Origin of the sequence: Flagellimonas pacifica (assembly GCF_900215465.1) — a bacterium.
GTDB lineage: Bacteria > Bacteroidota > Bacteroidia > Flavobacteriales > Flavobacteriaceae > Flagellimonas > Flagellimonas pacifica.
Genome location: NZ_OBEH01000008.1, coordinates 1 through 115,343 on the forward strand (window position 1 = coordinate 1; position 115,343 = coordinate 115,343).

At 38.4% G+C, this 115,343-nt stretch carries 111 protein-coding genes and 5 tRNA genes (1 of these 116 running past the window's edge); 58 read left to right on the plus strand and 58 right to left on the minus strand.

The window, feature by feature from the left end:
• From CRO15_RS19675 to CRO15_RS18410, 3 genes are all read right to left on the minus strand, one after another.
• Window positions 1-3,545, minus strand: a 3,545-nt coding sequence (locus tag CRO15_RS19675; RefSeq protein ID WP_097047332.1) for a collagen-like protein, incomplete at its 3' end; no start/stop codon positions are given.
• A 167-nt stretch (window positions 3,546-3,712) separates the two neighbouring features.
• The gene (locus tag CRO15_RS18405) at window positions 3,713-4,879 is read right to left on the minus strand and encodes a gliding motility-associated C-terminal domain-containing protein (RefSeq protein WP_097047333.1); all 1,167 of its coding nucleotides are present in this window, start codon (window positions 4,877-4,879) and stop codon (window positions 3,713-3,715) included.
• A 3-nt stretch (window positions 4,880-4,882) separates the two neighbouring features.
• On the minus strand, window positions 4,883-7,051 hold the full coding sequence (locus CRO15_RS18410) for a hypothetical protein (protein ID WP_133067293.1): 2,169 nt from the start codon (window positions 7,049-7,051) through the stop codon (window positions 4,883-4,885).
• 214 nt (window positions 7,052-7,265) lie between these two features.
• Between CRO15_RS18410 and CRO15_RS18415 the strand changes: the two genes are divergently transcribed.
• From CRO15_RS18415 to CRO15_RS18435, 5 genes are all read left to right on the plus strand, one after another.
• Window positions 7,266-8,006, plus strand: coding sequence for a carboxypeptidase-like regulatory domain-containing protein (locus CRO15_RS18415; protein WP_097047335.1), 741 nt, complete (start codon window positions 7,266-7,268; stop codon window positions 8,004-8,006).
• On the plus strand, window positions 7,996-8,808 hold the full coding sequence (locus CRO15_RS18420; RefSeq protein ID WP_243397022.1) for a hypothetical protein: 813 nt from the start codon (window positions 7,996-7,998) through the stop codon (window positions 8,806-8,808). Before CRO15_RS18415 ends, CRO15_RS18420 begins: the two co-directional genes overlap by 11 nt.
• Window positions 8,795-9,619, plus strand: coding sequence for a carboxypeptidase-like regulatory domain-containing protein (locus CRO15_RS18425; protein WP_097047336.1), 825 nt, complete (start codon window positions 8,795-8,797; stop codon window positions 9,617-9,619). Before CRO15_RS18420 ends, CRO15_RS18425 begins: the two co-directional genes overlap by 14 nt.
• A 160-nt stretch (window positions 9,620-9,779) precedes the next feature.
• Window positions 9,780-10,298, plus strand: a complete 519-nt coding sequence (locus CRO15_RS18430; RefSeq protein ID WP_097047337.1) for a DUF6702 family protein — start codon at window positions 9,780-9,782, stop codon at window positions 10,296-10,298.
• A gap of 61 nt (window positions 10,299-10,359) precedes the next feature.
• Entirely contained in the window at window positions 10,360-12,675 is a 2,316-nt protein-coding gene (locus CRO15_RS18435; RefSeq protein WP_097047338.1) for a M1 family metallopeptidase, read from the plus strand.
• 55 nt (window positions 12,676-12,730) lie between these two features.
• Here the strand turns inward: CRO15_RS18435 and CRO15_RS18440 are convergent, their stop codons facing one another.
• The 3 genes from CRO15_RS18440 to CRO15_RS18450 are packed head-to-tail and all read right to left on the minus strand — an operon-like array spanning window position 12,731 to window position 16,862.
• Window positions 12,731-14,194, minus strand: coding sequence for a TolC family protein (locus CRO15_RS18440; protein ID WP_097047339.1), 1,464 nt, complete (start codon window positions 14,192-14,194; stop codon window positions 12,731-12,733).
• Window positions 14,195-14,250: 56 nt separating this feature from the next.
• The gene (locus tag CRO15_RS18445; protein WP_243397023.1) at window positions 14,251-15,618 is read right to left on the minus strand and encodes an ABC transporter permease; all 1,368 of its coding nucleotides are present in this window, start codon (window positions 15,616-15,618) and stop codon (window positions 14,251-14,253) included.
• On the minus strand, window positions 15,618-16,862 hold the full coding sequence (locus tag CRO15_RS18450; protein ID WP_097047341.1) for an efflux RND transporter periplasmic adaptor subunit: 1,245 nt from the start codon (window positions 16,860-16,862) through the stop codon (window positions 15,618-15,620). Before CRO15_RS18450 ends, CRO15_RS18445 begins: the two co-directional genes overlap by 1 nt.
• A 168-nt stretch (window positions 16,863-17,030) precedes the next feature.
• Here CRO15_RS18450 and CRO15_RS18455 point away from each other — a divergent pair, with 168 nt between their 5' ends.
• Together CRO15_RS18455 and CRO15_RS18460 are read left to right on the plus strand one after the other, a co-directional pair.
• Entirely contained in the window at window positions 17,031-17,309 is a 279-nt protein-coding gene (locus CRO15_RS18455) for a Sec-independent protein translocase subunit TatA/TatB (protein WP_097047342.1), read from the plus strand.
• Between the two features lie 3 nt (window positions 17,310-17,312).
• Entirely contained in the window at window positions 17,313-17,873 is a 561-nt protein-coding gene (locus CRO15_RS18460) for a phosphatase PAP2 family protein (protein WP_097047343.1), read from the plus strand.
• Here the strand turns inward: CRO15_RS18460 and CRO15_RS18465 are convergent.
• Window positions 17,851-18,492: an O-methyltransferase gene (locus CRO15_RS18465; RefSeq protein WP_097047439.1), complete on the minus strand. Its 642-nt coding sequence runs from the start codon at window positions 18,490-18,492 to the stop codon at window positions 17,851-17,853. The genes CRO15_RS18460 and CRO15_RS18465 overlap by 23 nt on opposite strands.
• Window positions 18,493-18,559: 67 nt before the next feature.
• Between CRO15_RS18465 and CRO15_RS18470 the strand changes: the two genes are divergently transcribed.
• Together CRO15_RS18470 and kynU are read left to right on the plus strand one after the other, a co-directional pair.
• Complete coding sequence (locus CRO15_RS18470) at window positions 18,560-19,024, plus strand: GNAT family N-acetyltransferase (RefSeq protein WP_097047344.1); 465 nt, start codon at window positions 18,560-18,562, stop codon at window positions 19,022-19,024.
• Between the two features lie 52 nt (window positions 19,025-19,076).
• Window positions 19,077-20,345: a kynureninase gene (kynU, locus tag CRO15_RS18475; protein ID WP_097047345.1), complete on the plus strand. Its 1,269-nt coding sequence runs from the start codon at window positions 19,077-19,079 to the stop codon at window positions 20,343-20,345.
• Here the strand turns inward: kynU and CRO15_RS18480 are convergent.
• Both CRO15_RS18480 and CRO15_RS18485 read right to left on the minus strand, forming a co-directional pair.
• Window positions 20,334-21,200, minus strand: coding sequence for an AraC family transcriptional regulator (locus CRO15_RS18480; protein ID WP_097047346.1), 867 nt, complete (start codon window positions 21,198-21,200; stop codon window positions 20,334-20,336). The genes kynU and CRO15_RS18480 overlap by 12 nt on opposite strands.
• A 27-nt stretch (window positions 21,201-21,227) precedes the next feature.
• The gene (locus CRO15_RS18485; protein WP_097047347.1) at window positions 21,228-22,055 is read right to left on the minus strand and encodes an aldo/keto reductase; all 828 of its coding nucleotides are present in this window, start codon (window positions 22,053-22,055) and stop codon (window positions 21,228-21,230) included.
• Between the two features lie 148 nt (window positions 22,056-22,203).
• Between CRO15_RS18485 and CRO15_RS18490 the strand changes: the two genes are divergently transcribed.
• Window positions 22,204-23,352, plus strand: a complete 1,149-nt coding sequence (locus CRO15_RS18490) for an MFS transporter (protein ID WP_097047348.1) — start codon at window positions 22,204-22,206, stop codon at window positions 23,350-23,352.
• A gap of 12 nt (window positions 23,353-23,364) precedes the next feature.
• On the opposite strand, the gene CRO15_RS18495 is transcribed toward CRO15_RS18490, so the two are convergent.
• Entirely contained in the window at window positions 23,365-24,048 is a 684-nt protein-coding gene (locus tag CRO15_RS18495) for a hypothetical protein (protein WP_097047349.1), read from the minus strand.
• Window positions 24,049-24,138: 90 nt separating this feature from the next.
• On the opposite strand from CRO15_RS18495, the gene CRO15_RS18500 reads away from it, so the two are divergent.
• The 5 genes from CRO15_RS18500 (at window position 24,139) to CRO15_RS18520 (ending at window position 28,074) form a co-directional block, all read left to right on the plus strand.
• Window positions 24,139-24,765, plus strand: a complete 627-nt coding sequence (locus tag CRO15_RS18500) for an RNA polymerase sigma factor (protein WP_097047350.1) — start codon at window positions 24,139-24,141, stop codon at window positions 24,763-24,765.
• A gap of 3 nt (window positions 24,766-24,768) precedes the next feature.
• Entirely contained in the window at window positions 24,769-24,957 is a 189-nt protein-coding gene (locus tag CRO15_RS18505) for a hypothetical protein (RefSeq protein ID WP_097047351.1), read from the plus strand.
• Between the two features lie 24 nt (window positions 24,958-24,981).
• On the plus strand, window positions 24,982-25,809 hold the full coding sequence (locus CRO15_RS18510; RefSeq protein WP_097047352.1) for a mechanosensitive ion channel family protein: 828 nt from the start codon (window positions 24,982-24,984) through the stop codon (window positions 25,807-25,809).
• 84 nt (window positions 25,810-25,893) lie between these two features.
• A complete protein-coding gene (locus tag CRO15_RS18515; protein ID WP_097047440.1) occupies window positions 25,894-26,442 on the plus strand; it encodes a ClpP family protease in 549 nt (182 codons plus the stop codon).
• 291 nt (window positions 26,443-26,733) lie between these two features.
• Entirely contained in the window at window positions 26,734-28,074 is a 1,341-nt protein-coding gene (locus CRO15_RS18520) for an FAD-dependent oxidoreductase (RefSeq protein WP_097047353.1), read from the plus strand.
• Between the two features lie 52 nt (window positions 28,075-28,126).
• Here CRO15_RS18520 and CRO15_RS18525 read toward each other — a convergent pair whose 3' ends face one another.
• The 9 genes from CRO15_RS18525 to CRO15_RS18565 form a co-directional block, all read right to left on the minus strand.
• Window positions 28,127-28,516, minus strand: coding sequence for a DoxX family protein (locus tag CRO15_RS18525; RefSeq protein ID WP_097047354.1), 390 nt, complete (start codon window positions 28,514-28,516; stop codon window positions 28,127-28,129).
• Window positions 28,517-28,600: 84 nt separating this feature from the next.
• Complete coding sequence (locus CRO15_RS18530; protein WP_097047355.1) at window positions 28,601-29,086, minus strand: hypothetical protein; 486 nt, start codon at window positions 29,084-29,086, stop codon at window positions 28,601-28,603.
• 1 nt (window position 29,087) lies between these two features.
• Window positions 29,088-29,630 (minus strand): hypothetical protein, encoded by a 543-nt coding sequence (locus tag CRO15_RS18535; RefSeq protein WP_097047356.1) that lies wholly within the window; start codon window positions 29,628-29,630, stop codon window positions 29,088-29,090.
• Between the two features lie 4 nt (window positions 29,631-29,634).
• Window positions 29,635-30,855 (minus strand): RHS repeat-associated core domain-containing protein, encoded by a 1,221-nt coding sequence (locus tag CRO15_RS18540; RefSeq protein WP_097047357.1) that lies wholly within the window; start codon window positions 30,853-30,855, stop codon window positions 29,635-29,637.
• Window positions 30,856-30,966: 111 nt separating this feature from the next.
• Window positions 30,967-31,455: a hypothetical protein gene (locus CRO15_RS18545; RefSeq protein ID WP_133067294.1), complete on the minus strand. Its 489-nt coding sequence runs from the start codon at window positions 31,453-31,455 to the stop codon at window positions 30,967-30,969.
• A gap of 360 nt (window positions 31,456-31,815) precedes the next feature.
• Complete coding sequence (locus CRO15_RS18550; protein WP_097047359.1) at window positions 31,816-32,547, minus strand: hypothetical protein; 732 nt, start codon at window positions 32,545-32,547, stop codon at window positions 31,816-31,818.
• Complete coding sequence (locus CRO15_RS18555; RefSeq protein WP_097047360.1) at window positions 32,495-36,862, minus strand: DUF6443 domain-containing protein; 4,368 nt, start codon at window positions 36,860-36,862, stop codon at window positions 32,495-32,497. Before CRO15_RS18555 ends, CRO15_RS18550 begins: the two co-directional genes overlap by 53 nt.
• A 292-nt stretch (window positions 36,863-37,154) precedes the next feature.
• Entirely contained in the window at window positions 37,155-37,934 is a 780-nt protein-coding gene (locus CRO15_RS18560) for a zinc ribbon domain-containing protein (protein ID WP_097047361.1), read from the minus strand.
• 3 nt (window positions 37,935-37,937) lie between these two features.
• Window positions 37,938-39,032 (minus strand): Nif3-like dinuclear metal center hexameric protein, encoded by a 1,095-nt coding sequence (locus CRO15_RS18565; protein WP_097047362.1) that lies wholly within the window; start codon window positions 39,030-39,032, stop codon window positions 37,938-37,940.
• 47 nt (window positions 39,033-39,079) lie between these two features.
• On the opposite strand from CRO15_RS18565, the gene lpxK reads away from it, so the two are divergent.
• Window positions 39,080-40,078: a tetraacyldisaccharide 4'-kinase gene (gene lpxK, locus CRO15_RS18570; RefSeq protein ID WP_097047363.1), complete on the plus strand. Its 999-nt coding sequence runs from the start codon at window positions 39,080-39,082 to the stop codon at window positions 40,076-40,078.
• Here the strand turns inward: lpxK and CRO15_RS18575 are convergent.
• The 9 genes from CRO15_RS18575 to CRO15_RS18615 form a co-directional block, all read right to left on the minus strand.
• Window positions 40,075-42,252, minus strand: coding sequence for a hybrid sensor histidine kinase/response regulator (locus CRO15_RS18575; RefSeq protein ID WP_097047441.1), 2,178 nt, complete (start codon window positions 42,250-42,252; stop codon window positions 40,075-40,077). The genes lpxK and CRO15_RS18575 overlap by 4 nt on opposite strands.
• 41 nt (window positions 42,253-42,293) lie before the next feature.
• Window positions 42,294-43,304 (minus strand): type I glyceraldehyde-3-phosphate dehydrogenase, encoded by a 1,011-nt coding sequence (gap, locus tag CRO15_RS18580; protein ID WP_097047364.1) that lies wholly within the window; start codon window positions 43,302-43,304, stop codon window positions 42,294-42,296.
• Between the two features lie 30 nt (window positions 43,305-43,334).
• On the minus strand, window positions 43,335-44,210 hold the full coding sequence (lipA, locus tag CRO15_RS18585) for a lipoyl synthase (protein WP_097047365.1): 876 nt from the start codon (window positions 44,208-44,210) through the stop codon (window positions 43,335-43,337).
• A 62-nt stretch (window positions 44,211-44,272) separates the two neighbouring features.
• Entirely contained in the window at window positions 44,273-44,833 is a 561-nt protein-coding gene (locus tag CRO15_RS18590; protein WP_097047366.1) for an RNA polymerase sigma factor, read from the minus strand.
• Between the two features lie 34 nt (window positions 44,834-44,867).
• The gene (locus CRO15_RS18595; protein WP_097047367.1) at window positions 44,868-45,077 is read right to left on the minus strand and encodes a membrane or secreted protein; all 210 of its coding nucleotides are present in this window, start codon (window positions 45,075-45,077) and stop codon (window positions 44,868-44,870) included.
• Window positions 45,078-45,148: 71 nt separating this feature from the next.
• Complete coding sequence (locus CRO15_RS18600) at window positions 45,149-45,907, minus strand: anti-sigma factor (RefSeq protein WP_097047368.1); 759 nt, start codon at window positions 45,905-45,907, stop codon at window positions 45,149-45,151.
• Window positions 45,904-46,470, minus strand: a complete 567-nt coding sequence (locus CRO15_RS18605; protein ID WP_097047369.1) for an RNA polymerase sigma factor — start codon at window positions 46,468-46,470, stop codon at window positions 45,904-45,906. The genes CRO15_RS18600 and CRO15_RS18605 overlap by 4 nt, the downstream gene beginning before the upstream one ends.
• Window positions 46,471-46,661: 191 nt before the next feature.
• Complete coding sequence (murB, locus tag CRO15_RS18610) at window positions 46,662-47,678, minus strand: UDP-N-acetylmuramate dehydrogenase (protein WP_097047370.1); 1,017 nt, start codon at window positions 47,676-47,678, stop codon at window positions 46,662-46,664.
• Window positions 47,678-48,868, minus strand: coding sequence for a pyridoxal phosphate-dependent aminotransferase (locus CRO15_RS18615; RefSeq protein WP_097047371.1), 1,191 nt, complete (start codon window positions 48,866-48,868; stop codon window positions 47,678-47,680). Before CRO15_RS18615 ends, murB begins: the two co-directional genes overlap by 1 nt.
• A 150-nt stretch (window positions 48,869-49,018) precedes the next feature.
• Here CRO15_RS18615 and CRO15_RS18620 point away from each other — a divergent pair, with 150 nt between their 5' ends.
• Entirely contained in the window at window positions 49,019-50,353 is a 1,335-nt protein-coding gene (locus tag CRO15_RS18620; RefSeq protein WP_243397024.1) for an aspartyl protease family protein, read from the plus strand.
• A 54-nt stretch (window positions 50,354-50,407) separates the two neighbouring features.
• Here the strand turns inward: CRO15_RS18620 and CRO15_RS18625 are convergent, their stop codons facing one another.
• Window positions 50,408-50,797 (minus strand): DUF1573 domain-containing protein, encoded by a 390-nt coding sequence (locus CRO15_RS18625; RefSeq protein WP_097047372.1) that lies wholly within the window; start codon window positions 50,795-50,797, stop codon window positions 50,408-50,410.
• Between the two features lie 196 nt (window positions 50,798-50,993).
• Between CRO15_RS18625 and CRO15_RS18630 the strand changes: the two genes are divergently transcribed.
• Complete coding sequence (locus CRO15_RS18630) at window positions 50,994-53,618, plus strand: valine--tRNA ligase (RefSeq protein ID WP_097047373.1); 2,625 nt, start codon at window positions 50,994-50,996, stop codon at window positions 53,616-53,618.
• 90 nt (window positions 53,619-53,708) lie between these two features.
• Here CRO15_RS18630 and CRO15_RS18635 read toward each other — a convergent pair whose 3' ends face one another.
• Window positions 53,709-56,099 (minus strand): TonB-dependent receptor, encoded by a 2,391-nt coding sequence (locus CRO15_RS18635; RefSeq protein WP_097047374.1) that lies wholly within the window; start codon window positions 56,097-56,099, stop codon window positions 53,709-53,711.
• A 212-nt stretch (window positions 56,100-56,311) separates the two neighbouring features.
• On the opposite strand from CRO15_RS18635, the gene CRO15_RS18640 reads away from it, so the two are divergent.
• The 5 genes from CRO15_RS18640 to CRO15_RS18660 all read left to right on the plus strand — a co-directional run bounded on the left by CRO15_RS18640 (window position 56,312) and on the right by CRO15_RS18660 (window position 63,223).
• Window positions 56,312-57,310, plus strand: coding sequence for a sensor histidine kinase (locus CRO15_RS18640; protein WP_097047443.1), 999 nt, complete (start codon window positions 56,312-56,314; stop codon window positions 57,308-57,310).
• A 4-nt stretch (window positions 57,311-57,314) separates the two neighbouring features.
• Window positions 57,315-58,019: a LytR/AlgR family response regulator transcription factor gene (locus CRO15_RS18645; protein ID WP_097047375.1), complete on the plus strand. Its 705-nt coding sequence runs from the start codon at window positions 57,315-57,317 to the stop codon at window positions 58,017-58,019.
• Between the two features lie 37 nt (window positions 58,020-58,056).
• Window positions 58,057-60,342, plus strand: a complete 2,286-nt coding sequence (locus tag CRO15_RS18650) for an FdhF/YdeP family oxidoreductase (RefSeq protein WP_097047376.1) — start codon at window positions 58,057-58,059, stop codon at window positions 60,340-60,342.
• Window positions 60,343-60,485: 143 nt separating this feature from the next.
• Window positions 60,486-61,874 carry a Gfo/Idh/MocA family protein gene (locus tag CRO15_RS18655; protein WP_097047377.1) on the plus strand — a complete coding sequence of 463 codons (1,389 nt, stop codon included), beginning with the start codon at window positions 60,486-60,488 and terminating at the stop codon, window positions 61,872-61,874.
• A gap of 80 nt (window positions 61,875-61,954) precedes the next feature.
• Window positions 61,955-63,223 (plus strand): sterol desaturase family protein, encoded by a 1,269-nt coding sequence (locus CRO15_RS18660; RefSeq protein ID WP_097047378.1) that lies wholly within the window; start codon window positions 61,955-61,957, stop codon window positions 63,221-63,223.
• Here CRO15_RS18660 and CRO15_RS18665 read toward each other — a convergent pair.
• The 6 genes from CRO15_RS18665 to rsfS are packed head-to-tail and all read right to left on the minus strand — an operon-like array spanning window position 63,220 to window position 67,924.
• Window positions 63,220-63,483 (minus strand): acyl-CoA-binding protein, encoded by a 264-nt coding sequence (locus CRO15_RS18665; protein WP_097047379.1) that lies wholly within the window; start codon window positions 63,481-63,483, stop codon window positions 63,220-63,222. The two genes, CRO15_RS18660 and CRO15_RS18665, sit on opposite strands and share 4 nt — an antisense overlap.
• Window positions 63,476-64,141 (minus strand): phosphatidylserine decarboxylase family protein, encoded by a 666-nt coding sequence (locus tag CRO15_RS18670; RefSeq protein ID WP_097047380.1) that lies wholly within the window; start codon window positions 64,139-64,141, stop codon window positions 63,476-63,478. Before CRO15_RS18670 ends, CRO15_RS18665 begins: the two co-directional genes overlap by 8 nt.
• On the minus strand, window positions 64,131-64,934 hold the full coding sequence (locus CRO15_RS18675) for a phosphatidate cytidylyltransferase (RefSeq protein ID WP_097047381.1): 804 nt from the start codon (window positions 64,932-64,934) through the stop codon (window positions 64,131-64,133). The genes CRO15_RS18670 and CRO15_RS18675 overlap by 11 nt, the downstream gene beginning before the upstream one ends.
• 4 nt (window positions 64,935-64,938) lie before the next feature.
• On the minus strand, window positions 64,939-65,547 hold the full coding sequence (locus tag CRO15_RS18680) for an LUD domain-containing protein (RefSeq protein WP_097047382.1): 609 nt from the start codon (window positions 65,545-65,547) through the stop codon (window positions 64,939-64,941).
• A 51-nt stretch (window positions 65,548-65,598) separates the two neighbouring features.
• On the minus strand, window positions 65,599-67,542 hold the full coding sequence (gene ftsH, locus CRO15_RS18685; protein WP_097047383.1) for an ATP-dependent zinc metalloprotease FtsH: 1,944 nt from the start codon (window positions 67,540-67,542) through the stop codon (window positions 65,599-65,601).
• A gap of 4 nt (window positions 67,543-67,546) precedes the next feature.
• Window positions 67,547-67,924, minus strand: a complete 378-nt coding sequence (gene rsfS / locus CRO15_RS18690) for a ribosome silencing factor (protein WP_097047384.1) — start codon at window positions 67,922-67,924, stop codon at window positions 67,547-67,549.
• Between the two features lie 81 nt (window positions 67,925-68,005).
• Here rsfS and CRO15_RS18695 point away from each other — a divergent pair, with 81 nt between their 5' ends.
• Window positions 68,006-68,749, plus strand: coding sequence for a biotin--[acetyl-CoA-carboxylase] ligase (locus CRO15_RS18695; RefSeq protein WP_097047385.1), 744 nt, complete (start codon window positions 68,006-68,008; stop codon window positions 68,747-68,749).
• Here CRO15_RS18695 and CRO15_RS18700 read toward each other — a convergent pair.
• Both CRO15_RS18700 and pyrE read right to left on the minus strand, forming a co-directional pair.
• Entirely contained in the window at window positions 68,746-69,141 is a 396-nt protein-coding gene (locus tag CRO15_RS18700; RefSeq protein WP_097047386.1) for an SRPBCC family protein, read from the minus strand. The two genes, CRO15_RS18695 and CRO15_RS18700, sit on opposite strands and share 4 nt — an antisense overlap.
• 6 nt (window positions 69,142-69,147) lie before the next feature.
• Window positions 69,148-69,789, minus strand: a complete 642-nt coding sequence (gene pyrE / locus CRO15_RS18705; RefSeq protein ID WP_097047387.1) for an orotate phosphoribosyltransferase — start codon at window positions 69,787-69,789, stop codon at window positions 69,148-69,150.
• A 7-nt stretch (window positions 69,790-69,796) separates the two neighbouring features.
• On the opposite strand from pyrE, the gene CRO15_RS18710 reads away from it, so the two are divergent.
• Window positions 69,797-70,405, plus strand: a complete 609-nt coding sequence (locus CRO15_RS18710) for an NUDIX hydrolase (RefSeq protein ID WP_097047388.1) — start codon at window positions 69,797-69,799, stop codon at window positions 70,403-70,405.
• On the opposite strand, the gene CRO15_RS18715 is transcribed toward CRO15_RS18710, so the two are convergent.
• From CRO15_RS18715 to CRO15_RS18735, 5 genes are all read right to left on the minus strand, one after another.
• Entirely contained in the window at window positions 70,386-72,161 is a 1,776-nt protein-coding gene (locus CRO15_RS18715; RefSeq protein WP_116458927.1) for a M14 family metallopeptidase, read from the minus strand. The two genes, CRO15_RS18710 and CRO15_RS18715, sit on opposite strands and share 20 nt — an antisense overlap.
• Before the next feature lie 71 nt (window positions 72,162-72,232).
• A complete protein-coding gene (locus CRO15_RS18720) occupies window positions 72,233-72,646 on the minus strand; it encodes a response regulator (protein WP_165770003.1) in 414 nt (137 codons plus the stop codon).
• Window positions 72,630-74,474 (minus strand): PAS domain-containing sensor histidine kinase, encoded by a 1,845-nt coding sequence (locus tag CRO15_RS18725; protein ID WP_243397025.1) that lies wholly within the window; start codon window positions 74,472-74,474, stop codon window positions 72,630-72,632. Before CRO15_RS18725 ends, CRO15_RS18720 begins: the two co-directional genes overlap by 17 nt.
• 191 nt (window positions 74,475-74,665) lie before the next feature.
• Window positions 74,666-75,121, minus strand: a complete 456-nt coding sequence (gene coaD, locus CRO15_RS18730) for a pantetheine-phosphate adenylyltransferase (protein ID WP_097047391.1) — start codon at window positions 75,119-75,121, stop codon at window positions 74,666-74,668.
• 31 nt (window positions 75,122-75,152) lie between these two features.
• Window positions 75,153-76,127: a D-alanine--D-alanine ligase gene (locus CRO15_RS18735; RefSeq protein ID WP_097047392.1), complete on the minus strand. Its 975-nt coding sequence runs from the start codon at window positions 76,125-76,127 to the stop codon at window positions 75,153-75,155.
• 79 nt (window positions 76,128-76,206) lie between these two features.
• Between CRO15_RS18735 and CRO15_RS18740 the strand changes: the two genes are divergently transcribed.
• From CRO15_RS18740 to CRO15_RS18770, 7 genes are all read left to right on the plus strand, one after another.
• Window positions 76,207-76,794 (plus strand): PASTA domain-containing protein, encoded by a 588-nt coding sequence (locus tag CRO15_RS18740; RefSeq protein WP_097047393.1) that lies wholly within the window; start codon window positions 76,207-76,209, stop codon window positions 76,792-76,794.
• A 2-nt stretch (window positions 76,795-76,796) separates the two neighbouring features.
• Window positions 76,797-77,825: an RluA family pseudouridine synthase gene (locus tag CRO15_RS18745; protein ID WP_097047445.1), complete on the plus strand. Its 1,029-nt coding sequence runs from the start codon at window positions 76,797-76,799 to the stop codon at window positions 77,823-77,825.
• An 87-nt stretch (window positions 77,826-77,912) separates the two neighbouring features.
• Window positions 77,913-78,674 (plus strand): peroxide stress protein YaaA, encoded by a 762-nt coding sequence (gene yaaA / locus CRO15_RS18750; RefSeq protein ID WP_097047394.1) that lies wholly within the window; start codon window positions 77,913-77,915, stop codon window positions 78,672-78,674.
• Between the two features lie 146 nt (window positions 78,675-78,820).
• Window positions 78,821-81,367, plus strand: a complete 2,547-nt coding sequence (locus CRO15_RS18755) for a phosphoenolpyruvate carboxylase (protein ID WP_097047395.1) — start codon at window positions 78,821-78,823, stop codon at window positions 81,365-81,367.
• A gap of 76 nt (window positions 81,368-81,443) precedes the next feature.
• Window positions 81,444-82,169, plus strand: a complete 726-nt coding sequence (locus CRO15_RS18760; RefSeq protein WP_097047396.1) for a PLDc N-terminal domain-containing protein — start codon at window positions 81,444-81,446, stop codon at window positions 82,167-82,169.
• A complete protein-coding gene (locus CRO15_RS18765; protein ID WP_097047397.1) occupies window positions 82,169-82,849 on the plus strand; it encodes a uracil-DNA glycosylase family protein in 681 nt (226 codons plus the stop codon). The genes CRO15_RS18760 and CRO15_RS18765 overlap by 1 nt, the downstream gene beginning before the upstream one ends.
• Before the next feature lie 281 nt (window positions 82,850-83,130).
• Window positions 83,131-84,894, plus strand: coding sequence for a tetratricopeptide repeat protein (locus CRO15_RS18770; protein WP_097047398.1), 1,764 nt, complete (start codon window positions 83,131-83,133; stop codon window positions 84,892-84,894).
• A 47-nt stretch (window positions 84,895-84,941) separates the two neighbouring features.
• Here CRO15_RS18770 and CRO15_RS18775 read toward each other — a convergent pair whose 3' ends face one another.
• From CRO15_RS18775 to CRO15_RS18845, 15 genes are all read right to left on the minus strand, one after another.
• Window positions 84,942-86,726, minus strand: coding sequence for a carboxypeptidase-like regulatory domain-containing protein (locus tag CRO15_RS18775; protein ID WP_165770005.1), 1,785 nt, complete (start codon window positions 86,724-86,726; stop codon window positions 84,942-84,944).
• A 290-nt stretch (window positions 86,727-87,016) separates the two neighbouring features.
• Window positions 87,017-88,093 carry a DUF418 domain-containing protein gene (locus tag CRO15_RS18780; RefSeq protein WP_097047400.1) on the minus strand — a complete coding sequence of 359 codons (1,077 nt, stop codon included), beginning with the start codon at window positions 88,091-88,093 and terminating at the stop codon, window positions 87,017-87,019.
• An 80-nt stretch (window positions 88,094-88,173) separates the two neighbouring features.
• The gene (locus tag CRO15_RS18785; RefSeq protein ID WP_097047401.1) at window positions 88,174-88,596 is read right to left on the minus strand and encodes a LytR/AlgR family response regulator transcription factor; all 423 of its coding nucleotides are present in this window, start codon (window positions 88,594-88,596) and stop codon (window positions 88,174-88,176) included.
• 167 nt (window positions 88,597-88,763) lie between these two features.
• On the minus strand, window positions 88,764-90,260 hold the full coding sequence (locus tag CRO15_RS18790; protein ID WP_097047402.1) for a M20/M25/M40 family metallo-hydrolase: 1,497 nt from the start codon (window positions 90,258-90,260) through the stop codon (window positions 88,764-88,766).
• Between the two features lie 31 nt (window positions 90,261-90,291).
• A complete protein-coding gene (gene trpA, locus CRO15_RS18795) occupies window positions 90,292-91,062 on the minus strand; it encodes a tryptophan synthase subunit alpha (protein ID WP_097047403.1) in 771 nt (256 codons plus the stop codon).
• 72 nt (window positions 91,063-91,134) lie between these two features.
• Window positions 91,135-91,389: a GIY-YIG nuclease family protein gene (locus CRO15_RS18800; RefSeq protein WP_097047404.1), complete on the minus strand. Its 255-nt coding sequence runs from the start codon at window positions 91,387-91,389 to the stop codon at window positions 91,135-91,137.
• 36 nt (window positions 91,390-91,425) lie between these two features.
• Window positions 91,426-92,607: a tryptophan synthase subunit beta gene (gene trpB, locus CRO15_RS18805; protein WP_097047405.1), complete on the minus strand. Its 1,182-nt coding sequence runs from the start codon at window positions 92,605-92,607 to the stop codon at window positions 91,426-91,428.
• The gene (locus CRO15_RS18810; protein WP_097047406.1) at window positions 92,604-93,233 is read right to left on the minus strand and encodes a phosphoribosylanthranilate isomerase; all 630 of its coding nucleotides are present in this window, start codon (window positions 93,231-93,233) and stop codon (window positions 92,604-92,606) included. Before CRO15_RS18810 ends, trpB begins: the two co-directional genes overlap by 4 nt.
• Window positions 93,230-94,015, minus strand: a complete 786-nt coding sequence (gene trpC / locus CRO15_RS18815) for an indole-3-glycerol phosphate synthase TrpC (RefSeq protein ID WP_097047407.1) — start codon at window positions 94,013-94,015, stop codon at window positions 93,230-93,232. The genes CRO15_RS18810 and trpC overlap by 4 nt, the downstream gene beginning before the upstream one ends.
• The gene (gene trpD, locus CRO15_RS18820; RefSeq protein WP_097047446.1) at window positions 94,015-95,007 is read right to left on the minus strand and encodes an anthranilate phosphoribosyltransferase; all 993 of its coding nucleotides are present in this window, start codon (window positions 95,005-95,007) and stop codon (window positions 94,015-94,017) included. The genes trpC and trpD overlap by 1 nt, the downstream gene beginning before the upstream one ends.
• 86 nt (window positions 95,008-95,093) lie before the next feature.
• The gene (locus tag CRO15_RS18825; RefSeq protein ID WP_097047408.1) at window positions 95,094-95,660 is read right to left on the minus strand and encodes an anthranilate synthase component II; all 567 of its coding nucleotides are present in this window, start codon (window positions 95,658-95,660) and stop codon (window positions 95,094-95,096) included.
• 2 nt (window positions 95,661-95,662) lie between these two features.
• Window positions 95,663-97,060 carry an anthranilate synthase component I family protein gene (locus tag CRO15_RS18830; protein ID WP_097047409.1) on the minus strand — a complete coding sequence of 466 codons (1,398 nt, stop codon included), beginning with the start codon at window positions 97,058-97,060 and terminating at the stop codon, window positions 95,663-95,665.
• 243 nt (window positions 97,061-97,303) lie between these two features.
• Window positions 97,304-97,876 carry a YceI family protein gene (locus tag CRO15_RS18835; RefSeq protein ID WP_097047410.1) on the minus strand — a complete coding sequence of 191 codons (573 nt, stop codon included), beginning with the start codon at window positions 97,874-97,876 and terminating at the stop codon, window positions 97,304-97,306.
• Between the two features lie 40 nt (window positions 97,877-97,916).
• A complete protein-coding gene (locus tag CRO15_RS18840; RefSeq protein ID WP_097047411.1) occupies window positions 97,917-98,549 on the minus strand; it encodes an NAD(P)H-dependent oxidoreductase in 633 nt (210 codons plus the stop codon).
• A 1-nt stretch (window position 98,550) separates the two neighbouring features.
• Window positions 98,551-98,997, minus strand: coding sequence for a MarR family winged helix-turn-helix transcriptional regulator (locus CRO15_RS18845; RefSeq protein ID WP_097047412.1), 447 nt, complete (start codon window positions 98,995-98,997; stop codon window positions 98,551-98,553).
• A 134-nt stretch (window positions 98,998-99,131) separates the two neighbouring features.
• On the opposite strand from CRO15_RS18845, the gene CRO15_RS18850 reads away from it, so the two are divergent.
• From CRO15_RS18850 to rpoB, 26 genes are all read left to right on the plus strand, one after another.
• Window positions 99,132-99,689 carry a TlpA family protein disulfide reductase gene (locus CRO15_RS18850; protein WP_097047413.1) on the plus strand — a complete coding sequence of 186 codons (558 nt, stop codon included), beginning with the start codon at window positions 99,132-99,134 and terminating at the stop codon, window positions 99,687-99,689.
• Window positions 99,690-99,693: 4 nt separating this feature from the next.
• Complete coding sequence (locus tag CRO15_RS18855; protein WP_097047414.1) at window positions 99,694-100,311, plus strand: thioredoxin family protein; 618 nt, start codon at window positions 99,694-99,696, stop codon at window positions 100,309-100,311.
• Between the two features lie 75 nt (window positions 100,312-100,386).
• Entirely contained in the window at window positions 100,387-100,698 is a 312-nt protein-coding gene (locus CRO15_RS18860; RefSeq protein ID WP_097047415.1) for a rhodanese-like domain-containing protein, read from the plus strand.
• Complete coding sequence (locus CRO15_RS18865; RefSeq protein ID WP_097047416.1) at window positions 100,695-101,213, plus strand: DinB family protein; 519 nt, start codon at window positions 100,695-100,697, stop codon at window positions 101,211-101,213. Before CRO15_RS18860 ends, CRO15_RS18865 begins: the two co-directional genes overlap by 4 nt.
• A gap of 21 nt (window positions 101,214-101,234) precedes the next feature.
• Entirely contained in the window at window positions 101,235-102,515 is a 1,281-nt protein-coding gene (locus CRO15_RS18870) for a DUF2851 family protein (protein ID WP_097047417.1), read from the plus strand.
• A 9-nt stretch (window positions 102,516-102,524) separates the two neighbouring features.
• On the plus strand, window positions 102,525-102,752 hold the full coding sequence (locus CRO15_RS18875; protein ID WP_097047418.1) for a PspC domain-containing protein: 228 nt from the start codon (window positions 102,525-102,527) through the stop codon (window positions 102,750-102,752).
• 2 nt (window positions 102,753-102,754) lie between these two features.
• Complete coding sequence (locus CRO15_RS18880; RefSeq protein WP_097047419.1) at window positions 102,755-103,762, plus strand: potassium channel family protein; 1,008 nt, start codon at window positions 102,755-102,757, stop codon at window positions 103,760-103,762.
• Between the two features lie 86 nt (window positions 103,763-103,848).
• Window positions 103,849-105,465, plus strand: a complete 1,617-nt coding sequence (locus CRO15_RS18885; protein ID WP_097047420.1) for an alanine/glycine:cation symporter family protein — start codon at window positions 103,849-103,851, stop codon at window positions 105,463-105,465.
• A 9-nt stretch (window positions 105,466-105,474) separates the two neighbouring features.
• On the plus strand, window positions 105,475-106,338 hold the full coding sequence (locus CRO15_RS18890; protein ID WP_243397026.1) for a ComEA family DNA-binding protein: 864 nt from the start codon (window positions 105,475-105,477) through the stop codon (window positions 106,336-106,338).
• 34 nt (window positions 106,339-106,372) lie between these two features.
• Window positions 106,373-107,512, plus strand: a complete 1,140-nt coding sequence (locus CRO15_RS18895; RefSeq protein ID WP_097047448.1) for an acyl-CoA dehydrogenase family protein — start codon at window positions 106,373-106,375, stop codon at window positions 107,510-107,512.
• Window positions 107,513-107,580: 68 nt separating this feature from the next.
• Window positions 107,581-107,775, plus strand: a complete 195-nt coding sequence (gene rpsU / locus CRO15_RS18900) for a 30S ribosomal protein S21 (RefSeq protein WP_073181465.1) — start codon at window positions 107,581-107,583, stop codon at window positions 107,773-107,775.
• Window positions 107,776-107,871: 96 nt separating this feature from the next.
• Complete coding sequence (locus CRO15_RS18905; protein WP_097047421.1) at window positions 107,872-108,765, plus strand: tyrosine-type recombinase/integrase; 894 nt, start codon at window positions 107,872-107,874, stop codon at window positions 108,763-108,765.
• 54 nt (window positions 108,766-108,819) lie between these two features.
• Window positions 108,820-109,122, plus strand: a complete 303-nt coding sequence (hpf, locus tag CRO15_RS18910; RefSeq protein ID WP_097047422.1) for a ribosome hibernation-promoting factor, HPF/YfiA family — start codon at window positions 108,820-108,822, stop codon at window positions 109,120-109,122.
• A 100-nt stretch (window positions 109,123-109,222) separates the two neighbouring features.
• A tRNA-Thr gene (locus CRO15_RS18915) sits at window positions 109,223-109,296 on the plus strand.
• A gap of 22 nt (window positions 109,297-109,318) precedes the next feature.
• Window positions 109,319-109,400 (plus strand) — tRNA-Tyr (locus CRO15_RS18920).
• Window positions 109,401-109,482: 82 nt separating this feature from the next.
• Window positions 109,483-109,555: transfer RNA gene (locus tag CRO15_RS18925), tRNA-Gly, on the plus strand.
• 82 nt (window positions 109,556-109,637) lie between these two features.
• A tRNA-Thr gene (locus CRO15_RS18930) sits at window positions 109,638-109,709 on the plus strand.
• A gap of 47 nt (window positions 109,710-109,756) precedes the next feature.
• A complete protein-coding gene (tuf, locus tag CRO15_RS18935; RefSeq protein ID WP_097047423.1) occupies window positions 109,757-110,944 on the plus strand; it encodes an elongation factor Tu in 1,188 nt (395 codons plus the stop codon).
• A 121-nt stretch (window positions 110,945-111,065) separates the two neighbouring features.
• A tRNA-Trp gene (locus tag CRO15_RS18940) sits at window positions 111,066-111,138 on the plus strand.
• Window positions 111,139-111,157: 19 nt separating this feature from the next.
• Window positions 111,158-111,346, plus strand: coding sequence for a preprotein translocase subunit SecE (secE, locus tag CRO15_RS18945; RefSeq protein ID WP_073181473.1), 189 nt, complete (start codon window positions 111,158-111,160; stop codon window positions 111,344-111,346).
• Window positions 111,347-111,353: 7 nt separating this feature from the next.
• Window positions 111,354-111,905: a transcription termination/antitermination protein NusG gene (gene nusG / locus CRO15_RS18950; protein WP_097047424.1), complete on the plus strand. Its 552-nt coding sequence runs from the start codon at window positions 111,354-111,356 to the stop codon at window positions 111,903-111,905.
• Window positions 111,906-111,972: 67 nt separating this feature from the next.
• On the plus strand, window positions 111,973-112,410 hold the full coding sequence (gene rplK / locus CRO15_RS18955; protein WP_097047425.1) for a 50S ribosomal protein L11: 438 nt from the start codon (window positions 111,973-111,975) through the stop codon (window positions 112,408-112,410).
• A gap of 19 nt (window positions 112,411-112,429) precedes the next feature.
• Complete coding sequence (rplA, locus tag CRO15_RS18960; RefSeq protein ID WP_097047426.1) at window positions 112,430-113,122, plus strand: 50S ribosomal protein L1; 693 nt, start codon at window positions 112,430-112,432, stop codon at window positions 113,120-113,122.
• A 23-nt stretch (window positions 113,123-113,145) separates the two neighbouring features.
• Window positions 113,146-113,664, plus strand: a complete 519-nt coding sequence (gene rplJ / locus CRO15_RS18965; protein ID WP_097047427.1) for a 50S ribosomal protein L10 — start codon at window positions 113,146-113,148, stop codon at window positions 113,662-113,664.
• Between the two features lie 53 nt (window positions 113,665-113,717).
• Entirely contained in the window at window positions 113,718-114,098 is a 381-nt protein-coding gene (gene rplL, locus CRO15_RS18970) for a 50S ribosomal protein L7/L12 (RefSeq protein WP_097047428.1), read from the plus strand.
• A gap of 130 nt (window positions 114,099-114,228) precedes the next feature.
• On the plus strand, window positions 114,229-115,343 hold the 5' end (the start) of the coding sequence (rpoB, locus tag CRO15_RS18975; RefSeq protein ID WP_097047429.1) for a DNA-directed RNA polymerase subunit beta. It continues 2,695 nt past the right edge of the window; the window shows 1,115 of its 3,810 coding nt (coding positions 1-1,115); its start codon is at window positions 114,229-114,231; the stop codon falls past the right edge of the window.

Sequence of the window (115,343 nt, forward strand, 5' to 3'; positions counted from 1 at the left end):
TTTCCTATTGGTCCTTGCGGCCCTTGGTTACCGTCAGGTCCTTGATTTCCGTCAGGTCCTTGGTTTCCATCTGGTCCTTGGTTCCCATCGGGTCCTTGGTTCCCATCAGGTCCCTGGTTTCCTATTGGCCCCTGGTTCCCGTCAGGTCCTTGGTTCCCATCAGGTCCTTGGTTACCGTCAGGCCCCTGGTTACCGTCAGGTCCTTGGTTCCCATCAGGTCCTTGGTTTCCTATTGGCCCCTGGTTCCCGTCAGGTCCTTGATTTCCGTCAGGTCCTTGGTTTCCATCTGGTCCTTGGTTCCCATCGGGTCCCTGGTTTCCGTCGGGTCCTTGGTTCCCATCAGGTCCTTGGTTCCCGTCAGGTCCTTGATTTCCATCGGGTCCTTGATTTCCATCAGGCCCCTGGTTTCCATCTGGTCCCTGGTTTCCTATTGGTCCTTGCGGTCCTTGGTTACCGTCAGGTCCTTGGTTCCCATCGGGTCCTTGGTTTCCTATTGGTCCCTGATCACCTACAGGTCCTTGCGGTCCTTGGTTTCCTATTGGTCCTTGCGGCCCTTGGTCACCAACAGGTCCTTGAGGTCCTACGGCTCCCTGGTTTCCGTCTGGTCCTTGGTTCCCATCAGGTCCCTGGTTTCCTATTGGCCCCTGGTTCCCGTCAGGTCCTTGATTCCCATCAGGTCCTTGGTTACCGTCAGGCCCCTGGTTACCGTCAGGTCCTTGGTTCCCATCAGGTCCTTGGTTTCCTATTGGCCCCTGGTTCCCATCAGGTCCTTGGTTACCGTCAGGTCCCTGGTTTCCGTCAGGTCCCTGGTTACCGTCAGGTCCTTGCGGCCCTTGGTTCCCATCAGGTCCTTGGTTTCCTATTGGTCCTTGCGGTCCTTGGTTCCCGTCAGGTCCCTGGTTTCCGTCAGGTCCTTGGTTCCCGTCAGGTCCTTGATTTCCATCAGGTCCTTGATTTCCATCGGGTCCTTGGTTTCCTATTGGCCCCTGGTTTCCATCTGGTCCCTGGTTGCCATCTGGTCCTTGGTTTCCTATTGGTCCTTGCGGCCCTTGGTTTCCGTCAGGTCCTTGGTTCCCATCAGGTCCCTGGTTTCCATCGGGCCCTTGATTTCCGTCAGGTCCCTGGTTACCGTCAGGCCCCTGGTTTCCATCTGGTCCCTGGTTGCCATCTGCCCCTTGGTCACCAACAGGTCCTTGAGGTCCTACGGCTCCCTGGTTTCCATCGGGTCCTTGGTTTCCTATTGGTCCCTGGTTCCCATCAGGTCCCTGGTTTCCTATTGGTCCTTGCGGTCCTTGGTTTCCGTCAGGTCCTTGATTTCCATCAGGTCCCTGGTTTCCGTCAGGTCCTTGGTTTCCGTCGGGTCCCTGGTTGCCATCTGGTCCTTGGTTTCCTATTGGTCCTTGCGGCCCTTGGTTTCCGTCAGGCCCTTGGTTTCCTATTGGTCCTTGAGGTCCTACGGCTCCCTGGTTTCCATCGGGCCCTTGGTTTCCTATTGGTCCCTGGTTCCCATCAGGTCCCTGGTTACCGTCAGGTCCTTGCGGCCCTTGGTTTCCATCTGGTCCCTGGTTCCCGTCAGGTCCTTGCGGTCCCTGGTTTCCATCGGGCCCTTGATTTCCGTCAGGTCCTTGGTTTCCGTCGGGTCCTTGGTTACCATCTGGCCCTTGGTCACCAACAGGTCCTTGAGGTCCTACGGCTCCCTGGTTTCCATCGGGTCCCTGGTTTCCGTCAGGTCCTTGCGGCCCTTGGTTTCCATCTGGTCCCTGGTTTCCATCTGGTCCCTGGTTTCCATCTGGTCCTTGGTTTCCTATTGGTCCTTGCGGTCCTTGGTTACCGTCAGGTCCTTGGTTCCCATCAGGTCCCTGGTCACCTACAGGTCCTTGTGGTCCCTGGTCGCCCACAGGTCCTTGCGGTCCTTGGTTCCCATCGGGTCCTTGATTTCCAACTGGTCCCTGATCGCCCACAGGCCCTTGCGGTCCCTGGTTCCCATCGGGTCCTTGATTTCCTATTGGTCCCTGATCACCGATAGGTCCTTGCGGTCCCTGGTTTCCATCGGGTCCTTGATTTCCAACTGGTCCCTGATCACCGATAGGTCCTTGTGGTCCCTGGTTCCCATCGGGTCCTTGATTTCCAACTGGTCCCTGAGGTCCTTGCGGTCCCTGGTTCCCATCGGGTCCTTGATTTCCAACTGGTCCTTGATTTCCAACTGGTCCCTGATTTCCAACTGGTCCCTGATCGCCCACAGGTCCTTGCGGTCCCTGGTTTCCATCGGGTCCTTGGTTTCCATCGGGTCCTTGGTTTCCATCGGGCCCTTGATTTCCTATTGGTCCTTGCGGTCCCTGGTTTCCATCTGGTCCCTGGTTACCGTCAGGCCCCTGGTTTCCATCTGCCCCTTGGTCACCAACAGGTCCTTGAGGTCCTACGGCTCCCTGGTTTCCATCGGGTCCTTGGTTACCGTCAGGTCCTTGCGGCCCTTGGTTTCCGTCAGGTCCTTGATTCCCATCAGGTCCCTGGTTCCCGTCAGGTCCTTGGTTACCGTCGGGTCCCTGGTTTCCGTCAGGTCCTTGCGGCCCTTGGTTTCCATCGGGTCCCTGGTTTCCATCTGGTCCCTGGTTTCCATCTGGTCCTTGGTTACCGTCAGGCCCTTGGTTTCCTATTGGTCCTTGAGGTCCTACGGCTCCCTGGTTTCCATCGGGCCCTTGGTTTCCTATTGGTCCCTGGTTCCCATCAGGTCCCTGGTTACCGTCAGGTCCTTGCGGCCCTTGGTTTCCGTCGGGTCCCTGGTTTCCATCTGGTCCCTGGTTACCGTCAGGTCCTTGCGGTCCCTGGTTTCCATCGGGCCCTTGATTTCCGTCAGGTCCTTGGTTTCCGTCGGGTCCTTGGTTACCATCTGGCCCTTGGTCACCAACAGGTCCTTGAGGTCCTACGGCTCCCTGGTTTCCATCGGGCCCTTGATTTCCTATTGGTCCTTGCGGCCCTTGGTTACCGTCAGGTCCTTGATTTCCATCAGGTCCTTGATTTCCGTCAGGTCCTTGGTTCCCATCGGGTCCCTGATTTCCTATTGGTCCTTGATTTCCTATTGGTCCTTGTGGCCCTTGGTTCCCATCGGGTCCCTGATTTCCTATTGGTCCTTGATTTCCTATTGGTCCTTGTGGCCCTTGGTTCCCATCTGGTCCTTGAAGTCCTGTTAAATCTGGAGAAGTATAAACTGTTCCGTTGTCGTAATTGATAGAGAAGGTACCATCCTCATTATCTATAAATGAAAATCCTGACGTATTTGATGAATTGCAAAGATTGATCCATTGTGAACCATTATAATAATGGACACAAGATGTTTCAACATTATAAACCAGTGCACCATTTAATGGAGAAATACTTTGCATCTGCGCAGATGTCAGCCGAGTTAAGACAAGAGCTTTATTGGAGCTTTCCAATTCAATAATCGAAGAAGGATGTATAGAATTTGGATTGGCTCCAACTTTAACTTGGGAGAATATTGATGTGTAGCCAAAAAGGACTAAAAGGAAAAAAAGTGGTTTTAATTTCATCACGACCTACATTAGATGGTATGTTAAAAATATCAGAGAGGTCTATGAAGTACCATTTAATGTTGTGTAGGGAGCTATAAGTGTTGCAAACAACAAAAAACGGTACGCTAAAGTATTAAATTTTAATGGATTATCACAAAATACGTGAAGTATAATTCTTACAAAGATTACCTATCGAGGAACAGGAAGCCTTGATATTCCAGCTTTAGATCATCAAGAGTGACCAAATAGTAGTAAACGCCTTCTGGTAATCCAATACCTTGATTCAAAATCAAACTGTTGGTGTTTGAAACTCCATTGAATTCATCTACATAATTTATTTTTTCAAATACTTTTTGACCAAAACGATTGAATATCCTTAGGCTATTATTTGGTGATTCGGACATACCTTCAATAACCAAAAAATCGTTGGTGCCATCTCCATTTGGACTTAAAAAGTAATTACCCAATGTTGGATTATTCACAGCAAATGTATCTGTTGGTAAAGGAACAGTTCCAAAAGTAATTGCATCGTAATCATTAGGAAGAAAAGGGTTGGAAGTTATGAAACCTTGGTTAATGTCACCACTCTGAGCAGAATTGCCAATAATGACCCATTGATTGGAAGATTTGCTCCAACCTACTATAATTATAGAATCAGCTGTTGTATTTGGGATTGAGGCCAAAGCACTTCTTTCATTCCAACTTATTGTTACAGTTGCGGTAACATCACTTTGAAAAACCCAAAATTCTCTGTTGGTAACAGTGCCAATATCCCTAACTTTTTCTTCAACATTATAGCTTTCTGAAAAAGAAGTTGGATTAGAAGGGTTTTCAAAATAATATGCACAAACAGCAAAAGGTGTTTCACTTTGAGATTCGAAAATTAATGGCCTAAGCTGGGATTGATCACCAACAGGAAATGAGAAAAAATTTCTATTGAAAATAGCAGCAAATCCAGCTACTTTGGACGCATCATTTTCACCTGTGAAGAAACCATCGTTGGAAAAGTTAAGATATGTAGTCTGATCATTAAGTGGGGAAAGTACATTACCATCGACAAAATTCACGTTGTTAATCACGTTAATAGAATTTTGTAGAAAGACATCGCTAGGAACCATCACTTCTATATCATTAAAAGTGGGAGGAATACTTCCCTGTACGGTTAAAGGAGCATTTCCATAAAATCCAGCCAAACCTCCATTTTGATCAAAGGCGGTTTCATTGATTAAATTGGTATGGAATCCAATATTGCCATTGGTATGGATACGGATATTACCGCTGTTGTATAACGCGGTTTGGGCGTTTAGATAGCCGGCAAAAATGAAAATCGGTATGTAAAAGAGTTTTTTCAAAATCTAGAAATCTGTTATCGTGAAGTACCATTCTGAATCGACAGGAGCAGAAATTAAAGTAGGTCCGGCACCGATAGATAATTGTGATATCTGAACAATAAAACTGGCTGCCGTTGGAGTTCCTGTGACTTCTATGGATACGTCAGGTCCCCCATCTAAAACCGTTAATTGGACAATATATTCTGCGTCTGGTCTAACACTATCAAACGTTACTGTATAATTTCCTGTACTATTTTGTGCTACAGTTGCCCCATTTGCATTTTCTGCTATTGCCGTTGCATCAACTTTTCCCATAGCTACTACCGCTGGACTTTGCCAAGCCGTAACACCAGCAACTGTTGTTAGTACTTGACCATTGGTTGCTGAAGGAGCTATTTTTGCAGTTGTGACGGCATCGTCTGCTATCTTGGCTGAGGTCACGGCGTTGTTGGCCAGATCAAGGGGAGTTGCGGCAAGTCCGTCCCCATCGATTGCGGTTGTTGTCTGCACCGCTACGGGGCTTGTGTTCTGCCAGGAGGCGTTTCCAGCTCCATCTGTTGTGAGTACCTGTCCGTTTGTTCCGTCCGTTGCCGCGAGGGTGTATGCCCCAACGGTTGCGGTTCCGGTGGTGGAAACTGTCCCTGTGATTGTTGTGTTGCCAGCAGCCAGTGTTCCTGTGGTGGCGATGTTCAAGGTTCCGAAATCGGGGTCGATCTTTGTTCCTGCTATTGCAGCGGTAGGGGAGACATCTGCATCGACAATCTCGCCATCGGCTATCTTGGCTGAGGTCACGGCGTTGTTGGCCAGATCAAGGGGAGTTGCGGCAAGTCCGTCCCCATCGATTGCGGTTGTTGTCTGCACCGCTACGGGGCTTGTGTTCTGCCAGGAGGCGTTTCCAGCTCCATCTGTTGTGAGTACCTGTCCGTTTGTTCCGTCCGTTGCCGCGAGGGTGTATGCCCCAACGGTTGCGGTTCCGGTGGTGGAAACTGTCCCTGTGATTGTTGTGTTGCCAGCAGCCAGTGTTCCTGTGGTGGCGATGTTCAAGGTTCCGAAATCGGGGTCGATCTTTGTTCCTGCTATTGCAGCGGTAGGGGAGACATCTGTATCGACGATCTCACCATCAGCTATCTTGGCGGAGGTCACGGCGTTGTTGGCCATTTTTGCATTGGTGATGGCGTTGTCCGCGACATCGAAAGATACGTCCTCGAAGAGGGAGTTTGTTGTTGTGCCCCCCAAGGTTATTGTCCCATCTGGAGAAGTTATGTCCCCGTCCCCCGAGAAGGCAGTTACATCCACCTCCAGAGAACCATCGGCCGCCTGCAAGAGTCCTGTTCCAGCAACATCTAGATTTATTTTGGCAGCATTGACGCTGTCGTCAATAATCTCTGTTGTACCAATTGCATTGTCAGCCATTTTTACATTTGTAATAGCATTGTCTGCAATATCAACGGTGTTTACTTCACCATTCAAAATTTTATCTGTTGTCACGGCATCGGTTGCCAATTCATTATCTGTAATTCCGCCAGTACTGACATCCAAAAGAAAAGGATCTGTATCTACTCCAGTTCCTGAAAGTTCCAACGTAGAATCGGCTGGACCGGTTACCTCATTTCCAACTACACCATCTAATTCTGTAACCACCAGGCCGGTTTCGTCAATCAATATCCATTCAGCTCCATTCCATTGTAAAAGTTCCCCAGTGTTTTCGCCGTCGGCAAGTTTATCAAAAGTTACAGTGGCCTCTTGTAGTTGAAGCCCCGTTATTGAACCTTCCTGTATATCAACAGCTCCGTTAATGGATGTATCCACAATATTTTCACCTCTAATTTCCCCTACTTCAAAATTAAAATTACTTCCATCTTGGGTAATTACCATGGTTGGACTAAAATTAACTATAGGGTCAGCGGTAAATGTTTGTTCTTCTGGTCTGTCGCAAAGATTGGTCCACAGTGTACCCGTATAAAAATGAACACATTCAGTGTCGGTATTATAAACCATTGCCCCTCTTAGCGGAGTTGTGTTTTCCATTTGAACCGTGGTCATTCGAGTAATGACCAAAACCCGAGAGTTGCTTTCGAGCTCCAATACTGAAGAGGGATCTAATGTTTGTGGGTTGTCACCAATTTTGATTTGTCCTTCTATGGAATTGATCATGAATAGTCCTAGGACCAAAAAAGTAATTTGCGTTTTCACGGTGTTTGTTATTTGAGGATTGCCAAACATAAACGGCAAAGCTAAACCTATCAGCGGATTATTCTAATTATTACCGTCAAAATACCCCAGTTCAAAGGTGAATGACATTAAAGTGCATTTGGTCATTTTTGAGAATTAACAAAAGTTTAGAACAGGTTTATTTTTTTATGTGGCCCCCAAGGGTTTTCTTTAACTTTAGGTAAAAGCTTTTTTTATGAAAAACACCATTCTGATTGCATTTCTTTTAGTTTTCACAAGCGTTTCCCTGGCACAGGAAGATAGGCAGGTACTAAGGGGGAAAGTACTATATAGAGGCGGAAACGTACCTAATGAAAATGTAATCAATACCACAACCGAGACAGGTACCATAACCAATGATGATGGAGAGTTTGCAATTTTGGTAAAAGAGGGGGATCAATTGGTGTTCACTGCTGTTAACTATCAACTGGAAGTGGTTGTTATCACAAAGGATATTCTTGACAAGAATAGATTGGTGGTAGAGGTGACGGAAAAAGTCACGGAATTGGAAGGTGTTGTTGTGACCCCGGAGAATCAAGAAAAGTTTCTTCAGGTGAAAAACGAGGATTTTAAAGGTTTTGAATATGAAATTGACCGCGGTACAGAAGTGGAAAATATTGCAGAGTCCAGAAGTGTTCGAGGAATGCGGGATGGAATTAATTTTGTGAACATTTTCAAGGCTTTGTTCAAAGCCAAAAAGGAGACTGGGGAAGATAAAGAGCCATTAAAAGTTAGTGATGTGCTGCGACAGGTTTATGACGATGAGTTCTTTGTGGTTGATCTTAAGTTGCCTCAAGATAAAATTGATGCTTTTTTGTTTTATTGCGATGACAAAGTGCCATCACAAACCTTATTGCGCAAGGAAAACGAGTTTCAATTGATTGATTTTCTGGTTACCCATAGTAAAACTTATTTAGCTGAATTGAATGAGGATTAAGCTCCTTCTTTCTTTTTTTTTGATGTCCATTTTTTTTGCACATGGTCAGCATGGTATTTCCAAACAATTAAGAGGTACAGTTTATGGGAATGGTAAAGATGTTGTAGGGGTTGTGGTGCAGAATATTACTTCCAAAAAAGCGGTAATTACCGATGTGGATGGAAACTTTTCCATATTGGTCAACAAAAATGATATCCTCGTATTCTCCGCGGTTCAGTTCAAAAGAAAAGTACTTCCGGTTAGTGAGGAACTTTTCAATACCAATTTTATCTCTGTTCCTTTAGAGGAATTTGTGAACGAGTTAAAAGAAGTGGTAGTAACTCCCTATAATCTATCAGGGCATTTAAACCAGGATTTGGATGGACTGCAATTGGAGAAGGATGTAAGTGCCGAAGCTCTTGGGCTTCCCAATGCCCATACCAAAATAATAACACAGAGTGAACGAAAGCTACAAGAGGCCTCTGGAATGTCTATAACCGGAGGTGGCGGAATTGGAGGCGCAGGCGGTGCGTTAACATTGAACCCCATCATCAATGCCATTACGGGCAGAACCAAAATGCTCAAGAATAGGGTAAAGGTGGATAAAACTTATGCACGGACCCAGCGAGTCCAGGACTTTTACGTTGATTCCTTATTTGTGATGACTTTAAAAATACCAGCGGAAAAAGTAGATGATTTTATGTATTTCTGTGAAGTGGACCCTCAATTTCAGAGTACAGTTGATTCTAAGGACAAATTAAAAATTTGGGATTTTATGGTATCCAAGAGCAGGGCTTACAGAAAAAACAATGGTATTGATTGATTTGCTCTATAATACAAATTATATCAGATGTGTATGGTTAATTTTGTTGGTTTCTGGAATTTCCACTGCTCAGGAATCAAGGATTTTGGAGGGAAAGGTCACAAGTAAAGAAAAGGATGTAACGGGAATAGCGATACAAAACATTACCTCTAGGAGTGCTACAATAACAGATGCGGATGGAAACTTTTTCATTATGGTAAGACATAATGATACCCTCATGTTTTCTGCAGTACAGTATAAAAGAAAAATGCTTGTTGTTAGCGAAGAACTATTCAGTACTAGTTTCGTTAATATTCCTATGGAAGCATTTGTAAACGAGCTAAAAGAAGTGGTGGTAAAGCCTTATAATCTTTCAGGGAATTTAAATCGAGATTTAAGCGGTTTGCAATTGGAAAAAGATGTGAGTGCTGAAGCCTTAAAATTACCCAATGCAAGAGTTAGGATTATCTCGCAAAGTGAAAACAAACTTCATGATGCGGATCATGGCAAGTTTTTCTATTTCTACGGACTTGGTATGGCATTCAATGTGAACAAGATTCTTAATCGACTTAGCGGCAGAACAAAAAAACTGAAGAAAAGAGTGCTTTTGGATAAAGAATATGAGAAAGTAAAAGAAATTGAAGAAAGCTTTTCAGATTCCGTTTTGATCAATGTTCTAAAAATTCCTAAGGATAGATTTCACGACTTTATTTATTATTGCCAAATGGAGGCTAAATTTGAAAGCGTATCAGAAAATAAAGATCAGCTATTGTTATGGCAATTCTTGGTTTTAAAGAGTAAGGCTTACCGAGAAGAGAATAATCTAGATTGACACCTTTGGCATATGGTTTGTTATTTTAGAATAGATATCACTTCAAATGGCGTATTCAAAGAATACCATTCTAAGTTTATTGATTTGCTAGAGTTGGAGATCTTGATATTTTAACATTGAAGATGTAACATGAACCTATACTAAAGTGTCTTATTGTACCATGAAGAATTTGAAAATTACCAGAAATATTACAATACTATTTTCATTGGTATTGCTCCTGTCTTTTAACGCAGTACATAAATTTTATGTAAGTGTTACCAATGTGGTCTATTCAGAAAAGAACAGTTCATTTCAAATAACCAGTCGTATTTTTATTGATGACCTAGAAGAGGTTCTTGAGGAACGATATGGTATTGAAGCGAAATTGGCAACAGAAGATGAATCAAAAATCGCCAATGATTATATTGAAAAATATATGAGGGCAAAATTTACAATTGAGTTGAATGGTGACGTAGCCAAGTATACATTCTTGGGTAAGAAATACGATAACGACGTTGTAATTTGTTTTATGGAGGTCCCAGATGTAAACCTATCCGATTTTAAAACCATAACTGTCCAAAATGAAGTGCTGACCGATTTATTTGAGGAACAACAAAATGTAGTTCATTTAAAATGGAGAGGAAAGAAGAAGAGTTTTGTATTGATCAAGGAGAATAATAAAGGAATGTTAAACTTGTAATCAATTCTTAACAATTGGTTAAAAAAAAGTTATTTTTCACCGTTTAAAAATCAAATAAGAAATGAACAAAGTCAAGTATTATTTTGCTTCCATGTTGTTTCTTTTTGGCGCTATGGCAATAGCACAAGAAGGAGAGGAAGGCAAAGAAGAGAAAATGCCCGGTCATTACAATCAAAGCAAATTTAAACAGTTGTATGAGGAGTTCTCTACTCCAAACACGTATCGTTCCGCTTCAGGAGCACCAGGACCGGATTATTACCAACAACGTGCAGATTATACCATGAACATTGAGTTGGATGATAAAAATACTAAACTACATGGAGAGGAAACCATAACCTATTTCAACAACTCACCAGATGATTTGGAGTTCCTTTGGGTTCAGTTGGATCAAAATGTAAGAGCAAAAGATTCTAAATCGCCTTTGCGAAACGGCAACGGAGTAAACTTTGCTTACACAGCAGATAATTTTGCCAATACGTACATCAATGAACCTTTTGATGGAGGTTTTAATATTGAGTTTGTGAAGGATGCCAATGGGAAACCATTGTCTTATACCATAAATCAAACTATGATGCGTATAAATATCCCTAAACCTTTAAAAAGTGGAGCACAAATTTCGTTTTCCATCAAGTGGTGGTATAACATTAATGATCATGTTAACGGAAGAGGACGTTCTGGGTATGAATATTTTCCAAAAGATGGAAACCGAGCTTATGTAATTGCTCAGTTTTTTCCAAGAATGGCAGTCTATAGTGATGTAGAAGGATGGCAGAACCATCAGTTCTGGGGAAGCGGAGAATTTGCACTTCCATTTGGCAATTACGATGTAAGCATTACTGTGCCCGCTGATCATATTTTGGATGCAACAGGAGTATTACAAAATAGAGATGATGTTTTCTCAAAAGAGATGATGAAACGCTACAAGCAAGCTAAAAAGTCTTACGATAAACCAGTGGTTATTGTAACTCAAGAAGAGGCAGCAGCAGCGGAAAAGAGCTTTTCGGAAAACAAAAAAACTTGGAAATTCAAGGCAACAAATGTCCGTGATTATGGTTTTGCCACTTCCAGAAAGTTTATTTGGGACATGCAGGCCGTAAAAATTGGAGGTAAAGATGTTATGGCTGTATCCCTCTACCCAAAGGAAGGAAACCCACTCTGGGAAGAACAGTCCACAAAGGCCGTTGCACAAACTTTGGAAACGTATTCTAAGCATACATTTGATTATCCATACCACAAAGCCATCTCGGTTCATGCAAAGAACCAAGGTATGGAATACCCTATGATTTGCTGGAATTATGGAAGACCTAATGAGGATGGTACCTATTCGGACAGAACAAAATATGGGATGATCAGCGTGATTATCCATGAGGTAGGGCACAATTTCTTCCCTATGATCGTAAATTCAGATGAACGCCAATGGGGCTGGATGGATGAAGGTCTGGATACCTTTATGCAATATTTAACAGAGCAGGAATTTGGTGAAAACTATCCTGAGGTAATTGCTCCCAATGAAGCCTATCCTTCCCGAAGAGGGGCACCGTCAAAGATAGTGCCATATATGGGTGGAGACCAAAGTCATATTTCTCCAATCATGTCAAATCCTGAAAATGTTTATCAATTGGGACCAAATGCTTACGGTAAACCAGCAACCGCATTGAATATTTTGCGAGAAACTGTAATGGGCAAAGAATTGTTTGACCATGCGTTTAAAACGTATGCACAGCGTTGGAAGTTCAAACACCCAACTCCAGAAGATTTCTTCCGTACCATGGAAGATGCATCTGCAGTTGATTTAGATTGGTATTGGAGAGGATGGTTCTACACCACTGACTATGTGGATATAGGAGTAAAAGGCGTTAAGAAGTATTACGTTTCCAACAAGCCTACCAAGCAAATGGAAAAGTATATGGCAGATAGAAACCTTACAGAAGCAGATTTACCTCCATTGGTATATTTGGCGGAAGAAGGCAGCGAGGATTATGACCCTTCACTAAAAGGTAAATCTCCAACGGAAACGTCAAAAAACTTGAAAGAGTTTATGATGGACAATATGACCGAAGCCGAAAGAGCTCAGGTTAAAGAGCCAAAGTATTTTTATGAGATAACATTTGACAAACCAGGAGGTATTCCAATGCCATTGATTGTAGAGTATACCTATGCAGATGGTAGCAAGGAAAACGTTACATACCCTCCAGAAATTTGGAGAAAGAACGATGCAGAAGTAAAACGTGTATTATCCACTCAAAAAGAGTTGGTAGGGATTATCGTGGATCCTAAATTGGAAACTGCAGATATTGATACTGCCAATAATTCTTGGCCAATTAAAGATGAGAAATCTGACTTTGATAAGTTCAAGGAGAATATCAAAGGGAAATAATACAAGAATATAGTTCAAAAAAAGCCCTGTGATTGCATAGGGCTTTTTTTTGATTTTAATCAAAAACCAATTCCTCTACTTTTATCTTTTGATCAGCTATAAAATCGTAAAGGGTCAACTTTCGTAAAAGATAATAATCTGTCCAAAATTTTTCCAAGGAATTCAAATAGTCAATAACAGCCTTGTCTTTTTCTTGCTGTGCTAGGTTGAGGTCGGTAATGGAAACCTTACCAAGAACATATCTTTTTTTGGTGATATCATATCTTTTTAGCGCAACCTCTTGTGCCTTTTCGGCGGTGGACAAAAAACTCCTTTGATTTGACCAATTAAGTGTATGAAGGTATATTTCTTGTTCAAATGCCTGGCTTTCTTGTTTTATATTGGTGTCTGTAAGATCAAGATTGGCCTCAGCCATTTTTCTTTTTGACTTTGAAACACCCCAATCAAAAATGGGTATCCCCAAAGAAATATTCACATTTTGCTGCTGATCGTAATCTTGAAAAAGGGTGCTGTATTCATCAGATTGGCCATTAAGCCCAAAATTGGCATTTACACTTAAGCGTACCCTATTATTACCCTTGGCTTCGGCCAGTTCCTTTTCCATTTCCAATCTTCTTCTTCTAAACTCAATTACAGCTTTTCTGTTATCATAGGCTTCTTCCAAGGCTTTCTCCACACTCACCTTGAACTCTTTAAGTTCTTCAGGTATTGATAACTCAATGTTCTCTGTATTTAAAGAAAGGTACCTGGCCAAGTCCTGCGAAGCTTTTTTATATGCTACGGTGTTGGTGGTAACAAAGTTTTGGGAGTTTAAATGCCTAAGTTCCATCTGTAACAGGTCGTTTTCAGGAATTTTCCCAATTCTATATCTTCCTTTTGCAATTTGGAGCAAGGTATCTTGGTTGGATAAGTTACGTTTTGCAATTTCTAACTGCATCTGTGCTTTTAACAAGTCAAAATAACGTCTACACGTATTTAGGGAAATCTCTTCCATTCTTTCTACAAAATCCCGTCTAGATTCTTCGTAACGCAATGGTTCTATCTTTTTATCCCATCTAAATGAATTGTAGAACAAAGAATTTTGAAAATACCGAATCGAAAAAGGAACTACAGAAAAACTGGTGGTATTGTTGTCACCAAACCGATCTATACGCTGCAGTTGGGAATTAATAGAGAATATACCTCCAGTATACGGCACCTGTTGCCTCAAACTAAGTCCCCCGTCTATAATAGATTGGTTTTGGCGCACAAAAATATCTTGCCCCAAATCATTGGTAATTCTGTTTACAGAATTAGCATAACGGGGAGAAAGATTTAAACTCAATTCCGGTAAAAAACTGGCAATGTAATTTCGATATCTCCAATAGCGTGCCTGGGTATTGTTTACAAGAGCCTGGTATTCTGGAGATTTTTTTTGAGCCAGGGTAATGGCCTCTTTCAGTTGAATCTGCTTTTTTTGTGAGAAAGTGACCAGATGAACTGCCAGGAAAAGGAAAAAAAGAAGCTTCTTAGTCTTCATGTGTTTTGTGTTTATTACTTGATCTTATGATGGTTGATATAAAGAAAGATATGTTCTTATTCATGCCGTATGGCTTCAATAGGTCTTTTATTGGCGGCCGATCGTGCAGGGAATACCCCAAAGACCAACCCTACAACAGTGGCAACGAAAAAAGACAACAAAATGGAACCTAAGGTCAATATCGTTTCTATACCCGTTATTTTTTCTAGACCAAAGGAGGCTATAATACCTAAGATTACTCCAATAATGCCCCCTCCCAAACTAATAAGGATGGACTCGGACAAAAATTGCCAAATTACATCTTGACGTGTGGCGCCCAGAGCACGTACTATTCCGATTTCTTTTGTGCGCTCTAAAACGGACGCAAGCATAATATTCATAATCCCAATTCCACCTATCAACAAAGAAATACCTGCTATTATACTCAATACTATATTGAATATTTGTTTTGTCTTCTGCTGCTGTTTTAAAAGATTTATAGGGATGGAAATCTCAAAATCCAGAATATCGTTGTGTTTTCTTTTGAGCATCCTGCTAATAACCTCCGCAGTGCCCTTAAGCTCACTGGAGTTGTTTACTTGAATGGTCAATCTGTCAATTTGATGATAGTTGCCTCGAGGAATTCTCTTTTTTGGACCTCCTTGACGTTGTGCAATGATTTGATTATAATCAATTGCCTTGTCATGAATGATCTTTCTGTCCTTATACCTAACTAAAAAAGTTTTTATTGGGATATAGATATCTTGGTTAAGATCCCGTATACCCAAGTTTTCCTGAGCTTTTTCTGATATCAATTTTTCCTCAATGATACCAACAACCTTAAGCCAGACATCCTTGACTTTTATCTGTTTGCCAAGGGCACTTTCACCGGTGAAAAGTTTTTTCTCTACTTTTTCACCAATAATACAAACAGGCATTGCATTGTTAGATTGTTCATTAGAAAACTTTGAACCCCTACCTACGGAAATGTTGGATGTTTGAAAATAGGCATTGGTAATGCCTATGAGTTTAACAGAGTTCTGCCTTCCCTTGTTGATTACATATGTATCCATTATAATCTCTGGACTGGAAAGTTTAACAGAAGGAACAATTTTATCTATACTGGCAACATCTAAAAGATCTAAGCCTTTTGAAAATCTTTTTTGCTCTGTAGCGGCCCCTTCCTCGTTATTATCTTCTTCGGAATCGTTTTCATCTGCATCATCCGGGATTGGCTCTATTACAATATTATTAACACCTACCAGCTCCAGTTGGGACAATATTTCTTTCTCCGCACCTTTTCCTATGGCCAACATTGTAATTACTGCTGCTACACCAAAAATAATACCCAGTGCCGTTAAAAAAGTGCGCACTTTGTTGATGGCAATAATCCTATAGGCCTCAATGAAATTGGACTTTATTCGCTCTAAAAGTATCTTGTCCATTATTCTACGGGCTTGATACTTTTATTTTCCAATCCCTCTGGTTTGCTCAAATAAACAACATCATTTTCAGCAAGCCCCTTTTTTATAATGACTTCGTCCACATTGGAACCACCAAGTTCCACTTCTTTTTTATCAATCGAAAAACCTGTTTTTTTATACACATAACTAATTGAATCTTTGGAAAAGATGGCTTCTAATGGCACAGTAAGAACATTTTCCTCCTTATTTATGAGTATGCGATTGGAAGTGGTCATACCGGGTCTGATGTTAGAGTTGGATTCATTGAACTTTATCAATACTTGAAAAAGATTGATATCTGAACCTCTTTTCTTTTCCCCAACATTGGCAACACTGGTAACAATGCCCTCAATGGTAGCATCTGGAAATGCGTCAAAACCAATAACCACTGTTTGGTCTTTTTTTAGTTTTCTGATATCTACCTCGTTGGCGTATGTTTTGGATTCCATTTTGGTTAAATCAGGTAAGGTTGCTATTGTTGGATCCCATGGGCTGATACTGGAACCCACTTTTCTCTTGGTGCCGTCCCAGTTTTTGGCATAAGTGACCATTCCGTCGCCATCAGAATGGATGGTGAATGATTTTTGAAGATTGGTTAAATCTTCTAGTCGCTTTCTTATTTTAGAAACTTCAGTTCCTACCTCTACCATTTTGGCAATGGCCTTACGCTTTTTTATCTGATAATCCTCCGTTTTCTCCTTAAGGTCTCTTTCATTACGTTCTATCTTGATCTCAAGTTGTTTAATGGTACTTGGAGGCTCATAAATAGACCTTTCCAACTCCAGTTGATCTTCGGCCAAAGTAAACTCCAGATCTTTTATGGTTGTCCGCTCTTGTTTTAGGGTCAAAGTGGTATCCAACTGCTCTTGGGTAAACTTCGATTCTGCTTTTTCAAGATTCAATTGGGCATCAATAATTTGCCCGTTGAGCTCGGAAGGGTCTAATCTTCCAACGTAATCCCCACTTTTTATTATGGTGCCTTCGGGAATCAAATCTTGAATTTTCACATTGTTCAAGCGGTACTTTCTAATATCCGTAGGACCGTTGATTTTTTTTAGACTTGTGGATTGAGCTTCACCTGAGATAATAACTTCATTTAAAAAATCACCTTTTTTTACCTCGGCTGTAATGGAAACGTCATTTTCTGAGGACCCGGATAAAAAAAAGTAAGCAAGAAGAATCAATAGAACAGGTAAAGCTACTAAGGCAAGCTTTTTTTTGGACATGGTTTTTTGGTTTGATTTATTGGTGATACTTCAAAAATATATAATGAAGGCCATCAAGGATTATACCACTGTGTTATACTTTTCATAATATTTTTATTACAAAGAGGATAGGGGGTTATTTAGGTTTTTTTTCAGGATTACAAATGAACTTCTCATTATATTTGTTGTATGCATTTTTTATTTATTAGCGGCGGAGAAATCTTTTTTATCCTTTTTATTGTGGTCATGGTCTTTGGTGCGGATAAAATCCCTGGAATAGCCAAAGGATTGGGCAAGGGAATGAGACAATTACGGGATGCTACGGATGATATAAAGCGGGAAATTCAAAAGAGTGCTGAAAAGCAAGGGATCGATACTGATTTCACGAAGGATATCCGTAACGAATTGGATGAGGTCAAAAAAAATGTTGATGAAGTAACAGGTGCTGTTAAAAGAAGCACCAAATAACCCATGTTGGAACAACTTCTAAAATGGGATAAAGATATTTTCACCTATCTCAATGGCCTAGGTGTTCAGGAATATGATGAATTTTGGACCATGATTACTGAAATAAGTAATTGGATTCCTTTATTTCTTTTGTTCATCGTCATTTTTATCTTAAAGTTTCCAAAGCGAAAAGCTTTTTTCAATATTCTTACGGTTACATCAGTAGCGTTGTTTATTACGTTTTTAACTCATTTGATAAAGATTTGGGTAAAAAGACCTCGTCCCTGTAATGACGAAAACCTCAACTCCTTTATTCGTATACTAAAGACCCCCATTGATTATAGTTTCTTTTCTGGACATGCCTCCAGTTCTTTTGCCATTACCACTGTGGTATTTCTTTTATTAAGAAACAAAGTGAAATGGGCATGGATTTTCTTCATATGGCCATTGCTTTTTTCGTATAGTAGAATTTATGTGGGAGTCCATTTTCCACTGGATATTTTGGTTGGCGCTTTGATCGGTACTATTTCAGGAATCCTGTTTTATAAGGTTCAAGGAAGAATTACAGTACCCGACACATGGTAAGACCATCTCTAACAGGAAGAATAACAGTTTCTACTCTAGGGTCATTTTTTAATTTTTTGTTATACTCAACCAAGACTGCTGTGGCCTTATCAGATTTTGCAACAGGTTCCGCTACTTTTCCTGACCACAAAACATTGTCTGAAAGAATAACGCTTCCAGGCTTGGTTTTTTTAATAACAGCCTCAAAATAGGCATCATACTGCACTTTTTGAGCATCAATAAAAACGAGGTCAAAACATATGTCCAATGTGCTGATAATCTCTAACGCATCTCCTGTATGTTGTACAATTTGAGGTCCAAATCCACTTCTATCAAAATAATTCCGTTGTAGCTCATGGAGTTCCTCATTTATTTCTATGGTGTGTAACGCGCCGGTCTTTTTTAAGCCTTCTGCCAAGCATATAGCCGAATACCCTGTGTAAGTACCAATTTCAAGGATGTACTTGGGAGAAATAAGTTTTGAGAACATGCTTAAAACCCTTCCCTGAAAATGCCCTGTAATCATTCTAGGTTGCACCACTTTTAAATGTGTTTCCCTGGTAAGTTCTGCCAAAAGTGAAGGCTCGGTCTCTGAATTTTCAGCAATATAGTTTTCCAATAAAGGGGATAGGAAATGCATCTCAAAAATTTTCGTAAAAATATAGAAAAGAACTACATTGGATTTCAGTTTTAAATAATCTACGATTATGGCGCCAAATAACATCATCTTTAGAAATGCTACTTCAGAAGAATTGTCCATTCTTTTGGATTTTGAGCAAGAACTTATAAAAGCGGAACGCCCTTTTGATGTTACCCTACGGGAAGACCCCATTAGTTATTATGACATAGGTAAAATGATTGAAGATGATGAAGCTTGTGTAACAGTTGCTGAAGTAGAAGGCCAACTGGTTGCATCTGGCTATGCTATTGTAAAAAAAGCTAGACACTATTTAAATCACGAATATTATAGCTATTTGGGGTTTATGTACACACATCCAGATTATAGGGGAAAAGGTATAAACGCCAAAATTATAGAAGAACTTAAGAAATGGTCACATAAAAAAGGGCTTATGGAGATTAGATTGACAGTTTATAGTGATAATCTTCCAGCTATTAAAGCATATGAAAAAGTGGGTTTTAAAAAACATATTATAGAAATGCGTTTAGAATAGTTCTGGGCATTTATAAAAACCACAAATTGTACTTTTGAATCAAACTTTGACAATGACTTTTCAGAACTCTCTAGAATTCGCACAGCAATTGGATGTAGCAGATAAGCTTTCCAGATACAGGCAGGAATTCCATTACCCACAAGTTAACGGTAAAGATGTGGTCTATTTTACCGGGAACTCTTTGGGTCTACAGCCCAAACGTGCTCAAAAGTTTGTTGATGAGGTAATGAATGATTGGAAGGAACTGGCAGTTGAAGGGCATTTTTATGCCGAAAAACCATGGTGGGACTACCATGAAAGATTAGCAGCGGGTCTAGGAAAAGTTGTTGGTGCCAAACCAGAAGAAGTTTCTGTAATGAACACGCTAACAGTCAACCTTCACTTGTTAATGGTTTCATTTTATAGGCCTACTAACAAGAGGTTTAAAATTCTTTGTGAAGAAAAAGCATTTCCTTCCGATCAATATATGTTGCAAAGTCAAGTCAAATTTCATGGTTTTGACCCTAAAGATGCTATTGTAGAAGTAAAAAAGAGGGTAGGAGAGCATTCATGGAGAACAGAAGATATTATTGATAAGATTAGTGAGGTAGGTGATGAACTTGCTTTAGTGTTGATTGGAGGTGTTAATTATTACAATGGTCAGGTATTTGATATGAAGTCGATTACCCAAGTTGGAAAATCTGTTGGCGCCTATGTTGGTTGGGATTTAGCACATGCCGTTGGAAATATAGAACTAAAACTTCATGATTGGAATGTGGATTTTGCTGCATGGTGCAGTTACAAATATATGAATAGTGGGCCAGGTAATGCTTCTGGAATTTTTGTTCATGAAAAACATTTGGGAGAGAAGGAAATCCCACGTTTTGAGGGATGGTGGGGAACCAAAAAAGAAACCCGTTTTCTGATGCAACCAAATTTTGATCCTATTGCTACAGCTGATGCGTGGCAACTGAGCAATCCACCCATATTATCAATAGCTCCCTATCTGGCTTCATTGGAGCTCTTTGACCAGGTGGGAATGGACGCTCTCATAGAAAAACAGCAGAAAATTGTAGCTTATCTTGAATTTATTCTGAAAGAGATTGATAAAGAAGTGGATAGCTCCTTTGAGATTATTACCCCAAAAGAAAGAGGATGCCAACTTTCCGTTTTCTTACATGGAGAAGGAAAGGAACTTTTTGATTATTTAATGAGAAATGGGGTGATCACTGATTGGAGGGAACCCAATGTGATAAGACTTGCTCCAGCTCCATTTTATTGTTCTTATGCTGATATGTACATTTTTGGACAGATTTTGAAAGAGGGGATTTTAAATAGCTAATTGCCCATATCTTAACTTTAAGTAGTTAGATGGTGTTACGCCTTGGTATCGTTTAAACTGTCTTGTAAAATATGAGCGATCATTAAAACCAGACTTATACATAACATCAGAAACCGTGCTGTTGTTTTCATTAAAAAATTGAACTGCTTTTCCAACTCTAAACTCGTTGACAAAGTCAATAAAAGTACGTTTGGTCATTTTTTTGAAAAATCTACAGAAGGAATTTGTGGTAAAACCCAATTGTAATGAAATTTTAGCAATAGAAATATTTTTGTGATAGTTATTGTTCACATATTCAAAAGCTTCTTCCAATCTCCAAATCTCATTTTTTTTGAATCTACTTAAGTTAATCGTATCAAAAAGGGTCTCATAGGCATCACTTTTCGATAATCGGTCAAGGATTGAAAGGAAATTTATTAGTTTACCTTGATTGTCCAAGGTTTTAAAATCGTCAAAATTATTGTATAGCTCCCCTTTGATAGATTGCTCAAAAATGATGACTTGTCTTGATTTTTGAATTAAATTATTTACTCTCGTGAACTCAGGGAAAAGAGCCAACTTGTCATGGACAAATTCCTTTGAAAATTGAACCACTATTTCTTCGCTGTCTTTTTTTTCATTATTTCCAAAATCCGAATGAGGAATGTTGCCTGCTAAAAAAACAAGTACTCCATTTTCATAGTCATAAGTCTTGCTGCCAATTTTCAAAACCCCCGCGCCATTTTTTACATAAACAATCTCAAATTCTGGGTGTATATGCCAACCAGCGGTATCACATTTAGATTCTGCGTTATAGCTTTCGACCTTGAATGAGGTATTTGCATCTTGGATTATTGGCTCATATATAGGTTTCATAATTGCTGTTTATTGTTTTATTTAGACTTACACAACATGGGATAAATCCTCTCCAAGTCTTTTATTCTGATTTAATCCTTCAATTATTTTCATTTCTGCTTTTGATAACTCAAAATCAAAGATTTCAAAATTTTCTCTAATTCTCTTTGGTGTCACAGATTTTGGAATAACTGCAATTCTCTTTTGTACTAACCAACGCAGTGCAATTTGTACGGCAGATTTATGGTGTCGCAATCCAATTTGTGCCAATTCTGGAATATGTAAAACCTCTCCCATCATTATAGGTCGCCATGCTTCCAGTTGTATGTTATAGTTACTGGAAAAATCAATCAATTCGTATTGGTTAAGATATGGGTGCATTTCTACTTGATTCATTGCAGGGACAATTTCTGTATGTTTCATTAAATCCTGTAACTGGGAAATATTAAAGTTGCATACACCAATGGCTCGGGCCCTACCACTTTTATAGATACTTTCCATGGCTTTATATGTTTCAATGTATTTGGATTTCACCGGCCAGTGAATTAGATACATGTCAACATAATCCGTTTGAAGCCGTGCTAAACTTTTCTCAAAAGCCAATAAAGTCTCATCATAACCTTGCTCGGTATTCCAGACTTTGGTTGTCAAAAAAACATCTGATCTTGGTACAGAACTTTTTATTATTGCCCTTCCCACACCTTCTTCATTTTGATAGGCAGAAGCTGTGTCAATTTTTCTATAACCAATTTGCAATGCAGAAACAATGGCATCTTCAACTTCACCATTGTTCTTCGCAAAGAGCACACCTAGTCCTATTTGTGGCATTTTTATAGAATTGTTGAGTTCTATGATGTTATTTTTATGGACAGTCATCGTCTAGTTTTGATTAAATAATAGTGTAAAACTATCAAATAATGACATTCTAAATTCTTTTATGGAATATATTGTTATATAACTGGAATATTATAGGATATTGAAAATTGACTAAGGTTGTTTTCTTTGCAGGAAACTTTAATTGACAATGAAGTCATTGAAACTTATTCTTTCTAATTCCAGGTATTTTGCACCTGCATTTGTTTTTACAAGCCTTAACGTTTGGTTTGGTACATGGGCAATCTATATACCAACTATAAAAGAAAAATTAGTAATTAACAAAGCGGATTTGGGAATTGCACTTTTTTGTCTGTCGCTTGGGGTGTTTACCATATTTCCGGTAGCTTCAAAAATTATTAATAAACTAGGTGTTGGCAAGGCTACTTGGTACAGTGTTGTTCTATGCAGCGTTACTGCTCTCTTTCCATTTTTGGTTCCTAATTATTATCTGCTAATGGGAAGCCTTTTTTTGTTTGGGATGTCCCATGGATTATTGGATATTTCTATTAACACTTTGGTCACGGAAATTGAAAAAGAGGACAAGCAAAACTTTATGACCGCGGCTCATGGCTTTTTTAGTTTGGGAGGCATACTAGTAGGTTTGGGTAGCTTTTTGATTCCGATAATTGGTAATCCCATAATGCATATGGGTGTTACGGTAGCGTTGATTTTTGTAATAAATCTTTTCATCCGCAAAAACTATATTGATGTTGTTGCCACACCTGTGGATAAAGAACCGTTTAGCTTGAAATTGTTCAAACCCTTATTTTTATTGGGTTTAATCGGATTTTTTGCCTTTGGAAGTGAGGGAGCTATTGTAGATTGGAGTGGTCTTTACCTTAAAGAGGTGACACTTGCCCCTGAAATACTTATAGGTTCAGGCTTTTTGGCATTTTCCGCGGCAATGACCTTTGGTCGTTTTTTGGGTGATGGAATTAGTGCCAGAATTGGTTCGATAAAAATTGTAATGTTAGGCACTATAATTGCAGCTGTGGGCTTTTTGTTTGTATTATCTGAGAATACTATTTTGTCTATTGCTGGCTTTGCTTTGAACGGGCTTGGGTTTTCTGTAATCATCCCGGAATTGTTTCGCATTGGCGGAAACATCAAGGGAGTAGATTCGGCCAAAGGGGTCTCTTTTATTGCCGGGACTGGATATTCAGGTTTTTTACTTGGACCGGTGATTTTGGGCTTTTTAGCCGAAAGCGCATCCCTAAAACATTGTTTTTATGCGCTATTAGGTTGTATTATTTTGGTATTTGGCGCTACAGCCCTATTGCGAAAAAACAAGGTTTAAAAAAATCCTTATTTAATCCGTGGTCACAACCAAATTGGTGAAATTTAAGCTGAACCCTTCTTCTGCTTTTTTGTGATCTTGAGCCAGTTTAAGCCCTTTAATTTCTGCATAATCCTCCCAAGTGGTGATCATGGAAGGTTCAACTTGGTTTGCTTTTCTAAAAACCCATTCACGGACTATAAAATCACCCTTAAAATAAAAATCATAAGCATCCCCTGGAGTATAGCCTCCGTCATTACCATAAACAATGGTCAATTTTTGCATTGGAGTACCACTAATTGGTGCTTTTTGACTTTCTGCATGCTCATAGGTAAAGTTCCCAGAATCCCAAATAAGATTAAATGGCGCCAAAATCCAATACCTGTCATTAATAAAACCAGCATTGGTTTTAAACGAGGTGCTGTCCATTGATTTTCTGTTGTAAGAAAGAGTATCCTTGCCCGAAGAAATGGCCATAATATCATTGGTTTTGGGATTCCATTTCCAAGTTCTCTCAAAATGAGAACTGTCTCTATCCACATTGAATGTAAAGGTGAATTCTTTTACCGATTTCCAATTGTCATAACCATGGGCTTGGGCAATTTTTTCAAGAATGGTTTTCTGCTGTACTTCTTTCTGTTCAACTTTTTTGGGTTCGGTTTTACAACTCAATAAAAATAAAATGGACAAAATACCTAAAAGAGGAGTAGTTCTCATATACAAGTTTGTAACAAATATAAGGTCATTTTAGCTTATCTTTCCATACGTTTCTGCATAGAACTTTAATCGACCAAAAAACCTTTTCAAGTGACTTTTCTAAAAAGGCTGTTTCTAATTTTTATACATAATCATGATAAAAATCCATTGGAAACAGATAATCCATATGCCCATCTATCAGATGAGGAATTGGTAAAACGAATTGTAGCAAATAACAATCCCCTATTGTTTGGGAAATTGTACGATCGTTACGCAAAAATGGTCTACAACAAGTGTTATGGGTTTGCAAGATCGGAAGACGAAGCAGAAGACCTTACTCAGGATGTTTTTTTGCAGCTCTTCATTAAACTGAAGATGTTCAAGGGAAAATCCAAATTTTCTACTTGGTTGTATTCATTCACATATAACTTCTGTGTAAACTATGTGAATAGGAACAAACAACGGAAGATGAGCGATAAATCGGTTCCTGTAGAAGGTTCTGAACATAAGTTTACCGAAGAAGTCCCGGACGAGAGCTTGTATGAAATGAAGGCAAGCAAACTAAAGGAAGCATTGGAGATGATATCCGCCGAAGATAAATCCATTTTGTTGTTAAAATATCAAGATGGAGCAACTATAAAGGACCTTGTTAATTTATTGGAACTTGGAGAAAGTGCAGTTAAAATGAGGTTGAAGAGAGCTAAGGAAAGACTATTGGAAATCTATAATACATTGTAATAGATGGCAAAGAAAAAAAGAAATCCGTTTAGAGAGTTGGAAGCTTCTTTGAGGGAAGTTCCTCCTGGAATGAAGAAAAAAGTGATGAATGATATCGCAGCGGCCAAGTTGATCATGGATATGGCATCCCTGTTCTCCTTCAATATTGGCTCCGCTTTGCGAAAATTATTTAGAACACTTGGAAACAATTAATGACAACACTATAAACTATAAAATATGGAAACAATTACCGAATGGAAGAATTTAACATTTGACTCCCTTACAGCAATGGGACGCGATGTGGCCTTGGCACTGCCCAAGATCATAGGTGCCATCATTATCCTTATCATTGGATGGTTGATAACGAAAATTGTACTTTTTGTTTTAAGCAAAATCCTAAAACTGGCCAAAGTGGATACGCTCAGTGAAAAGATAAATGAGATGGACTTGTTTGGTAAGGGAGATTTTAAGATCAACATTATAAAAGTGATTCTTGGTTTCGTAAAATGGTTGCTGCTTCTTGTATTTTTAATTGTTGCTGCAGATATTTTAAGTTGGGAAATCATATCCACAGAGATAGGGAACCTTTTGCGCTACTTGCCAAGATTGTTCAGTGCACTGGCATTGATGATGATTGGACTTTATATTGGGAATTTTATCAAGACAACGGTAAAAAAACTGTTCGACTCTTTGGAGTTTGGAGGTTCCAATGTGGTAAGTAATCTACTTTTTTATATTATCGTCATTTTCATTTCCATTACTGCTTTAAATCAAGCTGGTATAGATACTACAATTATCACCAACAACATAACCATGTTCTTGGGTGCTTTTTTATTGGCTTTTGCAATAGGATTGGGTCTGGGGTCCAGAGATGTGGTTACAGATTTGTTGCGTTCTTTTTATACTAGACGAACTTATGCAGTTGGGGATAAAGTGGTGATAGGGGATTATGCAGGTACTATTGAGGCCATTGAAAACAATACCTTGACCTTGGTGACCGAAACTGGAAAATTTGTGATTCCCATTAAAGATGTGGTATCAGAAAAGGTAGAGATTAAATCTTAATGGGTCTATTTCAAAAAGAGAATCATTTGTGCTTGAAAACTTCCTTAGAATTTGATTAATTTTGAAACTTTCAACAAGGAAAATATGAGTTCAAAAAAAGGGAAGGTTCAAGAGTTGATCCAAGAGAAATTATTAGAGGAACGTAAAGTGTTTTTATGGGGCATGGTTGATGATGATTCAGCAAAACATGTCATAGATCGTTTGCTGTACTTGGATTTGCAAAACAATAAAGAAATTCAACTGATTATTAATAGTCCTGGTGGATATGTAACTTCTGGTTTTGCCATTTACGATACCATTAAGCAAATAAAAAGCCCGGTTTCTACGGTTTGTTCCGGTTTGGCAGCTTCCATGGGATCTATATTACTCTCTGTAGGAGAAAAAGGAAGAAGGTTTATCCAACCACACGCAAGGGTGATGATTCACCAACCCAGTGGTGGAGCACAGGGTCAAGCATCCAATATAGAAATTCAAGCCAAGGAAATTATCAAGACCAAAGAACTGGGTGCAAAAATTTTGGCAGATAACTGTGGGCAAGATTATGACAAGGTTATGAAAGACTTTGATCGTGATTATTGGATGGGTGCTGAAGAATCTATTGCATACGGTATTGTAGATGGAATCTTGAAATAATTTTCCACACCTTTAAAAAAGGAAAAAGTCCTTTACAGATTCTGTAAAGGACTTTTTGCGTATATATGGACGCCTAAGCGGGATATTTATGATATATACGTCAACTTTAATACCAAAAGCTTACGATGATATGTTAAAAATTACAAAAAGTTTCCGATCATCTACTTTATAAGCAGGTGTAGGGGGTGGCTAGGCATTTATATGTTTGTTTTTCAGTAAGAGGTTGAGAGGCAAAATAAACTTTGAATTCCGTATTTTTATCGTTTAATACCAATTGGCCTGCGGGCGGTTATGACACAGACTTCAAAAAATATAGCCATCATCGGTTCAGGATTGGTGGGTTCCCTTTTAAGTATTTATTTAAAGAAAAAAGGACATTCCGTTACCGTTTTTGATAGAAGGCCAGATATTCGGACAATCGAGTTTTCAGGAAGATCTATCAATTTGGCAATGAGCAACAGAGGATGGAAATCTTTACGGGTGGTTGGTTTAGAGGAGCGAATTAAGAAAATAGCTATACCGTTGGACAAACGTGCCATGCACGTAAACGACAAACCCGTTTACTTTCAAAAATATGGTAAGGAAGGGGAGGCCATTTGGTCAATTTCCAGAGGAATTCTTAATAGAAAGATGATTGATTTGGCGGAGGGAGCTGGTGTTGTTTTTCGATTTAATGAGAAGGTATGGGATATAGATTTACCAGAGGCTAAAATATTTACAGGAGAATCGGAAAAAAGCGAATGGAAAGAATATCAATATGAATTGATTTTTGGCTGTGATGGTGCCTTTTCAAGAGTACGGCATAAAATGCAACGACGCAGTCGGTTTGATTATTCCCAGAGTTTCATAAATGTTGGATACAAAGAGCTTACCATTCCACCAAATGAAGATGGTACCCATAAGTTGGATAAAAACTCCTTTCATATCTGGCCCAGAGGTAAATTCATGCTCATTGCTATGCCTAATATTGATGGTAGTTTTACATGTACATTGTTTTTGCCATTTGAAGGAGAGGTGTCTTTTGAGACTATTAACACTGAGGAGAAAGCAAAAAACTTTTTCAAGACTTATTTTCCAAATGTGCGAAAGGAGATAGAAAATTTGACCGAAGATTTCTTCAAGAACCCAACAAGTGCTATGGTTACCATGAAATGCTATCCATGGACCTATTGGAACAAAGTGGCCCTTGTGGGTGACTCTGCCCATGCTATTGTTCCTTTTTATGGACAGGGAATGAATGCAGGCTTTGAGGACATTCATGTGCTCAATACATTGATAAAGGCTCATGGTGATGATTGGGATACTATTTTTAGTGAGTATCAAATCCAAAGAAAACCCAATGCAGATGCCATTGCCGAACTGAGTTACCGCAATTTTGTTGAAATGAGCAGTAGAACTGCTGACCCTAAGTTTTTACTTCAAAAAAAGATAGAGAAATGGTTTGCTGTTAAACATCCTAACAAATGGGTGCCAGTGTATAGCAGGGTTACTTTTTCTGAGAGACCTTATGTGGAGGCCCTGGCAATTGGAGACAAGCAGGAAAAGATAATGGAAGAGGTAATGAAACTCCCAAATATTGGGGAAATATGGGATTCTATAGAAGTGGAAAGAAAGATATTATCATTACTGTAAAAAGGCAATCCGAACTTGGATTGCCTTTTAACCCGCCCTCTTACCTCAATTTTTAAGCGGGAACCATAACCCTCTCCTTTTCTTTGCTTGCATTTCTTTTTTTACCAAGAAAGTAGGTTGTGAACAGAAGCGCCAAACATACAACGGCAGGGGCGCCATTACCATATTTGGAGACATAATGTGCAATAATGGCAAAAACCAAGTTTAAAATGAAACCAGCATAGGCCCACTCCAATAGTCTTTTGCTTTTATTGTAATAAATTGTACATAACCCTATGAATTGGGCTATTGCCAAAGGTTTTATCAAATGTTCAGGATATCCAAGTTTTGCATATTCCTGTACCATGGTTTCATAATCAAATAAATGTTTGTACAATGATGTTAGAATCATTAATGAGAATAACCCTAAAAAAATATAATAAGTAGTATATTGTTTTTTCATGGCATTGGTTTTTAAGATTTGATACTGCTCAAGTTAATACTGAAAAAAGAGATTTTGACCTTTCATTAGTCCAGTGCACATCTGCTATCGCCCAATGGATAATATTATGAGGTAAAAAGAGGGTTTTGGAATTATAGAATTATTGTAACCAATGCGTTCAAGTCCAAAAGGATAATAATTGTTTTCCTCCACAATTTCCAAGGTGCCATTGTCATCCATATAGCTCAATCGCACATTACCTAAGTGGTCTTTGTACTGGTATACATAGTAGTAGCCTCCATTTCCATCGGAGGCGGCATAACCCTCGGGGTGGTTAAAGAACTGTAGGTTGCCATTTTCATATATAAAGTTGCCAGCATATTCGGTTATGGGGCCGGTGGCACCAACCTTTTTCTTCAATTTTGTTCCCATGGCATCGTAAATATACGAGATCGTTCCCCCGCCCATGGCCACCTTGGTGGGCAGGTTCAAATGGTTATAATCAATGTCCAAGATCCCTTTGTTCCGGTCAGAGGTCATGTTGCCGTTGGCATCATAGCCGTACTCCTTGGCGGTATCGAGAATATACAATCTAATCTATACAGATATCATGAGGTACATAGGTTAATATTTTATTTTCAATCAGTTTTGTTAGATAAATAGTGAAATGATAACTACCCTTTTTAATCTCACTACTTAGTCTGTTCGGATTAGGTTTATCCATTTCTAACAAAACACAAGACATTACTGGGTAATCATTTTTTAGATCTTTTAGTTCTATTTCTCTAAAAAAAATTTGAGCAGAAGCACTTTTTTTAAATAGATAAATTCTAGATTCTAACTTTAACACAGCCATGTAAAGATTCGATGGAATTTCTGTGTCAAAAATTTCAACTAAATTACCCCTAGAATTGTTGTTGAGCTGAATCTTTGAGAAAAAGTCATTTCTTGCTAGAAGAATGAACCTCCCTTCATTATTTAAATATCTTACTGCTTCTGATTTAGAATTTTTTCCTCTACTCTCAAGTATATATTCCTTAAAACTATTTTCTAATCTTTTATCTAGAGTTATTTCTTGAGATTTGCAGCTATAAATGAATAGGCTAGATGTTATTAATAAAAATCTAATTATCATGTTTTTAAAATTTTATCCCTCTAGGTTTAAGATTAACAGTTCTGTTTTTGTAGTTAAATCTATTTTTATAGATTTCACCTCCATATACATCTTTAGCTATACCTGGACTTGGAGATACTCTTTTACCATTTGAACCAAAATAACGACTATTACCATATTTATCTATAATTCTTGATTTTTCATCTCCACTCCAAATGGCTTTATAACCTTTAATTGAGAGATTCATTCCGTAATGAGTTCTTAACGGCAATCCACTTTCTTGTCTGATTTGATTCTCAATGTGTGTTGCTACAATTTCAGAGTCTGTGACACGTGAGTCACCCTCTGTATACCAAGTAGCACCTGCAGCCTCAAGGCCTCTCCCCAATTTATCTCTTCTGTGAGCTAATTCGTGTCCTAGAGTAACATAAAATGGAGTATCCATTACACCGTCAGTAGTTGGTAATTGACTTTTCTGGTCTAAGTTTAACGAAACTGTTCCATTTACTTCTCGATTACTAGCTCCCTTTGCTATTGTAACATCATTTCCTTCTCCAGTGAAAAAATCTACTAAATCTTTTCCTGTTTCGCCTGATCTTGACAGTGCATCTACTTTAGCTATAGCGCCAAGCGCATAATTGGACAACTTATGATTTTTATCAATGGCAATCCACTTTCCGTCTACCTTATGTTGAGTTTGACCATTTTCATACCTGTAAGTTTTATCTCCGTCATTTATATAAACATAGTCGCCATTTACATCAATAAATCTTATAGGGCTGTTGAAAGTGTATTGATACGGTGTAATACTTTCATATTTTTCTGCAAACCTATCTATGTTCATAAATCTACCAAGTGACGAATCATAGTTTCTAGCTCCGTATTCTAACCAATTTATACCTAGACTTTCTTCCAGTTCTTTTCCGTTATATCCAAACTTCTGCGCGGTACTGTTTCCTAAAGAGGCAGTTATATTATTATACCCTTTGTGTTCAAGTCCAAAAGGGTAGTAATTGTTCTCCTCCACAATTTCAAGGGTTCCGTTGTTGTCCATATAGCTCAACCGCACGTTGCCCAAATGATCCTTGTACTGGTACACATATTCATACCCTCCCTCTCCATCAGGGGTTGCGTAGCCTTCTGGGGTGTTAAAGAACTGTAGCTCCCCGTTCTGGTAAATGTAATTGCCCGCGTATTCGGTTATGGGGCCGGTGGCACCAACCTTTTTCTTCAATTTTATTCCCATGGCATCGTTTTTCTATCTGCCAATCTACAACAAGGGTGAGGTAAGCCCTTATTTTATAGTATCTCCGAGATCTTTGTTGCATTAGACATCTCCTGAAATGGAAAAAACCAGCTATTTTACCATATCACCCAATGATAAGTAACTTCTAATGCTATCCTTTGAAACCAATATGATTTTATTCCCAAGAGAATATTTAGTTTTTATCGAATCTATCGCCTCAGAATAATTATCAGAGTCCTCAAAGTCAAGGATTGATTTTATAATTTTAAAAATATGTATTTCTCCATTTACCACTATTGAATTAACTTCTAGGTTTGCACCAGGATAGCTTTCTTTTTTAGCCAGTGTTAGTTCACTATTTAAATCTATTGTGCCATCATTTATAGATATCTGATACAGTACGATAGACTTAGAACCACTATATTTCTCCTCTTCATAAAGAATAACATTGCAGAACCCTTTGATATAGGAATAATAAAATCTGTCTTTATTGTTTTTTGATGCTAAATTGAATGTAGAATCAAGTTCTTTATCTACTCTATATAAATTCTTTTCTTTTGAGTTTAGAGAATCAATATTGAAATATGTTAGGTCAGGCAATTTTTCCAGTATCCGATTATTACAATTATGATTGCTGGTCGAATCTAATAGAATATGATTTCTTTTGTCGGTTTTTACTTTTTTGTCGGCACATCCAAAATAAAACATAATGAATATGATATATGTGAATAACTTTAACAAGCATTTTAATCTTTGACTCATAAAAATCCTATTTACTTATTTGATTTAAATTAGCACTACTTTTTATTATGATTGAGGGTATGACTATAGATTTTCTTAGTTTTCGCCCATAAGAGTTCCTTCCTTGTGATCGAGTCCGACCAAATGGCCTAATTCGTATTGACTTACTTCATCGAAGGGCTTTAATTTTTTATCGTTTAAAAAGTTAGCATGATAGTTTTATGGTTCCGATACCTGATCTATTTCTTCTATTTCAAAACACATCCCCTCACCTATATTCTTGTCTATCTCTTCCAATAAAGAGTATGACAACTCAGGCCTACTTTCTGCTGCCTTGTCTTCTAAAATTTGAATTAAATAAACGCCTTCAATCCATTCACCTGATTCATCTATACTTCTGTCTATCCAAACTACTACATCACCAAAACCTTGTAAGCATTTTCCAAAAAATGTACTAGACTCATAAATAAGAGTATTATCCTCATATGAATAGACCTTTCCTGGATACCCAAATCTATCATCATAATTTATCTCATTCTCTAAACTTAATATTTCTCGATTTTTTGGAAAAAGATAAATTGATATGTTTTCATCGCATTGCTCACAAGATTTTCCAGACAATAAATACCATGTATTGCTCGGCAAAATAATCTTCCCTATCAATCTTTTATTATAAAGCTTTAGGGTATCTATGGCTTCAATTGTATCAATCTTCGTTAAAGTATCTGTTTGAACACGACTATTGGACATCAAGTTATTACCATGAAAGTCTGATGCTTCATCAACTTTTTTTGTTCTTAATATCTTAAACTGTTCTGTTTTATCTTTCTTAGCATCATTAAACCCACAAGAAATGGTAAAGATGATGGTAAAAAGTAGAAATGATATCATTTTAAAATTATTGAATTCTTCTTTTTGATTTCCAATTTTTATAGGTATTTCTTTTTCCATTATGTCCTGTATATCTTAATTTTTTTGTTCCACCACTTCTAGGCCTATTATCCACATGTACATGTGGATTAAGGGTTTGTTCATTTGTAACTTTAATTGTGGTATAAGAAGTAGGTGCTGGCCCTATCCTGTCTCCCTTAGTTTGAATACCCATACCAGAAACCATAGTTCTTGTCTTGCTTCCAAAACCACTTGTATCACCTTTTTCTGGGTAATAAATTACTGTAGAAAATAATCCAGAATCAGCTGAAGCCATGGCTGCATCCTCATTAGACAATCCAGATATCGTAATATCTGCAGCATCACCAGAAATATGTCTGCTTCCCGAAGAACCACCAACACTTTTATTTTTTTTGGTAGATCGGTCTCCACTAGTAACATTCACTACTGCATCTTCAGCTCCTTCTACATTGTTTCGTGTATAAATCGCTAAGCCCACTAAATCATTATTTGTTTCCTCTGAACTGATAGTTTTTCCATTAGTATTTACCAAATCTGATTCTACACCTAAATCTGTTATTTCGACATTCAAACTTGCTGTGCCATCCTCATTTGTTTTGACAGATGATTCAACTTGATATACTTTATTATCATCAACACCGTCTTCATAAACCAAATTTCCGTCCCCATCAAAGTATTTGCCGAACATCCCATCAGGGTCAACATAAACAATAGGGTTGTCCCACGCATAATTATAGGGAGAAAATCTTCTCATGCCTTCCGCTAAGGGATCAAGGTTCATCCATCTTCCCAAATCAGGGTTATAGTTCCTTGCACCAAAGTCATATGTCTCCAACCCAAGACTCTCATCAAACTCCTTTCCGCCAAACTTGAATCGTTGCGCAACAGAATTGCCCAATGAAGATACATTCGAATTATATCCCTGATGTTTCAACCCAAAAGGATAATAATTGTTCTCCTCTACAATTTCCAAGGTGCCATTGTTGTCTGCATAGCTCAACCGCACGTTGCCCAAATGGTCTTTATATTGGTAGACATAATCATACCCCCCATTTCCATCGGGGGTGGCGTAGCCTTCGGAGGTGTTGAAAAACTGTAATTGTCCGTTTTCATAGGTGTAATTGCCTGCATATTCCATTATAGGGCCAGTGGCACCAACCTTTTTCTTCAATTTTGTACCCATGGCATCGTAAATATACGAGATCGTTCCCCCGCCCATGGTCACCTTGGTGGGCAAATTCAGGTGGTTGTATGTTATGGCCGTAATCCCCTTGTTACGGTCAGAGGTCATGTTGCCATTGGCATCGTAGGCGTACTCCTTGGTGGTATCCGCCCCGTCCCTAAAGCCCTGGTTGCTACCGTTGTCCTTTACCTTTAGGAGCTTGTTGCCCTTGTTGTAGGTATAGGCCAATTGGTCCATATTGCCAAAGACAGTAGCATTGAGGTTCGTATGCCCTGTGCGGTGCAGTTGGCGTATGTTGCCGTTCTTGTCGTACACCACATTGGAGAGGTTGTAGTTGCCCGTGTTGTCCGTGGCCCCTGTGATCCGGTTAAGGGCATCGTAGCCATAGGTGTACCATTTTAGGCTGTTGTCCGTATTGGCGGTGCGCCACTCGGTTTCGGCTATGTTGCCGTTGTAGAGGGGGGTGGTGCCATGCTCCGCGGCGTTGTAATTTATCTTAAATGTAAATAGGTCGTTGCCAAGGTCATCAGGGTCGTTTATGCTCTTTAGCCATCCCCTTACATTGTACTGGTAGTCCACCGTCTGCAGGCCACCGCCCACTTCTTTGGAGGTAAGTTGTCCAAGGGCATCGTAGCTGTTCTCAACTATCGTTTCGGTGTTTCCGCCAAGGGTCTGTTCTTGCTTTAACGGCCTGCCCACATGGTCGTAGGTAAAATTGTCGGTAACAATAATGGACGGGTTGCTATCTTTTGTATGTGTTGTACGGCTCTCCAGCACCTTGCCCACAAAGTCGAGCTTGTTCTCCACAACGTCCGTTACCTTTAGGTAATTGTTGCGGGAGCGGGTGTACATGGCCCTTCCCTTGGCATCGTAATAGGTCACCGTGGTGATCCAATTGGGTGTGCCCAGCACCTTTACCTTGCTGCCCGTTGGCCTGCCCTTTACATTCTGTGCCGTTGGTGTGCCATAAACGCTCTGGGGGTCGGTGCCCCCATCTTTATTGAACAGGTAGTTGTCATAATAGTTTACCGTGAGCACATCCAGCCCTGATTTTGGGAAGCTGTTGTTGGTATAGTAGTGGTAACTGCCGGCATTGTCCTGTTTTTCCTCGTAGGGCCTTGGGGGGCTGTTTCCTTTATAGTGGGCATCCAGTGCCTCCTGCATGGCACTGCGCCCGATCACGGTGCCGTTGGCGTACATACCGGTATAGGCCACCCTGCCAAAGGCATCGTACTTGGTAAATAGCCACCATTTGTTGGGCCGCAAAAGGGCATCTTGTGTCAGTACCGGTTGGTCCAGGTTGTTGTAGACAATGTACTCCCATCCCTTGCCGGGCACCTTCTTCTCCACCAATCGGTTGCGGTGGTCATAAACGTACTGGTAGCCCAGTTCGTCCATATTGTCCATGATATTGGTAAACGGTGCGGTACCGGCCTCCATCTTTGGGGGCAGTACATAGGTAAGGTTGCCATAATCGTCATAAACGTAATAGGTGTCATGTGCCTCAACCTCGCTCGGCAACCCAACCGGGGCATAGGTGCGCTTTAGCACCGTTCGTCCCTGCTTGTCGGTGAACTCTACCGTGGTATGTTCATTGCCCCCTGTGTGGTTCTCATCTTTGGTGATGTTCTTGTAGAGCTGGTTTTGGGCATAGTGGCCATCGTCACCAAGACTTGGCATATAGGTGTTGTTGGCAAAACTGGTCTCCACCTTGTACCGTTTTACCTCATTGGCGGTATTGGCCATATGCCCAAAGCTTATTTCGTGCCCGCCGCCCAAACGCCAGTCGTGCCCCGGTGCGGCCTGTTTCAGTACCCTGTTCAACGGGGAGGACTCAAATTCTGTTTGGGAGTGGGGGTTGGGGGCGTCTGCCAGTATTTCCTGGCCATAGTGTTGCACATAATATGCATTTGTGCTTTCCCCGGCGGTGGTCCTATAACTTCCCATGGGTGCCTCAGGGTCCATATCGGCATAGGGCAACCATTCCTTTTCCGTTCTTCCATAGGCATCGTACTCCGTATGGGTGATCATATCAAAGGTGTTGTCGTCCGCATCTTTTGGGGTCCTGTCCATCTCCACCTGCTGCACTGGCCTCCCAAGGCCATCAAAAAAGGTGATCTCCTGTAGTACGGCATCGGATTGGGTGAAGAAGGGAAAATTGTCCTGGTCCTGTGCGTTGGCCAACATCTCGCTTGCGTTCTTTTGGTAGGTACGGGTGTATACATAGTTCTGGTTTATGGGGTCCGAGGGCACATAGCAATCGTTTTCAAGTGAATATGCACCGTCATTACAGTCATCAATGGGCATGGGCTGATCGCTCCAGCCCGTTCCCGGGCTACCACAGCTTGGCTGGCTATCGACGGCATGTCCGTCCCCATCACTGTCCAGATACCATGTGATGGGTTGTTCTATGGTATAGTTTATACTTCTTGATGGGCCCCAACATCCTGTACTGTTGTTTCTTGCCCTGAGATAATAGATGGTCCCACTTGTACGGGTCACCGAATTTGATGGGTTTGAAGTACTTGTTCCAGAGCCAGTGCCCTGCCAATACCACGTAATCCCTGCTGGGGGTGCCCCTCTTATTAGCACCGTGTTACCGCAGTTTTTGGTTATAGTGGGCATGGTTGGGGTTGCTGGAACGCCATTTACCGTATAATTGACACTTCTGGCGGGACCCCAACAATTTGTGGCATGTCTTCTTCCACGAAGATAGTACACGGTGCCACTGGTACGTGTCAGCGTTGTGGATGAATTAAAGGTGTTCGTTCCTGAAGCACTGCTCTGCCAATACCAGGTAATACCAAATGGGGGTGTACCCCTGGTGAGCACCGTATTGCCACAGTTATTGGTTGTTGATGGGGTTGGGGGGATTTCCGGGAGGGGATCCTCATCAATGGAATTGTCACAATTATTGTCCTTGCCATCACAAAGCTCCGATGCTCCCGGGTATATGGTATTGTCGGTATCGTCACAATCACCATAGACCGATACGTAGCCAACAGGTTTTGTAAGGGCACATATATAAACCGCTTTCTTACCGTACCCATCCCCATCGACATCCTTGAACCATTGGGTATATTCCGGGTTTACCTCAAAACATGGACCTTCTTCCGCAAGTCCCACCTGAAGTATACCAAAAACCATTGCTAAAGTATATGCGTATTTCATTATTTGGCATAAATGGGGAATTATAGAGAGAAAACAGTTATTTGGTTTTCTAGTGTGAGATTAGATGTAAACTTATAGCTTGTTAACTTTTAATGGATGCTAGGATTGATAAATGAAGCATTTCAATTTATGGATGAACGGTTTGGGTCTGTATAACTTTTACCTAACCCTAGATTGAAGAATTAACAATGTGCAGTAGGGGGGTGATATTTTAACCAAAATATCGTGGTTGATTTATTTAAAACAAAAAAGCCACCTAAAAGGTGGCTTATATTTTGAAAGCAATTGGCACTTATATTTTTGAGAACATGGTTTGCATTCTTTCCTGCTCTTCTTCAGCGAGTAATGGATCAACTAAAATCCTACCACTGTGCTCATCTGTAATGATTTTTTTGCGAGAGGCAATCTCAACCTGTACCTGTGGTGGTATAGTAAAGAATGAACCTCCTGAAGCTCCCCTTTCCACGGGAACAACGGCCAAACCATTTTTTACATTATGGCGAATCCTTTTGTACGCCTGAATCAAACGGTCTTCAATTTTTTCCTCAAACTCCTCTGATTTCTTTAGAAGTGCTTTTTCTTCTTTTTCAGTTTCAGCTAAAATAGCATCAAGCTCACCTTTTTTATGTTTAAGGTGACCTTCTCTTTCAGATAGTTTTTCTTTAGTTTCAGAAATAACTTCTTTTTTCTGCTCTATCTGAGCTTTGAATTCCTTAATGTTCTTTTCAGCCAATTGAATTTCCAATTCTTGAAATTCAACTTCCTTGCTCAAGGAATTAAATTCACGGCTGTTTCTTACATTTTTTTGCTGCTCAGCATATTTTTTGATAAGCACCTTGGACTCTTCTATTAAGTTTTTCTTGGCTGCTATCTCAAAATTTACGGTCTCAACATCCGTTTTCAATTTATCCATTCGTGTTTTAAGACCAAGTACTTCATCTTCTAAGTCTTGCACTTCCAATGGTAGTTCGCCCCTAACATTGCGTATTTCATCAACCCTGGAATCAATTAACTGTAGATCATACAGTGCTCTTAATTTTTCTTCCACGGTGTTTTCCTTTTTTTTCGCCATAAATTATAAATACTTGATGGGATTTGTTATACTTTCCGATAACGAGATTGCAAAATTAGGAATTTTTTTGATAAGATAATCAACTAATAAATCTTTTGTAAACTGCTCAGTTTCAAAGTGCCCAATGTCCGCCAGTACCAATTGTTGTTCTGCTTCGTAAAATTGATGGTATTTTAAGTCCGAAGTAATAAAAACATCTGCATTGGCCTTTTTGGCTGCAGTAATGGCAAAAGCACCGCTACCACCCAGAACCGCTACTCTTTTCACCTTCTTTCCCAATAGTTGTGAGTGCCTGATAACCGATGCGTTCATCCGTTTTTTAACTTCCTTTAAAAAATCCAATTCCTCCATTTCATGCCCAAGTGTACCTACCATGCCCATGCCAATATCTTGATTGGTATTGTTCAAAATGGTGATTTCATAAGCCACTTCTTCATAAGGATGGGATTTAAAAAGTGCGTTTAAAACATCTTTTTCCCTTTCGAACGAGAAAATCATATTTATTTGTTCTTCTTTTTCAAAGTGAATTTCCCCAATCTTGCCAAGGGTAGGGTTTGCACCTTTACTTGACTTAAAACTACCTAGTCCTTCTGTACTGAAGCTACAATTACTGTATTTTCCCATCGACCCGCCTCCAGCAGCAAACAGGGCAGATTTTATAGCTTCGGCGTTTGCTAAAGGTGCATAAGTGGTCAATTTTTTTATTGTTCCTTGTTTTGGAATGAGAATTTTTGGGTTTTGAATATCCAAAACCTCACATATTTTGGCGTTGACCCCAATATTGCTATTATCCAAAGCGGTATGCATACTATAAATGGCAATGTTGTTTGCAATGGCTTTAATAACCACTCGTTCAACATAATTACTCCCTGTAATTTTTTTGAGCCCATTAAAAATGATAGGATGAAAACTCACAACCATATTACATTTTTTGGTAATTGCTTCATCAATTACATTTTCAAGGGTGTCCAGAGTTACCAAAAGTCCACTTACATTCATATCATTGTTGCCCACAAGCAATCCAACGTTGTCAAATTCCTCAGCATGGGCCAATGGAGCAAGTTCTTCCAGTATTTTGGTAATATCCTTTACGGTCATTTGATTTTTCTTAGAGTGCTAAAGATAAAATATTATATTTTCGCTTCATGCTCCAACTGCTCCGCAAAATAGCATTTCCATTTTCCCTGATTTATGCCTTGGTTGTCTTTGTACGGAACTCTTTGTACGATGTGGGCCTGTTTAAGTCAATCTCATATAAAACACCTACCATTTGCGTGGGCAACCTTAGTGTTGGTGGTACGGGAAAAACCCCTATGATCGAGTACTTGATTCGCTTGTTGGAAAATAGCAACATTGCAGTTTTAAGTAGGGGATATAAGAGGAAATCCAAAGGATTTTTATTAGCAAATGAAAAAAGTACAGTTGAGGATTTGGGGGATGAACCATTTCAGATTCATAAAAAATTCCCTCAAACTTCTGTTGCTGTAGATGCCGATAGAAGAAATGGCATTGCAAAACTTGAAAGTTTGCTAAAGCCAGACATTATCCTTTTAGATGATGCTTTTCAGCATAGAAAAGTGAAACCCAAATTCTCTATTTTGTTGACAGCATATGATAATTTGTTTGTTAAAGATTGGTATTTGCCAACAGGAGATTTAAGGGATAGTAAATTAGAAGCGAAGCGGGCTGATATTATCATGGTCACTAAGTGCCCACAAATCCTATCAGAGGAAGAGAGACGAAAAATTTCAAGTATAATAAGACCAACCTCTAGCCAATTGTTGCTTTTTTGTTCATTGGAGTACAGTAGTAAGGTAAAAAATGATTCTGGAAAAAATCTGGACTTGATCGAACTAAAAAATAAAAATGTTGCTTTAGTGACAGGAATTGCAAACCCTAAACCACTTGTTTCCCATTTGGGTTCAACGGGACTTAAATTCCAACATTTTGAGTATGGTGATCATCATTATTTTTCAGGGCAGGAGATAGCGCGGTTTAAGAATTTTGAAATAGTGCTGACCACAGAAAAAGATTATGTGCGATTAGAGGGAAAGGTTGAAAATCTATATTACTTGGAAATTGCCCACCGCTTTAACGAAAGGGATGCACTTATTTTGAGGCAAAAGGTATTGGAGCTAGTCTAGACCTGACCTTCCATTTTTCTTTTGAAGATGTTCTCTCCAATTTTTTGATAGAAGACTTCTGGTTTAAAGGGTTTTGTTACCACATCGTTGCAGCCAGCTTCATAAAAACTATCCAAACTGTCATCCAAAGAGATTGCGGTCAATGCTATTATTGGAATTTCCTCATCGAACTTTCTGATTTGACGGGTAGCTTCCTCGCCACTTATCCCCGGCATATGAATATCCATTAAAATAGCATCATAAGTATTGGCTTTGGCCAAATCAATAGCTTCGTTACCGTTATTGGCAATATCGCAGGTAATTTCCTTTTTGGTAAGCATCTTTTTGGTGATCACCTGATTTATTTTGTTGTCCTCTACTACCAATACATGTAATCCGTTAAAATCGAACTCTTCAGGATTTAACTCAAAAGATACTTCCTGTAAATCATTTTCATTGCATTTTAAATCCATTTCAAAGAAGAAGGAACTGCCATGCCCGAGTTCACTTTCTAAATGAATTTTACTGTTGAAAAGCCCAAGCAAGCTTTTTACAATGGTAAGTCCTAAACCGGTGCCCCCGTACTCTCTATTGATTTGTACCGAACCTTGCTCAAAACTGTCAAAAATGTTCTTTTGTTGGTCTTCAGAAATACCAATTCCGTTATCTTTTACTTCAAAGTATAATTTAACCTGGTCTTCATCTTTCTTTAGAAGTTTGGCAATAACTTCCACTTTGCCATCTTTGGTAAATTTTAATGCATTGCCCACAAGGTTCATGAAAACCTGAGATATTTTTATGGGGTCACCAAGAAGCTGAAGTGGAATGTTTGGATCATAATCCAAAACTAAGCTGGTATTTTTTTCTGCTGCATTTTGTTGTAATGAATCCACAACATCTGCAAGTATTTTTTGTAGTTTGAACTCAATCTTTAAAGGTTCTAATTTGTCGGCATCAATTTTATTTATCTGAAGGATATCATTAATGAAGTTCAATAGATAATCTCCTGAGAACTTTAAGGATTTTAAATGTTCTTTTTGGTGTTCAGCAGGGTTTTCTTCTAACAACAAATGGGTTAATCCCGTTACTGCATATAACGGTGTGCGGAGCTCATGGGTTACTGTGGATAGAAAGTTGGTCTTGGCCTCCATTGCTGATACAGCAGAGTCCCTTGCCAGCTCCAACTCTTTATTTTTTGTGTATAATAGATCGTTTGTTTTTAGTTTGATTTGGTTATTCCTAAAAAGGGATACGGCCAGTAATGAAATTATGGTTAAGAATGCAGATGTAAGAATCGCTGTAATCTCAGAACGGTTTTTAGATTCACTCAGCTCTTCATTTTTTATGGTAAGCTTGTTGATCTCGTTCATTTGGTGGTCAAACCTTATCTTATCTGCGGTGTTGGTCTCTAATTTTGCTTTCTCAAGATTAAAGATAGAGTCCTTTATTTGCTCTAAATTTTTTCTATAGTTTAGGGCTTCATCATAATTTCCTGTTTTTTCATAAATGACAGAAAGTCTTTGGTTGGCAGCTCTGATTTCTTTGAAATAGCCGTGTTTTTCTGCTAGTTCCAATGCGGCTTTTGAGTGGATGATACCTTCTTCAAGGTCATTAAGGTCAAGGCTTATTTTTGCCAATTGTAGATTTGCCTTGGTGGCCAAATAAGCTCTTTCTTTGTCATCTGAGTTAACAATAAGCGCGTGTAGGTTTTTAATCGCATCATCATAATTAGTGATGTTTGCAAAGATATTGGCCTCAATCAGAAGAATATTATTTCCTAAATTCCTGTTATTGCTAAGTTTTCTCGATTCTTCAAGTAATTTAAGCGACTGAAAATTGTTGCCCTCATCAAAACGAAGGGTTGCCTCTAAGTAGTTATGGAAGGCTTGCCCAAAGGAATATGAAAGATCTTTTAGCAGAATGCTAGCCCTGTCCCAATAGAAAACCGCGGTTTCTCTATCTCCTTCTTCCAAGAATAATCTTGCATATTGGTGATAGGTGTCCAATAGTAATTTGGCATCCTCATTGTTTTCCGCAATTTCTGCTGCCTTGTCCAAAGTTTCCAAAGCCTTGTCCGTTTTATTTTGATGGCGATAAACCATATACTCATCAAAAATAGCTTGAACTTTAGCTGTAGAACTGATATCTTTTTGACCAAAAATAGCTTGAGTGCATAATAAAATGCACAGTACCATAAATTTTGTACTGCAAATAAGCTTATATATTTTGCTAGAGGTCAAACGTAGTTTTTCTTTATAAACAATGCTATTAAATCTATTATTCTGGAACAATAACCAGTTTCGTTATCGTACCATCCAATAATTTTGACCATTTTTCCAATAACGGAGGTCATTAAAGAATCAAACGTACAAGAATAGTAACTATTGTTTATATCGATAGAAACAATAGGGTCTTCGGTGTATTGAAGTACGTTTTTTAACTGATTATTCGCGTAATACTCAAAAGTATGGTTTATTTCTTCAATAGAAGTCTCTTTTTTAACATTGAAGGTAATGTCCGTCAACGAGCCATTTGGAACGGGAACACGTATGCCACATCCTCCTATAACATTGGATAATTCTGGAAAGATTTTGGTCAAGGCTTTTGCTGCCCCAGTTGTTGTAGGGATAATAGACTGCCCGGCCGCTCTTGACCTTCTTAAATCACGGTGTGGTCGGTCATGCAAGCTCTGATCAGAGGTATATGAATGCACTGTGGTAATATAGGCCTGTTCAATTCCGCAAAGCTCGTTAATTACCTTGATCATTGGAGCTGCATTATTGGTGGTGCAAGAAGCATTTGAAACAATATGGTCATCAGGGCCGATCTGTGCTTCGTTTACCCCAATGACCACCATTTTAATGTCTTCTTCTATAGGGGGAACGGATAAAATGACTTTTTTTGCCCCATTTGTTAGGTGATGGCTTAAATCTTCCTTGTTTTTAAATTTCCCTGATGCTTCTACAACAATGTCAACATTAATTGAATTCCAATCAATTTGCTCGGGTCTTTCATGGTTCAATACCCTTATTTTTTTTCCATCAACAATAATTTCATTTTCTGTTGATGTGATATCGGCGTTAAAGGTTCCGTGAATGCTATCATATTTTAGCAAATGGGCCAGGGTTTTGGCATTGGCCAAATCATTGATGGCTACTACAGAAATGTTGGCGTGACCATGAAGGAGTCTGAACAATGTTCTTCCAATGCGACCAAAACCATTTATGCCAATTGTAACATGCTTCATGGGAGATGAATGAGTATGGGGTGATGTTAGCTATTGTATGTGCTTATGCGCTTTGTATGAGGATCTTACCAGTGCGCCGCTTTCTACATGTCGAAAGCCCAGTTTTAACCCTATTTCTTCATATTTTTTGAATTGCTCCGGAAGTATGAACTCTTTTACGGGTAGATGTTTTTTGCTAGGCTGTAAATATTGACCTATGGTTACCACATCTACATTTACCTCTCTTAAATCTTCCATGGTGCTGATTACTTCTTCTTCCAATTCGCCCAGCCCTAACATAATACCTGACTTGGTACGATTGGCACCATTCTTTTTCAAGTAGTCCAAAACACCTAAACTTCTTTCGTACTTGGCTTGAATACGCACTTCCCGGGTAAGTCGTTTTACGGTTTCCATATTATGGGAAATAACTTCTGGGGCTACTTTTAGAATTCGGTCCAAATGGGTTTCAATGCCTTGAAAATCGGGAATCAGGGTTTCAAGAGTTGTTTCAGGGTTCATTCTTCTGATGGCAGTTACGGTTTCTGCCCATATTATGGATCCCATATCTTTAAGGTCATCTCTATCTACTGAGGTAACTACAGCATGTTTAATGGCCATAATTTTAATGGAGCGAGCTACTTTTTCGGGCTCTGCCCAATCCACACTTTCGGGCCTTCCTGTTTTAACACCACAAAATCCGCAAGAACGGGTACAAACGTTTCCGAGAATCATAAAAGTTGCTGTTCCTTCCCCCCAACATTCGCCCATATTAGGACAACTGCCAGATGTGCAAATGGTATGAAGGTCATACTTGTCCACAAGTCCCCTTAACTGGGTATATTTCTTTCCTGTTGGAAGTTTTACCCTAAGCCATTTGGGTTTTCCTTTTGGTGGTAGAACATTGTCAACAACGGTTGTGCTCATATCAAAAATTTGATGTGCAAAGATACGAAACTGGGAAGTAAGGAAAGAGTAGGGAGGAGGGGTTACTTTTTTTTGATGATCTCCGCTAAAAGTTTTTTTGCCCGTAAAAGTTTTACTTTAATATTATTAACGGGTTCATTGAGTTCTTTGGCAATTTCGGCATAACTCAATTCATTGAAATACCGTAGGTTGATGACCTTTTGATAATGGGGTTTTAGTTTTTTAATATCCTGTAAGAGATTGGCGAGGTTTTGTTCTATGATCAATCTATCTTCCACGGAGGGTGATTCATCCAAAACTTTTTTCACCGCATCGCCATGGGTATCCATTTCGTCCAAAAGGCTTCTCTTTCTTTTTCTGATGAGGTCTACATGAAGATTTTTGGAGATAGTGATGAGCCAGGTCTTGAATTCGTAGGCATCGTCATAGGAGTTAATTTTGTCGAAGGCTTTTGAAAATGTTCTGATAGTAATGTCTTCCGCATCGTTTTCGTTTTTAGTACGGGCAAGTTGAAAAGCATAGACTTCATTCCAAAAAGTATCCAAAAGAAAACTAAAAGCAATTTGATTTCCATCTTTTGCCTTGATTATATTTTCTTTAATGGATAGCTCAGTTTTGTTCAAAAACCTGATTTTGTAGAATGATTTTTAAAATAGATTACTGTAATTCAGGAACTGTATCTTTTTTGCAGTCTTGTTCACTGGGAAGTTTTCCGCAAAACCCACATGCTTCACCTTCTTTGTTTAAATAGGGATTTTGACTTGCGCATGTACCTGCAAACTTACCATCCTTTTTAGACCATATTTTAATTGCGATTCCTGCAAATGCAAGCCCTAAAAGGCCTATGGTCAACAGAACTAACTTCATACTTCAATTTTGCGCAAAGGTACAAAATACCAGACAGGAAGTGAAGTTTGAGGATATTTTAATCGAGGTATTTAATAATTGATGTTTGCAACTATATTTTGAACGGTTGGTGAGGTATTGCCTCCTTCTGGCTCAATAGTGATATAGCCAATAGCTTTTTCAGCGTATGGGAGTGCCAAAAGCTTGTCCTTATCATCCAATTGTTTGATCACACCCAAGTTGACCAATTCCCCGTTTACTTCTGCCCACATCTGAAAACACTTGTTTTCTGGAAGGTTGGGTACATTACTGACATTGATATAGGAAAGTTTTTTAACAGGATTGATATAAGCTATTGCCTTAAGTTCTTTAGCTTCTTTTTTGCCTTTAAGGGTATATTTTCTAGTATCAGGATTATTAAGAACGATAAATTGGTTTCTTACATCTTCCAACTGGTTCTTCATGTTTTCTTCCAAATACTTGATTTTGTTGGTAACCAATGTATTTTCCTGTTGAAGGCTTTTGTTTTGGTTCCAAAAGAAATAGGAAGACCCGGCAAAAATCATTATGGCCACACTTGCGGCTACGGCATATCTATATATTTTTCTGCTGGCAACTCTTTCTTTTCTTGCACTATGCAGAATGATTTCTTTGAGCCCTTCTGGAGTTTTTCTTGCATATAGCCTTGCGTACGTTTCCAAATTATCTTGGAGCTCATTGTAGGTTTCCCTTACCTCTGGATACATGGTAATGTATCTTTCTGCTTTAAGGGATTCTTCTTTGGTAGAATCACCCAAAAGGTATTTTTCCAGTATATCTGAATCCAAGAATAATTGTACTTTTTCTTTCATGGCAGTAGTATTAATAATAGGAATATTGTCATTGTGGCACCGTAAATTTTTCCGAGTTCCCTTAAACCAATTTTTAATCTTGATTTGATGGTACCTAGCGGAATATCCAGTTCATCACTGGCTTCTTGTTGTGTCATCCCCTGAAAAAACAGGGCTTCCAAAACAATTTGATACTTAGGCTCTATCTTTTCCAGATTTTCCTGGATGTCCATAAATTCTGGCCTAATGCCGTTTACTCCTAGATTATATACGTCTGAAACGTCTATTTGGACTTCTTTGTCGGATTTATTGTTAACACTTCTTAACTTATCTATGGCCGTATTTCTGGTAATGCGAAAAAGCCATGTAAAAAGTTTGGCCTTTGACGAGTCATATGAATCGGCCTTTTTCCAGATTTTGATAAAGCTTTCTTGAAGAACATCTTGGGCCAAATCTTCATCTCTTACAACCTTTAGTGCCACACCATATAATGTGTCCCCGTAGTTGTCATACAACAATGAGATTGCTTTGTCATCTTTTTCGGCAAGTAACGAAACAATATGTTTTTCTATAAGTGTACTCATGAAACTATGGCAAAATTTTGGGGGCTAAAATCTAAAATAGGGTTTATATCGTATATAATACAACGCTAAGTTAGGAAAAGGATTATTTGTTGGCGTTTAAATATAGAATAAAGACAAAATACTGATATAAGTATATATAATTTTGGTTAGTTTGGTTTGGTATAACCCCTGTTATTGTTTCAATGCAGGGGTTATTTTATGATATTGACCTCTGGATGAATACGAATTTTAAACTTACGGTCCACTTCTTGATGGATGAGTTGTGCAAGTTCAAGTATTTCTGAACCAGTTGCATTACCATAGTTCACAAGGACCAAGGCCTGTTTTTCATGAACCCCGGCATCACCAAATCGTTTTCCTTTAAATCCACATTGCTCGATCAACCAGCCCGCTGGAATCTTGAATTGATTTTTGTCAACTTCATATGAAGGAGCTTCCGGATGCGCTTTTTTAAGCTTTTCAAAGGTCTTTTTGGAAACAACCGGATTTTTAAAGAAACTTCCGCTATTTCCCAGTTCCTTGGGATCTGGCAATTTACTTTGTCTTATGGCAATCACAGCATTGGACACATCTTTTACGGTAGGGTACACTATTCCATTCCTTTTGAGCTCATCTTCTATGGCTCCGTAACCAGTGCTTATTTGATGATTACTTTTGGTCAACTTTAAGTTTACAGAGGTAATAATGTATTTGCCTTTTGCCTCATTTTTGAAAATAGAATCCCTATAGCCAAATTCACAGGACTTTTTATCAAACTCAACAAGCTCTCCTGTAGCTATTTCCATAGCCGTACAGTTTACAAAAGTATCTTTTAGTTCAACTCCATACGCCCCAATGTTTTGAATTGGTGCTGTACCAGTGTTTCCAGGAATCAAAGAAAGATTTTCTAAACCTCCATATCCTTGGTCCAGAGACCAAAGTACCAGCTCGTGCCAATTTTCCCCAGCCATGACTTTAATCACGACCTCATCTTCATTTTCATCCGAAACATCAATCCCTTTAAGGTTTATGTGCATCACCAAAGCTTCAATATCTTTGGTGAGCAACATATTGCTACCGCCACTGACAATAAGCTTTTGGGGATAAGCCTTAAGTTTCAATACCTTCTGGAGTTGTGCCAAACCATTGATTTCAATAAAAAATTTGGCTTTAACGTCAATACCAAAAGTATTGTGTGATTTAAGAGATATGTTTTCTTGAATGTTCATTAACTATTGTACACTTTTAAAGCCTCACCAAGTATTTGGACCGCTTTTACCAGCTGTTCTTTCTCTAGCACATAAGCTATTCTAATTTGATTTCCTCCTAACCCTTTAGAGGCGTAGAATCCGGCAGCTGGTGCAACCATGACCGTATTTCCATCCATTTCAAATTTTTCCAAGAGCCATTGCGCAAAATCATCAGAATTTGAAACAGGCAGCTCCACAACACAGTAAAAAGCTCCTTGTGGAATCCCTACTTTCACACCATCCAGTTTTTGTAGCTCTGAAATTAAGGTGTTTCTCCGATCTGCATATTCTTTAATGACATCATCAAAATACTCTTGTGGAGTTTCCAAAGCAGCTTCACTTGCAATTTGGGCAAATGTGGGAGGGGACAAACGGGCTTGTGCAAATTTTAATGCAGTTTGTACAACTTCTTTGTTTTTAGATACCAAACAACCAATACGTGCTCCACACATACTATATCTTTTGGAAACAGAGTCCACCACAATGGCATGCTCTTCCAATCCGATTTCCTGTAAAATGGAATAATGTTCCCGCCCCTCATACGTAAACTCCCGGTATACCTCATCAGCAACAAGAAAAAGATTATGTTTTTTGACCAAATCCGTCAATTGCTGTATTTCCGATTTGCTATAAAGATAACCCGTAGGATTTCCAGGGTTACAAATAAGTATTGCCTTTGTCTTGGGAGATATCAATTTTTCAAAATCCGCAATAGGAGGCAAAGAAAAATTATTCTCAATAGTTGATACAATGGGAACAACCTTTACTCCAGATGCTGTAGCGAAGCCATTATAGTTTGCATAAAAAGGCTCTGGAATAATAATCTCATCATCAGCATCCATAATGGTGCCCATAGCAAAAGAAAGTGCCTCCGACCCTCCTGTGGTCACAATAATATCATCGGAAGAAACATTAATGTCGTTTTTTGCGTAATATGCTGCTATTTTTTGTCGATATACCTCAGAACCCTCAGTCATACTATAGGCAAGAACCTCAATAGTGTGATTCTTTACAGCATCCAAAGCCACCTTTGGGGTTTTAATATCAGGTTGTCCAATATTAAGGTGAATTACGTGGGCACCCCTTTTTTTTGCTGCCTCAGCATAAGGAACCAATTTGCGAATAGGTGATGCGGGCATCCGAAGCCCCTTTTCAGATATTGACGGCATACATTAAATTTTAGGCAAAAATGGTAAAACCAAGACTTGCAAACAACACATTTGGGTATTATTTGAAGGGTTAGGGGAATGTTAAATAAAAGATAATGTCAAGGATAATTTTGTATATTTAAGAGGTATAACCCTTTAGGAGCAAGCAAATTGAAAAAAAACCTACATCTTCTTTCGTTTCTTTTTGTGTTACTTCCTTTTTTGATTTTGGCACAGAATTTTAGGTTGCCAAGCAATCAAAAATTTCAAAAGATCAATTTTGAGTTGATCAATAACCTTATGATCATACCTATAGAGGTCAATGGTGCCGATTTAAAGTTTGTGTTGGATTCTGGGGTGAGCAAACCCATTCTTTTTAATCTTTCAGATACTGATTCGCTACAAATCAACAATGTTTCGGAAGTGACTATTAGGGGGCTTGGAGATGGTGAGCCTATGAAAGCATTGAGTTCCATGACAAATGTATTTAAGCTAGGGAAAGCTAGGAATTATAATCAAGATCTTTATGTTGTTCTGGACAAGGAAATCAATTTTTCCACATCTTTGGGTATACCAGTTCATGGAATATTGGGTTATGATCTATTCAGGGATTTTATTGTTGAGGTAAATTATCAGGCACGCCATATTAAGCTCTATAACCCTAGCTTGTTCAACAAAAAATCGCATAAACGATCACAAACCTTACCAATTTCCATTGAAAATAGGAAAGCCTATGTTAAAGGAACAGTCTTAATGAAGGATAAGGATGATGTTCCGGTTAAATTACTTGTAGATACGGGAAGCAGTGATGCTCTTTGGCTTTTTCATGCTCCAGAAAAAGGATTGGAAATACCAAATAAGAATTATGAAGATTATCTGGGCAGAGGGTTGAGTGGTGATATATTTGGAAAGCGCACAAAAGTGAGGGGGATTAAAATAGGCGATTTTGAGCTTAAAGATGCAAAAGCAGCCTTCCCTTATAAGGAATCTTTTGGGTTTATCAAAAAATTAGGAGACCGTAACGGTAGCGTTGGAGGTGAAATTTTAAAACGTTTCAATATTATTTTTGACTACGGTAATAATCGAGTAACCTTTAAAAAGAATGGGAATTTTAGAGCTCCGTTCCAATATAATTTAGCGGGAATTGCATTGCAGCACAATGGACTTAGATATATTGCCGAGAGCATAGCTGGTTTTAACGGGGTTGTCAAAAAAGATGATGATTCTTTTGGGAATGTTCAAATTCTATTGGAGAACAAGACCAGGTTGAGCTTGGTTCCCGAAATTATTGTTTCTGGTATCCGTGCCGGAAGCCCTGCTGCGGAAGCAGGATTACAAGAGGGAGATGTAATACTTGCGGTCAATGGAAAGAGAATCCATAAATACAAGTTGCAGGAAGTCTTAAAAATGTTGAACGATAAAGAAGGAAAACGCGTTCGTGTACTTATTGAGCGCTATAACAGAGACTTGCTGTTCTCTTTCGTTCTAAAAAATGTGTTTGACTAAAAAAGCCCTCCTGAATAAACAGAAAGGCTTTCCATAAATTATATTTTTTCTTACCTATTTAGCTCCTTCAGCTTTAACGGTCCCTTTAATTTTAAGGACCTTGGTAGGAGTATCTGCATTAGAAGTTACCGTAATGGCTTTTCTAATTGGACCAACTCTTTTGGTATCATACTTTACTTGGATAGAACCCGTCTTTCCTGGTAAAATAGGATCTTCAGGTTTCTTTGGGATGGTACATCCACAGCTAGACTTTACATTGCTGATTACCAAAGGGACACTACCTGTATTGGTGAATTCGAATATTCGAACACCATCGCTGCCTTTAGCAATTTCACCATAATCAATGGTCTCGCTCTTAAATTCAATTTTTGCTGTTGCTTCTTGGGCGTAGGTACCTAAAGAAAGAAGCCCAACAAATAACATGAGTACAATTTTTTTCATCATTTCTAGTTTTGGGTGAACTCCAAATGTAAATGTTTTCACACCTGCATCCAAAATTCTTTTGTTATGTAATAACGTTACTTATTTTTGTTTCGTATTTCGAGATTGGCTCTCGGCCGAAGAATAGCGTTAATTTAACATTGCGATTTTCCTTCCAAACACCAATCCGGGTCAAAAAAGACAAAAACTATACCGAAAAATGGAGATTCCATCAAAATATGAGCCCAATAGGGTAGAAGAGCGCTGGTACCAATATTGGACAGAGCATGATTTTTTTAGTTCAAAACCAGATGAAAGGGAGCCCTATACCATTGTAATTCCACCTCCAAACGTTACTGGAGTGCTACATATGGGCCATATGCTCAACAATACCTTGCAAGATGTATTGATTAGAAGGGCAAGGCTTTTGGGGAAAAATGCCTGTTGGGTACCAGGTATGGATCACGCATCAATAGCCACAGAAGCTAAAGTAGTGGCCAAATTAAAGGATGAAGGCGTTGCAAAAGCAGATTTATCTCGAGAAGAGTTCCTAAAGCACGCCTGGGACTGGACCAACGAATATGGTGGCGTTATCCTTCAACAGCTTAAAAAACTGGGCTGTTCTTGCGACTGGGACCGCACCAAGTTTACCATGGATGACGATATGTCAGCTTCTGTGATCAAGGTTTTTGTTGATTTGTATGAAAAAGGCCTCATTTATCGTGGGTTTAGAATGGTAAATTGGGATCCAGAGGCCAAAACCACCCTTTCCGATGAGGAAGTGATTTATGAGGAAAAACAAGGCACTTTGTACTATCTGGCCTATCAAATTGAAGGTTCAGATGAAAAAGTGACCATTGCCACAACCCGTCCGGAGACCATTTTAGGCGATACCGCCGTCTGCATCAACCCAAATGATGAAAGATATCACCATTTAAGAGGAAAAAATGTCATTGTGCCTATTTGCAATCGGGTTATCCCAATTATTGAAGACGAATATGTGGACATTGAATTTGGTACAGGTTGCCTAAAAGTAACCCCAGCTCATGATGAAAACGATAAAAACCTTGGGGAAAAACACAACTTGGAGGTCATCGACATCTTTAATGAAGATGCTACATTAAACTCTTACGGATTACATTATCAGGGAAAAGACCGCTTTGTAGTTCGGAAAGAAATCTCCAAAGAGCTGGAAGAAAAAGGGTTTTTGGTGAAAACCGAGCAGCATACTAACAAAGTAGGTACATCGGAACGAACTAAAGCAGTGATAGAACCCCGTTTGTCTGACCAATGGTTCTTGAAGATGGAAAATTTGGCGAAACCAGCCATTGAAGGGGTTTTAAAGACAAATGATGTCAAATTATACCCTAAAAAGTTTGAAAACACCTATCGTCATTGGATGGAGAACATTCGTGATTGGAATATTTCACGACAATTGTGGTGGGGACAACAGATACCGGCCTATTACTTTGGGGATGGAAAAGATGACTTTGTGGTTGCAGAGACCAGGGAAGAAGCTCTGGAAAAGGCCAAATCCAAAAATCCGGAAATCCAAGCATCGGATTTACGTCAAGATGCTGATGTTTTGGATACCTGGTTTTCCTCTTGGTTGTGGCCCATTAGTGTTTTTGGGGGCATTTTAGAGCCTGAAAATGATGAGGTAAACTATTATTATCCCACCAGTGATTTGGTCACAGGACCTGATATTTTGTTTTTCTGGGTGGCACGGATGATCATTTCTGGATATGAGTACCGTGGACAACGACCTTTTGAAAATGTGTATTTGACAGGATTGGTTCGCGATAAGCAGCGCAGAAAGATGTCCAAGCAATTGGGGAATTCTCCAGATGCACTCAAATTGATTGAGGATTTTGGTGCCGATGGGGTTCGCGTGGGACTATTATTGAGTTCTGCCGCAGGTAATGACCTGATGTTTGATGAAACCCTTTGCCAACAGGGGAAAAACTTTGCCAACAAAATTTGGAACGCCTTCCGTTTGGTGAAAGGTTGGGAAGTGGCTGACCTACCACAACCCGAAGCTGCTAAAATTGGCATTGAGTGGTATACCGCCAAGTTTAACCAGACACTGGTTGAAATTGAGGATCATTTCTCCAAATATCGCATTTCAGATGCATTAATGGCCATCTATAAACTCGTTTGGGACGATTTCTGCTCTTGGTTATTGGAAATTGTTAAACCGGCCTATCAACAACCAATAGACAGGACCACTTTGGATGCTGTTATTCATTTGTTTGAACAAAATCTAAAGATTTTGCATCCGTTTATGCCATTTTTATCCGAAGAAGTTTGGCAGCATATTGCCGAGCGAACTCCAAACCAGGCATTGATTGTATCAAAATGGCCTGAACAAGAAGAGGTGAACGCTACTATCATAGCAGATTTTGATTTTACTGCCGAAGTAATTTCTGGAATTCGAACTATCAGAAAAGAAAAGAACATTCCACAAAGGGAGGCTTTGGAACTTTCTATCTTAAATAGTGAAAAGACTAGCGATAAAATGGATGCCATTATTACCAAGTTGGGAAATATCTCAGAAATTGCATTGGTTGATTCCGGTATAGATGGTGCTTTGAGCTTTAGGGTAAAGAGCAACGAATACTTTATCCCAATAGGTGGAGCAATTGATATTGAGGCGGAGATCAAAAAAATTACCGAAGAATTAAACTACACAAGAGGGTTTTTACAATCCGTGCAAAAGAAATTAAGTAATGAACGCTTTGTGAACAACGCACCTGAAAAGGTGGTGGCTATAGAAAAAAAGAAAGCTGAGGACGCAGAGGCTAAAATAGAGACCTTGGAGAAAAGTTTGGCGAGTTTAGGTTGATTTTCATTTGGGTGTCAGTTCGAGCGCAGTCGAGACCTAATTTTGTTCAAAACTTCTCGACTGCGCTCGAAGTGGCAATTTATATGCCTTTTACCTCCTCCGTCCACCAGAATACTGCATGGCTTCGCCTTTACCAAAACCATAGCTAAACCCAAAGGCGACAAACCTTCCTCGTTGACGACGGCTGTAGACCTCAAAGTCTGCTTGTGCAATCTGACTTTCACTGATTCTTGACGCAAAGATGTCACGAACACTCAAGTTTAGTATGGCTTTCCCTTTCATCAATTTTTTTCGAAGACCCAAATCCATAAAAGCGTAGTCGTTTACTTCACCTTGTACCGTTTGGTAGCTTGACCTATAATTTCCAGTAGCTTCTAGGTCAATATCTGCCGGAAACTTTACTTTGGTCATGAGTTTGGAGGACCATCTTTCCGCATTAAAATCAAAAACAATGGCCTCAAAAATTCCTTCTCGACTAAATTGATTGTAATTTAAGTCTGCATTAAAAGTCAGCCACTTCACAGGACTGTATTTCGTATTGAATTCAATTCCTGTTGTTTTATTGGTGCCAATGTTTTCAGGTCTAGTAGTGTTCACATTGTTTTCAAACATGGAGATACGTTCAATGACATCTGTGGTATAGCGATGATAAACACCGAGGTTGAGTGCCGTTTTCCCAATGAAGAAGATACTTGTAACTTCGTATGAATCTGTGAATTCAGGCATGAGTTCTGGATTCCCTTGCCGGATACTAAAATTGTTCCGGATGTTGAAAAATGGATTTAAATCCCACATTCTGGGTCTATATATCCGTTTGGAATATCCGGCCTGCAGTGAAATTTTTTCCGAAAACTTGTATGAAGTATGCAAACTGGGAAACAGATTACCGTAATCTTGTGAATTGTCCTCACCTGTATTGGTCAAAAAAGTGTTTAAATTGGTCTGTTCCAGACGAAGTCCGCCTTTTACGCCCCATTTTTTGCCTTCGTATGCTCCGGTGGTATATAAACCAAGTACTTTTTGATCATACTCAAAAATGTTGGTCAGACCTGGATCCACTTGAAATGCCCCATTGATCAAATTTTGAACTTCATAATCGTTGCTAACATCATTCAATACATATTGTGCGCCGGTTTCCCAGGTCAATTCTTCTGTAAAAGGTTTGGTGTAATCCAATTTAAAGGTAAATACGGCTTCTTTAAAATCAGTTCGTGTCAGTTGACTGTTATCATTGTTTGTTCCTGAAATGGTGGTGTCTGTAAACTCTGAAGATTGGTCTTTGCCAAAAAAGTTCCCCAAGGCACTGAACAAAAGGGTATGGTCTTCATTTCCCTTAAAATCCTTTTTGTATTGCAATTCATACTGGAATTTCGGGTTTGTGGCCTCAGTAATTTCCGTTCTTTCCCATTCCGAAGTAACAATATCAGTTCCAGACAAAGAGGAAAAATTGGTGGTTGAGGGTTGATCCTCAATTTCCAGTGCAAAATTTCCTGAGAGCGTCAATACGCTTGTTGGATTAAAATAGTAATCCGTTCCCAATACAAAATTATAATAGGCCTCATTGCGGAACTCTTCTCCAATGGATAATATGGTGGTATTGGTTGTCAAATCGGTATTTCGGCTTTCGCTGTCGTTGGGCAATTCTCGATAACCAGCACCCAATTGGGTAAAAAGATTGAATTTCTCTGTTCTTTTATTTAAGCTCACACCCACACTGTGACTATCGGGAGCACCAGTGTTTACGGAAACTGAACCATTCAAACCACGTCGTTCTTCTTTTTTGATTACGATGTTGATAATGCCCGAAGTGCCTTCGGCATCATATTTGGCAGACGGATTGGTGATTACCTCTACGCGATCGATCATATCCGCAGTAATGGTTCCCAGTGCGTTGCTTTCATCACTGGTAATAATGGATGGTTTTCCGTTGATAAGTACCTGAACACCTTGACTTCCCCTTAAACTGATTTGACCTTCAATATTGACATTAACTGAAGGCACATTGTTCAGCACTTCTAAAGCACTGGCTCCTGCACTGCTTAGGTCTTTTCCAACGTTAAAGACCCGTTTATCCAATTTAAAAACCGTTTTTGAAACTTCCCCTTGTACCACAACTTCTTCCAATTTTTGGGTATCCTCTGCAATTTGGATAACGCCCAAATCTATTTTAAGGTCATCTGAGTTCGGTTTTTGAATTATTTTCTTTTCAAAACCAATAAAACTGATTTCTATATAGTAGTCCGTTGCATCCGTTTTTAGCATAAAAGAACCATCTTCCAAAGTTGTTGTGCCAACAATTGCCTTTTTAGTATTGTTATTGGCAACCATGACCGTGGCATAAGCAACTCCCTGCCCTGTAGATGTGTCAACCACTTTCCCCGTAAATTCAACAGTTTTAACTTGCGCTTCTATGGTCCAAAATGAAAATAGGAGCGTCAATATCAATAAGAAACTATGTTTTGGTTCTTTTAACAATGTCATGGGTATTTTGGTTTCTACTCCAAAGATGGTATGGAACAAGAAAAAAATCTGGAGAAATTCTGTGAACAACGTCCATTTTGCTCCAATCGACACAGATTAAGAAAATTTAACATTTCCAATGTTGTTCAAGGGCACAAAAATGTTGTTGACAGTATTACTTTTCTTTTGTTATCTTTTGGTGAATAGTTTTGTATACTGTTAAAATTGAACACGTGATTACTCGAAAGGAGTTTACTTTTCAGATCATATTGCACCTTCTGGTCTTTCTATTCTATTCTTTTGACCGAAGGGATCCACGTATTGATTTCCCTGAAACTGTATTCTTTCTAAGCTATGCCGTTGCTTCTGGAATTATAGCGTACTATTTAATGCCTAATTTTTTATATAAAAAAAAGCCATTAAAATTTTTCGGTAGTGTTTTAATAATCATAGTTGCACTGATCCTGTTGGAGGAACTTGTGCTTGAGAAGATTTTTTATCCTGGTACAAGACGAGCCAATGTTTTCCCAGGGGTCTATTATGCCTTATTTGATATTGTTCCTATACTCGCAATATTATCTGGATTCAAATTTGGATGGGATGCACTCCAAAAACAAAAACAGATAGATGAATTAAAAAGCACCGTACAAGAAAGTGAGCTTCAATTTTTAAGGTCACAGATCAATCCGCACTTTTTGTTCAATAATTTGAACAATTTGTACTCGTACGCTTTGGAAAACTCTACCAAAACCCCCGAGATTATTTTGGAAATGAGTGGAGTACTTCGATACATGCTTTATGAATGCAAGGAAAAATTTGTTCCTTTAAAAAAGGAAATGGAACAATTGGGCAACTTTATTAAGTTGTACAAATTACAGATTGAAGAAAGAGGAGACGTTCAATTTAAAGCACAGCAAACAACATCAGGCTATAAAATTGCTCCGTTGATTTTAATTGTGTTTATTGAAAATGCCTTTAAACATAGCCAGTCAGGACAATCTTCAAATATTGAAATTGATATTGAGGTGACCCAGCAAGGTAATCAACTACAATTTATGTGCACCAATAACTTTGAACCTATAGCTGGTTTGGATTCCATTGCCAAAGGTATTGGATTGGAGAATGTTAAAAAACGATTGCAACTGTTGTACCCCAATAAACATCAACTTTTAATTGAAGAAAAAAGTAACCAATTTACGGTGTCTTTATCCATGGAATTGGAAAAATCGTAATGTTATGAGATGTATCATCATTGAAGATCAACCACCAGCACAGCGTATTTTGAAAAAGTTTATTGAAGATGTGAACACACTTGAACTTAAAGGTGTGTTTTCAGATGCTTTGCTTGCCTTGGAGTTTCTTAAATCTGAAGAAGTGGAGTTATTGTTTTTGGATATCCATTTACCGAAAATCTCAGGAATTGATTTTTTAAAGACACTGTCAAATCCACCGCAAGTGATTTTGACAACAGCTTTTTCAGAATATGCTCTGGAGAGTTATGAACTCAATGTGGTAGACTACTTGTTGAAGCCCTTTTCGTTTCAAAGATTTTTAAAGGCAATCGCTAAGGTACCCTTAAATCCAAAAGTGGAGGGAACCGTAGATACTGGTCAATTGCAAGAAGGACAAAGAGGGTACGTTTATATAAAATCGGGCCATGAACTTTTTAAGGTTGACCTGGATGCCATAGAACATATTGATTCTGATTCCGATTATACGGAAGTTGTTACTGCTAAGAAAAAATATCTTTCCAATGAACCGTTGCGGTATTGGTTGGAATCATTACCCAATCAAAAGTTTAAAAGGATTCATAAATCGCATATCATTAATTCGGATAAAATTGAAAAACTGATTGGCAATCAGGTGAACCTTTCCGGAGGAGATAAAATCCCAATAGGAAGAGCTTATAAGGAGGCTTTTTTAAAAGAAATTTTGAAATAACAATGTATGGGATTAAAGACAATCGTATTTTAGTAATATGTCGAATTCCATCAAGCGCAACATCTCTGTTACTGGAAATATAGAATTTTCGGATTTAAAAGTTACAGAACCTTCTGAATATGCTGCAGGCATTCCTGGTGTAAAAATCGCATTGGAACATGTGAGTAAGGAATCGGGTCTGTTTCGTTCCTTGAAAACCCTTTCCCGAATGAACCAAAAAGAGGGCTTTGATTGCCCAGGTTGTGCATGGCCCGATCCTGATACCCCATCGAAATTAGGTGAATACTGTGAAAATGGAGCAAAAGCCATTGCTGAGGAGGCAACTTTTGAACGTGTGGACAAGGCTTTTTTTGAAAAATATTCGGTCGAGGAGATTTCTACATGGACCGATTACCAAATTGGAAAAAGCGGTAGAATTACGGAGCCTTTTATTCTAAGACCGGATTCGATTCACTATGAGCCCATTTCATGGTCAGATGCCTTCAAACTCATTGCGGAGCAGTTGCATGCTTTGGATTCACCGGACGAGGCCATTTTTTATACCTCTGGGCGTTCCAGTAATGAAGCTGCCTTTTTATATGGTTTGTTTGTTCGTGCTTTTGGAACCAACAACATGCCTGATTGTTCAAATATGTGTCATGAATCTAGTGGTGTGGCCCTTTCCGAAACTTTGGGTATTGGAAAAGGTTCCGTTGTTTTAGAAGATTTACACGAGGCCGAGGTGGTTATGGTCATTGGCCAAAACCCTGGCACGAATCACCCTCGAATGTTAACGGCACTTCAAAAGTGTAAGGAAAAAGGTGGAAAGATCATAACCATAAATCCACTTTCTGAAAGTGGGCTTAATCGATTCAAAAACCCGCAACAACTAAGTGGGATTTTTGGTAAGGGCACCCAGCTGACCGATATTTTTCTACAGGTAAAAATTAACCAAGATGTGTCGCTGCTCAAGCTAATCATGAAACGATTGGCAAAAAGGGAAGAAGAGGGGGAATTTGTTTTTGACCATGACTTTATCAAAAACAAAACCAATGGCTTTCAAGAACTTTTAGAGGATTTGGAAAAGTACAATGAAGATCAGCTACTGGAATTATGCGGAGTAGATTCGGCTCAAATTGATCTAGCAGTTGACTTGCTAGTGAAAAAATCAAAAATCATTATTTGTTGGGCGATGGGCCTTACGCAGCACAAAAATGGAGTGGAAAACATCAAGGAATGTGTGAATTTATTGCTGGCAAAAGGGAGTATCGGTAAAAAAGGAGCTGGTACCTGTCCGGTTCGTGGTCATAGCAATGTACAGGGAGATAGGAGCGTGGGAATCATGCATTATGTTTCCAAGCCTTTGAACAAAGCTCTTAAAGAAACTTTTGATTTTGATCCGCCGGATACGGAAGGTCTGGATACTGTAAATGGTATTAAGGCAATGTATAATGGCAAAGCAAAAGTTTTTATTGCTTTGGGCGGAAACTTTGTTTCTGCTGCTTCCGATACCGTTTATACTGCTCAGGCATTGCAAAACTGTGATTTGACCGTTTCTGTAACGACAAAATTGAACCGTACCCATTTAACAGTGGGTAAAACGGCCTTGATTTTGCCAACTTTGGGCAGGACCGAACAAGATAATGAACGTTTTGTGACAGTTGAAAATAGTATGGGCAAGGTGCACCAGAGCATGGGACGGATGAAACCTGCCAGCGACAAACTCAAAAGCGAACCTGAAATTGTGGCCGAAATTGCAAATGCATATTTTGGCGAATCATCCAACATTGATTGGATGACTTTGGGAAGTGATTATGACCTAACTCGGGAGAAGATCTCTGAAGTTTTAAGGGGATATGAGGACTATTCCAATCGGTCCAAAGGCTCTGGATTTTATTTGCCGAACAATGCTAGGGAGTCGGATTTCTCAAAACTACCTGGCGGAAAGGCCCAATTTTCAATTTGTAAACCTCCAGAACATAATTTGGCAGAAGATGAGTTTGTTTTGATGACAGTTCGTAGCCATGATCAATTTAATACTACCATTTATGGCATGAATGATAGGTATAGAGGTATTTATGGAGAAAGAAGGGTAGTTTTCATGAATCCAGATGATATCAAAGAAAAAGGACTGAAACCACTACAAATAGTTGATTTAATTAGTAATTATTCAGGGAAACAACGGAGAGCGGAAAACTTCAAAATTGTGCCATATAACATTCCATCCAAAAATCTGTGTGCCTATTTTCCTGAAACCAATGTGTTGGTCCCTATTGATTTATATGCTTATAAGAGCCATACTCCGGTGAGTAAATCAGTGGTAGTTAAAATAGAGGCAAAGTAGAAAAAGATTTATTGAATAAGCAGATGTAAAACATTTGTGTCCGTATTGTTAATTTCATAAATAGAATAGCACAGGTGTCCTATTTTTTTCCTACTTTCAGATTTTAATAAACGTACTTTTAACTATTAATAATTTGCACCAACATGAAAAACATCAATCGACGTAATTTTCTAAAGAAGACCTCGTTGTCAGCAGCTGCAGTTTCAGTGATGCCTAGCTATTTGCAAGCAGGTATTGATAGACCTTCCCAATCTAGATATATGGGGGATTTTGCGGCACCTAAACTTGAAAAAGTACGGGCTGCATTCATTGGTGTGGGTGCAAGAGGTGGAGGACATGCTAAGTTTTTTGCAGCATTGCCCAATACAGAGGTGGTTGCAATTTGTGACCTGTACGAAGATTTGGTAAAACAAAAAACAGACTGGGTAAAAGAAGTCTCAAAAATTAATAGACATAAAAACATCAAACAATATTGGGGAGATGAAAACCAATGGAAGGTAATGTTAAAAGAGGTGAAACCTGATGTGGTTTTTATAGCTACCAATTGGGTTAACCATGCTCCCATGGCCATTGAATCCATGAATCACGGTGCCCATGCATTTGTTGAGGTCCCTATTGCGGTCACGGTTCAGGAAATGTGGGATATTGTAGATGCCAGCGAACGTACACAAAAGCATTGTATGATGCTTGAGAATGTTAACTATAGCAGGGATGAGCTAATGTTCCTAAATATGTGCAGGCAAGGCGTAATTGGTGAAGTATTACATGGAGAAGCGGCCTATATCCATGAGCTAAGATTCCAAATGGAAGAACAACAAAGAGGAACAGGTTCTTGGAGAACACACCATTATGCACAGCGTAATGGAAATTTATACCCAACACATGGCTTGGGTCCAGTTGCGCAATATATGAATTTGGGTAGGGGAGAAGATAATTTTGGAAGTATAGTCTCTTTTTCCACTCCTTCAATGGGAAGAGCGGCATATGCCAAAAAGAACTATCCAAGTGATCACAAATGGAATCAATTGGAATATAAGGGTGGAGATTTGAATACCAGCATCATCAAGACTAATATGGGGAAAACTGTTATGGTACAGTGGGATGAAACAAGTCCTAGGCCATATTCGCGACTGAATTTGATTCAAGGCACTAAAGGAACTTTGGCGGGTTTCCCAACTCGGGTAGCACTTGAAGGAGGAGTTGAAGGGCTGACGAAAGATCATCATTCTTGGGTTCAGGGAGAGCAATTACAAGCACTTTATGAGAAGTATGACCATCCATTGTATAAAAGATTGAATCAAGCAGCCAAAGGCAGTGGGCATGGTGGTATGGACGGAATTATGATTTATCGTGTAGTGGAATGTTTGCAAAAAGGGCTTCCTCTGGATCAAAATGTGTACGAAGGTTGTTTTTGGAGCGCTGTAGCACCTCTTAGTGAACGCTCAGTGGCAAGTGGTGGTGCACCACAACCATTTCCTGATTTTACACGGGGAAATTGGAAGAGCACCGAACCATTGGCAATCATAAGCTAAACTCTTTTTAAGCTACGTTGTAATGTATTGGTTATGGGGTTCCTACAGAATCATTAAAGATGATTTTGTACATTTAGAATATGGAAACCTACGCTACAGCATTATTATATGCTATCCCATTTTTTATCGGACTTGTACTTGTTGAAATTCTGTACGGGCATTTTGTAAAAAAACAAATGCATAACGTAATGGATACAGTAAGTAGTCTAAGTTCTGGTCTTACCAACATTGTAAAGGATTCTTTGGGGCTGGCATTGGTATTGGTTACATATCCTTATTTGGTAGAGCATCTTGCCATGGTTCAAATAGATGCTACTTGGGTTGTATGGTTAATTGCATTTATTGCTATTGATTTTGCCGGATATTGGAACCATAGATTAAGTCATCACATCAATATTTTTTGGAACCAACATGTTATTCATCATAGTAGTGAAGAATTCAATTTGGCTTGTGCGTTGCGACAATCCATCTCGAACGTAGTTGGCTATTTTCCATTATTGCTGCTACCTGCTGCATTTATGGGGGTGCCAGCAGAGATTATTGCCATTTTAGCACCAGTTCATCTTTTTGCACAGTTTTGGTACCACACCCAGCATATTGGTAAAATGGGATGGTTGGAATATATTATTGTAACACCATCTCAACATAGAGTGCATCATGCCATAAATCCAGAGTATATTGACAAGAATCTAGGACAAATACTATGTATTTGGGATCGCTGGTTTGGAACATTTCAAGAAGAATTGGATGAGGTTCCACCACAATATGGCGTTCTGAAGCCGGCAGCAACATGGAACCCTATCGTGATTAATTTTCAGCATTTTTGGAGATTATGTATGGATGCATGGCGAACAAAGAGTATATGGGATAAGATTCGGATATGGTTCATGCCTACAGGTTGGCGTCCGGGAGATGTAGCCAAAGAATATCCTATTTCAAAAATTGAGGATGTTTATAATTTTTCAAAATACAAACCAGAAGCTTCTACCACCTTAAAAGGATATACCATTTTTCAGCTCCTTTTTAATACCGCGTTATTGCTCTTTATGTTTTATAATTATTCTGAGATAGGATTTGATAACCTGCTAATTTTTGGTGGCTTTGTGTTTTTGGGAATTTACGGATATACTACTTTGATGGATAGAAAACCCTATGCTGCTTTGATTGAAACTTTTAGGAGTATAGCTGGACTAGCATTGATTTTAGTGACAGGAGATTGGTTTGGTTTGAATGCCTTTTTGCCCTTTGGTAGTTATTTAATAGGTCTTTACTTTGTGATTACGATATTTGGTGGCTTTTACTTTACGTATGCAGAGAAAAGGGTCAATGAATCAAATTTGGCCAATTAGACTTTCTTTATTTCCTTATTTACTAAATTGATATATTTTCTCATGGCCTCTTCTGCATTTATACTCTGGGCTTGAATAAGGGCATTGGCTTTAAATGCATTGATCAATGGGGTTTTACTTCCCGGGTTGTTGTAGTTTTTATTGGCTATTTTGAAGTAAGCGTACAGTTTGAGCAATAAATCGGCAGGTAAGGGTTTTGTATAGCTGTTCATAAAAAAAACAGCTTCCCTGAACTCCGTATTTAACTCCTCATTAGTCATCGTTTTTCCTAATTGATGCAATACAGGTTTTAGCTCCTACTACTTTTTGTCCCAACTTTACTGCAATGTCACAATCCAAAGGCAATAATAAATCAACTCTTGAGCCAAACTTAATAAACCCTGCATCTTGTCCTTGGGTTACTTGTTCTCCCTCCTCCGCATAATTTACAATACGTCGCGCTAAAGCTCCAGCAATTTGTCGATACCCTATTTCACCAAATTTTGGAGTATGTAACACCACGGTGGTACGCTCATTTTCAGTGCTGGATTTTGGGTGCCACGCTACCAAATATTTTCCTGGATGGTATTTGGAGTACGTTACGGTGCCGCTGGCGGCATAACGAGTTACGTGCACATTTATTGGAGACATAAAAATGGATACCTGCTTTCTTTTGCCTTTAAAATATTCAGGTTCTTCAACTTCTTCAATAACAACCACTTTACCATCAACTGGCGCCAATATCTCATCAAAATTTGGAGTCACTGATCTTTTTGGGTTTCTAAAGAACTGCAATATCAATATTAACAGGATTAAGGCTGCAATCTGAACAGCATATTGTATCCATTCAATATCTATATAGAAATGAGCAGAAAGGACAATTGCTACCACAATAAAAAAAGTGGCAATGATAATTTTTTGACCTTCTTTATGAAACATATGAAAATAAATTAAGTACTAAATACGCAAATGGTGCGGCAAACACCAAACTATCAAGTCTATCCCAAATTCCACCATGTCCAGGTAAAATGGCCCCACTGTCCTTTACACCTGCCATACGTTTAAATTTGGATTCCAATAAATCGCCAATACTACCAGCAATTACAATTACAGCAGCAAGAACCATCCATTGGAACAAAGTTAAGCTGGTCTCATATTTTGCCAAAATATAAGCCGCAGCAATTGCAAAAATAAGACCTCCTAAAGAACCTTCAACAGTTTTTTTTGGAGAAACTGACGGAAATAATTTTGTACGGCCCAAAGTACGACCTACCAGATAAGCAAAAGTATCATTGACCCATATCAAAATAAAGATACCCATGATGAGAAACTGGGCAAAATTGTTCTGTTTATATGGAATCATTGTTAAGAAAATGCAACCACCTCCAATGTAAAAAACAGCTATTATAAACTTTTGAAGCGTATTGAACTGTCTTGCTTTTTTGGAAAAAAGGAAAACAAGTAGTGCAAGATCAACGGTTATGGTCAACAACATCAATATGAGAATCAAGGAAGTGTCATTGATAAGATAAATAAACGCCCACCATAGCCCTAAGTAAGCAAGAAAAATATAGTATCCTTTTAGATGAACTATCCTTTTGAATTCATAAAGACAGGCAAGACCAAATACCATAAAAAGAAAATCAAAAGCGTCCGAACTTAAAAAAACCGCCCCCATAAGGAGTACCACATATATGGCCCCTGTTATAGAGCGTCTTAGAATTTCTTTCATGTATTTAGTAGTCTTCTAGCAGTAAAAGATATACATTTTTTGAAGTACTACCGTAGGATAGGAAGTCATTTTTATTTTCTGGGGTAGGCTGAAAATGCTTCAATGTGGTTATGTTGTTAGGAATATTTTTCCTGTATTTTTCTTTTATGACCTTTAAGGCTTCACTAATAGAATCTACCAATTGACTTGTGGTGGCGTATACAATTAAATTGGAAGGGAGCTCATCTAATTTTTTTTCTTTGATTTGATTCGAGCACACTAAAATAGATCCATTGTGTGCGATTAAATGCTCGCAAGTGGTAAAAAAGATATCGCTCTCTTTTCTGTTATCGGTAAATTTAATTTTTTCCGAAGAGAATCTTTTGGACAATCTTTCATCCAAAGTGTAAAAAAGATGGTTCTGCCAATCATTTTCGGATACAATGTTCTTTAGAGCTTCGGAGATTTCCATATCATCTTCGCAGTAAATAAACTTGCCTCCATTTTTTTTGAAGTAAATGGTGAATTTTTCGTCAACGGGAATCTTCAAATCGGGCATATGATCTCCCCGGGTCTCCACGGTTTCTTTGGAAACCTTTTTGCCTCCACCAAAAAGTTTATCAAAAACTCCCATAGGGTATCAAGAACATTTTAATCAATCGAATCTTACTCCAAAGCCACTTAATTATTCAGCGGTTTCTACTTCTTCTTCCTTTTCGAATGGTCTTTTTCCAAAAATCTTTTCTAAATCATCCTTAAAGATAACTTCTTTTTCCAAGAGCCTATCCGCAAGTTCTGTAAGTTTATCCTTATTATCAGCCAATAGTTTTATGGCACGCTGATACTGCTCTTCTATAATTTTGGATATTTCCTCATCAATTTTTTGGGCAGTCTCTTCACTGTAGGGCTTGGTAAAACCGTATTCGTTGTTCCCTGAAGAGTCATAGTACGTGATGTTCCCAAGTTGCTCATTAAGGCCATAGATGGTAACCATGGCTCTAGCTTGTTTAGTAACTTTTTCTAAATCACTCAATGCTCCTGTAGATATTTTATCGAAAATAACCCGCTCTGCAGCTCTACCTCCCATCGTTGCACACATTTCGTCCAGCATTTGCTCAGGGCGAACTATTAAACGTTCCTCTGGTAAGTACCAGGCAGCACCAAGGGATTGCCCTCTGGGTACTATGGTCACTTTTACCAACGGAGCAGCATGTTCCAACATCCAACTCACAGTGGCATGCCCGGCCTCATGATAGGCTATGGTCTTTTTCTCTTCTGGTGTGATTATCTTATTTTTCTTCTCTAAACCACCTACAATCCTATCCACAGCGTCCAAGAAATCTTGTCGGTTGACCGCTTTTTTCTCTTTACGAGCTGCAATTAATGCAGCCTCGTTACAAACATTGGCAATATCTGCTCCAGAGAAACCCGGTGTTTGTTTGGCAAGAAAATCCAAATCCAAAGTTTCTGCGGTTTTAATTGGACGAAGATGAACTTCAAATATCTCTTTTCGTTCGCGTATATCTGGAAGGTCAACATAAATTTGACGATCAAAGCGTCCCGCACGCATCAAAGCTTTGTCAAGAACATCTGCACGGTTGGTAGCTGCCAATACAATAACATTGGTATTTGTGCCAAACCCGTCCATTTCTGTCAACAGTTGGTTTAGCGTATTTTCTCTTTCATCGTTAGAGCCTGTAAAGTTGTTTTTCCCTCTTGCACGGCCAATGGCATCAATTTCATCAATAAAAATGATGGCAGGTGATTTATCTTTGGCTTGTTTAAAAAGGTCTCTTACTCGTGATGCACCAACACCTACGAACATTTCAACAAAATCTGAACCAGATAAAGAGAAAAAGGGAACCTTAGCTTCACCAGCAACGGCTTTTGCCAAAAGTGTTTTACCCGTTCCCGGAGGTCCTACCAAAAGGGCTCCTTTGGGAATTTTTCCTCCCAACGAGGTGTACTTATCTGGATTTTTAAGAAACTCTACAATTTCTTGCACTTCTTCTTTAGCACCTTCAAGTCCAGCTACATCTTTAAAAGAGGTACGCGTATCCGTTTTCTCATCAAAAAGTTTTGCTTTGGATTTTCCAATATTGAAAATTTGCCCGCCAGCACCTCCACCGGCACCTCCGGACATCCTACGCATTAAATAAATCCAGATTCCGATAATCAGCGCAAAAGGTAAAAGGGAAAGTAGCAGTTCACCTAAAACATTGGATTCCGTGTCGAATTCAACAATGGTTTCCAAGCTATTCTCCACTTTGATTTCATCAATTTCATTTTGAAATATCTGAAGATCTCCATACTCCAATATATATTGAGGGATAGCTCCAGTGGAAGGAATCAAAGGTTTTTCACTAACTTTTTTGTGTACTTCTTTCTGCATGGCCGCATCTGTAAGAAAGACTTTGGCCTGCCCAAGATTTTTGATTACTATAATCTTTGCGATATCACCATTTCTCAGATACTCTTGTAATTCAGAGGTTGTGGTCTTTTCCGTACTGGAAAAACTGTTTCCTCCAAAAAACTGAAAGCCTATGATCAACGCAATTACAACGCCATAGATCCACCAGGAACTAAAACGAGGTTTTTTAGGGGTATTGGAATTGTTTTCTTTTGCCATTTTTTTATGAATTGTAGCTGCTCTCCACCATGGTCACTTTGGCATCTCCCCAAAGTCCTTCTATGTCGTAGAATTCCCTAATATGTTTTTGAAATACATGAACCACAACATTTACATAATCCATTAAAACCCATTCAGCATTATCTGAACCTTCAACATGCCAAGGTTTGTCTTGTATGGCCTTGCTGACAGTTTTTTGGATGGATGAAACAATTGCGTTTACATGCGTATTGGAAGTACCATTGCAGATAATAAAGTAGTCACAAACTGTATTTTCAATTTCTCTGAGATCAAGTAGATTGATATCTACTCCTTTAACGTCTTCTATTCCGTGTAAAATTAAGGCAATCAGTTCATCTGCGCTAGCTTTCGTTTTCTGCATTCAAAAATTTTAATTTCTACAAAGTTATATTTTTTTTGTTTTCTTAGCCCTAGAATTTAACATATCATTGGACGCACCTTAATGGGAGAACTAACTCAAATAATCAAACTTGATGCCACGGACTCCACAAATCTTTACTTAAAGGATTTATTACAGTCCAAAACATTGGATGATTACACAACAATTGTGACCAAAAAACAATTGAAAGGAAGGGGGCAAATGGGGACCGTTTGGCAGTCGGAATATGGTAAGAACCTGACTTGTAGTGTCTTGAAAGGGTTTAGCTCTTTACGGGCGGTCAACCAATTCAATCTTAATATTTGTGTATCTCTAGCCGTTTGCCATGTTTTAAAAGATTTGAACATACCCGATGTTCAGGTAAAATGGCCCAACGACATAATGTCAGGTTCTTCTAAAATATGTGGCATTTTGATTGAAAATATCCTAAAAGGGCAGTTGATTCAAAATTCAATTATTGGTATTGGCTTAAATGTAAACCAAACTTCTTTCGAAAATTTAGAGAAAGTAGCCTCATTAAAATCACTGACAGGGCAGCATTTTGATTTAGATGAGCTACTGTGCAAGATTATAGAAAATCTAAAAGCTTATTTTGTTGGGGTAGAGCAAAAAACAGTTGCCCAAATGTTGCCAGCATATGAGAAACTTCTTTTTAGGAAAGATAGACCTTCCACCTTTAAAGGTGCCTCAGGAGAAACCTACATGGGATTTATCCGTAGGGTGTCAACCAATGGCAAACTCATAATAGAGTTAGAGGATAAGATATTTAAGGAGTTTGGATTAAAAGAGGTTTCGCTCCTTTACTAGCTTATTTTGTCCATATTGGTAGAAAGCGTCTCCATGAAATTGGTGATGGGTGATTTGATCATCATGGCCATCATGGCATTGAATTCACCTTCAAATGTAAGCCCAACCTCGCTTTCGTTGTCTCCCAAAGCTTCAATGTTTCCGGTCAGGGTAAAAGGCAATTTATCACTTGCAGCACCCAATACCACCTTTTCGTTTGGAATATGCTCCTTTAACCGTAGAATAATTTCCGGCATACCTTTTAGGGCAAACTTGAAGGTTTTTTCATCCAAAACTTCAAACTTGTCAATGTTGTCCGGCATAAGTGTTTCAAAATTTTTGATGTCAGTTAAGAAATCAAAAACTTCCTTGTCACTTTTGGCTATTTTCTTTTTAGGAGTTTCAATGTGCATAGTATTTTATTGTTTCCATTGTTGTGGATTGGTTTTCCACTCCAATAATGTTTGTTGATGGGATTCCTGGATGTAATTGGTCTCAGAAGCCTGTTCAATTAAATGATTATAGTCTGAAAGTGTATGCAAGCTTACATTTTCTTCTTGAAAATTGGAAGTTGCCACAGAAAAACCGTAGGTAAAAATGGCAATCATGCCCATTACATTCACTTGTTGCTCTTTTAACGCCTTAACAGCATTTAAACTACTTTTTCCAGTGCTTATCAAATCTTCTATCACAACAACATTTTGGCCAGATTCCAAATAACCTTCTATTTGGTTTTGTCTTCCGTGCGATTTTGGTTCTGGTCTTACATACACAAAGGGAAGTCCCAGTGCTTCTGCCACTAAAATTCCAATTCCAATGGCACCGGTTGCTACCCCGGCAATAACGTCGGGCTTTCCGTAAAGCTTCTCTACCTGTTTTGCCATTACCTCCTGTACAAAATTTCGTACCTCAGGATAAGAAAGCATAATTCTGTTATCACAATAAATGGGAGATTTCCACCCTGAAGCCCATGTAAAAGGATTTTCAGGTTCCAACTTTATTGCATTAATTTGCAGCAATAGTTCGGCAGTTTTTTTTGCAGTATCCTTGTCTAAAACCATTGCGCAAATGTATAAAGTTTTTGTTAATGAGTCTCCACTGATTTTAACAAATGAGCGCCAGAATAATTCCAATGGAAATCTCTTTACGTTAGATGGCGATTCTATATTAATGGCTATAGATTCTTTGGCCAAGGGCCGATTGAAAGAAGCTTATGTCTATCATCCAGATGAGGAAAAAATGCTTGATGTTTTCATGCACAAGATTCCTGTAGTGGTTGCTGGTGGCGGATTTGTGACCAATGCCAAAGGCAAGGTTCTTTTTATTTACAGAAATGAAAAATGGGATTTGCCAAAAGGAAAAGTGGATAAAGGTGAATCCATTGAAAAGGCGGCAATCAGGGAGGTGGAAGAGGAAACTGGGGTAAAAGGATTAATTATCGATAAATTTCTTCAGACTACCTATCATGTTTTTAGAAGGAACGGAGAGTACAGATTGAAACAAGTGCACTGGTTTGCCATGTCAACCACTTATGATGGTAAACTGGTGGGACAAAAAGAGGAGGGAATCATGAAAGTAAAATGGAAAGGTTCCAAAAAAGTCAAGAAAGCCCTGAAAAATTCATACCACAACATTAAAATCCTTTTTAAGGACTGGCCTAATCCTGAGATAAAATAGCTGAGGCTCCGCTGCCTTTGGCAATTCTATATACAGGATATCTTAAATAGGGTTCCTCTCGATGTTTTGAGCGTTGGTAAATCCAATCTAATTGTGCATACCAATTTTGGGAAAAATCTTCATCAGTAGCTTTTTTAAGCAGAAAGCTATCTCTTAAAGTAGAATCATTTGCTAACATATCTTGTGCCACATCTTCAAAAACATAGGGGGAAAAACCCTCTTTTTGTTGAAGTACTGTATCAAAGAAATTCCAGTTAAAGAATGAATCATCTCCTTGGGGTTCAAGAGTTTCTAGTAGGTATCTTACACCAGGTTGGTTAGTAGGGATTACAAAATCTCCTTCTCTAAATGCAATTTTAGAAAAACTTTTATCTACAGTTGTATTAAAATGAGGGTAGTGACCTTCATATGGAGTTTTTCTGGTATCATAATCCAAAATTTCATAAGATTCTACTATTAAAACGGTATCCTTTTCAACTTCAAAATAGTGGATGTCATTTGCCCGTAACCTTTCCATGACATCTCCCCAGCTTTGTTTTACAATATATGCCGCTGGAACTTTAACCGTATCGGCAGGAAAATAGTGGTTATAATATTGAGTTTCTTTGGTAAATGGTTTATCCCTATTGTATTTTAAACGAGTTAGTCCCGTTACCTCACTTGTAATATGTTCAGCTTCGTATCCTTTAAAATTCAATGTTGAGGTTTTAGTTGTGTCCAATTGCCAATTAAAATAGTATTCAGCAATATCTTGATTTTCGGTCAAGACTTCTTTCCGAAGTGACAATATGGTATCATGCTCCTTTTCAACAATATCCATCATGCTTTTCATTAACTCATATGTGCCTTTAACCCTTTTTTTATAGGGTTTGAGCATATGGGTCTCCACCATTAAGCCCAAAGTGTTCCATAGCGTTGTGTAACCAGTGGAATATCTAGGGTAATCCATAAACTGACTAAAACCAAATTCTGGAGGTCTGTTGTATACATTGACATATGGGGTAATATCCCAATTACTTTCTTCCAAAGATTCTTCCAAATAGGGCATGAATTGTTCATGTAGATACTGGCCCATTTTTCCACCCATTTTGTTGTGCTGAGTAAAAAGATGGGTTAGAGTGTATTGGTAATCGGCCCCATTGCTCACATGGTTGTCAATAAAGACATCAGGTTTAACCAAATGAAAAATTTGAGAAAAAGTTTTTGCATTTTTGGTGTCCATCTTTACAAAATCCCTGTTTAGATCATAGTTAAGGGCGTTGCCCCGAAAACCATATTCCAAGGGCCCATTTTGATTGGCTCTTGTATAAGAATTCCTGTATAGCGACCCTCCAACATTATAAATGGGAATAGTGACCAGAACTGTTTTTGGTGAAGCCGATAGTTTTTTTGTGGCCAAATCCCGATAAAGAAGCATAGTAGCATCAATGCCATCACTTTCCCCAGGATGTATACCATTGTTTATAAGAATAATGGTCTTTTCGTTTCTTAAATGTTCAAAATTGAAATCTCCGTCAGGATTGAAGGTGACCATATGTAAGGGATATCCACTGTCCGTTTCGCCAATGGTTTGAATGTTGATTTCCGGGAAATCCTTGGCCAGTTTTATATAAAAGGCAATTGTTTCTTCATAAGTAGCAGTTTCTTTACCTTCTGAAGCCTCATAAGAGGTTTGGTAAGAGGCAACTTCGTCTTCGGTTTTGGTCTCACAGGATAAACAGAGTATCCCTATTGCAATAAGAACTGTATACTTCAAGGTTGTAGAATGCTATTTAAAATAAAAATAAGAAAATCAATTTCTTACGATAAAAATAGGCAATATTACCGTTATGAAGCTATATTGATTCTTTTGAGGTCCGTAGCGTCGATTTTGTAAATGGGTTTATTCTTGAAATTAAGGTAATGTAGGCACTTTAATCTAAAATAATTCCATTTTTGGTAGTCGGAGGGGTCAATTGAGGATGTAATGACGTTGATGATTATTCTTTTTTTTACATCTAAGGTCACAAATTCTTCCAAAAATTCCCACCCATCCATAATGGGCATGTTGATATCCAAAAAAATGACCTCCGGAACTGGACCTTCATTTTTCATCCTTGCCAATAAATCATCCAAAGCTAATTTTCCATTTTCAAAAGCAGCAATGTCTGGGCAATCCGCTACAGTTTTCAGCATTTTTTTAATACCGAAAATGGTAATTGGATCATCATCAATAATATATATGCTATTGATTTTCTTCATTAAAATAAACATTGAATGTGCTACCCTTGTTCACTTCGCTACTTACGGTTATGTTGCCTCCCATAGCTTCTATTTGGTTCTTGATGATATAGAGGCCAAGACCTCTGGCATCTTTGTTATTATGGAAGGTTTTGTACATGCCAAAGATTTTACCGCCATACCTGTCCAAATCAATACCTAACCCATTGTCCGATATACTGAAGATAACATGTTTATCCTGCTTTTTAGCATTTAACTCTATAATGGGATTTTTGTTGGGATTACGATATTTTACCGCATTGGTTACCAGATTAAGGATAATACTTTCTAAATAGGCGGGAACACTCATTACCGTAAGTTCATCTTGAACATTGTTTTTGAATTCTGTTTTGTTCTTTTCTAAAAAAGCCGACAAGTTTTGTCTTACCCTAGTTATATTCTCAGTGAGGTTCAAAGATTTTTTTTCAAGATTTACATTGGTACTTATATCTACAACTTCATTTAAGTTCTCAAGAGTGTCCAGTAGATTGTCGGAAGCGTGGGATAACATATTCATGATCCTATTCTTCTCTTTTTCATCCTTTTCTTTGATAAGGAAATCCAACAGCATGGAAAAATTAGCAGTATGGGATCTAAGATTATGGGAAACTATATGCGCAAAATTGATAAGTTTTTTATTTTGAATGGCAGTTACATTTATCAGGTCCCGTAGTTCATCCTCTTTTTGTTTTAAATTGCTGATGTCCATACTCATTCCTATAAGGCCATAGACCTTGCCCTCTACATCCAAAAGTGGGATTTTTGATGTTAAAAAATGAGTTGAACTCCCATCTTTTCTAACATTTATGGTTTCCTGGCCCAGCATGGGTTTTAGTGTTCGCATTACCTCTAAATCTTCATCTCTGGAGATTTGGGCTATTTTTTTATCATAAAGTTCAAAATCAGTTTTTCCAATCAAATTCTCTGGAGTTGTCCCCAAATAATCGCATTCTGATTTGTTCACCAGGATTTTTCTGGAGTCTTGATCCTTTACGAAGACATTCAAAGGTAGGTTGTCTATCAAAGTAGTCAAGAGTTGCTCACTTTCTCTTGTTCTTGCCTCTGCCATAACCTGTTCGTGAATGTCTTGAAAAGTCCCGAAAAGTTTTTCAATCTTACCGTTTTTTTTGATGGCCTTGCCACCGGCAATCACCCAACGCTCTTCACCATTTTTGGTAATAATTACCAAGCGTTCATTAAAAGGGGTTCCATCTTGTAGCGCTTTGTGGAACAGCATGGATATTTTGTTTCTGCAGTAACCACTTTTGTAAAACTCTAATCCCTCGCTTACGGTAGGCTCATAATTGGAAGAAACTTGATGAATTGCCCTTGTCACATCAGACCAAGTAAGTTTTTCTGTTGCAATATCATATTCCCAGCTACCCACTTTAGCAACTTCAGATTTTGTTTTTAAAAGAGTTTTTGCCTTTTCAAGCTCTTTGTCCTTTTCAATTGCTATGCTGATATCCTCAGTTTGAATAATGGTGCCAAGTACATTTTCTTCTTCGTCAAACCATGGAACAAAGGTGCTTTTAAACCATTGTTGATTTGTGTTTTCAACTTTTTTATGCCGTATAGTGCATGTTTTGTTTTTTGTTAGACACTCTTCCAATCTTTTGGGACCAATGCCCTTGTGTTTTAAAAAGAGATCCATAATGCTTGTTCCCAAACCTTTATTGGGGTCTTCACCAAATTGCGAAAGCCAAGAGTCGGAAGCATCGACCAAAATATGGTTGTTATCTACAAGCGCAATGAAACTGGGTAATTGTTTTAGTAGGTAATGGCGGGGGATGGTTTCAACTTCTTTCAAAATGCGAGGTTAGATTTGGGATTACAAAAATAAGAAATTTCCTACTAAAGTATATCAATTATAGCATGCGGAATCATATAATGTTGTGAACGGACTGAATTCTGTTGTTTTTTCGGCGAATGGTAGAGTCTGCCAGTTTGTTGGTAGATAAATTTGGACAGAAGCTTTTGCGATTAGATATGAGTATGCAGTTATTTAACCACCACGGTATCCGGTACCAAACCGGTATAATCACCGCCATTTCTTATGACATCCCTAACTATGGAAGAACTAATATAGGATTTGCCCGATGAGGTCAATAGAAATACAGTTTCAATTTCTGAAAGTTTTCTGTTGGTATGGGCTATGGCTTTTTCAAATTCAAAATCCCCAGGGTTTCGCAAACCTCTTAAAATAAAATTGGCATCCACTTCCTTACAAAAATCCACGGTAAGCCCTTCATATGTGACAACCTTGATCTTTGGTTCATCTTTAAATGCTTCTTCAATGAACTTGGTGCGCTCTTCCAAAGAGAACATATATTTTTTATCGGCATTCACGCCAATTGCTATCAACAATTCATCAAAAAGGGTTATGCCCCTTTTAATAATGTCGTAATGTCCCAGTGTAAGAGGATCAAATGAACCTGGAAAAATAGCGCGTCTCATGCTCGGAAAGTTTGTTTAAAAATACTGCTTTCTATCGTAATGCTTCATCAATGGCACTGCCAAACAGTTTTGGAAGGGGTATGCCCGCTGCCATGGCTTGTTGTGGTAAAATACTTTCTTCCGTTAATCCGGGAGTGGTGTTGACCTCCAACAAATAAGGAATGTCCCCAATAAATATAAACTCACTGCGCGAATATCCTTTTAACCCCAATATTTTGTAAATGGATGCTGCCAATTTGGAAACGTTGGTCTCTTGTGCCTTGGAAATTCTGGCCGGTGTTATTTCTTGGGACTTCCCTTGATATTTAGCTTCATAATCAAAGAAATCGTTCTCCGAAACTATCTCGGTAATGGGCAATACGGTAACTTCGTTGTCGTAGGTAATCACACCTATGGATACTTCTGTTCCATCCAAAAATGACTCTATAATAACTTCATTATCCTCTGAAAAAGCGTTGTCAATGGCTGCTTTTAGGTTTTTCTCTTCGTATACTTTGGAAATGCCATAACTACTACCTGCTCTATTGGCCTTTACAAAACACGGTAATCCAACTTTTTCAACAATTGCCTTTTCATCAATGGAGTCACCTAAGTTTAGATAATATGAAGGGGCACAATGGACCCCGTAGGGTTTTAAGGTGCTCAGTAAATCCCTTTTGTTAAAGGTAAGTGCTGCTTGATAATGGTTACAGGATGTTTGCGGCATATCAAGAAGCTCAAAATAGGCCTGCAAAATACCATCTTCCCCTGGAGTGCCATGTATGGCATTAAAAACGCAATCAAAATATACTTTTCCTTGCTTTGTTTCAACACTGAAATCTGATTTATCTACTGGGGATTCCTTTCCATCACCATCCAAATAAACCCATTTTTTGGTTGTGATAATTATTCGGTATGCATTGTATCTGGATTTGTCCAAATATTGGTAAACCACATTGCCGCTTTTTATCGAAATTTCATATTCACTGGAGTAGCCACCCATAATGATGGCGATGTTTTTTTTCATCAGCTTGTCGAATATCAATGTACCAAAGTAAAGAAAAAAGGACTGGCTTTCCTATATTTGTTCCGATAAGGCATTATGCATGAAACAATTTTTGAGCTTTCTAAAAAGTAGAGTTTTCCTGATTCAATTAGGTTTGGCATTGGTAGTGCTTATCCTTTTCGTTTTTTTGGCATTGAAATGGTTGAAGAGTTCAACAAACCATGGGGAGTTTGTTGAGGTTCCCGATTTTTCAAAAATGTCGGTAATGGATATGCGCAAGGCAGTAGAGGATGCAGGACTGCGCTATCAGGTGCTGGATTCATCCAACTACAACCCGGATTATCCCAGATTTTCAATTCTTGATCAGAATCCACCTGCAGGCAATAAAGTAAAAGCGAACAGGAAAATTTATTTTACGGTAAATCCATCTGGATATAAAAAAGTTACTGTCCCAGATATTGTTCAAGTGACACAACGAAATGCATCATCCATGCTAAGGGCAGTAGGTTTGGATGTGCAAAGAGTTACCTATATTGATGAATTAGGGAGAGATATGGTATACCGAATGAAATACAAGGGTAAACATATAAAACCGGGAGACAAATTGCCTAAAACATCAAAAATTGAGTTGATTTGCGGTAATGGCAAGATACCTGGTAGTGCTCGCGTACAGGCTGATTCTGAATAATGATGAGTGCTTCGGAAAACCAAGAGCCATCTCAAGACGAACTTTTTGAACACCATAAGTTTGTAGCTTCCAAGGGTCAAGAACCGCTGCGGGTAGATAAATTTTTGATGAACTTTATTGAAAATGCTACCCGAAACAAAATTCAACAAGCGGCAAAACAAGGTCATATTTGGGTAAATGAGACCATTGTAAAACAAAATTACAAGGTGAAGGCCGGAGATGAGGTCAAAGTAATGTTTGAACATCCTCCGTATGAATTTTTACTGACCCCAGAAGATATTCCACTTGATATAGTCTACGAAGATGACACCTTGTTAGTCGTTAACAAGCCTGCAGGAATGGTGGTACATCCTGGCCATGGCAATTATTCAGGCACACTGATCAATGCATTGGTACATCATTTTGATAATTTACCAAAGAACAGTTCTGAACGGCCTGGTTTGGTACATAGAATAGATAAGGACACCTCGGGACTTTTGGTCATTGCAAAAACGGAAACTGCAATGACCCATTTGGCCAAGCAGTTTTTTGATAAAAGCAGCGAACGCGAATATTTGGCGTTGGCTTGGGGCAATGTTGCAGATGATGAAGGAACGATTGAAGGGCATATTGCAAGAAATCCAAAGAATAGATTGCAGATGATGGTCTTTCCTGAAGGAGATCAGGGTAAAGAGGCCATAACCCATTACAAAGTGGTGGAAAGATTGGGTTATGTGACCTTAGTGTCTTGCAGGCTTGAAACTGGGAGAACGCATCAAATAAGGGTGCACATGAAGTATATTGGCCATACACTTTTTAACGATGAACGTTATGGAGGGGATAAGATTTTAAAGGGGACCACATTTACCAAATACAAACAATTTGTGGAAAATGCCTTTAAAATACTGCCACGGCAGGCACTTCATGCCAAAACCTTGGGATTTGAACATCCAGTTACCGGAAAGTTTATGCAGTTTGATTCAGAGTTGCCTGAGGATATGGTCAATTGCATAGAAAAATGGAGAAACTATGCAAAACATAGCGAACAATAGTTTTCCTCAATTGTAAGATTGATAACACCTTTTGGCTTAATTGTCAAAAATCCAATTACATCGTTATTTTTACTAAAAATTAAATTGATGAAAATTGTTATCTCTCCTGCCAAGTCACTCGATTTTGAAACGGCTTTGCCTACATCAAAATATTCTCAGCCAGAGTTTTTGGAACAATCCACGAAGCTCAATGCAGTTTTGGTTAAGAAAAAACCAAAGGCACTGTCCAAATTAATGTCCATTTCCGAAAATTTGGCCGAACTCAATTGGCAACGAAATCAACAATTTTCACCACCATTTACTCCAGAAAATGCAAGACCGGCCGTGTTTTCTTTCAATGGTGATGTGTATAGGGGCCTTGATGCCTATTCCATTCCTGATGATAAGTTGGATAAATTGCAGGATACCCTTCGAATATTATCAGGATTATACGGAATCTTGAAGCCTTTGGACTTGATTCAACCCTATAGGTTGGAAATGGGTACCCAATTGAAAGTGGCACGGAAGAAAAATCTTTATGAATTTTGGAAAAAGCAGCTAACGGAACATTTCAATGCTGAATTGCAAGAAGGGGAACTGTTCATCAACCTTGCCAGTAACGAATATTTTGGTGCAATTGATGAGAAAAAACTTAAAGTACCTGTTATTACACCAATTTTTAAAGATTGGAAAAATGATAAATTAAAGGTTATCAGCTTTTTTGCGAAAAAGGCACGTGGCTCCATGGTTAGATATATTCTTGATAAAGATGCTCAAACCTTAGATGACATTGAAGGGTTTGACTATGATGGATATATGTTCAGTGCTGAACATACCCTTAAGGAAAATCAACCCGTGTTTGTACGCTAAATTTCCACTATCGTAAACTAAAGATGTTAGGTAAGAAGACTACAAGGCATTAAATTGTGATGCAGTTAAAATATCTATGGCAGTTCGGCATTTATCACGACCTTTGAAGGCTCAATGAGTAACACAACACACTAACCGAAGAATCCATGCAGCAATCTAGACGCCTTGAAGAGTTTAAAAAATCGGTAACCAATAAATTCAATATCTACAATAGCCTTTTTTTAAACTTGCCCTATCGAAATATTGAAAACGTAGGTATGTTGATTCCTCTTCTTTTTGAACAATGTGAGAAGGGACTTAAGGCAGGAAAGAATCCGCAAGAAATCCTGGAACATTTTTTTACCCATTTTGTTGAGATTAAAGATGAGCGTGAACGTTTGGATTTCATGTTTAGAATTATACAATATGTGGAGCGTCAGGTTGTTTTGTATGATAGTGTTGAAGATTCCGCTTTTCCAAAATTACAGGAATATACCAATTCATTATCCATAAAAGATTACTTTGAATTGGTAAACCGGACTAAAAACTGGGACAATATTTCTAAAAAACTTTCCACTTTTAGCGCAAGGATTGTGCTTACGGCACACCCAACCCAATTTTATACTCCTGCAGTGTTGGATATTATTGCAGAACTAAGGTCACTCATTGATGAAGACAGAATTCATGATATAGATTTGACCTTACAGCAGTTGGGACTTACCTCTTTGGTAAACGCTAAAAAACCAACACCCTTAGATGAGGCCAAAAACATCATTTATATTTTACGTAACACATATTATGACGCCGTTGGAGAGCTTTTTCAGTACGTGAAAAGCAATATTAGGGATGAAGGTTTTGACAATTACAATATTTTAAAGCTAGGATTTTGGCCTGGAGGTGACCGAGATGGGAATCCGTTTGTTACAGCGGATATTACCAAAGAAGTAGCGGATGAGCTCAGGCAGACCTTGATGAAATGTTATTACAATGAGCTAAAGGAACTGCGAAAGAAATTAACTTTTAAGGGACTTCAAAGTGATTTGAATGCTTTGAGTGATAAGTTGTACAAAGCAATGTTTGATGCTACCAAAAGCATTGGTTATGAGGAAATTATTGAGCATGTTAATGGGATTCGTGAAAAATTGATTTCCAATTACCATGAACTGTATTTGGACAAATTGGACCAGTTTATTGATAAGGTCCATATTTTTAAGACCCATTTTGCCACACTGGACATTAGACAGGATCATAGCAAACATAAATTGGTGGTTGAAACTATCCTGAAACAACAGGGAGCCATTAAGGAAAATATTGAAGAATTGGATGAGAAGGAATTGTTACAATGGCTTTTGGATAAAGACATTGAACTTGATTCTTCCAATTTCAATGAGGAAATCGTAAAAGATACCATAATCAATATTCAACAACTAAAAGAGGTTCAGGCTAAAAATGGGGAGGAAGGATGTAACCGATATATCATCAGTAATTCCGAAGACATTTATGCGGTCCTTTTTGTTTTTGGATTGTTTAGATGGTGTGGATGGAAATTGGATGAAATCACTTTTGATATCATCCCACTTTTTGAGACCATGAAAGGTATGGATGCCTCGGAAGAGGTTATGCAAACCTTGTTCAATACACCAATTTATCGCCAACATTTAGAACGAAGAAATAATACACATACTATAATGTTGGGCTTTTCAGATGGAACCAAGGACGGAGGTTACCTAAAAGCCAATTGGTCCATCCTTAAAACCAAAGAAACTTTGAGTAGGGTGTGCAAAGAGAATGATATCAAAGCCATTTTCTTTGATGGCAGAGGAGGTCCACCAGCACGTGGAGGAGGAAAAACCCACCGTTTTTATGCTGCACAAACCAAAGATGTGGCCAATCATGAAATTCAATTGACCATACAAGGGCAAACAATTACCAGTACCTATGGTACCAAGGAGCAGTTTATGCACAATTCAGAGCAACTGCTCACGGCTGGTTTAAGCAATAATCTGTTTGGTGAGGAACATATAATTTCGGATGCGCAACGAAAATTGATTGAAGAACTATCCGAGTTGAGCTTCACCACTTATAATAATCTGAAGCAGCACGAAAAATTCATTCCATATCTGGAGCATCGTAGTACATTAAAATACTACACAAAGGCCAATATTGGCAGTAGACCTGGAAAACGAGGGAACAAAAAACAGTTGGAGCTTTCTGATTTAAGGGCCATATCTTTTGTTGGTTCCTGGAGTCAGCTAAAACAAAATGTCCCTGGTTATTTTGGATTGGGTACTGCTTTGCAAAAACTCAAGGATGAAGGAAGGTTGATGGAAGTTAAAAAACTGTACAAAGAAGTTCCATTCTTTAAAGCTTTAATGCTTAACAGTATGATGTCTTTGGCCAAAACCAACTTTAACCTCACCAGTTATATGAAAGATGATCAGGAGTTTGGTGAATTTTGGGATGTGCTGAACGAGGAATTCCTGCTATCCAAGAAGATGCTCCTTCAAATATCCGGACTAAAGATATTGATGGAAGATGAGGCTGTTTCTCGTGAATCTGTGAACATTAGGGAAAAGATTGTGTTACCACTATTGGTAATTCAACAGAATGCACTTTATCATATCACACAAAGCTCGGAATACAAAGAACTTTACGAAAAAATAGTTACAAGGTCGTTGTATGGGAATATTAACGCAAGTAGGAACTCTGCATAATGAAAGTTGTAGATGGTTAATACCCTTCTGGAATAATTTTTCTTGATTTTAAGTACATAGTTTTTATTTTTAGGCAATGCAATACTATCTAATCATTGCCCTTCAGGGATTTTGTGTTTATCACTGCTATTCTAATAGAAACAGCTATTATTGGATAATGGCTATAATCTTTATTCCGGTCATTGGTTCCATTTTATACTTGTTCATGAATGTCTTTCGAAAAAGAGATATTGAAAAAGTTCAGGAAAGTTTAGCGACAGCAATAAACCCCTCAAAGAAGATTAAAGATTTAGAAAAGAAATTCAAATTCTCCTCAACTTTTGAAAATCAGGTTGCCCTTGCCGATGCGTATTTGGATGAAAAAATGTATGCTGAGGCTATTACCAATTATGAAGCTTCACTTAAGGACGTTTTTTCCAATGATTTTTATGTGATTTCCAAATTGGTCGAGGCACATTACTTTTCTTCTGACTTTGAAAATGCTATCTCATATGCAAAGAAGATTGATCAGAATTCTAGTTTTAGAAAATCAGATGCTTCCTTTCTATATGGAATGGCTTTAGAAAAAGGAGGAAATATTGTTAAGTCAGAAGAGATCTTAAGAACTTTTGATGCTCCCTATTCAAATTTTATGGAAAGGCTGGAGCTTGCAAGATTCTTGATAAGAAATAATAAGTTGGAAGAAGGAAGAACGGTATATCAAGAAATAGTTTCTGAATCGGAGAACATGTCAAAGCAAAGCTATCGCTTAAATAGAGATTTGATAAAAAAGTCGAAAGAAGAATTATCGTTACTTGCATAATGTTTAAGCATACCCATCCGTACAAACCGTTCTTATTTCCGGAAGCCACAAAGTTGATTGTTGGGACTTTACCACCTCCACGTTTTACTACTGGTGAGTTAAAAGATGATGATGTGGATTTTTGTTATGGCAGCAGAAATGGAATGCTTTGGCCAATTCTGGATAGGATTTTTGGGTTGGACCTTAAATTTGAAACTACCCAAGTAGCTACAGAACAGCGCAAAAACTTTTTGCTTCAACAAAAAATAGCGGTTTGTGACATTGTTGATAGTGCAGAACGACAGAAAATTGATGCCTCCGATTTGGGAATGCAAAATGTAAAGCTTCGAGATTTGGTGGGGTATCTTAAGGAATACCCAAACATAGAGACTATTCTTTTTATGGGTGGAAATAGCAAAAATGGTCCAGAATACTTCTTCAGAAAGCAATTAAAGGAATACGGACTAAAATTGGAAATCGTTTCCAATGAAGTACCGAGAGTTCATGAATTGGACATACCTCTGATTTCAAAGAGCACCAAGAAATCCAGAATTGTCAAAACAGTTTCCCTTACAGCCCCTTCAGGTGCTGCCAATCGCGCTATTGGAAGTCTTCAATTGTATAAAGATCTAAAAACCAAAAACTCCAAATTCAACACTTTTGATTTTAGGGTGATGCAGTATCGAAAGTTTTTTGAATAGTGAGTTGTTTAAACTTGAAAATATTTCAAAAGGTAAATGTTTTTAGAGGTTGTTCTTTTTTAAGTTCGATTTCTCCTGAAATCAGGCAATCCAAAAGCTAGAATTTTTTATGTCTATTTTAGTATTTATAAACTAGAAGATTATATTCAATACGCTCACAATGGCTTTTATTTAAAACACTTTCCACAATGTTTGCTGGAAACAGGTAGGTTTTTCCTAAATTTAAAGGTGCTAATCACGAATACAGTATAATCAAAAAGGATAATTTACATCTTTAATGAATGAAAAACATACTCTCCATTTTACTTATCCTATTTGTTAGTACATCATATGCTCAAACCTCTGAAACACAAACTTCTGGTAGAGTAACAGATGTTTGGGAAACCCCCATACCTGATGTAAATATTTTAGTTAAGGGAACCAACCGAGGCACACAATCTAATGAAGATGGTAGTTTTTCCCTTCTAACATTCTCCAATGAGATTTTGGTATGCTCTGCAGTTGGCTATGGGAGTGTAGAATTAACTATTCCAGAAGATGGAAAAGAAATTAACGTGGTTTTATCACCAACAACTACCAAATTGGAGGGAGTAACCCTAAAGAAAAAGAGACGTAAAAAAAAGAAAGATTATTTGGTTGAGTATGATGACAACAAGCGTCTTATAAAAACCTCGATGGGAATTCTTGATAAAGATAGATCCTCGTCGGCTATCCAAATTATTGATGGGAAAAGCCTAATTAATGTAGGGACGGATTTTTTAACTTCTTTGAAAAACTTTGTTCCTGGAATGAGAGTGGTCAGACCTCCTTCTGCACCAGATGTTGAGGTGTATCTGAGAAGAATTGCATTTACATCTATTGATAGTTCTGTTAGTAGAGCAGGAAAGGCTGTTTTTGATGTGGATGGGATTCTACTAGAAACAGCTCCTACATACCTGTCTGCAAATGACATAGATCGTATAGCTGTTCTTCAACGCAATGCGGCGATATCACGGTATGGACAGAATGGCATTGGAGGTGTTGTTATCATTAATACAAAAGCCCAGAGTAAAATAGACGGACGTGGGATTGTAAGACGATATGATAATTCTAAAATGAAGGATAGTCTGTCCAATCTTTTTGCCGAAAATCAACGGTATATCCCAATGACCCCTGACTATATGGATGTATTTGGTGTGGCCCCTGATGAATTACAGGCAATGGGAACATTGAAAAGAGCCAAAGAGTATTATAGTGATGATCCAACCTTTTTTTTAGATTTAGCTTATTATTTTAGAGGCAGATGGAAGAATAACAATTTTGCCAATGACCTGCTAAAAGATGTTTCGGACAATTTTGCAGATAATGTTCCAGTACTAAGGTCTCTAGCGTACAGATATGAAAGCTTGGGAAAACAGGAAGAAGCTCTGGAGGTATTTCTTAGAGTTTTACAACTCGATTCAATTTCTGCGCAATCCTATTATGATGTTTCGGAAGCTTATATGGACATGAAGAGTTATGAAAATGCATCTAAAATCTATACAAGGTACAAACAGCTTAGGGATGAAAGTAAAATTCCTTTTGAAAAAAGTGGCGCAGACAGGTATATGACAATTAATTCCCATAACAACATGTTACAACCTAAAAGTAGCTTAGACCGAGAAGCAATGGAAAAAGAGGCCGGAATTACCATTGCCCGAACCCGGATTGTAACTACGTGGAGTAACCCCAATATTGATATTGGGTTTCAGCTAATAAACCCTGAGTCTTTGTCTTATACCTGGAATAGTTTTGATAAACCTAACATGAGTGGAAATGGTGAAATGGAAAGAGGTTACTCTATGGCCCAGTTTTTCCTAGAAGATGTTTTAAAAGGAGAGTGGCAATTGAATTTACGAAACTATAATGCACAAGAGGACAAACCCACTTTTTTAAAAGTGTCCGTATTTTTTGATTTTGGACTCCCTACGCAACGTAAAGTACTTCGTTTTTTTAAATTGACTCCGGAGTATGCAGGCACCGGGCTTTTTTCCATCAATACCAAATTGGCAATTTTAGGGAACTGAATTTCATATAATGAATTGAAAAAAAAAGATTTTCTGAAAAATGTTGATTAATCAAGAGCTAAATTGTTTACACCTAGTTTGGCCTTTATCCTATTGTTCCACTTTGTCATACCTTGAGGGTTAGCACCATCATTAGTTTCCTTTCGCATCTTTTTCACTTCTATGGAAGCCCCTTGGTAAACCTCGTCAAATATTGCCTTTGCTTCTTCAAAGTTCATCTGATCCTTAATGCGTGAATTGGCTAATTGCCTATAAATTTCATAAATGTCAAAAGCCATGTTAACAAAGGCCAATTTATCTCTCGTTCGATTATTACCAAACTGGGAAGATTCAATATCCAACAAAGTTCTACTTACCGTTTTATTGCTACCCTCCTTGTCAACAAAACGGTCTACCATATAACTAATAAAAAGTTTGATTTTATTATCTTTTGTAAAGCGATCCTTATGGGCACTAAGGGGCGAATCGTAAGACTTGCCAACAGTCAAATCTCTTTTTGCCACTGATGTACTCAATTCGTCAGTATTTGAGGAAGAATGTTGTAAAAGGTGTTGCCACTTTAGGCGCTCGCCTTTTTTCCATACAATAACAGAGAGGTCGGTATATTTAATATCATTTAAGGGTATGTAATTATTGTAGTTGATCAGATACCCATTGTTTTTTAGAAAATTTGTTGTCCTATTGTCATTGACACTTTTGGGGAATTGATAATTCATGTTCCAAAAATCATTGGATGCTTGCAAGGCGATTATTTTATCATAATCGTTATTGAAAGATTTTTTCTGGGTGAAATACGGTTCTTCAAAAGAAGTGTTGTAATCATACAAGTACAGAAATGTATTGGAATCTATGACTTCAGAAAAATTTTCGTACTCATAGTTCATTTGAAAAGAATAATCATAATATTGGATTTTAAAAAAATCCAATGGATTAAAGACAATGTCTAGTTGAATCTGTTTTGGAGTTAATTTGACATTTTCATTTATTGAAGACAATGCTTTGGTGCTTGGGTTGTTAATATCCAGCTCTATTTTTTTTATGCTCAATGTTGTGTGGTCCAATAGAATTTTGCCATGAAACAATCTGCCGTTCGCTTTTTTGGGGTAGAATGAAACTGATACTTCTTGATCATTACAAGTAGGACAATCGTCAATTTTTACTTTATATTTTCTTTTAATAGCCTCATAATTCATGTTACCTGGATACTGAGGTAGTATCTGGTTGGTAGTTTCAAAAAGTTGAAAATCAGCTAGAATTTTGGTATTGTCCAAACTGTAATAAGTAAATTTTCTGTTTTGCCCAAAACGTCCACTTTTAATTCGTAGATCCAGAATGCCTTCCGCTAAACTATGTTCACTGTTATAAAAACCTTCTACTTGTTCTATAGGAATATTCCTTGCAGAAGACGTTAATTTTAGAAAGGCTCTACTTATAGTTTTACTTCTTCGTTCGCGATATTGGTTAATTACATCGGTTAATAATTTATATGGATACTCAGTGTCCTCATTTGCGGTCAATACAACTTCGTCTAAGGCGGAGACATCCATCTCCAAATGCAATATGGAATCTGTTTTGAAATAAGAAAGTGTAGTTGTTTTTGTTATAAAACCAAGATGCCTAACTTCTAAAGAATCGGTTAATTGAATGTTATCGAGTCTGAATTTACCATCTTGATTTGTAATAAGATGATCCGTTATTGAACCAAAAATCTTAATTGTACAGTAGGGTAAAGCTTCGTTGGATTCATTGTCAAAAATATAACCATCAATTTTTGACTGTGCTAAGCCAGTTGAGCAGATTATTAAGGCTATAATATGAATGACTTTTTGCACGGTATTAATTTTCGAACATAATTTGTAATCAACTACATTGACTCTAAAATAAGTATTTATTGACACTTATTTTATATTTAGTCAAATTGTAGGCGGTAGAAAGGGAAAATGTTAAAATCTATTGAATCTGTATGTTAGACTTTGTGATTAACTAGCTAGATAAAAGAATGCTAACATTAGAGACATTGTTACTTATGAATGGTAATGGCCAAAATGACCTTGATATTTTTCTGATGGGTTGAGCTATATGCCTTGAAACTAGTCGTTGCTGACTTTAAAAGCTAAGATGTTTACTTTGTTATACTGCGCATTACCCATTCCAGAGGCCCTACCTTATGGAATTTGGTCCAGAAATGAGCAAAAACAATGCAGAGAAAGCTAAAGACCAAGGCATATATGAAAGAAAAATTAATGGTGTAACCTCCCATTTTGGTTGGGTCGGGTATGTAGATTATCATCATCCCAATGACAACATGAGCTACATAAAATGTTAAGGCTAGTTGTCCAGTTTTCTTTAAAAGTTGAATGATGGGACTCTTTTTGAATTTTTTGGCAAGCACAATGCAAAGGGATATCATAAAAATGGAAAAACTGCCACTGGTTAACATATAAAAAGGCAATGGCGGCATTGGACTTGTACCTAGAATTTGCTTTAAATCATTTTCCATAACTGGATTTCCTTCAGCTAGTATGAATATGGAAAGTTTGGAAAGAACCAGTGTCATTAAAAAGATGGACAAACTGATGCCAATAGAACGGTTTATAAATTTTGAATTCCCCAAATCTTGTTTTCCATACCATAAGCCAATCAGCATAAAAGCTGCCCACGGAATCACAGGATGGAATCCATTCACAAATAAATTGGTTAGGAATCCATGGATAGTCCAAAAATTGTAATATTCAAAAGTCTGGAAATCCCAGTTTATATCGTAATTGATTACGGAAAGGAGTATTGGGTATATAAAAACAAGGGATAGTCCAGACCAAAATACCATTTTACTTGATCTCCCAAGAACCAGTAATGCAACCAGCATATAAATGCCATAAAAATGGAGAATATCAGCTTCCCAAATGGGTGTGTACAGTAATCCGATGACGAATAGAAATAAGGCTCTTTTCAGGATTTTTGTTCGCGTTAACCTAAGCTTGGACAAGTTATTGTTTGCCAGTGCCGAATTTGACATGAAAGCAATCCCAATTCCCGCAAGTACAACAAAAATTGCAGCTGCCTTACCTTCAAAGAGTTGTACAAAGGATTTTAAGAATGGATTCCCATGGTCGCCAAATGCAATTTTGAAGTTAACAATGATCATCCCTATAATGGCCAATGATCTTGCTACATCTATTCCAATTATTCGTTCTTTCATCAATTAAGGTTATTATACCTGAAGAAAATCAATGATGAGTATCAAAATTTTGGTTTGTGTTACAGAAAGTTTTTGAATAGTTAACTTTCCAAGCTTGAAAATCGCTTTAACACAGTATAAGTTTTAACGGGTTTTATTCGTTTTAATTCAATCTCGTTGATGATTTTGGATACTGCCCTTTCGAATCTCGTTTTACGCATGGGCTTCATTAGAAAATCATCAATACCATAATCAAAGGCTTTTTTGGCAAAATTGGCCCATGTTGAATTCATAATAATTGCGGTATTGATTTCTATACTGTCTAACAACTCAAAAGCGTTTACCTTATCCATAAGTACATCCAAAAATACCATATCAACCTTGTGGTCATAAATAGCTTTGATTCCTTCGTACGGACTTTCATGAGACCCTATTAGTTTTAGATCGGGATGATTTTTAATCAAAATTGATGTAGCTAATCGCTGAATGGAAGAATCGTCAATAACTAGCGCTGTATACTTCATAGTAAGTGGTTTGGGTACTATGAATTTAAGCACACTATTGGTGTTTTAGGAAAAATGGGGTTGAATTGCAGGTTGATGGGGATGAAATCATGATTTACATGATTCTCTTGATAACCAGTGATTTACTTATCGAATTAAACTGCATTTGATGGAATAACCCCTCTTGGTCAATCCATTTTTGAAGATAATATTCCATAAAGCGCTCTAATACCATATGCTAATTGCCCAATCTTCAAATTCTCGTTAGGACTATGTTGATTGTTGTCAGGATTCACCATAGGTATAATGAAGGCAGGGATCTTTAATTCGTTGATGAAAGGAGCGATTGGAACCGTACCGCCAGTTATTCGGATTTGGACCACATCTTTTCCGAAGGAATCTTTTAACGTATTGGATAAAAATTTACCATAGGGATTTTCTAAATCTGTACGGAATGCATCCATTACATTGCCTTCTTCAACGGTCACGATTTTCTCATAAGATAAACGTTCCTTTTTGGATGGGATATGATCCAATACATGATATCCTTGTTTGGTAATATGACTTTTGACCAATTGTTTTAGTCGGTTGCCATCAGTTTCTGGCACCAAGCGTAAATCCAGTTCGGCCGTAGCACTTTCAGGAACAATGGTCCTTCTTTTTTGGCCAATCCATCCAGAACCCAACCCTCTAATATTCAAAGATGGATATTGCAATGCTTCTTGATAAAAACTCCCTACTTTTTCAGCGGATTTAAATTGTAATTTCTTGGCGATTTCTTCATCACTGTCAGGCACACTTTTTAAAACTTCTATAATAGAATTGTCTAAAGAAATTCCATCATAGTAACCTGGTATGATTACTTTTCCATTAGCATCTTTCATAGTAGCTAATAGTTGGGCCAATTGAAAACCGGGGTTTGGGGCATAGTTGCCATAATGACCACTATGTTGAGGTTTAATAGGACCATATGTTGTTAATGTCAAGGTTGTGATTCCTCTACATCCATATATAACTGTTGGATTTTCAGAGGGATGTTGAGGTCCGTCCGCAATTACCAAAAAATCAGCTTGCAGTAGCTCACGATATTGTTTTACAGCCTTGGGCAAAGGTTTACTACTTTTTTCCTCTTCACCATCCAAGATTACTTTAATGTTGAATGGGATTTCCTTGCTATCTTTTTTTAAAAGGTCAATAGCGTTCAAGAACATAATAATGGGACCTTTGTCGTCTGATATTGACCTACCAAATAAGCGCCAATTGTAATTGATATCTTCTTTTAACCCTTCAAATGAAATGGTTTTAAAATTATCTCCATCAGGTGCTTTTAGTACGGTTTCATATGGATTTGGCTGATCCCATTTGGAAGGATCAACAGCCTGACCGTCAAAATGCATGTATAATAGCATTGTAGGTTTGGTGTCCTCCATAGGAAGTGCTGCAAAAAATAACGGCAAGTTTTCTGTTTCCAGTACGGCCGTATTGAAACCGCGTTCCCCAAACTTTCTTTTTAACCAGAGGATATTATCATCAATGTCATCCGCATTTAAAGCATCATTAGGGATGGAGATAAAGTCTCGTAGCTCCTCAATGGCTTTGGCCACTTGCGATTTAACGGCAGTTGAATCTTGGGCATAAGGTGAAAATGATATTAATAAGGTAAAAAAACAGATGAGTTTTTTCATAATTAAGGTTTCGATAATTTCAAAGTCGAAATTAACGAATTCCCGCTACAAACTCAGCTATTTTTTCAGTTCCCTTTTGGGTCAGATGTTTTATAAACGCAGAACCAATAATGGCTCCCTTTGCTTTTTCGGTCGCTTGATCAAAGGTTTGAGAGTTGCTAATCCCAAAACCAACTATCTGCGGGTTTTTCAACTGCATTTCTGAGATTCGGTCAAAATATGCTTTTTGCTCTTTTCCAAAACCTTTTTTAGCTCCAGTTGTACTAGCTGAACTCACCATATATATAAACCCATCAGAAGCGTTATCGATAGCAAGTATGCGCTCTTCACTAGTTTGAGGAGTAATCAAAAACACATTGATCAGTCCATATTTTTTAAATACCAGTTCGTATTCATTCTGGTACACATCTAAAGGTAAATCGGGGAGGATAAGACCATCAATCCCTATTTCTTGACATTTTTTGCAAAATGCTTCTACGCCATATTGAAACATGGGATTAAAATATCCCATAATAATTAATGGTATGGAAACCGTTTTACGGATGTCTTTGAGATGCTCAAAGAGCAACTCTGAATGCATCCCATTATTTAGGGCTACCGTGGAACTTTCTTGTATAGTGGGGCCGTCGGCCAGTGGGTCACTAAATGGAAGGCCTATTTCTATCAAATCCACACCGCTTTTTTCCAAATCTTTAATGATTTTTACCGTATCATTTAGGTTGGGATACCCAGCCGTAAAGTATATGGAAAGTAGTTTTTTGTCTTCTTGTATTTTTTTTTGAATTCTATTTTCTATCGTCATGTTCTATGTCTTGTTTTTTACTTTAAAATGAATCAAGGTTGTTTTGTCATTCCGCACTTGATGCGGAATCCATCAATCAAACCAGTCGAATGCTAAATCATTCCATTTTTTCAATCTTTTCTCTCTCAAAATAGCATCATTAACATATTGATATGTTTCAAAATATACCAGTGTGTCCAGTCCGTATTTTTTAGTAAAACCATCTATTGATTTGTTTTTGTGCTCAAAAATTCTTCTTTCCAAATTACTGGTCATACCAACGTACAGTGTCCCATACTTTTTGTTGGTAAGTATATAAACGTAATATTGATGGACATTCTTAATCATTATTTTGGATTCCTGCTTCCGCAGGAATGACAGTCCCTACAAATTAAAATAGTCAATGTAATTCTGTAAATCTTTATCACCTCTTCCAGATAGATTTATGACAACAACATCAGAAGGGTTGAATTTTCTCTGTTTTAAAATGGCAAAAGCATGGGATGATTCTATTGCGGGAATAATACCTTCCAATTTTGAAAGCTCCATACCTGCTTTCATGGCATCATCATCAGTGATAGAAATGAACTCACCCCGACCAGATTTGAACAAATGGGCATGTAAAGGACCAACACCTGGATAATCCAATCCAGCTGAGATGGAATAGGGTTCTGTGATTTGCCCATCTTCCGTTTGCATCAATAAGGTTTTGCTTCCATGGATAATGCCTACTTTACCCAAAGCCGAGGTGGCAGCACTTTCTCCTGAGTGAATTCCTTTTCCAGCAGCTTCAACAGCAATGATACCAACCTCTGGAGTATCTAAAAAGTGATAATAAGCTCCAGCGGCATTGCTCCCGCCTCCGACACATGCCACCACATAATCAGGGTTTTCACGACCTTCTTTTTCGAGCAATTGTGCTTTGATTTCTTTGGAAATCACAGATTGAAAACGGGCTACCATGTCGGGGTAGGGATGTGGTCCTACTACTGAACCGATAATGTAATGCGTATCCACGGGATTGTTGATCCAATCACGAATGGCCTCATTGGTGGCATCCTTTAGGGTTTTACTGCCAGATAGTGCCGGGCGAACTTCAGCGCCCAACATTTTCATACGGGCAACGTTAGGAGCTTGTCTGGCTATATCAATCTCGCCCATGTAGACCACACATTCAATACCCATTAAAGCACAAACTGTAGCCGTGGCAACGCCATGCTGACCTGCTCCTGTCTCAGCTATGATTCTGTTTTTGCCTAATTGCTTGGCCATGAGAATCTGACCGATGGTATTGTTTACTTTATGCGCACCAGTATGATTTAAATCTTCCCTTTTCAGGTAGATTTTGGTGTTGTACTTGTTGGATAACCGCTCTGCAAAATAGAGTGGGGAGGGACGACCCACATAATCCTTTAATAATTGATGAAACTCTTCATGAAAGGAAGGTTCTTCCATAATCTGGATGTAGTTTTGTCGTAATTCTTCGCAATTGGGATATAACATTTCAGGGATGAACGCTCCTCCAAATTCTCCGTAATATCCTTTTTCGTCAACATGATAACTCATATGCGGTTCTCAGTTAATAGTTTTTTAAATTCTTTAAGTTGTTCAATGTTTTTTAATCCCGGTGCTGTCTCAAACTTGCTATTTACATCAATTACTTTGCAATGTTTTGATGCAGGATTTTTAAGAAAAGACTTTAGGTCTTCCATGCTTTCCAATCCAATTCCTCCACTTAAAAAATAGGGTTTGGTGGAAGGGTAATTGTTCAAAATGGACCAGTCAAAAACATAACCATTTCCACCAGGGAGTTTGCCTTTGGTGTCGAACAGGTAGTAATCACACACCTCTTCGTATTCTTTTAGGATGGAAAAGTCAAAATCGTCCTTGATGGAGAATACCTTGATAATGTTTGTGGAAGGAACATTCTCTTTTAAAGTTTTGCAAAACTCTGGACCTTCATTTCCATGAAGTTGGACAATAACCAAACCATATTTTTCCACTTTCTCCAAAACTTCTTCAACAGTAGCATTAACAAAAACTCCCACTTTTTTGATGGATTCCGGCAGTGTTGGCATTTCTCTATCAAAATGTCGTGAAGAAGGTTCCCAGAAGATAAAACCCATATAGTCGGGTTGCAGTTGGGCTACCTCTAATGGATTATAATTCATGCCGCAGACCTTTAACTTCATGATTCCAATTTTTTTATGAAGGCAGTGGCATGTTCACCAGGGTTGTCGGTTTTCATAAAGTTTTCTCCTATCAAGAATCCTTCGTAACCATATAGCGTAAGCTCCTTTATGGCTTCAACAGAGCTGATGCCACTTTCGGAAACCTTTACAAAATCACCTGGAATTTGAGTTGAAAGTGATTTGCTGGTTTCCAAACTTACCTCGAAGGTTTTCAAGTTTCGATTGTTCACTCCCAGCATATCCAAACTCGGCATGATAGATTTATGTAATTCTTCTTCATTATGGACTTCTAGAAGTATATCTAACCCCAAACCTTTCGCTGTTTCTGAAAGTGTTTTGATTTCATCTCGAGTCAAAATGGCGGCAATCAATAAAACGACATCCGCACCATGTGCTTTGGCTTCCAAAATCTGATATTCATCAATGATGAACTCTTTACGAAGTAATGGAATGCTTGTGACTGCTCTTGCTAACAATAAATCGTCCAATGAACCTCCAAAGTATTTGCTATCTGTTAAAACGGACATTCCACAGACTCCAGCTGCTTCATAGCCTTTGGCTACATCTTGAACGTTTAAACTCTGGTTGATAACAGACTTTGAAGGTGAACGCCTTTTGTGTTCGGCAATAATTCCAGAAGTACTTTCTCGCAACGCCTTAGCTAAAGAGGGACTTTTTCTTTCAAAGAGCACGGACTGCTCCAATTGGGAAATAGGAATCAGCGATTTTCTTAAATCAACCTCTTTACGTTTATCAACTACTATTTTATCTAAAATGTTCATTAAGCACTAAGCTTTTGAAGTTTTTTTAATGTCTCCAGTCCTTTTCCACCTAATAGGGACTCTTTTGCTTTTTCAAAGCCTTCTTTTGGACTGATGTCACTTACAGTTGCAATGGCAATACCGGCATTGGCGCAGACCACATTGTTTTGGGCTTCGGTGCCTTTGCCTTGCATAATGTCCATAAATATTTGCGCCGATTGAGCCACATCATCCCCACCGGTAATTTCTGCTTGGGAAATTCTCTGTACCCCAAAATCAACAGGAGATAATATGCCTTCGGAATTGTTAGAGATAGTTTTGGTGTCTCCGGTCAAGGAGATTTCATCATATCCATCCAAAGCATGGAGTACGGTAAAGTTTTTATCCGTGTTCTGATAAAGGTAACCATACATTCTGGCCAGCTCCAGATTAAAAACCCCGACCATCTGATTTTTTGGAAAGGCCGGATTTACCATAGGTCCCAGCATATTAAAGAAAGTTTTTACAGCTAACTCCCTTCGAATAGGCGCCACATTTTTCATGGCTGGATGAAATAGGGGAGCGTGTAAAACACAGATTCCAGCTTCATCAATAGATTTCTTTAAAAAGTCGGCTTCATTGCTGAACTTGATGCCCAAAAACTCCATGACATTGCTACTTCCGCATTTAGAGGATACTCCATAATTGCCATGCTTGGTAACTTTAACTCCTGCGCCGGCGGTCACAAAAGATGCAAGGGTGGAAATATTGAAAGTATCCTTGCCGTCACCTCCCGTACCACACAAATCTATTGGATTGAATTCGGCCAAGTCCACAGCCAAACATAGTTCCAAAAGGGCATCTCGGAATCCTTCCAGTTCGTCAATGGTAATACTTCGCATCATATATACCGTTAAAAAAGCGGCAATCTGTGATGTATTATATTCTCCTTTGGCAATGTTGACCAAGATTTGCTTGGCATCACTTTTGGACAAGATTTCGTGATTTATCAATCGATTTAAAGTTTCCTTCATCTTTTTGTTTATTGTCATTCCGCACTTGATGCGGAATCTATTTTAGAATTAGTTTGGATTCCTGCTTTCGCAGGAATGACATTAAATTATTTGTCCAGCCAATTTTTTAGCATTTGTTTTCCTTCTGGTGTTAATACCGATTCGGGATGAAACTGAACGGCGGTAACATCGTATGTTTTGTGTTTTAAGGACATGATTTGTCCATTTTCATCCACAGAGGTTGCTTCCAAGCTTTCCGGTAAATCAGGATGAACAACCCATGAGTGGTAACGCCCTACCTCAACCTGTTCGGGTAGTCCCTTGAAAATTGTACTTTCCTTGGTTACTGAAATTGTTGTTGCCACTCCATGGTAGACTTGTTCCAAATTCACTAAGGTCCCCCCAAACACTTCACCAATAGCTTGTTGGCCCAAACAAACCCCCAGAATACGTTTGGTAGGCGCATATGTTTGGATGATTTCTTTGAGCAAACCTGCTTCATCTGGAATTCCTGGTCCAGGCGACAAAACAATTTCATCAAACGGCTCAACATCCCCAATAGTTAACTGGTCGTTTCGTTTTACCGTAACATCGCAATCCAAATCTTCCAAATAGTGCACCAAATTATAGGTGAAGCTATCGTAGTTGTCTATCATTAAAATCTTTCTTCCCATGTTTAGATGGTTTCAGCAATTTCCAGCGCTTTGTTAAGGGCGCCCAATTTATTATAGGTTTCTTGTAATTCAGCTTCAGGGTCGGAGGCGGCAACTAATCCAGCTCCAGCTTGGTAGTGCAGTTGATGGTTTTTGCTCAAAAAGGTGCGAATCATAATGGCGTGGTTAAAATTGCCCTTGAAATCCATAAACCCAATAGCCCCACCATAGTAAGCACGACTTGTTTTTTCGTATTTTTCAATCAGTTGCATGGCCATGTGTTTTGGGGCGCCACTCAATGTTCCAGCTGGAAAGGTGTCTGCAACTACTTTCATGGTTGGGCTGTCCTTTTTCTTCATTCCAGTTACTTTGGATACCAGGTGAATTACATGGGAGAAATATTGAACCTCGCGATAGGTTTCCACATTAACGGTATTTCCATTTCTACTCAAATCGTTTCGAGCTAAATCTACAAGCATTACATGCTCAGCATTTTCCTTATCATCTTGTGCCAATTTTTTAGCCAACTCAGCATCTTGCTCATCATTTCCGGTTCTTTTGTATGTGCCGGCAATGGGGTGTATTTCGGCTTTGCCATCTTTTACAATAAGTTGAGCTTCTGGAGAACTTCCAAAGATTTTAAAATCACCATAATCAAAATAGAAGAGATATGGGGATGGATTTATGGAGCGTAGCGCTCTATATACATTGAACTCATCACCCTTAAAACCTTGCGAAAATCTTCTGGAGAGTACCAATTGGAATACATCGCCACGTTGACAGTGTTTTTTGGCCAACGCTACGTGCTCCTTATATTCTTCATCTTTTAGATTGGAGGTAGGCTTTCCATCCTTTGAAAAATTATAGGAAGCAAAATTGCGTACATTGAAGAGCTGTGCTATTTCATCCACATTACTTTCTGTATTGTAGCAATGGGCAAAGAGATAGGCTTCATTTTTAAAATGGTTGATGGCAATGATGTTTTGGTACACTGCATAATAAATGTCTGGTATTTGTACCGAATCTTCCTTTTTAGAAACTTCCACATCTTCAAAATAGCGAACGGCATCATAAGCCATATATCCAAAGAGGCCATTGTTGATGAACTTAAAACCATTGCTGGGAACGGAGAATTTTTGTCCAAATTGATGAATCTCAGTGGTGACATCTACATCTGGAGTTATTGATAATTCTTCTTTAGTTCCATCTGGAAATCGTTGTGTGATTATTTCATTTTCCACCTTAATGAAAGCGATGGGGTTACAGCAGATGTATGAAAAACTATTATCGTTGGTATGGTAGTCACTACTTTCCAGAAGGATGCTATTGGGAAACCTATCCCTGATTTTAAGATAAACACTGACCGGGGTAATGGTGTCGGCCAGAATTTGTTTGTAATGTGTTTCTAATTGATATTTCATTTTCAAATTGGTTGAAAAAATTAAGGCTTGTCGTGATGACAAGCCTTTTATTATTTATTGGGTATGAAGGACTAGCTCACGATATTCGACGTAAGTTGATCCACCACCAAGTATTTTCCTTTCTTAAATTCATTGCTCCAAAGATAAAAAGGAAATTTTAACTTCCAAATATTGTTTTGTGAAATTAAAAATCCCGTTCAAGAAAGTCTCGAACGGGATTTCCAAACACTAAACTAAAGTTGATTACATCTGTAAATCGACCACAAGGTCAAAATTATCATGGATCAACTTGTCCTTTGCGGTACCAATGATACCTGACTTGTATTTTATGTCGTATTTTATTCTATCAACTTTCAAAGTGGCAGTTGCTTTATTACCGTCAATAGACACGTCAAAGCGAATAGACTTGGTAATCCCTTTAATAGTAAGGTCTCCGGTTACATCATACAAGTTGTTTTCATTTTGCTCTACTTTAGTGAACACCAATGTTGCTGTTGGATTGGCAGCTGTGGAAAAGAAATCGTCCGATTTTAAATGTCCATCCAGCTTGTTTTTATAATCTCCTTGCAAATCTGTGGTGTTAATGGTGGTCATATCAACAATAAATTCGCCACCTACCAGTTTTTCACCATCAAACTCCAATGCCCCTGATTTAAGATTGATGGTACCTGTATGGGAGCCACCAACTTTGTATGCTTTCCAGGTAACGGTACTTTTATCAGTCTTTACTGTTTTCTTTTCTCCATCAATAGGATTGGCGATTGCTGAAAGACCAAAAACGGTGGTCAACGCTAAACTTAAAATTGTCTTTTTCATGATTGTACTTAAATTATTGTTTAAAAAATGTAATTAGGGTTTATATATAAGTGAATAATTCTTCTTTTGATCTGCGCACCTTGGCATAGTGTTGTGTTTCATCTTCTTCTGAGCGGTAACCTATGGCCAAAACCACGGATGCATTTAGGTTTTTTTCTTCAAGGCCTAAGATTTTATTGTAGGCTTCAGATTCGAAACCCTCAATAGGGCAGGTGTCAATTTTCAACTCTGCAGCGGCCTGTATCATATTGCTGAACGCAATGTACGTTTGTTTGGATGTCCAAACGCTCTTGGTTTCTTCTGGTAGATTCAATAGTTTGGATTTCATGAAATCACCATAGCCTTTCAGTCCTTCGCTAGGAATATTTCTTGTGGTACTTGTATTTTCCAAATGACTATCTATTAACTCTTCACCAAAATCTGTAACATTGGCAAAAACTATTATATGAGATGCATCTGTAATCTGAGATTGTCCCCAGGAAACAGGTCTAAGTTTTTCTTTAATTTCTGCGTTTGATATTACAAAAAAATGATAGGGTTGCAGTCCATAAGAAGAGGCACTCAATCTTGTGGCCTCAAGTATGAGTTCCAGTTTTTCATTGGATATCTTTTTTGTGCTGTCAAACTTTTTAGTGGCATAACGCCATGTTCTATTTTCTAGGATATTGTTCATTTTAAAATTTATCTAATAGGGTATTCAATATTTCTAATTCTTTTTGACTGAAATCATTAAGGATCTTGTTTTCAGTATCTTCCATGATTTCATCAAGCTTTTGTAAAATTGTTTTGCCTTTTTCTGTTATTAGGATTTCCACTTTTCGTCTGTTGGATTCGCAAACCTGTCTTTCTACGTACCCCTTTGTTATAAGTTTGTCGACCAATCGAGTGGTGTTGCTCATTTTGGTGACCATTCGCTCATTAATGGTGCTTAGGTTGGCAGGTGTTCCTTTCTGACCCCTCAAGATTCTCATCACATTAAACTGCTGTTGGGATATTTCAAAAGGCTTTAGTGCCATAGTAAATCGCTCGTTAATTTTGTTGCTGACCAATGCCAAATGAATCATCGTCCTCGTTTTTAAGGGTAGCCTTCGTTCGGTTTTAATAATTTGCTCTACATTCATGTCGATACAACAATTGTATATACAAATGTATGTTGATAAGTTTATAAACCATTATTTTTGACAGATAAAATTTTGTTAAAAAAGTTACCGAGAGAACTACCTTTAGCTATTTTTAATACTCTAAATTTCAGATAATGAAATACTTGTTGTTTTGTGCAGCTTTGGTTTTAATGATTGTATCTGGTTGTGGTGAAAAAGCAAAAGCAAAAGATGGAGAAGAAACTTCAGTGTCACCAGAATATGCACAAGTCCAGACTGAAAACAATTTGCAGGTGAAATTTCCTGTTTACGATTATGAAGGTCTGGAGCCTCTGCTTCACAAAAAAGATGATAAAACCTATATCATTAATTTTTGGGCCACGTGGTGCAAGCCCTGTATTGAGGAACTTCCTTATTTTGAAAAGGTATACGCGGAGCAGAAAGATAATAATGTTGAAGTTGTCTTGGTTAGTCTTGATATGCCTTCTATGTGGAAATCTAGATTGGAACCTTTTGTTGAAAAGAAAGCTATAAAATCGAAAGTTATTATTCTGGACGATCCAAAGCAAAACGAATGGATTCCAAAAATTGATAAGGATTGGGGGGGAGGTATTCCCGCCACTTTAATATATAATAAGAATAAACGACGTTTTTACGGAAAGGGTTTCACCTACGACGAATTAAATGAAGAGTTGAACAAATTCATGAACTAAGGTTATGAAAACACTTAAGATTTTAGGTTTACTGACACTAATGCTCACAATGGGAGCTTTCTCAGTAAGATATACTTCTGGTATTGAAGGTTATGACATTGGGGATATTGCAACGGATTTCTCCTTAAGAAATATTGATGGTTCCACGGTATCCCTTTCAGATTACAAGACGGCCAAGGGATTTTTGATAATTTTCACCTGTAACACCTGCCCATATTCGGTGGCTTACGAAGACCGCATCAATGCATTGGATGCCAAATATAAGAAGCTAGGCGTACCCGTGATTGCTATTAATCCTAACAATCCTACTAAAAAACCAGGTGATAGTTTTGCCAAGATGAAGGTTCGTGCGGCTGAAAAAGGATTTACTTTTCCATATTTGTTGGATGAAGGACAGGAGGTATTTCCACAGTACGGAGCAACAAGAACCCCACATGTGTTTTTGTTGGAAAAAATGGCAAAAGGAAATGTGGTACAGTACATAGGTGCTATAGATGATAATTATCAGGATGCATCAAGGGTAGAGGAAAAATATGTGGAGAATGCTGTTAATGCCATGTTGGAAGGAAAAGAAATAAAAGTGTCCACAACAAGAGCAATTGGATGTAGTATTAAAGTATAATTTAAAGAATACAACAATTTTAAGTCCGGGGTTATGCTCCGGATTTTTATTTTTGCTAAACTTAAACTTTTAAAAATGTCAGATTTATCACAACAAGAATGGGAAGAACAACTGGAGAATGATAACAACGCTTTTATTCTGGATGTTCGTACACCAGAGGAAGTAGAGGAAGGTTACATTCCCGGGGCGACCAATATTGATATTTATTTAGGACAAGGATTTTTGGATGAGATTGAAAAACTGGATAAATCCAAAAACTACTACGTTTATTGTAGATCTGGCAACCGAAGTGCTCAAGCCTGTGCTATTTTGAATAGTGTAGGGCTAGAAAACACCTTTAATCTAGAGGGAGGGTTTATGAATTGGGAAGGTGAAGTTGCTGAATGAGTTCCATGCACCTTGATGAGATAATACACCAACTTGAACGAAATCGGAAAGTCTTTTTTGATATATTCAACAATTTGCCTTCCGATTTTGTTACTTGGAAGCCAAACACAAAAGGTTGGTGTGTTTTGGAAATTGTGTGCCATCTAATTGATGAAGAAATAGAAGATTTTAGGGCAAGGGTGAGACATGCACTCGACACTCCCGAGGCATCCTTGATTCCAATTGATCCAGCTGGATGGCCCGTCACCAGAAATTATATGGATAGAGATTTTGAAACATCTGTAAAACGGTTAGGGCAAGAACGTGAAAAGTCTATAGCTTGGTTAAAAGGGTTGGTTGATCCCAAATGGGAAAATGCAGTAAATCACCCAGAAATGGGAAAAATAACCGCCCATTCATTTTTGAGTAATTGGCTTGCGCACGATTACCACCACCTTCGCCAAATAAACAATATGAGATATGATTATCTCAAAGAAAATTCCGGAGATTCATTGACTTATGCAGGAAAATGGTAATCATTTTCCTATTTTAGCTATATGAAGGAAGACCTACTCCATTTTATATGGAGGTGCGATAAGCTTCAAGGACGACCACTTACCACATCAACCTCAGAACACATAGTAATTAAAAACCCTGGAACTCTGAATCTTTTTTCAGGGCCGGACTTTTTTAATGCACGTGTTGAGGTTGGTGGTCAACTATGGGCTGGTAATGTAGAAATGCACCTCAAATCTTCAGATTGGTATGCCCACCATCATGAAACTGATTCCAATTACGATAACGTGATACTTCACGTGGTTTGGGAGGATGATGTTTTAATCTTTAGGAAGGATGGAACGCAAATTCCAACGTTGGAGTTGAAAAACTACATTTCCAAAACTGTTTTACAGAAGTATCAAGAGCTATTTCAATATTTTAAACCAACTTTTATTAATTGTGAAAAGGATTTTGCCCAACTTGATTCATTTTTGGTCAATAATTTTTTGGAACGACTTTATGTAGAAAGGCTGGAGTACAAATCAAAACTGATTTTTGATTTACTCAGAAAATCTGATAATGATTGGGAGAGGGTACTTTTTGTGATGTTGATGAAAAATTTTGGTTCCAAGGTTAACGGTGAGTTTTTTTTGCAAAGAGCGTCACAGCTTAATTTTTCTGAATTTCGTAAAACCAGTGCAGATATCTATCAACTAGAAAGTCTTCTTTTTGGCCATTTAGGACTGCTCAAAGGAACAGATTGCAATGACGTTTATTACTTGGAACTTCAGAATGAGTATGATTACCTATCAAAGAAATTTGACCTTAAACTAGCATCGGAAAAACCCGGGTACTTTGGTCTGCGCCCAATCAATTTTCTTACAATACGTATCTCCCAATTGGCCAATCTTTACCACCGTCATCAAAACCTCTTTGCAAAATTGCTTAAAACAAATAGGCCTGAAGAGATATATGACATATTCAAAACAGAGACTAGTTTGTACTGGGAAAATCACTTTACCTTTGGTAAGGTTTCCAAAAAAAGCAAAAAGAGACTTTCAAAAAGTTTTATTGACCTATTGATCATTAACACCATAATCCCATTACGGTTTTGCTATGCCAAACAAGTGGGGGTTGATTGGACAGATGAACTTTTACTTTTGATTTCTAAGCTTGGTCCAGAGAAAAATTCGATATTGCAGGGATTTAAAGATTTAGGATCTAGTACTGGAAATGCGTTGGAGAGTCAGGCAAAAATACAGTTGTACAACAACTACTGCTCAAAAAATAAATGCCTCCATTGTACTTTAGGAGCTCATTTATTGAACAGAAATACATAATTTTAAATTATGAGTTTGTTTTACAATTCCCTTTACTACTTTCAAAAAAGGGGCTTTGAGGTTTGCCGGCGTATTGCCGAACGACTTGGTATACGGGCTAGAGTGGTCCGTACTACTTTTATTTATCTGACTTTTGCCACCTTGGGCTTTGGTTTTGCACTATATCTTTTTATGGCATTTTGGTTACGAATAAAAGATTTGGTCTACACCAAAAGAACCTCAGTTTTTGATCTTTGATTATGATTAGATTATTACGTTCAAAAATAGTATTGGCCATTAGTTTAATGTTGCTTGTACTTTCTTGTGGGGTAATAGGGTACAAACTACTATCTGATTATACTTGGATTGAGGCCGTGTATATGACCATCATCACGGTGACCACAGTTGGTTTTTCAGAAGTAAAACCCTTAGATGTCAACGCAAAGATTTTTACCGTATTTTTAATTGTTACCAGTGTATTTATATTTGGTTTTGCCCTGTCGGTGATAACCGAATACCTTTTAGGTCGAAATTCACTCCAGATTTTAAAAAAGAAAAAAGTGAAAAAACAAATAGACAACTTGTCCAATCATATTGTTGTATGTGGATATGGAAGGAATGGAATGCAAGCAGCAGAAAAACTAAAGGCTTATAAGAGACCCTTTGTGGTCATAGAAAAGAATAAGGAAGTTATTGATCGTCATGAAGACGAGGTTTTATTTGTGGAAGGAGATGCCAATGAGGACGAAATTTTGATGCAGGCAGGAGTAGATAGAGCTCAATATTTAATCACTGCAATGCCAGATGACGCGGCCAACCTTTTTGTGGTTCTGTCGGCAAGACAACTTAACAACAAGATCATTATAATAAGTAGGGCGTCGCAAGTGACTTCTCAAAGCAAGTTGAAGTTGGCAGGAGCGGACAAAGTGATAATGCCTGATAAAATAGGCGGGGATCATATGGCATCATTGGTGGTAATGCCAGATTTGATCACTTTCATGGACAAGCTTTCCATTGAAGGGGAACATACCACGAACTTGGAAGAAGTAGAAATTGAAGATTTTACAGATCAGATAGAATGCAACTCGCTCCGTGACCTTGATCTACGTAAAAAAACGGGCTGTACCATTATTGGATATATAGAACCTAACGGAAATTACATTATTAACCCAGAGGCAGATTTGGAGCTAGAACCTAAAGGAAAAGTAATTGTTTTGGGCAGGCCGGAGCAGATAAAAAAACTCAATCAAATGTTTCAAATAGGATAGTTTTATAACTTTTAAATTTGATTCCGTTGAATTTTTTTAGGATATTGCCCGCTTTACATCAAATTAACATAACCAAATAATATATTATGAAGTACAGACTTCTTACGTTAATTACACTTTTATTACCACTACTATCAAGTGCTCAGGAAAAAGGCCTTGATGAGAGAGTCAACGATGCCTTTATGCCATTTGCATCATGGTGGGAGGGTTTTGTTTTAACTCCAATTTCAATTGCTGGGTACAACCTTCCGATAGTTTTGATTCTTTTAATAATAGGAGCTACTTTTTTTACCATAAGATTTAAATTTCCCAATATTACCAAATTTGGGTTGGCTATTAATACCGTTAGAGGTAAGTATGATGAGTTGGACCACCATAGTGTGGAAAAAACAGAATTGAATGTTGTTGATGGAGATTTACCCAGTACTATTAAGGATGAAAGTAAGGAAGGAGAAGTAAGTCATTTTCAGGCATTGGCAACAGCAGTTTCTGGTACTGTTGGCCTTGGAAACATAGCTGGTGTAGCTGTGGCTATCGCCCTGGGAGGGCCGGGAGCTACTTTTTGGATGATAGTTTGTGGATTAATTGGGATGTCCACAAAGTTTGTGGAATGTACATTGGGAGTCAAATACAGAGATGTAGGTCCTGATGGAACTGTATACGGAGGCCCTATGTATTACCTTTCAAAAGGTTTGAAAGAAAGAGGAATGAAAGGCCTTGGAAAAGTATTGGCCGTTATTTTTGCTATCTTATGTGTTGGAGCTTCTTTTGGCGGAGGTAATGCCTTTCAATCCAATCAAGCTGCTGTGCAGCTTACAACAATGTTAAGTCTTGAAGGAGGTGCCACAGGTGTTATCATTGGTGTTGTTTTAGCAGTTTTGGTAGGAATCGTTATTATTGGGGGTATTAAGAAAATTGCCAGTGTAACAGAAAAAATAGTTCCCTTTATGGCTGGGGTTTATGTTTTGGCATCCTTGGTCATTATTTTTGCTAATATTAAATACATCGGAGATGCTTTTGGCATGATCATAGGTGGTGCTTTTACTCCTGAAGCTGGACTTGGCGGAATTGTTGGGGTAATCATAGTAGGCTTTCAAAGAGCAGCATTTTCAAATGAAGCTGGAGCAGGATCTGCAGCCATTGCCCACTCTGCTGTAAAGACAAAATACCCTGCAAGTGAAGGTGTTGTTGCACTTTTAGAACCGTTTATAGATACCGTAGTTATTTGTACCATGACAGCTTTGGTCATTATCTTTTTTAACATGGATGTTGGTGCTTTCGACTATGGAAATGCAGTTGGTAGTACGGTATTGCTTAACGAATCTGGTACATATGTTGGGGGGGTTGATTTAACTTCCATGGCTTATGATTCTGTAATACCTGGTTTCAGATATGTATTGACCATTGCGATAATTCTTTTTGCCTTCTCGACGATGATTTCTTGGTCATATTATGGATTGCAATCATGGAAATTTCTTTTCGGAAGAGGAAAAACCGCAGACATTGTGTATAAAGTAATGTTTTTGTTATTTGTTGTTATCGGAGCCGGTGCTACTTTAGATGCTGTAATCAAGTTTTCTGATGCAATGATATTGGCCTTGGTATTCCCGAATATGATTGGATTATTGTTCTTGTTCCCTAGAGTTAGGGAAGAAATGGACAAGTATCTTACGGATATCAAGAATTTTGTTAAGAGCAAATAATTCTGAACATTGAATAAATTCAAATCCCACTTCAAGTTCAATAAGCAAGAACAGAGTGGGATTTTCTCTTTGTTGCTCCTTATTGTTATGCTGCAAGGTGTATACTTTTACATCAAAGCAAGACCTTTTAGCAAAAACCAGGTAGTTACGGTCAATACTGCCATACAATCCCAATTGGACAGTCTTCGACTTCTTGCTTTGCAAAATGATTCTTCTAAGATTTTTTCCTTCAATCCAAATTATATAACTGACTATAAAGCCTACACCTTGGGAATGTCGGCAACGGAACTTGATAAGTTGTTAGCATATAGAGAAACTGGAAGGTTTGTAAACTCTGCGGAGGAGTTTCAACAAGTAACCCGAGTGTCTGATTCTTTATTGATGGTAATCTCACCTTCTTTTAAATTTCCAGAATGGACCAAAAGGAAAAAAACAACCAAAGTTTCTGCTAAGATTGGACCTGAAAAGACTTTTGAAAGAAAGGATTTGAATTTAGCCACAGCGGATGACCTAAAATCTATTAAAGGCATTGGGGAAAAGCTTTCTGAACGAATCATAAAATTTAGGGATAGATTAGGTGGGTTTTTAGTTGACGAACAATTATACGATGTTTATGGATTGGAACAGGAAGTTGTAAAAAGAGCTCTAAGAAAGTTTAGAGTCAATCAACCTCCTTCAATCCAAAAAATCAATATTAACCAAGCAACAGTTGAAGAATTAGCACGTTTGGTTTATATCAATCGAAATTTAGCTGAAAAGATAATCTCCTTTCGGGAGCTTAATGGAACATTTGATTCTTTGGATAAATTACGGAATGTGGAGTCTTTTCCAGCAGAAAGGATTGATAGAATTAAGCTATATTTGACCCTATAAAATTGTACTGATGGTAACGGATACTTTGTCCACAATGAACTTTGATTATTCAGAGACCCAAAAGATGGTTGCTGAGTCTGCTAGAGAGTTTGCACAACAATATATTGCTCCCCATGTGTTGGATTGGGATGAATCACAGACTTTTCCTTTAGAAGTGTTTAAGAAAGCCGGTGAACTCGGGTTTATGGGCGTTTTGGTTCCGGAGGAACTGGGAGGTTCTGGATTGGGATACCATGAATACATTGCTATTTTAGAAGAGATTTCAAAAGTAGATCCGGCCATTGGTCTTTCCGTAGCTGCGCATAATTCATTGTGCACCAATCATATATTGTCATTTGGCAATGAAGAGCAAAAACAACGTTGGATTCCTAAATTGGCAACAGCTGAATGGATAGGTGCTTGGGGACTTACAGAACATAACACGGGGTCGGATGCTGGAGGAATGAATACTACGGCGGTTAAAGACGGAGATTCATGGGTTTTGAATGGAGCTAAGAATTTTATTACCCATGGAAAGAGCGGTGATATTGCCGTAGTGATTGCCCGGACAGGGGAAAAGGGTGATAGCCATGGAATGACTGCTTTTGTTATTGAAAAAGGAACTCCTGGATTTTCAAGTGGCAAAAAAGAAGATAAACTAGGAATGAGGGCCAGTGAAACAGCTGAACTCATCTTTTCAGATTGTAGAATTCCAGATGAAAACCGTTTGGGCGAAGTAGGAGACGGTTTTATTCAATCCATGAAGGTCTTGGATGGTGGGAGAATTTCTATTGGAGCACTTTCATTGGGTGTCTCCAAAGGAGCCTATAAAGCAGCCCTTAAATATTCCAAAGAACGCGTTCAGTTTGGTAAACCTATTAGTGAGTTTCAGGGAATATCATTTAAACTGGCTGACATGGCCACGGAAATTGAAGCTTCTGAGTTGTTGTTACACAAGGCGGCTTTTTTAAAGAATGCTGGTAAGCCAATGACCAAACTAGGAGCAATGTGTAAAATGTATGCTTCAGAAGTATGTGTCAAGATTGCTAATGATGCGGTGCAAATACATGGCGGATATGGTTATACCAAAGATTTTCCAGTTGAAAAATTTTACCGTGATGCTAAGTTGTGCACCATAGGTGAAGGCACAACTGAAATACAAAAAGTAGTAATTTCAAGAAATATTCTAAAGTAATTTGTGCATTACTATTTAATACTTGTATATTTGCACACCAAAATTTAAAAGAGAGGAGGTTGTAGCCCATGTTAATAATACCAGTAAAAGAAGGAGAAAACATCGATAGAGCTCTAAAGCGTTTCAAACGTAAGTTTGATAAGACCGGCACCATGCGCCAGTTGAGAAAAAGGCAGCAGTTTACTAAGCCTTCAGTAAAGCGCAGAGCAGAAATACAAAAAGCTCAATATATACAAGGACTTAGAGATCAGGAGGAAATTTAAGATTCTTGAACAAAGAAAAAAAATCCCGTTGCAATTGTTTTGCAACGGGATTTTTGTTTTTATATCTATTGTTAGGGATTTGGGTAACTTTGAATAATGTCTTTATCAGCGTTCATAACATATTTAAGGTTGGAGAAAAACTACTCTGTGCACACAGTCAATGCATATGAAAAAGACATCGATGCCTTTTCAGTATTCTGTAAAGATGATTATGAAATGGATTCTATAGATAATATGGAGTATTCCATTGTTAGAAGTTGGATTGTTCTTTTGGTTGACAAAGGAATTTCAAATAGAACGATAAACAGAAAAATTTCTTCATTAAAAGCCTACTATAGGTTTCTGCAAAAAATAGGTCAAATAAAAGCTTCGCCCTTAGCGAAACACAAAGCTCTTAAAACGAACAAGAATGTTGAAGTGCCATTTTCTGAAATGGAAATGGAAAAGATATTACTGGAGATACCATTTGATAATGATTTTGAGGGAGTGCGGGACAGACTCATTATAGAAATGTTATATGCAACTGGTGTACGTAGAGCAGAATTGGTAAATCTAAGGTTGAATGATGTTTATGGTTCCAATAATACCTTGAAAGTTTTGGGGAAAAGAAATAAGGAACGTATACTCCCCTTACTGCCATCCACAAAAGCTTTGTTGGAAACATATATGTTATCTCGCTCTAACCTAGAAAAGTTGAAGGATACTGAATACCTTTTTTTGACGAAAGGAGGTCTTAAAATTTACGAAACACTTGTTTATCGCATCATAAATAAGTATTTTAGTTTGGTGTCCCCTAAGGTTAAAAAGAGCCCACATATATTAAGGCACACCTTTGCAACACACCTGCTTAATAGGGGAGCGGATTTAAATTCCGTTAAGGAATTATTGGGTCATTCGAGTTTGGCTTCTACACAAGTGTATACACATAACAGTATAGCCGAGCTAAAAAAAGTTCACCTCAAGGCCCATCCCAGAAATAAGAAACAATAAGTTTCTTGTAATGTTTAATCTTGTTGCAATCTAGCAACCTAAAAACTATACTTTATGAAAGTAAATGCACAATCGGTAAATTTTGTAGCTGATACCAAGCTTATTGATTTTATTCAAAAACGAATGGATAAACTAGAGCTTTTTTATGATAAGGTCATCGGTTCCGATGTTTATTTAAAAGTGGAAAACACAAGTGCAAAAGAAAATAAGATAGTGGAAATTAAGCTGTTGGTGCCTCGAGATAAACTCATTGTAAAAAAGCAATGTAAATCTTTTGAGGAGGCAGTGGATTCTGCTTGTAGTTCCCTTGAAAGACAATTGGTAAAAAGGAAAGAAAAATTAAGAGCAAAAGCTTGATGAAAATTTTTGCAATTTTATTTTGATTAAATAAATAAATATATACATTTGCAGTCCGTTAGAAATAGCGGACTTTTTTTGTGTAAAAAAGGGCGTAAATGCCGATGTAGCTCAGCTGGCTAGAGCAGCTGATTTGTAATCAGCAGGTCGTGGGTTCGAGTCCCTCCATCGGCTCGTAACATATTGAAAATAAGGCGGGGAGATACTCAAGCGGCCAACGAGGGCAGACTGTAAATCTGCTGACTATGTCTTCGCAGGTTCGAATCCTGCTCTCCCCACAAACAAACTTTTGAAGAAAGGTTTGTTTTTGAGAGTTTTTTTGAAATATTGAAATGTTTTGGGTTTTTGCCCAAAAAAAATGCGGGAGTAGCTCAGTTGGTAGAGCGTCAGCCTTCCAAGCTGAATGTCGCCGGTTCGAACCCGGTCTCCCGCTCTAAAGTCATCCTTGCGAAAGCAGGAATCTCTTCCAAAATTTATGGGAGAACTATTTTAAAGTAGTTGATTCAGCACTTTACGCCGGTGTAGCTCAGGGGTAGAGCGTTTCCTTGGTAAGGAAGAGGTCACGAGTTCAAATCTCGTCATTGGCTCAAAACGATTTGTACACTAATATAAACTAAGATTAAAATTATTTAAAATGGCAAAGGAAACTTTTGATCGTTCCAAACCGCACTTAAATATTGGTACTATTGGCCACGTGGATCACGGAAAAACTACGTTGACCGCTGCTATTACTACCGTATTGGCTAATGCGGGATTGTCAGAGCTTAGAAGCTTTGATTCTATTGATAATGCCCCTGAGGAAAAAGAAAGAGGTATTACCATAAACACTTCTCACGTAGAGTACCAAACTCAGAACCGTCACTACGCTCATGTTGACTGTCCAGGTCACGCGGATTACGTAAAGAACATGGTTACTGGTGCTGCTCAGATGGACGGTGCTATCTTGGTTGTTGCTGCAACTGATGGACCTATGCCGCAAACTCGTGAGCATATCCTTTTGGGTCGTCAGGTTGGTATTCCAAGAATCGTTGTTTTCTTGAACAAAGTTGACATGGTTGATGATGAGGAGCTTTTGGAGCTTGTTGAAATGGAAGTAAGAGAATTGCTTTCTTTCTATGAGTACGATGGTGACAACGGGCCTGTTATTTCTGGTTCTGCTCTTGGCGCACTTAACGGTGAGCAAAAATGGGTTGATACGGTAATGGAGTTGATGGCTGCTGTTGATGAGTGGATTGAGCTTCCAAAAAGAGATGTTGATAAAGATTTCTTGATGCCTGTTGAAGATGTATTCACGATTACTGGTCGTGGTACTGTTGCTACAGGACGTATCGAAACTGGTGTTGCCAATACCGGCGATGCTGTTGATATTATTGGTATGGGAGCTGAGAAATTGGCTTCAACAATTACAGGAGTTGAGATGTTCCGTAAGATTTTGGATAGAGGTGAAGCTGGTGATAACGTAGGTATCCTTTTGAGAGGTATAGAAAAATCTGACATCAAAAGAGGTATGGTAATCTGTAAGCCAGGTTCCGTTAAGCCACATGCTAAGTTCAAGGCTGAGGTATATATCCTTAAAAAAGAAGAAGGTGGTCGTCACACGCCATTCCACAATAACTACCGTCCACAGTTCTACGTGCGTACAACTGATGTAACTGGAAACATTGCGCTTCCTGATGGAGTTGAAATGGTTATGCCTGGTGATAACTTGACCATTACAGTTGATTTGATTCAGCCAATCGCATTGAGCGTTGGTCTACGTTTCGCTATCCGTGAGGGTGGTAGAACAGTAGGTGCTGGTCAGGTTACTGAGATTTTAGATTAATCATTTTACAATAAATATTGCACTAAAGGGTGTTCCGTTTTATGCGGAATACCTTTCAGTGTAAATATAAACGGGTGTGGTTCATCTCTGAAAATTTGAGGTGGTGAGGATACCAAATTTTACGGGCGTAGCTCAGTTGGTAGAGCACTGGTCTCCAAAACCAGGTGTCGGGAGTTCGAGCCTCTCCGCCCGTGCAGGAAAATACAATATACTATGTTCACATACGTAAAAGAATCATTTGAAGAGTTAAAAAGCAATGTTACTTGGCTGAACAGGGAAAGAGCTTCCAATCTTATGGTTGTAGTAGCTGTTTTTTCAATCTTGTTTGCTTTGGCAACTTGGGGTGTTGACTCCCTTTTTAGTAAATTGATTCGATTGTATTTTGATAACGTAATAGGGTAGTTAGGATATGTCTGAGGTTCTGGAGAAAAAATGGTATGTAGTTAGGGCTGTTAGTGGTCAAGAAAACAAAATCAAAGGCTACATTGAGAGTGAAGTGGAGCGTAATGGTTTTGGTGATTACCTTGAAGAGGTTCTAGTGCCTACCGAAAAAGTTGTACAGATCCGTAATGGGAAGAAAATAAACAAAGAAAGAGTTTACTTTCCTGGATATATAATGATAAAAGCCAATTTGGGTGGAGAAATGATTCATATTATACGCTCCATTACAAATGTTATTGGGTTTTTAGGTGAAACCAAAGGAGGGGATCCTGTTCCTTTAAGGAAATCAGAGGTGAACCGCATGTTAGGAAAAGTGGATGAGCTTGCTGTGAATACGGATAACGTGGCAATTCCATTTGTATTGGGTGAAACCGTAAAAGTTATTGATGGTCCTTTCAATGGTTTCAATGGAACTGTTGAGAAAATCAATGAGGAAAAGCGTAAGCTAGAGGTGATGGTTAAAATTTTCGGAAGAAAAACTCCGTTGGAACTCAGTTATATGCAGGTAGAAAAAGTTTAAGAAGAGCTGTTACATATAAAAAGTTGTGTTGCTTCCAATGACACACTTTACATTTTAATTAAAAACAATGGCAAAAGAAGTAGATAAGGTAGTTAAATTACAAGTTAGGGGAGGTGCTGCGAATCCATCGCCACCGGTTGGACCCGCCTTAGGTGCTGCCGGTGTTAACATCATGGAGTTCTGTAAGCAGTTTAATGCTCGTACACAGGACAAGCCAGGTAAAGTTTTACCTGTTGTTATCACCGTTTACAAAGACAAATCTTTCGAGTTTGTTGTAAAGACACCACCAGCGGCAGTTCAATTGATGGAAGCAGCTAAGATTAAAAAAGGATCTGGCGAACCTAACAGAGTTAAAAATGGTTCTGTATCCTGGGATCAAGTAAAGCAAATCGCTGAGGACAAAATGGTCGATTTGAATGCTTTTACGGTAGAGTCTGCAATGAGTATGGTTGCAGGTACTGCTAGATCTATGGGTTTAAAAGTAGCAGGCAAGAGACCTTTTTAAAATCTTAAAGCAATTTATAATGGCAAGATTGACTAAAAAGCAAAAAGAAGCCCAAGCCAAAATAGATAGAAACAAACTCTATTCTTTGGATGAGGCGTCAGCTTTGATAAAAGAAATAACCAATGTGAAATTTGACGCTTCCATTGATTTGGCGGTTCGTTTGGGTGTAGATCCAAGAAAAGCAAATCAAATGGTGCGTGGCGTTGTTACCCTTCCACACGGAACAGGTAAGGATGTTAAAGTTTTGGCATTGGTGACACCAGACAAAGAGGCAGAAGCTAAAGAAGCAGGTGCTGATTTTGTTGGGTTGGACGAATATTTGGATAAAATTAAAGGCGGTTGGACCGATGTGGATGTAATCATCACTATACCAAGCGTTATGGGTAAATTAGGGCCACTCGGTAGAGTTTTGGGTCCTAGAGGTTTAATGCCCAATCCAAAGACTGGTACAGTAACTATGGATGTTGCAAAAGCAGTATCTGAAGTGAAAGCTGGTAAGATTGATTTTAAAGTGGACAAAACAGGTATAGTACACGCAGCTATAGGGAAAGCTTCTTTTTCTGCGGATAAAATTGCTGGCAATGCCAAAGAGTTGTTAGATACTTTGGTAAGAATGAAACCAGCAGCAGCAAAAGGTGTTTATATGAAAAGCATCTATTTGTCAAGTACCATGAGTCCTAGTGTTCAATTAGATCCAAAGGCAGTTTCGTAACTGGTGGTTCAATATTTTTAATTATGACAAGAGAAGAAAAAGCAATCGTAATAGAAGATTTGACTGCACAGTTGGCTGATAACGCTAATATTTATTTGGCGGATATATCAGGATTGGATGCAACAACCACTTCTAACCTTAGAAGAGCTTGTTTTAAAGCCAATATCAAACTTGCAGTTGTTAAGAACACTTTGCTTGCAAAAGCAATGGAAGCTTCTGATAAGGAGTTCGGTGAACTTCCCGATGTTTTAAAAGGAAATACATCTTTGATGTTGTCCGAAACAGGGAACGCACCTGCGAAACTTATCAAAAATTTCAGAAAAAAATCAGATAAACCCGTACTAAAGGGAGCTTTTATAGCAGAAGCTGTCTATGTAGGTGATGAAAACCTTGATGCACTTGTAAATATCAAGTCCAAAGAGGAAGTTATTGGGGATATTATCGGATTGTTACAATCACCAGCCAAGAATGTTATTTCTGGACTTAAATCTGGTGGCGGTAAACTGGCGGGAATCCTTAAGACATTATCTGAGAAAGAATAATTCGCGCACAATAAACTAAGTATATTTTAAAAATTTGATTAAACGATAGAAAAATGGCAGATTTAAAAGATTTTGCAGAACAGTTGGTAAACCTTACAGTAAAAGAGGTAAATGAGTTGGCCGACATATTAAAAGAAGAATACGGTATTGAGCCTGCTGCTGCTGCAGTAGCTGTTGCTGGCGGTGCTGCTGGTGGTGGTGAAGCTGAAGCTGCTGAGGAAAAATCAGAATTTGATGTAATCCTTAAAGCTGCTGGTGGTTCTAAGTTAGCAGTTGTAAAACTAGTTAAGGAATTGACTGGCCTAGGATTGAAAGATGCTAAAGACATCGTTGACAGCGCTCCAAAAGCTGTTAAAGAAGGTGTCGCCAAAGATGAGGCAGAAGGTATCAAAAAATCATTGGAAGAAGCAGGAGCAGAAGTTGAGCTTAAATAGTAGCTTTTACCATACAAATTTGGTTAAGGTCTTTCCATTATAATGGTTAGGCCTTAGCCTATTTTAATGAGGAGTGTATAAAGTCATGCACCACCCACAGTAATATTTCACGATCAAAATTTGTCCATTGATGTTCACAAACAATACTGAAAGAGTAAATTTCGCATCCGCTAAGAACATACCGGAATACCCGGATTTCTTGGACATTCAGATTAAATCGTTTCAGGACTTTTTTCAGCTTGAAACAAAATCTGACGAAAGAGGAAATGAAGGTCTCTACAACACCTTCATGGAAAATTTTCCCATTACAGACACTAGAAACCAGTTTGTACTCGAATTTCTAGACTATTTTATAGATCCACCAAGATATTCCATCCAGGAATGTATTGAACGTGGACTTACTTATAGCGTTCCGTTAAAGGCACGACTAAAATTATATTGTACCGATCCGGAGCACGAAGATTTCGAGACCATAGTACAAGATGTGTACTTGGGTACCATTCCATATATGACCCCAAGTGGAACCTTTGTGATCAATGGAGCAGAAAGGGTAGTAGTTTCCCAGCTGCACAGATCGCCAGGGGTTTTCTTTGGACAATCTTTCCATGCGAACGGTACAAAGCTATATTCAGCCAGGGTAATTCCTTTTAAAGGATCTTGGATTGAATTTGCAACAGATATCAATGGCGTTATGTACGCTTACATTGATAGAAAGAAAAAATTACCGGTTACCACACTTTTCCGAGCTATCGGATTTGAAAGAGACAAGGATATTTTGGAAATCTTTGACCTTTCAGAAGAAGTGAAGGTTTCAAAAGCCGGATTGAAAAAAGTATTGGGACGCAAATTAGCTGCTAGGGTATTGAACACTTGGCATGAGGATTTTGTGGATGAAGATACCGGAGAGGTTGTTTCTATTGAAAGAAACGAGATCATCCTGGATCGTGATACCGTTCTTGAAAAAGAACATGTGGATGAAATTATTGATGCTGATGTGAAGACCATTCTACTTCACAAGGAGAACAATGCGCAATCTGATTACGCAATTATCCATAATACATTACAAAAAGACCCTACCAACTCAGAAAAAGAAGCGGTAGAACATATCTATAGACAATTGCGTAATGCTGAGCCGCCAGATGAAGAAACGGCACGCGGTATTATCGACAAATTGTTCTTCTCCGATCAACGTTACAACTTAGGTGAAGTTGGTCGTTACAGAATGAACAAAAAGTTACAGTTGGA

Bases quoted from the DNA above. Each gene is read 5' to 3' on its own strand.
- CRO15_RS18630 (WP_097047373.1), top strand. From the start codon at position 50,994: ATGGAGATTCCATCAAAATATGAGCCCAATAGGGTAGAAGAGCGCTGG.
- CRO15_RS18645 (WP_097047375.1), top strand. From the start codon at position 57,315: ATGAGATGTATCATCATTGAAGATCAACCACCAGCACAGCGTATTTTG.
- lpxK (WP_097047363.1), top strand. From the start codon at position 39,080: ATGCTCCAACTGCTCCGCAAAATAGCATTTCCATTTTCCCTGATTTAT.
- CRO15_RS18490 (WP_097047348.1), top strand. From the start codon at position 22,204: ATGAAGTCATTGAAACTTATTCTTTCTAATTCCAGGTATTTTGCACCT.
- CRO15_RS18625 (WP_097047372.1), bottom strand. From the start codon at position 50,797: ATGATGAAAAAAATTGTACTCATGTTATTTGTTGGGCTTCTTTCTTTA.
- rsfS (WP_097047384.1), bottom strand. From the start codon at position 67,924: ATGCAGAAAACGAAAGCTAGCGCAGATGAACTGATTGCCTTAATTTTA.
- murB (WP_097047370.1), bottom strand. From the start codon at position 47,678: ATGAACATTCAAGAAAACATATCTCTTAAATCACACAATACTTTTGGT.
- CRO15_RS18755 (WP_097047395.1), top strand. From the start codon at position 78,821: ATGCAGCAATCTAGACGCCTTGAAGAGTTTAAAAAATCGGTAACCAAT.
- coaD (WP_097047391.1), bottom strand. From the start codon at position 75,121: ATGAGACGCGCTATTTTTCCAGGTTCATTTGATCCTCTTACACTGGGA.
- CRO15_RS18470 (WP_097047344.1), top strand. From the start codon at position 18,560: ATGGCGCCAAATAACATCATCTTTAGAAATGCTACTTCAGAAGAATTG.
- CRO15_RS18780 (WP_097047400.1), bottom strand. From the start codon at position 88,093: ATGAAAGAACGAATAATTGGAATAGATGTAGCAAGATCATTGGCCATT.
- CRO15_RS18835 (WP_097047410.1), bottom strand. From the start codon at position 97,876: ATGAAAAAGACAATTTTAAGTTTAGCGTTGACCACCGTTTTTGGTCTT.
- yaaA (WP_097047394.1), top strand. From the start codon at position 77,913: ATGAAAATTGTTATCTCTCCTGCCAAGTCACTCGATTTTGAAACGGCT.
- kynU (WP_097047345.1), top strand. From the start codon at position 19,077: ATGACTTTTCAGAACTCTCTAGAATTCGCACAGCAATTGGATGTAGCA.
- trpD (WP_097047446.1), bottom strand. From the start codon at position 95,007: ATGAAGGAAACTTTAAATCGATTGATAAATCACGAAATCTTGTCCAAA.
- CRO15_RS18435 (WP_097047338.1), top strand. From the start codon at position 10,360: ATGAACAAAGTCAAGTATTATTTTGCTTCCATGTTGTTTCTTTTTGGC.
- CRO15_RS18445 (WP_243397023.1), bottom strand. From the start codon at position 15,618: ATGGACAAGATACTTTTAGAGCGAATAAAGTCCAATTTCATTGAGGCC.
- tuf (WP_097047423.1), top strand. From the start codon at position 109,757: ATGGCAAAGGAAACTTTTGATCGTTCCAAACCGCACTTAAATATTGGT.
- CRO15_RS18760 (WP_097047396.1), top strand. From the start codon at position 81,444: ATGCAATACTATCTAATCATTGCCCTTCAGGGATTTTGTGTTTATCAC.
- CRO15_RS18800 (WP_097047404.1), bottom strand. From the start codon at position 91,389: ATGATTAAGAATGTCCATCAATATTACGTTTATATACTTACCAACAAA.
- rplJ (WP_097047427.1), top strand. From the start codon at position 113,146: ATGACAAGAGAAGAAAAAGCAATCGTAATAGAAGATTTGACTGCACAG.
- CRO15_RS18895 (WP_097047448.1), top strand. From the start codon at position 106,373: ATGAACTTTGATTATTCAGAGACCCAAAAGATGGTTGCTGAGTCTGCT.
- CRO15_RS18440 (WP_097047339.1), bottom strand. From the start codon at position 14,194: ATGAAGACTAAGAAGCTTCTTTTTTTCCTTTTCCTGGCAGTTCATCTG.
- CRO15_RS18675 (WP_097047381.1), bottom strand. From the start codon at position 64,934: ATGAAAGAAATTCTAAGACGCTCTATAACAGGGGCCATATATGTGGTA.
- pyrE (WP_097047387.1), bottom strand. From the start codon at position 69,789: ATGGTTTTAGACAAGGATACTGCAAAAAAAACTGCCGAACTATTGCTG.
- lipA (WP_097047365.1), bottom strand. From the start codon at position 44,210: ATGAGCACAACCGTTGTTGACAATGTTCTACCACCAAAAGGAAAACCC.
- secE (WP_073181473.1), top strand. From the start codon at position 111,158: ATGTTCACATACGTAAAAGAATCATTTGAAGAGTTAAAAAGCAATGTT.
- CRO15_RS18825 (WP_097047408.1), bottom strand. From the start codon at position 95,660: ATGGGAAGAAAGATTTTAATGATAGACAACTACGATAGCTTCACCTAT.
- CRO15_RS18810 (WP_097047406.1), bottom strand. From the start codon at position 93,233: ATGAAGTTAAAGGTCTGCGGCATGAATTATAATCCATTAGAGGTAGCC.
- CRO15_RS18830 (WP_097047409.1), bottom strand. From the start codon at position 97,060: ATGAAATATCAATTAGAAACACATTACAAACAAATTCTGGCCGACACC.
- trpB (WP_097047405.1), bottom strand. From the start codon at position 92,607: ATGAGTTATCATGTTGACGAAAAAGGATATTACGGAGAATTTGGAGGA.
- CRO15_RS18865 (WP_097047416.1), top strand. From the start codon at position 100,695: ATGAGTTCCATGCACCTTGATGAGATAATACACCAACTTGAACGAAAT.
- CRO15_RS18650 (WP_097047376.1), top strand. From the start codon at position 58,057: ATGTCGAATTCCATCAAGCGCAACATCTCTGTTACTGGAAATATAGAA.
- CRO15_RS18515 (WP_097047440.1), top strand. From the start codon at position 25,894: ATGAGTTCAAAAAAAGGGAAGGTTCAAGAGTTGATCCAAGAGAAATTA.
- CRO15_RS18850 (WP_097047413.1), top strand. From the start codon at position 99,132: ATGAAATACTTGTTGTTTTGTGCAGCTTTGGTTTTAATGATTGTATCT.
- CRO15_RS18550 (WP_097047359.1), bottom strand. From the start codon at position 32,547: ATGGAAAAAGAAATACCTATAAAAATTGGAAATCAAAAAGAAGAATTC.
- CRO15_RS18420 (WP_243397022.1), top strand. From the start codon at position 7,996: ATGAGGATTAAGCTCCTTCTTTCTTTTTTTTTGATGTCCATTTTTTTT.
- CRO15_RS18845 (WP_097047412.1), bottom strand. From the start codon at position 98,997: ATGAATGTAGAGCAAATTATTAAAACCGAACGAAGGCTACCCTTAAAA.
- CRO15_RS18700 (WP_097047386.1), bottom strand. From the start codon at position 69,141: ATGCACATTGAAACTCCTAAAAAGAAAATAGCCAAAAGTGACAAGGAA.
- CRO15_RS18450 (WP_097047341.1), bottom strand. From the start codon at position 16,862: ATGTCCAAAAAAAAGCTTGCCTTAGTAGCTTTACCTGTTCTATTGATT.
- CRO15_RS18785 (WP_097047401.1), bottom strand. From the start codon at position 88,596: ATGAAGTATACAGCGCTAGTTATTGACGATTCTTCCATTCAGCGATTA.
- CRO15_RS18720 (WP_165770003.1), bottom strand. From the start codon at position 72,646: ATGAAGAAAATCAATAGCATATATATTATTGATGATGATCCAATTACC.
- CRO15_RS18555 (WP_097047360.1), bottom strand. From the start codon at position 36,862: ATGAAATACGCATATACTTTAGCAATGGTTTTTGGTATACTTCAGGTG.
- CRO15_RS18870 (WP_097047417.1), top strand. From the start codon at position 101,235: ATGAAGGAAGACCTACTCCATTTTATATGGAGGTGCGATAAGCTTCAA.
- CRO15_RS18415 (WP_097047335.1), top strand. From the start codon at position 7,266: ATGAAAAACACCATTCTGATTGCATTTCTTTTAGTTTTCACAAGCGTT.
- CRO15_RS18635 (WP_097047374.1), bottom strand. From the start codon at position 56,099: ATGACATTGTTAAAAGAACCAAAACATAGTTTCTTATTGATATTGACG.
- nusG (WP_097047424.1), top strand. From the start codon at position 111,354: ATGTCTGAGGTTCTGGAGAAAAAATGGTATGTAGTTAGGGCTGTTAGT.
- CRO15_RS18480 (WP_097047346.1), bottom strand. From the start codon at position 21,200: ATGAAACCTATATATGAGCCAATAATCCAAGATGCAAATACCTCATTC.
- CRO15_RS18790 (WP_097047402.1), bottom strand. From the start codon at position 90,260: ATGAAAAAACTCATCTGTTTTTTTACCTTATTAATATCATTTTCACCT.
- CRO15_RS18665 (WP_097047379.1), bottom strand. From the start codon at position 63,483: ATGACTAATGAGGAGTTAAATACGGAGTTCAGGGAAGCTGTTTTTTTT.
- CRO15_RS18595 (WP_097047367.1), bottom strand. From the start codon at position 45,077: ATGAAGTTAGTTCTGTTGACCATAGGCCTTTTAGGGCTTGCATTTGCA.
- CRO15_RS18535 (WP_097047356.1), bottom strand. From the start codon at position 29,630: ATGATAATTAGATTTTTATTAATAACATCTAGCCTATTCATTTATAGC.
- ftsH (WP_097047383.1), bottom strand. From the start codon at position 67,542: ATGGCAAAAGAAAACAATTCCAATACCCCTAAAAAACCTCGTTTTAGT.
- CRO15_RS18460 (WP_097047343.1), top strand. From the start codon at position 17,313: ATGTTGGAACAACTTCTAAAATGGGATAAAGATATTTTCACCTATCTC.
- CRO15_RS18860 (WP_097047415.1), top strand. From the start codon at position 100,387: ATGTCAGATTTATCACAACAAGAATGGGAAGAACAACTGGAGAATGAT.
- rplK (WP_097047425.1), top strand. From the start codon at position 111,973: ATGGCAAAAGAAGTAGATAAGGTAGTTAAATTACAAGTTAGGGGAGGT.
- CRO15_RS18455 (WP_097047342.1), top strand. From the start codon at position 17,031: ATGCATTTTTTATTTATTAGCGGCGGAGAAATCTTTTTTATCCTTTTT.
- gap (WP_097047364.1), bottom strand. From the start codon at position 43,304: ATGAAGCATGTTACAATTGGCATAAATGGTTTTGGTCGCATTGGAAGA.
- CRO15_RS18735 (WP_097047392.1), bottom strand. From the start codon at position 76,127: ATGAAAAAAAACATCGCCATCATTATGGGTGGCTACTCCAGTGAATAT.
- CRO15_RS18565 (WP_097047362.1), bottom strand. From the start codon at position 39,032: ATGACCGTAAAGGATATTACCAAAATACTGGAAGAACTTGCTCCATTG.
- CRO15_RS18510 (WP_097047352.1), top strand. From the start codon at position 24,982: ATGGAAACAATTACCGAATGGAAGAATTTAACATTTGACTCCCTTACA.
- CRO15_RS18605 (WP_097047369.1), bottom strand. From the start codon at position 46,470: ATGAGTACACTTATAGAAAAACATATTGTTTCGTTACTTGCCGAAAAA.
- CRO15_RS18710 (WP_097047388.1), top strand. From the start codon at position 69,797: ATGTATAAAGTTTTTGTTAATGAGTCTCCACTGATTTTAACAAATGAG.
- CRO15_RS18465 (WP_097047439.1), bottom strand. From the start codon at position 18,492: ATGCATTTCCTATCCCCTTTATTGGAAAACTATATTGCTGAAAATTCA.
- trpC (WP_097047407.1), bottom strand. From the start codon at position 94,015: ATGAACATTTTAGATAAAATAGTAGTTGATAAACGTAAAGAGGTTGAT.
- CRO15_RS18905 (WP_097047421.1), top strand. From the start codon at position 107,872: ATGTCTTTATCAGCGTTCATAACATATTTAAGGTTGGAGAAAAACTAC.
- CRO15_RS18680 (WP_097047382.1), bottom strand. From the start codon at position 65,547: ATGGGAGTTTTTGATAAACTTTTTGGTGGAGGCAAAAAGGTTTCCAAA.
- CRO15_RS18430 (WP_097047337.1), top strand. From the start codon at position 9,780: ATGAAGAATTTGAAAATTACCAGAAATATTACAATACTATTTTCATTG.
- rplA (WP_097047426.1), top strand. From the start codon at position 112,430: ATGGCAAGATTGACTAAAAAGCAAAAAGAAGCCCAAGCCAAAATAGAT.
- CRO15_RS18505 (WP_097047351.1), top strand. From the start codon at position 24,769: ATGGCAAAGAAAAAAAGAAATCCGTTTAGAGAGTTGGAAGCTTCTTTG.
- CRO15_RS18695 (WP_097047385.1), top strand. From the start codon at position 68,006: ATGGGAGAACTAACTCAAATAATCAAACTTGATGCCACGGACTCCACA.
- CRO15_RS18655 (WP_097047377.1), top strand. From the start codon at position 60,486: ATGAAAAACATCAATCGACGTAATTTTCTAAAGAAGACCTCGTTGTCA.
- CRO15_RS18885 (WP_097047420.1), top strand. From the start codon at position 103,849: ATGAAGTACAGACTTCTTACGTTAATTACACTTTTATTACCACTACTA.
- CRO15_RS18425 (WP_097047336.1), top strand. From the start codon at position 8,795: ATGGTATTGATTGATTTGCTCTATAATACAAATTATATCAGATGTGTA.
- CRO15_RS18525 (WP_097047354.1), bottom strand. From the start codon at position 28,516: ATGAAAAAACAATATACTACTTATTATATTTTTTTAGGGTTATTCTCA.
- CRO15_RS18485 (WP_097047347.1), bottom strand. From the start codon at position 22,055: ATGACTGTCCATAAAAATAACATCATAGAACTCAACAATTCTATAAAA.
- CRO15_RS18520 (WP_097047353.1), top strand. From the start codon at position 26,734: ATGACACAGACTTCAAAAAATATAGCCATCATCGGTTCAGGATTGGTG.
- CRO15_RS18495 (WP_097047349.1), bottom strand. From the start codon at position 24,048: ATGAGAACTACTCCTCTTTTAGGTATTTTGTCCATTTTATTTTTATTG.
- CRO15_RS18560 (WP_097047361.1), bottom strand. From the start codon at position 37,934: ATGGCGAAAAAAAAGGAAAACACCGTGGAAGAAAAATTAAGAGCACTG.
- CRO15_RS18765 (WP_097047397.1), top strand. From the start codon at position 82,169: ATGTTTAAGCATACCCATCCGTACAAACCGTTCTTATTTCCGGAAGCC.
- CRO15_RS18575 (WP_097047441.1), bottom strand. From the start codon at position 42,252: ATGGTACTGTGCATTTTATTATGCACTCAAGCTATTTTTGGTCAAAAA.
- trpA (WP_097047403.1), bottom strand. From the start codon at position 91,062: ATGACGATAGAAAATAGAATTCAAAAAAAAATACAAGAAGACAAAAAA.
- CRO15_RS18840 (WP_097047411.1), bottom strand. From the start codon at position 98,549: ATGAACAATATCCTAGAAAATAGAACATGGCGTTATGCCACTAAAAAG.
- hpf (WP_097047422.1), top strand. From the start codon at position 108,820: ATGAAAGTAAATGCACAATCGGTAAATTTTGTAGCTGATACCAAGCTT.
- rplL (WP_097047428.1), top strand. From the start codon at position 113,718: ATGGCAGATTTAAAAGATTTTGCAGAACAGTTGGTAAACCTTACAGTA.
- rpsU (WP_073181465.1), top strand. From the start codon at position 107,581: ATGTTAATAATACCAGTAAAAGAAGGAGAAAACATCGATAGAGCTCTA.
- CRO15_RS18660 (WP_097047378.1), top strand. From the start codon at position 61,955: ATGGAAACCTACGCTACAGCATTATTATATGCTATCCCATTTTTTATC.
- CRO15_RS18880 (WP_097047419.1), top strand. From the start codon at position 102,755: ATGATTAGATTATTACGTTCAAAAATAGTATTGGCCATTAGTTTAATG.
- CRO15_RS18600 (WP_097047368.1), bottom strand. From the start codon at position 45,907: ATGAAAGAAAAAGTACAATTATTCTTGGATTCAGATATACTGGAAAAA.
- CRO15_RS18875 (WP_097047418.1), top strand. From the start codon at position 102,525: ATGAGTTTGTTTTACAATTCCCTTTACTACTTTCAAAAAAGGGGCTTT.
- CRO15_RS18745 (WP_097047445.1), top strand. From the start codon at position 76,797: ATGAGTGCTTCGGAAAACCAAGAGCCATCTCAAGACGAACTTTTTGAA.
- CRO15_RS18770 (WP_097047398.1), top strand. From the start codon at position 83,131: ATGAAAAACATACTCTCCATTTTACTTATCCTATTTGTTAGTACATCA.
- CRO15_RS18615 (WP_097047371.1), bottom strand. From the start codon at position 48,868: ATGCCGTCAATATCTGAAAAGGGGCTTCGGATGCCCGCATCACCTATT.
- CRO15_RS18670 (WP_097047380.1), bottom strand. From the start codon at position 64,141: ATGTTTCATAAAGAAGGTCAAAAAATTATCATTGCCACTTTTTTTATT.
- CRO15_RS18740 (WP_097047393.1), top strand. From the start codon at position 76,207: ATGAAACAATTTTTGAGCTTTCTAAAAAGTAGAGTTTTCCTGATTCAA.
- CRO15_RS18855 (WP_097047414.1), top strand. From the start codon at position 99,694: ATGAAAACACTTAAGATTTTAGGTTTACTGACACTAATGCTCACAATG.
- CRO15_RS18540 (WP_097047357.1), bottom strand. From the start codon at position 30,855: ATGGGAATAAAATTGAAGAAAAAGGTTGGTGCCACCGGCCCCATAACC.